Origin of the sequence: Croceifilum oryzae (genome assembly GCF_030814315.1) — a bacterium.
Taxonomy (GTDB): domain Bacteria; phylum Bacillota; class Bacilli; order Thermoactinomycetales; family Thermoactinomycetaceae; genus Baia; species Baia oryzae.
The window spans coordinates 230,687-327,666 of record NZ_JAUSUV010000002.1 but is presented as its reverse complement, the minus strand read 5'-3'; the positions used below and the strand labels follow the sequence as shown (position 1 = coordinate 327,666).

At 42.5% G+C, this 96,980-nt stretch carries 66 protein-coding genes and 1 riboswitch (1 of these 67 cut by a window edge); of the genes, 21 read left to right on the top strand and 45 right to left on the bottom strand.

Annotation, left to right across the window (positions count from 1 at the left end):
• Window positions 1-87 precede the first annotated feature (87 nt).
• From J2Z48_RS03200 to J2Z48_RS03185, 4 genes are all read right to left on the bottom strand, one after another.
• The gene (locus J2Z48_RS03200; protein WP_307250956.1) at window positions 88-486 is read right to left on the bottom strand and encodes a S8/S53 family peptidase; all 399 of its coding nucleotides are present in this window, start codon (window positions 484-486) and stop codon (window positions 88-90) included.
• Window positions 487-528: 42 nt separating this feature from the next.
• The gene (locus tag J2Z48_RS03195; RefSeq protein ID WP_307250954.1) at window positions 529-789 is read right to left on the bottom strand and encodes a hypothetical protein; all 261 of its coding nucleotides are present in this window, start codon (window positions 787-789) and stop codon (window positions 529-531) included.
• Between the two features lie 306 nt (window positions 790-1,095).
• The gene (locus J2Z48_RS03190) at window positions 1,096-1,254 is read right to left on the bottom strand and encodes a hypothetical protein (RefSeq protein ID WP_307250952.1); all 159 of its coding nucleotides are present in this window, start codon (window positions 1,252-1,254) and stop codon (window positions 1,096-1,098) included.
• A gap of 46 nt (window positions 1,255-1,300) precedes the next feature.
• Complete coding sequence (locus J2Z48_RS03185; RefSeq protein WP_307250950.1) at window positions 1,301-1,648, bottom strand: hypothetical protein; 348 nt, start codon at window positions 1,646-1,648, stop codon at window positions 1,301-1,303.
• A gap of 469 nt (window positions 1,649-2,117) precedes the next feature.
• Here J2Z48_RS03185 and J2Z48_RS03180 point away from each other — a divergent pair, with 469 nt between their 5' ends.
• The gene (locus J2Z48_RS03180; RefSeq protein WP_307250948.1) at window positions 2,118-3,260 is read left to right on the top strand and encodes a tetratricopeptide repeat protein; all 1,143 of its coding nucleotides are present in this window, start codon (window positions 2,118-2,120) and stop codon (window positions 3,258-3,260) included.
• A gap of 683 nt (window positions 3,261-3,943) precedes the next feature.
• Window positions 3,944-4,642, top strand: a complete 699-nt coding sequence (locus J2Z48_RS03175) for a pirin family protein (protein WP_307250946.1) — start codon at window positions 3,944-3,946, stop codon at window positions 4,640-4,642.
• 49 nt (window positions 4,643-4,691) lie between these two features.
• Here the strand turns inward: J2Z48_RS03175 and J2Z48_RS03170 are convergent, their stop codons facing one another.
• The 12 genes from J2Z48_RS03170 to J2Z48_RS03115 form a co-directional block, all read right to left on the bottom strand.
• Window positions 4,692-5,927, bottom strand: a complete 1,236-nt coding sequence (locus tag J2Z48_RS03170; RefSeq protein WP_307250944.1) for an MFS transporter — start codon at window positions 5,925-5,927, stop codon at window positions 4,692-4,694.
• Between the two features lie 128 nt (window positions 5,928-6,055).
• Window positions 6,056-6,526, bottom strand: a complete 471-nt coding sequence (locus J2Z48_RS03165; protein ID WP_307250942.1) for a MarR family transcriptional regulator — start codon at window positions 6,524-6,526, stop codon at window positions 6,056-6,058.
• A 164-nt stretch (window positions 6,527-6,690) separates the two neighbouring features.
• Window positions 6,691-7,215, bottom strand: coding sequence for a DUF4309 domain-containing protein (locus J2Z48_RS03160; RefSeq protein ID WP_307250940.1), 525 nt, complete (start codon window positions 7,213-7,215; stop codon window positions 6,691-6,693).
• A 210-nt stretch (window positions 7,216-7,425) separates the two neighbouring features.
• Window positions 7,426-8,796 carry a 16S rRNA (cytosine(967)-C(5))-methyltransferase RsmB gene (gene rsmB / locus J2Z48_RS03155; RefSeq protein ID WP_307250938.1) on the bottom strand — a complete coding sequence of 457 codons (1,371 nt, stop codon included), beginning with the start codon at window positions 8,794-8,796 and terminating at the stop codon, window positions 7,426-7,428.
• Between the two features lie 3 nt (window positions 8,797-8,799).
• Entirely contained in the window at window positions 8,800-9,753 is a 954-nt protein-coding gene (gene fmt / locus J2Z48_RS03150) for a methionyl-tRNA formyltransferase (RefSeq protein ID WP_307250936.1), read from the bottom strand.
• Between the two features lie 3 nt (window positions 9,754-9,756).
• Window positions 9,757-10,224: a peptide deformylase gene (gene def, locus J2Z48_RS03145; protein ID WP_307250935.1), complete on the bottom strand. Its 468-nt coding sequence runs from the start codon at window positions 10,222-10,224 to the stop codon at window positions 9,757-9,759.
• A 40-nt stretch (window positions 10,225-10,264) separates the two neighbouring features.
• Window positions 10,265-12,715 carry a primosomal protein N' gene (priA, locus tag J2Z48_RS03140; RefSeq protein ID WP_307250933.1) on the bottom strand — a complete coding sequence of 817 codons (2,451 nt, stop codon included), beginning with the start codon at window positions 12,713-12,715 and terminating at the stop codon, window positions 10,265-10,267.
• Window positions 12,702-13,910 (bottom strand): bifunctional phosphopantothenoylcysteine decarboxylase/phosphopantothenate--cysteine ligase CoaBC, encoded by a 1,209-nt coding sequence (gene coaBC, locus J2Z48_RS03135; RefSeq protein ID WP_307250931.1) that lies wholly within the window; start codon window positions 13,908-13,910, stop codon window positions 12,702-12,704. The genes priA and coaBC overlap by 14 nt, the downstream gene beginning before the upstream one ends.
• 78 nt (window positions 13,911-13,988) lie before the next feature.
• Window positions 13,989-14,195: a DNA-directed RNA polymerase subunit omega gene (rpoZ, locus tag J2Z48_RS03130; RefSeq protein WP_307250929.1), complete on the bottom strand. Its 207-nt coding sequence runs from the start codon at window positions 14,193-14,195 to the stop codon at window positions 13,989-13,991.
• 21 nt (window positions 14,196-14,216) lie between these two features.
• Window positions 14,217-14,819 (bottom strand): guanylate kinase, encoded by a 603-nt coding sequence (gmk, locus tag J2Z48_RS03125; RefSeq protein ID WP_307250927.1) that lies wholly within the window; start codon window positions 14,817-14,819, stop codon window positions 14,217-14,219.
• Window positions 14,820-14,835: 16 nt separating this feature from the next.
• On the bottom strand, window positions 14,836-15,105 hold the full coding sequence (gene remA, locus J2Z48_RS03120; protein WP_072334172.1) for an extracellular matrix/biofilm regulator RemA: 270 nt from the start codon (window positions 15,103-15,105) through the stop codon (window positions 14,836-14,838).
• A 142-nt stretch (window positions 15,106-15,247) separates the two neighbouring features.
• On the bottom strand, window positions 15,248-16,153 hold the full coding sequence (locus J2Z48_RS03115) for a YicC/YloC family endoribonuclease (protein WP_307250924.1): 906 nt from the start codon (window positions 16,151-16,153) through the stop codon (window positions 15,248-15,250).
• Between the two features lie 260 nt (window positions 16,154-16,413).
• Between J2Z48_RS03115 and J2Z48_RS03110 the strand changes: the two genes are divergently transcribed.
• From J2Z48_RS03110 to J2Z48_RS03095, 4 genes are all read left to right on the top strand, one after another.
• Window positions 16,414-17,175, top strand: coding sequence for a sporulation protein (locus J2Z48_RS03110; RefSeq protein WP_307250921.1), 762 nt, complete (start codon window positions 16,414-16,416; stop codon window positions 17,173-17,175).
• 247 nt (window positions 17,176-17,422) lie between these two features.
• Window positions 17,423-18,562 (top strand): enoyl-ACP reductase FabV, encoded by a 1,140-nt coding sequence (gene fabV, locus J2Z48_RS03105; protein ID WP_307250919.1) that lies wholly within the window; start codon window positions 17,423-17,425, stop codon window positions 18,560-18,562.
• Between the two features lie 122 nt (window positions 18,563-18,684).
• Complete coding sequence (locus J2Z48_RS03100) at window positions 18,685-20,292, top strand: putative polysaccharide biosynthesis protein (RefSeq protein ID WP_307250917.1); 1,608 nt, start codon at window positions 18,685-18,687, stop codon at window positions 20,290-20,292.
• 168 nt (window positions 20,293-20,460) lie between these two features.
• On the top strand, window positions 20,461-22,638 hold the full coding sequence (locus J2Z48_RS03095) for a S8 family serine peptidase (protein ID WP_307250915.1): 2,178 nt from the start codon (window positions 20,461-20,463) through the stop codon (window positions 22,636-22,638).
• A gap of 68 nt (window positions 22,639-22,706) precedes the next feature.
• Here the strand turns inward: J2Z48_RS03095 and J2Z48_RS03090 are convergent, their stop codons facing one another.
• The 4 genes from J2Z48_RS03090 to J2Z48_RS03075 all read right to left on the bottom strand — a co-directional run bounded on the left by J2Z48_RS03090 (window position 22,707) and on the right by J2Z48_RS03075 (window position 27,148).
• Window positions 22,707-23,327, bottom strand: coding sequence for a nitroreductase family protein (locus J2Z48_RS03090; protein WP_307250913.1), 621 nt, complete (start codon window positions 23,325-23,327; stop codon window positions 22,707-22,709).
• Between the two features lie 97 nt (window positions 23,328-23,424).
• Window positions 23,425-24,843 carry a branched-chain amino acid transporter BcaP gene (gene bcaP / locus J2Z48_RS03085; protein WP_307250911.1) on the bottom strand — a complete coding sequence of 473 codons (1,419 nt, stop codon included), beginning with the start codon at window positions 24,841-24,843 and terminating at the stop codon, window positions 23,425-23,427.
• A gap of 196 nt (window positions 24,844-25,039) precedes the next feature.
• Window positions 25,040-25,624 (bottom strand): putative glycolipid-binding domain-containing protein, encoded by a 585-nt coding sequence (locus tag J2Z48_RS03080; RefSeq protein WP_307250910.1) that lies wholly within the window; start codon window positions 25,622-25,624, stop codon window positions 25,040-25,042.
• Window positions 25,625-25,789: 165 nt separating this feature from the next.
• Entirely contained in the window at window positions 25,790-27,148 is a 1,359-nt protein-coding gene (locus tag J2Z48_RS03075) for a glucose-6-phosphate isomerase (RefSeq protein ID WP_307250908.1), read from the bottom strand.
• Window positions 27,149-27,238: 90 nt separating this feature from the next.
• On the opposite strand from J2Z48_RS03075, the gene J2Z48_RS03070 reads away from it, so the two are divergent.
• On the top strand, window positions 27,239-28,009 hold the full coding sequence (locus J2Z48_RS03070) for a DUF3153 domain-containing protein (protein WP_307250906.1): 771 nt from the start codon (window positions 27,239-27,241) through the stop codon (window positions 28,007-28,009).
• An 84-nt stretch (window positions 28,010-28,093) separates the two neighbouring features.
• Here the strand turns inward: J2Z48_RS03070 and dapF are convergent, their stop codons facing one another.
• The gene (gene dapF, locus J2Z48_RS03065) at window positions 28,094-28,948 is read right to left on the bottom strand and encodes a diaminopimelate epimerase (protein ID WP_307250903.1); all 855 of its coding nucleotides are present in this window, start codon (window positions 28,946-28,948) and stop codon (window positions 28,094-28,096) included.
• 138 nt (window positions 28,949-29,086) lie between these two features.
• On the bottom strand, window positions 29,087-31,810 hold the full coding sequence (locus tag J2Z48_RS03060; protein WP_307250901.1) for a calcium-transporting P-type ATPase, PMR1-type: 2,724 nt from the start codon (window positions 31,808-31,810) through the stop codon (window positions 29,087-29,089).
• Between the two features lie 172 nt (window positions 31,811-31,982).
• Here J2Z48_RS03060 and J2Z48_RS03055 point away from each other — a divergent pair, with 172 nt between their 5' ends.
• The 4 genes from J2Z48_RS03055 to J2Z48_RS03040 all read left to right on the top strand — a co-directional run bounded on the left by J2Z48_RS03055 (window position 31,983) and on the right by J2Z48_RS03040 (window position 36,090).
• A complete protein-coding gene (locus J2Z48_RS03055) occupies window positions 31,983-32,357 on the top strand; it encodes an ArsR/SmtB family transcription factor (RefSeq protein ID WP_307250899.1) in 375 nt (124 codons plus the stop codon).
• A 2-nt stretch (window positions 32,358-32,359) separates the two neighbouring features.
• Window positions 32,360-34,507: a heavy metal translocating P-type ATPase gene (locus J2Z48_RS03050; protein ID WP_370872853.1), complete on the top strand. Its 2,148-nt coding sequence runs from the start codon at window positions 32,360-32,362 to the stop codon at window positions 34,505-34,507.
• 439 nt (window positions 34,508-34,946) lie between these two features.
• Window positions 34,947-35,498, top strand: coding sequence for a GNAT family N-acetyltransferase (locus J2Z48_RS03045; protein WP_307250898.1), 552 nt, complete (start codon window positions 34,947-34,949; stop codon window positions 35,496-35,498).
• A 10-nt stretch (window positions 35,499-35,508) separates the two neighbouring features.
• On the top strand, window positions 35,509-36,090 hold the full coding sequence (locus J2Z48_RS03040) for a M28 family metallopeptidase (protein WP_307250895.1): 582 nt from the start codon (window positions 35,509-35,511) through the stop codon (window positions 36,088-36,090).
• Between the two features lie 84 nt (window positions 36,091-36,174).
• On the opposite strand, the gene J2Z48_RS03035 is transcribed toward J2Z48_RS03040, so the two are convergent.
• Window positions 36,175-36,993, bottom strand: coding sequence for a methyltransferase domain-containing protein (locus tag J2Z48_RS03035; protein ID WP_307250893.1), 819 nt, complete (start codon window positions 36,991-36,993; stop codon window positions 36,175-36,177).
• 154 nt (window positions 36,994-37,147) lie between these two features.
• On the opposite strand from J2Z48_RS03035, the gene J2Z48_RS03030 reads away from it, so the two are divergent.
• The 4 genes from J2Z48_RS03030 to J2Z48_RS03015 all read left to right on the top strand — a co-directional run bounded on the left by J2Z48_RS03030 (window position 37,148) and on the right by J2Z48_RS03015 (window position 40,613).
• Window positions 37,148-38,872, top strand: coding sequence for an Rqc2 family fibronectin-binding protein (locus tag J2Z48_RS03030; RefSeq protein WP_307250891.1), 1,725 nt, complete (start codon window positions 37,148-37,150; stop codon window positions 38,870-38,872).
• A 25-nt stretch (window positions 38,873-38,897) separates the two neighbouring features.
• Entirely contained in the window at window positions 38,898-39,539 is a 642-nt protein-coding gene (pcp, locus tag J2Z48_RS03025) for a pyroglutamyl-peptidase I (RefSeq protein ID WP_307250889.1), read from the top strand.
• A 108-nt stretch (window positions 39,540-39,647) separates the two neighbouring features.
• Window positions 39,648-39,896: a hypothetical protein gene (locus tag J2Z48_RS03020; RefSeq protein ID WP_307250887.1), complete on the top strand. Its 249-nt coding sequence runs from the start codon at window positions 39,648-39,650 to the stop codon at window positions 39,894-39,896.
• Window positions 39,897-39,947: 51 nt separating this feature from the next.
• Complete coding sequence (locus J2Z48_RS03015; RefSeq protein ID WP_307250885.1) at window positions 39,948-40,613, top strand: hypothetical protein; 666 nt, start codon at window positions 39,948-39,950, stop codon at window positions 40,611-40,613.
• A 59-nt stretch (window positions 40,614-40,672) separates the two neighbouring features.
• On the opposite strand, the gene pyrE is transcribed toward J2Z48_RS03015, so the two are convergent.
• The 6 genes from pyrE to J2Z48_RS02985 form a co-directional block, all read right to left on the bottom strand.
• Window positions 40,673-41,257: an orotate phosphoribosyltransferase gene (gene pyrE / locus J2Z48_RS03010; RefSeq protein ID WP_307250883.1), complete on the bottom strand. Its 585-nt coding sequence runs from the start codon at window positions 41,255-41,257 to the stop codon at window positions 40,673-40,675.
• The gene (pyrF, locus tag J2Z48_RS03005; protein ID WP_307250881.1) at window positions 41,254-41,991 is read right to left on the bottom strand and encodes an orotidine-5'-phosphate decarboxylase; all 738 of its coding nucleotides are present in this window, start codon (window positions 41,989-41,991) and stop codon (window positions 41,254-41,256) included. The genes pyrE and pyrF overlap by 4 nt, the downstream gene beginning before the upstream one ends.
• A gap of 218 nt (window positions 41,992-42,209) precedes the next feature.
• On the bottom strand, window positions 42,210-42,743 hold the full coding sequence (loaP, locus tag J2Z48_RS03000; protein ID WP_307250880.1) for an antiterminator LoaP: 534 nt from the start codon (window positions 42,741-42,743) through the stop codon (window positions 42,210-42,212).
• Between the two features lie 63 nt (window positions 42,744-42,806).
• Window positions 42,807-44,495 carry a condensation domain-containing protein gene (locus J2Z48_RS02995; RefSeq protein WP_307250878.1) on the bottom strand — a complete coding sequence of 563 codons (1,689 nt, stop codon included), beginning with the start codon at window positions 44,493-44,495 and terminating at the stop codon, window positions 42,807-42,809.
• Between the two features lie 78 nt (window positions 44,496-44,573).
• On the bottom strand, window positions 44,574-55,274 hold the full coding sequence (locus J2Z48_RS02990) for a non-ribosomal peptide synthetase (RefSeq protein WP_307250876.1): 10,701 nt from the start codon (window positions 55,272-55,274) through the stop codon (window positions 44,574-44,576).
• Window positions 55,275-55,359: 85 nt separating this feature from the next.
• Complete coding sequence (locus J2Z48_RS02985; protein WP_307250873.1) at window positions 55,360-66,147, bottom strand: non-ribosomal peptide synthetase; 10,788 nt, start codon at window positions 66,145-66,147, stop codon at window positions 55,360-55,362.
• A 683-nt stretch (window positions 66,148-66,830) separates the two neighbouring features.
• Here J2Z48_RS02985 and J2Z48_RS02980 point away from each other — a divergent pair.
• Together J2Z48_RS02980 and J2Z48_RS02975 are read left to right on the top strand one after the other, a co-directional pair.
• Entirely contained in the window at window positions 66,831-67,103 is a 273-nt protein-coding gene (locus tag J2Z48_RS02980) for a CD3324 family protein (RefSeq protein WP_307250871.1), read from the top strand.
• A gap of 196 nt (window positions 67,104-67,299) precedes the next feature.
• Window positions 67,300-68,271 (top strand): alpha/beta hydrolase fold domain-containing protein, encoded by a 972-nt coding sequence (locus J2Z48_RS02975; RefSeq protein WP_307250869.1) that lies wholly within the window; start codon window positions 67,300-67,302, stop codon window positions 68,269-68,271.
• Between the two features lie 196 nt (window positions 68,272-68,467).
• Here the strand turns inward: J2Z48_RS02975 and J2Z48_RS02970 are convergent, their stop codons facing one another.
• The 10 genes from J2Z48_RS02970 to J2Z48_RS02925 all read right to left on the bottom strand — a co-directional run bounded on the left by J2Z48_RS02970 (window position 68,468) and on the right by J2Z48_RS02925 (window position 88,884).
• A complete protein-coding gene (locus J2Z48_RS02970; RefSeq protein WP_307250867.1) occupies window positions 68,468-68,776 on the bottom strand; it encodes a hypothetical protein in 309 nt (102 codons plus the stop codon).
• 529 nt (window positions 68,777-69,305) lie between these two features.
• Entirely contained in the window at window positions 69,306-70,538 is a 1,233-nt protein-coding gene (locus J2Z48_RS02965; protein WP_307250865.1) for an ABC transporter permease, read from the bottom strand.
• A complete protein-coding gene (locus J2Z48_RS02960; RefSeq protein WP_307250863.1) occupies window positions 70,531-71,454 on the bottom strand; it encodes an ABC transporter ATP-binding protein in 924 nt (307 codons plus the stop codon). Before J2Z48_RS02960 ends, J2Z48_RS02965 begins: the two co-directional genes overlap by 8 nt.
• Window positions 71,455-72,274: 820 nt before the next feature.
• The gene (locus J2Z48_RS02955; protein ID WP_307250862.1) at window positions 72,275-73,573 is read right to left on the bottom strand and encodes a M28 family peptidase; all 1,299 of its coding nucleotides are present in this window, start codon (window positions 73,571-73,573) and stop codon (window positions 72,275-72,277) included.
• A 364-nt stretch (window positions 73,574-73,937) separates the two neighbouring features.
• On the bottom strand, window positions 73,938-77,162 hold the full coding sequence (carB, locus tag J2Z48_RS02950) for a carbamoyl-phosphate synthase large subunit (protein WP_307250860.1): 3,225 nt from the start codon (window positions 77,160-77,162) through the stop codon (window positions 73,938-73,940).
• The gene (carA, locus tag J2Z48_RS02945; protein WP_307250859.1) at window positions 77,155-78,264 is read right to left on the bottom strand and encodes a glutamine-hydrolyzing carbamoyl-phosphate synthase small subunit; all 1,110 of its coding nucleotides are present in this window, start codon (window positions 78,262-78,264) and stop codon (window positions 77,155-77,157) included. The genes carB and carA overlap by 8 nt, the downstream gene beginning before the upstream one ends.
• A 15-nt stretch (window positions 78,265-78,279) precedes the next feature.
• Window positions 78,280-79,563 carry a dihydroorotase gene (pyrC, locus tag J2Z48_RS02940; RefSeq protein ID WP_307250858.1) on the bottom strand — a complete coding sequence of 428 codons (1,284 nt, stop codon included), beginning with the start codon at window positions 79,561-79,563 and terminating at the stop codon, window positions 78,280-78,282.
• A gap of 1 nt (window position 79,564) precedes the next feature.
• Window positions 79,565-80,482 (bottom strand): aspartate carbamoyltransferase catalytic subunit, encoded by a 918-nt coding sequence (locus J2Z48_RS02935; RefSeq protein WP_307250857.1) that lies wholly within the window; start codon window positions 80,480-80,482, stop codon window positions 79,565-79,567.
• Between the two features lie 212 nt (window positions 80,483-80,694).
• Complete coding sequence (gene pyrR, locus J2Z48_RS02930) at window positions 80,695-81,228, bottom strand: bifunctional pyr operon transcriptional regulator/uracil phosphoribosyltransferase PyrR (RefSeq protein WP_307250855.1); 534 nt, start codon at window positions 81,226-81,228, stop codon at window positions 80,695-80,697.
• Between the two features lie 219 nt (window positions 81,229-81,447).
• The gene (locus J2Z48_RS02925) at window positions 81,448-88,884 is read right to left on the bottom strand and encodes a non-ribosomal peptide synthetase (RefSeq protein ID WP_307250853.1); all 7,437 of its coding nucleotides are present in this window, start codon (window positions 88,882-88,884) and stop codon (window positions 81,448-81,450) included.
• A 413-nt stretch (window positions 88,885-89,297) separates the two neighbouring features.
• Between J2Z48_RS02925 and J2Z48_RS02920 the strand changes: the two genes are divergently transcribed.
• Window positions 89,298-90,578 carry an MFS transporter gene (locus J2Z48_RS02920; RefSeq protein WP_307250851.1) on the top strand — a complete coding sequence of 427 codons (1,281 nt, stop codon included), beginning with the start codon at window positions 89,298-89,300 and terminating at the stop codon, window positions 90,576-90,578.
• A gap of 227 nt (window positions 90,579-90,805) precedes the next feature.
• Window positions 90,806-91,027 carry a hypothetical protein gene (locus J2Z48_RS02915; RefSeq protein ID WP_307250849.1) on the top strand — a complete coding sequence of 74 codons (222 nt, stop codon included), beginning with the start codon at window positions 90,806-90,808 and terminating at the stop codon, window positions 91,025-91,027.
• A 25-nt stretch (window positions 91,028-91,052) separates the two neighbouring features.
• On the opposite strand, the gene J2Z48_RS02910 is transcribed toward J2Z48_RS02915, so the two are convergent.
• The 5 genes from J2Z48_RS02910 to thiD form a co-directional block, all read right to left on the bottom strand.
• Complete coding sequence (locus tag J2Z48_RS02910; protein WP_307250847.1) at window positions 91,053-91,847, bottom strand: energy-coupling factor transporter transmembrane component T family protein; 795 nt, start codon at window positions 91,845-91,847, stop codon at window positions 91,053-91,055.
• Window positions 91,801-93,309 (bottom strand): ABC transporter ATP-binding protein, encoded by a 1,509-nt coding sequence (locus J2Z48_RS02905; protein ID WP_307250845.1) that lies wholly within the window; start codon window positions 93,307-93,309, stop codon window positions 91,801-91,803. The genes J2Z48_RS02910 and J2Z48_RS02905 overlap by 47 nt, the downstream gene beginning before the upstream one ends.
• Window positions 93,287-93,868: an ECF transporter S component gene (locus J2Z48_RS02900; protein WP_307250842.1), complete on the bottom strand. Its 582-nt coding sequence runs from the start codon at window positions 93,866-93,868 to the stop codon at window positions 93,287-93,289. The genes J2Z48_RS02905 and J2Z48_RS02900 overlap by 23 nt, the downstream gene beginning before the upstream one ends.
• A gap of 408 nt (window positions 93,869-94,276) precedes the next feature.
• Window positions 94,277-94,897: a thiamine phosphate synthase gene (thiE, locus tag J2Z48_RS02895; protein ID WP_307250840.1), complete on the bottom strand. Its 621-nt coding sequence runs from the start codon at window positions 94,895-94,897 to the stop codon at window positions 94,277-94,279.
• Entirely contained in the window at window positions 94,885-95,691 is an 807-nt protein-coding gene (gene thiD / locus J2Z48_RS02890) for a bifunctional hydroxymethylpyrimidine kinase/phosphomethylpyrimidine kinase (RefSeq protein ID WP_307250838.1), read from the bottom strand. Before thiD ends, thiE begins: the two co-directional genes overlap by 13 nt.
• A 60-nt stretch (window positions 95,692-95,751) precedes the next feature.
• Window positions 95,752-95,852, bottom strand: a riboswitch (TPP riboswitch).
• A 165-nt stretch (window positions 95,853-96,017) separates the two neighbouring features.
• Between thiD and J2Z48_RS02885 the strand changes: the two genes are divergently transcribed.
• The gene (locus tag J2Z48_RS02885) at window positions 96,018-96,566 is read left to right on the top strand and encodes a TVP38/TMEM64 family protein (RefSeq protein WP_307250984.1); all 549 of its coding nucleotides are present in this window, start codon (window positions 96,018-96,020) and stop codon (window positions 96,564-96,566) included.
• Window positions 96,567-96,642: 76 nt separating this feature from the next.
• Window positions 96,643-96,897, top strand: a complete 255-nt coding sequence (locus J2Z48_RS02880; RefSeq protein ID WP_307250836.1) for a YciI family protein — start codon at window positions 96,643-96,645, stop codon at window positions 96,895-96,897.
• A gap of 61 nt (window positions 96,898-96,958) precedes the next feature.
• Here J2Z48_RS02880 and J2Z48_RS02875 read toward each other — a convergent pair whose 3' ends face one another.
• Window positions 96,959-96,980, bottom strand: partial view of an RluA family pseudouridine synthase gene (locus J2Z48_RS02875; RefSeq protein ID WP_307250982.1) — the 3' end only. It continues 902 nt past the right edge of the window; only the last 22 of its 924 coding nucleotides appear in the window; the start codon falls outside the window, past its right edge; its stop codon occupies window positions 96,959-96,961.

Here is a 96,980-nt window from a genome sequence, read left to right as displayed (position 1 = left end):
AACCGTCTTCTTTGCATAAAAAATCTCCTCCACTGTATATAACTCATTCTACAGGATAAAGGAGATTACTCAAATTTAATTTGGGGGCTAAATAGGAACAGGTAAATACGTATAAGGAGCTAGTAAATCAGGTCTCCAATAACCATCACCGTTGAAACCATGGGAAGCAGATGGGTGCTCGTCATATCCACTCTTATCACTAGATCCTTTATCATCAAATCCCCCAATTACAAAATGAGATGTAGGGTGTAGATTATTATGCGCCCTAGAATTTCCTCCTGCTGAAATGACCAGTAGATCTGCATCAAGCGCTGGTTGTAAAGCCTTCATATATGGATCTTCCCTTGTCGGGGATACCCAACCTCTTTCTTGTGGAACAAGTAGGCTTAATAATATTTTAGGATTCCCATCGTGGCATAATATCCACTCTAAACCCACTCTCATTCGGTCTGGTTCGGTAGTAGGAAGAAACATAAAATTTGCCATTGGAGCTAAACCACTATACATATTTCCTTTCGCTCTTTTTGGCTAATGAGCTAAGAGATTCAATACACTTACACCATGTTGTGCGTATTTCGATAATTCCTCTACTTCAGGCTCATCAAATATATCTACACATGTCACGGTATGATCATTCTTAACCTCCACCCTCTGCACCTTACCTTTTAAATGAGTTAACGAAGCATGATGAAAGATATCATCCGTAATAATAATCGTAATTCCTATCCCAGAATCCCCCGCTAATGGTTTAGCCAGCCCAATCCTTTTCCAAGTAGGTTCAGCGATCATGAAATTTTCCACCTTATCATATTTTTAATATCCGTGATATCTTAGCCAAAGTTCTAACCCAAGTAGCAAAAGTGAATTAAGAAGAATTGTTTCAACAGCAAGGAGTAAGAGCCAATAGCGAAAAAGAACAAATTCTATCAATTGGCGACTCAGTTATAGAACTTTAAAATGTTGGGAACATAAGTAGTTTCGTATTACTCCACATAAGAATAACAAAATCATCTGACATTAGGACAGAGGATTTTGTTATTCTTAGGCTTATGGAACTGCTCTTAATTCCAACCAAACTATCGAAACATCTTGTTTCTAATCGCTAGAATTCCCATCGCTTTCAAGCACCATATCCGAGAGATGTATTTCAAAACCATCATCACAAACAACCTTGATTAAATGGATATCTCGATTTGGCATTACAGTTCCGTAAATGACAAGAATCGGATTGGGGTATTTCTCATGCTCTTCCATGCAAGCTCCCTCTTTCTAAACACAACACACATACTTGTGGTATAATTCATTTGATTTCATTTTTTCTTGAGCCATTTTGATGGCTTCTTTTTTTATTTGCAAAAATGTCATAGTTTCTTCCAAATACAATTTGTGACTTTTCATCCATTTGAACACAAGCAGCATCCAACAGCGGTATATTAATGACTTTTCCGTCAAGTGTCGTCATTTTTAAGATCTGAACCCTACTTTGTGGAGAGTAAACAACCAAACACTTACTGCACGACTCGATCTTCTGATCCATGATCGTGTAACCATCCTCTTGCTGAGATATTTCTATACTTGGATTTTGATGTAATTCTTGCAAAAAAGACCGAATCTGATCACTCATGCCTTCTACGCGAAGCTTGATCAATTCTTTCAACTCCTTTCGTGGCTGGATTGTCCTTTAGCCAAATTATAATATTTATTTTAAAATTTTATCAATAGTTTATATATTTAAGTTTTAAACGTGAACATATGTAGTTTTTTTGCATAAAAAATAGAGGAAAACGACAATATTCCCCTCCATTCAGCTTTTTGTCCAAGTTTAAAACTTGGACATTGCATTTATTTGATTATTACGTCTATTAACTATATGATTTTAGAAAGACCCTTTTATATGAGGTGGTAGCATGAAAAATGTTAGTTTAGAGAGTGAAATTTCTCGGTATGTAGCTCGAAAAAGGAGAATAAGAGACAAGAATCTAACATTAGATGATCTAAAATGCCTAGACCTCTCTAAATCGACTGCTAGTAATATTGAAAACGGAAAAGCAGTAAGACTCGATTATTTCGAGTTGTATCTTGAAAAGATCGGCATCAAGAAGAAAGAGTTGGAGGAAATGGTGAAAACGGAAAATGACGAGCTTAAAAAACTAACCTTTCAACTAGATGCTGTAGAACACATGATAGAAGATGGAAGTTTACGATTGGCGCACTCCCTTCTGGATCAAGTAGAAATGGATGATTTTCATCCATTAGCTCCTTGGTACTTTTGTTTACACGGACACATCTTAGAAAAAAACAAAGACTACAAAAGTGCAGAGAAAAAACACTTGGAAGCAATCCAAGTTTATAGCAAATACAATTTAAATCCCACAGATAACATAATAGCTCGTTGCTATAATGGCTTAGGTATTTGCCGATATTTTCAAAATGACTACGACCATGCTATTGACTACATCAATCAAGGTTTAGAGGCATATGATGATACCAAAGAGATGAAGCAGATAAAGTACAAACTGTATATAAACAAAGTGTTGTATTTAATGAATGCTTCACGAAACGATGAAGCACTTCTTATATTGAATGAAGTATGGCCACTCCGTTCAGAAATTGATATTAACAACGGTGCACTTTTGGACTTTTACAGTTTCAGAGCAATATTTTTGCGTAATAGAGGATTATTCCAGGAAGCTATTAACGTTTGTGAAGAGGGCTTTAAAATATTAAAAGGAATCAACAGTAGAAACCGCTACCTAGATTTACTAAATATTTTAGGAAGTATCCATCTATATCTCAAAGAACTCGACACCGCCTATGATCGTTTTACACTAGCTCTTGCCTCTGATCAAGATGCAAAATATCCACGAAGGCAAGTTGAATCTCATACATGGCTTGGCATTCTCTACAACTGTAAGAAAGAGTGGTCGAAAGCAAAGAAACATCTTGAAATCTCAATTGACCTCTCAAAGAAAATCCCTAATACTAGTGGCTTAGCAAAAGCATTGATTGTCATGGGAAATACTCATTATTTTCAAAACAGCTATCTAGAAGCTATCTCCTACTATGAGCAAGCAATCACCATATGTGAGGAACATGGACACAGGCATCGGCAATATTCAGCTCTATTGAAAAAGGCAGATTGTTTTGTTAAGATGGGGAAAATAGAAGATCCTGATTTTATCGATTGTTTAAAGAAAAAATTTCTTTTAGGAATCGATATTAATCTTAAAAGTGAGGAAGACGCATATGAAATTGTCTAGTAGACTAGCAAATGAAGTCTTAAAGGTTCATTCACTAAAACAACTCGATCAATTCGATTCATTTAAAGGCGATGACGACGAGCCACCTGTTAGATAGTGACTAGTTATCTATGTTTTGAATATGAGATAACCCCTCTTTACTGTTAGAAACCTTCTTCTCTAAATCTATTTCGAGAGGAAGGTTTTTTCATTTCCCTATAAAGAACTCTACCTCTCTCCTTTTATAATAAAGGTAAAGTTCAGCACCATTTAAATAAAAAATAATCAAAAGTTTCAAAAATTAATGGATAAAATCTTTGATACTGATGTACAATTGAAATTGAAGATGGAACAAGGAGGGAATACAATGTCACATTATCTATTCAACTTACAAGGTGACCCACCAAATGACTAAATGTTAATTATGTCTAGATGAGTAGCACTTAAAACTCAGCAATTCATCAGCAGGTAATGCTCTTGTAATCTAATTTGCTCATCTAGAATCAGTCATTATAGCTCAAAGAAAACAAAGAGTATCTATAACCTGATTACATAAAAACAACTGAGACGACTAAATTGTCTCGGTTGTTTTTTTATTGTTTAATAGCACAACGACTTCGGACTTGAGTAGGAATAGTTGACAAATTAACTAACTAAATATATATTACTTATTAAAAGTAAGCATAATTCAGGAGGCAACCTACATGTTACATATCATTCGTTCGGTTGAACGTAAAAGCTTTGATCATGGATGGCTACAGACGAAGCATAGTTTCTCTTTTGGATCTTATCAGGATCGTACCCGGCAACATTTCGGGTCACTTCGTGTCTTTAACGATGATGTGATTCAACCCGGAGAAGGGTTTGGGACTCATCCACATCAAAACTTCGAGATTATGACCTATATGATTTCTGGGGCATTGGAGCATGAAGATAGTCTAGGGAACAAAGAAGTATTACGAGCAGGAGAAGTACAGCGGATGACTGCGGGTAGTGGGGTTTCGCATTCTGAATATAATCACTCACAAGAAGAAGAGGCGCATCTATTGCAGATTTGGTTTTACCCTGATCAACAAGGACTCCCCCCTTCTTGGGAGCAAAAAGGATTTTCGATTGATAAGCAGAAAGGGAAGCTTATCCCGATTGTATCGGGCAAAAAGGTAGAGGGCGCTTTATCCATTCATCAAGATGTAACGGTCTATGTTGGAAAGCTAGAAGCCAATCAGCAACTTCTTTTTACCCAAGAGCAAGGTCGCAAAGTCCATCTCTTTGTAATCGAAGGCGAACTAGAAGTAGACGGGCAAATTGTACAAACGGGCGATACAGCCGAAGTCACCGAACAGTCCAATTTAACCATGAGTATTCGGAAGGATACTCACTTGATGCTGATAGACCTCGCTTAAATAAAGGGTCCCGATTTTTCACTTAGCGTAGTGAAAAATCGGGACCCTCTTACGTATTTATATGTGTGCCCTTATATAAAACGGCTATTGCCGCTGCTATCAGAATCATACCCATAAAAGCGGGCGCGGCATGACCCAGTGATACATAGATGTAACCTCCCATGATAGGTCCAATCATCTTGGCTAAAGCCTGAATAGATTGACTCCCTCCTTGAATCCTTCCTTGTTCACTAGAATCGACAGACTTGGAAATCATCCCATTGAATGAAGGTCCAAAGATCGAATCACCAAAACCATATATAAACATCCCTGCGATCAGAAGAGGATAGAATGAGAATAAAGCCGATGTTGCAATCAAAATGTAGCCTATCATCTCCGAAACCATTCCCAGGATTGCGATCTGTTTATCACTACATTTTTTCAAAAGCCTTGGCATGATGAAAGCTTGTGAAATGATGTCTTGGAATCCGATAATGGTAAACATCAGTCCGATTAGTGCAGGTTTCCAACTAAAGGTATCCATTGTAAATTGTGAAAGAATGGCCTGTAAAGATCCGTTGGGTATCCAAAGTAAGAACGCTGAGACAAGTAGCCTTTTTACGTTTTTCATGGAAAGGATGTTGGCAAGCTGTGTAAATGGATTTAGTCTGACAAAGGGTATCTCTTTCAGTCTATTTTTCTTATCAAGGCTCTCAGGCATATAGAAGATTCCATAAACAACATTTAATAACGTTATGATGGCTCCAAAATATAAGGGTACAGAATAACCAAACTTGGCAAGTAGTCCTCCTATAGTTGGACCAATGACGGTGCCTGCACCTACAACTGCGCTCACCCATCCAAAGTATTTGGTTCTCTGTTCTGGGGGAATGATGTCTGCAAAATAGGCGAAGATCGTGCTAATGCTCCCTCCTGTTATCCCTTCGATTATGCGACCTGCAAATAATACCCATAAAGCCCCTCCTATGCCAAAAACAAAGTACCCAATAGCGGAACCCAATAGACATACTAAGAGCAATAAACGACGACCATATTTGTCACTCAAAGCTCCGAGTGCGGGAGCCGCAAAAAACACACAGATTGCATAAACAGAGGTTAGCAGCGTAACAACTGTCGCTTGTTCTCCCGGACTGCTTGTATAAGGCTGCACTAAGAATGGGACGACAGGTATGATGATACTGAAGCCTATTCCGCAAAGAAATACAGAGATAAGACCGAATAGGAAAGCGTGTTTATCTACGGTTTGTTCTGTTTTCTGTTCAGTTTGTAATTTAGATACGGACATGTAAATTCTCTCCTCAAAAGCTGTTATTTTGTTTCCTTGTCAATAAAACAATAACTTCATTTTGTTTCTTTGTCAACAAAATAATCGCCATAAAAAAAGCAGCCCATTCTCAATAGAGTTGGACTGCCTTATGACTTAATACTTATACCCTGTTTCTTTATTTCTGCATCTAAATGCCGACTATACTTTTTTACAAAGCTAAGGATACTGTCAAATTGTTCCTCGGTTATCTGCTCAAATACGGCTTGATCCCGTTCTTGAAACTCTTTGTGCAGGTCCTCATGGATTTGATAAATTTCTTTCCCTTGCTCCGTAAGCCTAAAATAGATTTCTTTCTTATTATCTGATTTCTGGTAGCTTTCGATAAGACCTTTTTTTATAAGCTTCTTCGTTATTTTACTTAGGGCACCGCGAGTCATATAGAAGAACTCTGCCAGTTTGGTCACGTTGGGATCTACGTTTCTTTCAATGTATTCGATGCAATGTACTTCGGAAGAATTATAACCCTTAAGACGATCGTCTATCTTATCCTTATTAAGCCAAACCATCTTGTCATATAAGTCCCTTAAGCCCATTATGACCTGTTCTTCTTTATTCACGGTCTGTTCCCCCATCCGTTGGTGCATTTAACAGTATTATAGTAATCTTTTGTTTCTATTTCAACAATATTGAAGGGATCTTCGAATGATAGAAAAGAAGACCCAAAAGGTCACTACCTTTTGAGTCTTCTTTTGCATGCTTGGACAAAAAGGATCGAGTACTATTATCCCTTCTTCACAACTACCGAGAGAAGTTCTAATTCACCGTTTGGCTTGGTCATATTCGTCCAATGGAATTCGATTATATTTTTACCAGCACGATACGATTCATGAATATTTCCAGCACCAATATCAAAATCAAATGGTTTGCCGAGTGATTTCTCTACTTTCTGGTGCGTGAGTGCTAGGAGCTGTGGATCTCGGGTGATAACGGATGAGACGGATTGTTTTGTAAGACCAAATGTGACGTTGCGTTTGGAATAATCAAGAGTGAATTTGTCTTGATAATCAGGTTTCCCCCACTTTTGTAGGATCTCTTTTTTCGGAGAATCAAGCCCAAACTTCCCGCTGTTGATTACTTTCCCTTCCGCAGCCAAGCTCATGGTTTGTTTGAGAATATCTTGGCTCTGATTATGCAAGTCTACTTTCAATTCCATGTTTGGTGCTGTAGTGGATTGAGCCATAACACTCATGCTAAACACAGTACATACTCCAATCGATGCCACGATAGCGCTTCTCAACAATTTCATCTTCATATTTCCCCTCTATTCTTTATTTTTTGACTTGCTACTTAAAATTATACAGATTATTTTGTACAAAAGGGACAATCATATGCATGAAGATGTGACAAAATTACAAAAATAGATTCGGATCTAGGGTCAAAAGAAAACGCTCCAAAGGGTACTATACCACCTTTGAGCGTTTTCTTTTGTATTCTTTCTTTGAATCTACTTTTTTTATCAAGCTTGTCGCTTCATACGAGCAATAAAAAATCCATCGCTATTGAAATGGTGCGGGAGTAGTTGTATCCAGCCATCTCCTGCAATCCCACGTTTTTTTACTATCCCAGGCAATAATTCAAAAATCGTAGGGTCTAGTTCAAACTCAGGGTGACGCTTCAAAAACTGCTCGACTTGTTCTCGATTTTCTTGTGGCTCCCATGTACAGGTGCTATAAACGAGGGTTCCACCGGGTTTTACGAGGGTAGCCATACGATCGAGTAGTTCGCTTTGGATCTTAGTAAGATCGCGAATTTGTTCTGTTTCTTTGCTCCATTTGATATCGGGCTTACGATGGATTACGCCTAAACCCGAACAGGGAGCATCTAGTAGAATAGCATCGTATAAAGGCTCACCATCCAATTCGATTTCTCTCGCATCGCTTACTCTTGTCTTGATGTGCTCAAGATCGAGACGACGCGCCTGTTCACGAATGAGATCCATCTTATGATTATGGACATCATAGGCAATGACCGTTCCTTCATCGTTCATTCGCTCTGCAAGATGCGTTGCCTTCCCGCCAGGAGCGGCGCAAGCATCTAATACGCGCATACCCGGTTTCGGATCCACTGCTCGTGCCACGAGCATCGAGCTTTCATCTTGAATGGTATAAGCACCTTCTTGATAGTAGAAGTGGGATGCCGCATTGCCGACTCCCTTCAAGATGACACCATCAAGGGCTAGTTCGGATGGGGAAGCCCCTCCTGTTTCTTCTTCGTTCCAAGCTTCGATAAAAGCATCCCGATCCCATCTCATGGAATTGATCCGCACGCTTACCTTAGGTGGTTGGTTTTGCGCTTGCAATGCTTTTACTGCTTCCTTGTCACCATACACTTCATGAAGCCGCTTCACCATCCACAGAGGATGCGAATAGACAATCGCTTCTTCTTTGTGAGAAGTAGGGGTAAACGTTGGCGAGAACTTCTCTTTATTTCGTAGGAAGTTACGTAAGACTCCGTTTACCAGTCCGGAAATCCCTTTATGTCCTCTCGCTTTGGCGATTTCTACCGTTTCATGAACCGCCGCTCTTTCCGGGATTTTATCGAGGTAGATCATTTGGTACAGACCCATACGTAGTAATTGCCTCACCCACGGCTCTACTGATTTACTACCGCGTGAGATGAGCTTATCGATCACCCAGTCTAATGAGTTTTGCCGCTGAATCACGCCGTAAACCAATTCGGTAACGAGCCGTTTATCCCGAGGCTCTAACTGGCTTCGTTCTAGAGATTGATTTAATAATAGATTGCTAAATGCCTCTTTTGATTCATATTGAATTAATATATCTAACGCAACATCTCTCGCAGATTGTCGCTGGTTGTTCTTTTTCATGGATTATTCTCCTAATCGATCTCCTACATGAATCTGACGACCATTTATTAATTGCTCTGCCGTCAGACGCTTCTTACCGGATGGCTGTAAATCAGTCAGCTTCAGACAACCATCTCCTGTTGCTACCACGATGCCCTCTTTTTGCAGAGCAACTACGGTTCCCGGTGCTTGATCCGTTTTCTCATCCGATAAAGGCTCTGCCCACCATACTTTCATAGGTTGTCCATTCCATAGTGTAAACGCAACAGGCCAAGGATGCATGCCGCGGACTTGGTTATACAACTGAACAGCTGTACGATTCCAGTCTAGGATTTCTTGTTCTCGTTTAATATTAGGGGCAAAGGTAACTTGTCCAGCGTCCTGAGTCACTGCTTGAATCTCGCCGCGTAACAGGGCTGGTAATGTTTCCTTCAATAGGTCAGCCCCCACGACTGAAAGCTTCTCAAACATCGTCCCCACATGGTCTTCCTGCGTAATCGGGATGGAGCTTTGTGCGATCATATCCCCTGCATCTAACGCTTCTACCATGTACATAATGGTAACGCCTGTCGCCTCTTCTCCATCGATAATCGATTGATGAATCGGCGCACCTCCACGATATTTTGGAAGCAGGGACGCATGTACATTGATACATCCGTATGCGGGTACATCTAACAACGCCTTTGGCAAGATTTGTCCGAAGGCGGCTGTGATGATGAGGTCGGGATTCAAATCGATAATGGGTTGCATCTCTTCAGGAATCCGCACTTTTTCTGGTTGATAGACAGGCAGTCCTAATTCTTGTGCCGCTACTTTTACCGGAGGCGGGGTTAATTCACGCTTCCGACCTTTCGGGCGATCTGGCTGGGTCACGACTTGGATGATATGGTATCCTTCTTCTACTAGCATACGTAAAACGGGCACAGCAAAATCCGGTGTGCCCATAAAAACAATTCGTGTATCTTTTATACCATTCATCGACTATTCCTCCTCAGTTGGACGGAACACTCGCTCAGCCACATCAGGGAATAAAATTCCGTTTAAATGATCTACTTCATGTTGAAACGCACGAGACAAAAATCCGTCTGCTTCGATTTCAATCGGATTTCCATTCCGATCTTGCCCTACTACCTTAATATAGTCGGCGCGGCGCACTTCCCCAAGTAGATTCGGGATACTGAGACATCCTTCTGGTGGATTGAACTGCTCGCCACGCTTCTCAACGATCTCTGGATTGACCACTTCATATAATTGTTCATCTACATCGACCACGATCACTCGCTTGGAAATCGCAATTTGCGGTGCCGCTAATCCTACTCCGTTGGCATCATACATCGTTTCTGCCATATCATCTAACAATTTATGTAAACGAGCGTGGAACTTGGTCACAGGCTTTGCTTTTTCTTTTAATATCGGTTCTCCAATTTGCACAATATTTCTGATGGACATACCATTCTCTCCTCTTCAAAAAACATACACATATACTCTATCATACGCCATCGCGTTGTATCTGAATACGTAGATCTGCATCGTCCTGCATATGGGCTGCTTGCCTGACGCGTTCTTTTATATAGGCGTTCATATCTGGGTTAGCCTCATATTTTATCATGATTTGCAAACGATAACGATCTTTTATCTTCGGGATCATCGCTGGGACAGGACCTAACACTTGATAATCATATTGAAAGGTTCCTTGGCTTAGGCTACGTGCTATCTCTTGTCCGTATTTCAGTACTCGCACACGGTCGGGGTGGCTAATCACCATCGTATAGAGCCTGCGGAAAGGTGGATAGAGATGTAGCTTTCGCATCTGGCATTCCTGTCGGTAAAAATCCTCAATCCAATGTTCTGCCGCCGCCTGAATACTATAGTGGTCAGTTGAATACGTCTGGATAATCACTTTTCCTAGATACTCATGACGGCCCGCACGTCCACTTACTTGCGTGAGTAATTGATACGTTCGCTCCGCCGCTCGGAAATCCGGCAGATGTAGCATCGAATCTGCGGCTATGACACCGACTAATGTAACTTTAGGGAAATCAAGCCCCTTCGCGATCATCTGTGTTCCGAGAAGCACATCCGCCCGACCTGCCCCGAAGTCGTTTAAAAGACGCTCGTGAGATCCCTTACGCGAAGTGGTGTCCACATCCATCCGGATCACACGAATTCCCGGAAAAGCTTTACCTAGCTCCGCTTCCACTTTTTGCGTACCTGTACCGAAGTGACGGATATGTTCACTCTCACATTGTGGGCACTGCTTGGGAAGTTGACTCGCATAACCGCAATAATGACAGCGTACCGTACGATTGGTCTCATGGTAGGTTAATGAGATTTCACAATGAGGACAAGCAAGCGTTTCCCCACAATCCCGGCACATCACAAAAGTAGAGTATCCACGACGGTTCAGGAATAAGACCGCTTGCTCCCCTCGATTGATACACTCGATCAGTTCCGTCTTTAACGATTGACTAAACATCGAGCGATTTCCTTTCGCTAACTCTTCTCTTAAATCAACCACTTCCACTTCTGGCAATGGTCGACCGTGTACTCTTTTATGTAGATTAATGAGACGGTATTCTCCCGTACGAGCGGCAAAATAGCTTTCTACTTGTGGAGTAGCAGAACCTAAAACGAGCGCCGTTTGATGTTCCTGAATTCGCCACTGAGCAATCTCTCTCGCGTGGTAACGTGGATTCTCTTCTTGTTTATAGGAGGATTCGTGCTCTTCGTCGATGATAATGATGCCTAAACGCTCAAAAGGAGCAAAAATCGCCGAACGAGCCCCTACGACAATTTTGACTTCTCCACGACGTATCTTGAGCCATTCATCAAAGCGCTCTCCGCTAGACAACCGACTATGAAGAACCGCTACTTGCGAGCCAAATCTCCCTTTAAATCGATCCACCATCTGCGGAGTGAGGGAAATCTCTGGGACGAGCACGATCGCTTCCTTCCCCTTGGCTAACACTTCCGCGATCGCTTGCAGATAAATTTCCGTCTTACCGCTCCCTGTAACACCGTGGAGTAAAATCGTCTCTGCTTGACCGTTGTTGATTGGACTCATGATCGCATCAAACGCATCAGCCTGTTCATCTGTAAAAGAGAGTGCTGTCGTTTGCTCAAAAGTGCGATGGGCATAAGGATCGCGATACTCTTCTCGCTCTTCCCATGAAATGATGCCTTTTTCTACTAAGCTTTTCACCGTAGTACGAGCCGTAGCGGTAGCAGAAAGCAACTCCGGAAGCGATACTTCTGTACCTTTTTCTAGTAAGTACGAAAATACTTCTCGTTGCTTCATCGCTCGCTTCGGCAGATTGAGTAACATCATCTCTCCATCAGAAGGCGATGTGAGCCAGACCCATGTCGTGGTTTGTTTCGTAATCTTATCTCCTACCACTTCATGAATCCGAATCAACCCTTGCTCCGATAATCGTTTTAGGATACCACGATGAATGCCCTGAATCTGGCACGCCTCTTCCCAAGAAATAACTCCATTTCCTAGTGAAATCGCTTGATGCAGAGAACCAAACATTTCTCCGAGCGATATAGGCACTTCCCTCTGATCATAATCCGTCGCAAGAGTGATCTTCTTTTGATACGTTCCCTTTAAGACAGAGGGAACCATTGCTTGCAAGGCGGTAATCGTCGTACAAAGATATTCATCCGCCATCCGTCGTCCAATCCTGACCAGCTCAGGTGTAAGGGGTGGCTGTAAATCAAGCACCTCTTGAATCGCTTTTACCCGCGGCGGAAGCTCTCCTTCTCTTACATCGACTACATATCCGATTAACGTTCGGGGACCAAAGGGAACCTGCACCCGGCTCCCAATCTGAACCTCTTCTCGCCACTCATCTGGGATTAAGTAGCTATAAGGACGATCGACCGCTTTGGCAGGCACTTCCACATATACATCCGCCATCCAGCCATTACGCTCTGGCATGTAATCGCTCTCCAATCACTTGTACAATATGACGTGCCACCTCTTGTTTGGAAAGCTGTGGTAGCTCGATTTTATCTCCACTGCGATCATAGATGGTCACAATATTCGTATCCGTTCCAAAGCCAGCGCCCGGCTTCGTAACATCATTGGCGATGATGAGATCCATGTTTTTCCGCTCTAGTTTTCCTTTCGCATATCGCTCAACCTGTTCTGTTTCCGCGGCAAAGCCCACCAGTATCTGATCGGGTCTTTTCATACGACCCACTTCTGCGGCGATATCCGGATTTTTCTCCAACTCTAACGTAAGTTCTTCCGAATTCTTCTTTATCTTCTCATCAAATATGGCCTTAGAACGATAATCGGCTACTGCCGCTGATTTGACAATAATATCGGATGTAGCAAGCTCACTCATCACTGCATCCATCATCTCTGTCGCCCGTTTTACGTGGATCACCTTTACTCCTTCTGGTGGAGCTATCGTGACAGGACCACTTACCAGCACTACTTCCGCCCCCGCCTTTTTCGCTTGCTCTGCGATTGCATAGCCCATTTTGCCAGAGCTATGGTTAGACATATAGCGAACAGGATCAATTGGTTCAATCGTTGGACCTGCTGTGATTAATAGCTTTTTCCCCGCTAAAGGCTTTTCAGCTTCGTAGGCAAAATATTGTTCAATCCAGTTCATAATTACTTCTGGCTCTTCCATTCTCCCTTGTCCTACATAACCACATGCTAACTGCCCCGAACCTGGCTCGATAAACTGTATCCCTAATTCCCTCAGGGTTTGGATATTTTTTTGAACGATCACATTTTCATACATGTGAACATTCATCGCTGGTGCCATTACGATTGGCGCTGTTGTAGCGAGTATCGTGGTAGACAGCATATCGTCACCTAATCCATGTGCTACCTTGCCAATGATATTTGCCGTTGCGGGTGCGACTACAATCAAATCTGCGTGATCGGCTAGATCAATATGAGAGACTACTTCTGGATCACGCTCGTCAAACGTATCCGTATAAACTTGGTGATGAGAAAGCGTTTGCAATGTAAGAGGGGTGATAAATTGCGTCGCCGACTTCGTCATGATGACACGGACATCTGCCCCGCGCTGATAGAGTTGACTCGCAATCGTAGCCGCCTTATAAGCAGCGATTCCCCCGGTAATCCCAAGCAGTATTCGTTTCCCCTTCATAACGCTCATCCCTCTTCATATCATCTAAAAAAATAACAACCACAGTTGGTTGTTATTTTTTTAGATGTATCATATTCGTTACGCGTTTTTCGTTTTTCCTGGTGTGACAATCAAGTCAATCGCGATTTCTTCAAGAGCGGCACCTACATACTTTTTGGAACGTGGTTTTAATTGGAGCTCACTTGTTCCTTCTAATAGACCGCGGGCACGCTTTGAAGCAAGTACCACTAAAGCGTATTTGCTATCTGCTTTTTCCATTAACTCGTCAATCGATGGATATAACATATCCTAACCCCCTATCTTTTCTTACTCTGACATGACCAAACGATCTGCTCGGCAGTGTTCGGCTAGCAAAACTGCTTCTACACGGTCACAAGCCTTTTGAACTTCATCATTTATCACCACATAGTCATATCGGTGAATATGTTGATACTCGTCTTTTGCAGCACCGAGGCGGTTCTCGAGAGAACTCGTCGTCTCGGAACCCCGATGTAAAATACGAGTACGTAAATCGTCCATTGAAGGAGGAACGAGGAAGATAAACACTCCATCCGGAAATGCTTCCTTCACTTGATAGGCACCTTGTACTTCGATCTCGAGCACGATATCTTTCCCAGATGCTAGTGTTTCCTCCACATACTTGCGAGGGGTTCCGTAGTAGTTTCCTACATACTCCGCCCATTCGATGAGTTCATCATTATGAATCATTTGTTCAAATTCTGCTCTCGTCTTAAAAAAATAATTAACTCCATCCCGTTCCCCTGCACGAGGCTGACGAGTAGTAGCAGATACAGAATATGCTAGATTAGGCAATCGCTTACGAAGAGCCGTACATACTGTACCTTTTCCTACCCCAGATGGACCAGAGACTACGATCAAAAGACCTGATTGATGATATTCTGCTTTCATCTTGTCAACCTTTCTACTAATCCGCGACTTCTTCCGATGCCTGCTCTTTACTTGCTAAGCGATGGGCTACTGTCTCTGGCTGAACCGCAGACAAGACGACATGATCACTATCTGTAATAATGACGGCTCTTGTGCGACGACCATATGTAGCATCGATTAATACTCCGCGTTCCCGAGCTTCTTGGATAATTCGTTTAATGGGGGCAGAATCTGGACTAACAATCGATATAATTCGGTTTGCTGAAACAATGTTACCAAAGCCGATATTAATGAGTTTGATTCCCAACTCTGGTACCTCCTCGCCCTAATGTAAACAATCCTAGATGATGTCGAATTGGCTTATTCGTTCTTCTCGAATTCATCCTGCTCTAGCTATTGTAGACCGTTTTCTGTCAAGAATCAACGAGTTAGCTATGTTTCATAGTGAATTACTCCAGATTTTGCACCTGTTCTTTCATTTTTTCCAAGATACTCTTACAATCTACCACCCACAGCGTAATTTGTGCATGATTTGATTTCGAACCAATCGTATTCATCTCCCGATTCATCTCTTGGATCAAGAAATCAAGCCTTCTTCCAATCGGTTCATCCCGTTCAAATGAACTCCGAAACTGTTCGCTATGACTCACAAGTCTCGTAATCTCTTCCGTAATATCCGTCCGCTCAGCAAAGATCGCAACCTCCGTTAGCAGACGATCCTCTAATTCTCCCACATTCGCCTCTAACTCAAGCAAACGATTGTGCAACTTCTCACGGTAGTGTTCTGTAGCTTGTGGAGCAATCCCCGATATCTTCTCCACCGTCTCTTCAAAAGACGTTAACAACGTGAGTAAGTCCTTCTCCAGAGCCTGTCCCTCTAGTGATCGCATCTCTTGCAATTTCGTTAAAGCTTGCTGAATCGATTCTCGGATCCATTCACCATACTCATCCCAATCCCGCTTCGTCTCCTCCATCTTCCACAATTCTTGCTTCTTCCATACATCCTGTATCGTCAAAGAGCCCGTTACAATCCCCTCATCACATAATTTCCGACTAATCGCTAGATAAGATTGTAGCAACTCCTCATCCAACACAACTTGCTTCCCTGACTCCCCTTCTTCTTTTATAAAGATCGATAACTCCACACGTCCTCGGCGAATCGACTCACGCACCTGCTTGCGAATCCACTCCTCCTGTCCTGCAAATCCTTGGGGCAGGCGAAGAATTAAATCCAAAAAACGATGATTTACCGTACGAATCTCCGTAATAATCTGCATCCCCGACGTAGCAACCTCTCCACGTCCATAGCCCGTCATACTTACTGTATACGATTTAGCTGTTTGTAATGGTTTCATATCTCTATTGTGACAAAAAAAATAGCCCCTGCGCAATGGGGATCCATTTTAAATCAATTCTATACGATCAAAATCGTCCTTTAAAATCGAATCCCTTCCTAGTGTCGCCATAGACATATTTGCACAATATTCTTAGGTTGATTCATAGTTTGAAAACACACTCTTGCATTTTTCTTCTATTATACACATCTATAGCATCTCGACTACTAGCATCGTATGTGTATAATAGAGAAAAAATGATGGGTTAGGGAGGAATTAAATTGTTTGAAACAGTATTAGCCTCTATTGGTTTAGGAACAGCAAAGATCGACTTAAGATTGGATCATCCGACCGTTCGGGCAGGAGAAGAAGTAACTGGGCACTTTGTTGTTACTGGTGGAAAAGCAGAGCAAGATATTGAGGGACTCTCCGTCTATTTTATGATGGAATCTTGCCATGCAACATCTCTGAGTAACATCCATAAAAAGATTGCCAGCATCGGGATAAGCAAAGAAGAGTACGAACTTGAGCCAGGAGAGACAAAAGAAGTTCCCTTTAGCTTCCATTGTCCAGAAGATCTCCCACCGTCTTCGATTAACACCAAGTATTTCTTTCTATCCAATTTAGAGATTAAACATGCGATTGATGCACATGATCGAGATTATCTACAGGTAAAACCAGCAAAACACCTAGAGAATTTTTATCAGGCAATCGAACAACTAGGCTTCCACCAGACTTGGGAAGGTTCGCTACCACTCGATAACGAGTCCTTTGGCCAGTTGCTTCAGTACCGTCCCACCTCTTATTTCTACAGGAAATTTGAGCAAGTTGGTTTCTATTTTGAGAATCAGAAAGAGCAAAAAGAGCTCACTGGCATCTTTGATATCACCCTAAAAGAGAACGACCATTCTAACTATCTTAGCTTCCTACAGAGCAAAAAGTTAACGCACTCCTTTCTCATAGATGAGGAAACCCTAAAGAATGTAGAATCTACCCAAAAGTACTTAGAAGAAATGATCCGCAAAGACCTTGCGCATAGCTAAACAATCGAAGCAAGATCTGTCCTGTGAGTTTTTGACTATGTTCATTGGTTAACAACATCCGTATATCAAAAATGATTTCATCAAAAAATAGCAAATCCCTCATCTCCATCGGACAAGGGATTTGCTATTTTTAATAGGTTGGTACTGAAAGTGATAAGGTTGTCAGCCCACACTCAACGCGATTTTTGTTTTCCATTGTGGTATGATAACCAAATATATTTCGGAACAACAGAGAGGAATCGCTTACATGGACTTAAAACCTAGATTTCGTGGCTTTATTTGTACAAACGCTCATCCTGCAGGATGCAGAGAGCAGGTAAGAAAACAGATTGATTTTATTCAAAAACAACCTACATTAACCAATGGACCTAAGAATGTGCTGGTGATCGGAGCTTCGAAGGGATTCGGGCTGTCTGCGCGGATTGTATCTGCTTTTGGAGCAGGTGCAAGTACAATTGGCGTTTTTTCGGGCGGACGAGGAACTGCTAAACGCGGGGCATCGGCTGGCTGGTATAATTCGATGGCATTTGAAGAGTTTGCTCATCAAGAAGGGCTCTATGCCAAGCATGTAAATGGAGATGCTTTTTCCAATGAGATAAAGGAAGAAACAATTCAACTGATTAAGCAGGACTTAGGCAAGATTGACTTGGTAATCTATAGCCTTGCTACTGCCAAGCGGACTGATCCGCAAACAGGAGAGGCTTATTATTCTGTCTTAAAACCAATTGGTTCACCGTATCAAAATAAAACGGTACATTTCCATACAGGAGAAGTAACGGACGTGGAACTACAGCCAGCAAATGAGGAAGAAATTGCGGACACGGTAAAAGTGATGGGCGGGGAAGATTGGCGTTCATGGATGCTGGCGCTAAAAGAAGCGGATGTTCTAAGTAGTGGTGTGAAAACCATCGCCTTCTCCTACATCGGCCCCGAGATGACCCACCCTATTTATCGCAATGGAACGATCGGACGTGCAAAGGATCATCTGGAAGCAACGGCTCATGAATTAAGTAAGGAGCTATCATCTGTAAACGGACAAGCAATCGTGACAGTATGTAAAGGGCTGGTTACTCAATCAAGTACCGCCATTCCCGTTATCCCGCTCTACATATCCGCTTTATACAAAGTGATGAAAGAAAAAGGAATTCATGAAGGTTGCATCGAACAGATGAACCGTCTCTATCAAGATTTTCTCTACTCAAATCAACCGCTTCCGCTTGATGAGGAAGGACGAATCCGTATTGATGATTGGGAGATGCGCGCAGACGTTCAGCAGGAAGTTTCCGCGATTTTAGAGAAGGTGAATTCGGAAAATGTGTATGAACTCACAGATCTAAAAGGATTCCGAGAAGACTTCTTTCATCTCTTTGGTTTTGAGGCTGATTGAGGAGTAAGGACTACAACAATCTGCTTTTCTTTTTAAATTTGACATCTTCGTACATATCCAGAATATACTTAACCTGCTAAAATAAACATCATGCACTTTTCGCACAAAGGAAGTATGAATCCATGTCAAATAAATTAGTCAAAGGAACACTCATCCTAAGCATATTAACTCTTTTTACAAAAATTATCGGGAGCCTTTTTTGGGCTCCGTTTCAAAATATCGCAGGGGACGAGACAGTAGGAATCTATCGAATCTCCTTCCCGTTCTACTCGATTCTTTTAATGATCGCAACAGCTGGAATTCCGATCACGGTTTCGAAGTTTGTGGCAGAACACCTCTCTCATGATGATTATCCTGGAGCACGGCGCATCTTACGTGTTGCCTCTACTATCTTAACGCTTACTGGGGTTCTTTCATTTTGCATCCTATTTTTTGGAGCAGAATATATTTCGAAGGTGATACTAGGTAACTCAGCTGCAGCTTCTTCTATGAAGGTATTGGCATGTGCAATATTGTTTGTCCCGATCATGGGGGCATACCGTGGATTTTTTCAAGGACAACAGCAGATGGTGCCAACTGGAATCTCGCAACTTATCGAACAGATTGTGCGGGTCGGAGTACTTATTGGGCTGACGTACTGGATGGTTGGAGCTGGTATGAACCATGCGACAGTAGCGGCTGGAGCAACGGCTGGGGCTTTATTTGGTGCAATCGCGGGCTTAATGGTGATGTTCTGCTACAACCTGCGTGATAAAAAAGAGCAACTTTATAAAAAATGGAATCCTCCCTTACGTCGTCCTGAATCATTTAAGAGGTTATCGAAAAAAATTATTGCCTATGCAATCCCGATTTCATTAGCAACACTGGTGCTTCCATTAATCGGACTCATTGATTCTTTCACCGTACCCCGCTTATTAATGAACTCAGGGCTGACAGATAAAATGGCTACCCAATTATTCGGCATCTACGGCCGAGGCGAGCCATTTGTCAACGTTATTTCGGTTTTCTCAAGCTCACTTACTCTCGCTTTAATTCCAGCGATTGCGGCGCATATGTCTCGCGAGGAATACGAGGCAGTAGAGCATAAAATCTCACAGTCTTGGCTGATGACACTTGTCATTAGCTTACCAGCAAGCCTCGCCTTATCGATGCTAGTAGAGCCACTTAACATCGCAATGTACAAGAATAATACTGGAGGAGACACGTTAGCAATCCTTGCGTTCTCAGCCATCTTTAGTACCTTAGCAGTTACTTGTTCGGGGATTTTACAAGGATTAGGGTTTAATAAGCTCCCAGTCCATCATCTACTAATCGGTGCGGCTGTCAAAGTGATAGGAAACTTCGTGTTTATTCCTATGATGGGGATTCGAGGCTCTGCATTAGCGATGGTACTCGCTTATGTCGTCGTTTGCGGGCTGAATCTATGGCAAGTGGTACGAGTCACAGGAATTCGCTTCCGCTTTGGTACATATGTCCTAAAGCCATTACTTAGCACTGGAATTATGTTGGTTACTCTCTATCTTTTCTATAAATCTATGCTCTTCCTAACTACAGAACCAAGTCGTCTATTTTATGTCTTTATCAGCTTAGCGATGGTTTTGATCGGATCATTTGTCTATCTACTTGCCCTCATTATCACTCGAACCCTTACTGAGAGAGAGCTTCGCATGATTCCCATGGGAGGAAAAATCATTGCGCTCTTTACTCGTCTACGAATTTTACAACGATAACAGAACGAAAAAATGCTAGAGAGAACCGAAATTGTTCTTTCTAGCATTTTTATTTGTAAATAAAATTTATAATTTACTAATAAAAAAGAAGGATTTGAATGTTAGTTATAGTATTATATATCTATGACTTGAATCATGAGTCAATATTCATCTTTGGGAGGGCAATTCATGAAGAGAAAATGGCGTATTCCTGCGTCTATGCTTCTAAGTGGAGCATTAGTATTATCCAGTGTATCAAGTGTATTGGCAAACGATCCAAACACGGATGCCAAAATTTCTACTCCAGCTACCTCAGGCTACTACTTTGTAGAGCTAGCTGATGAGCCAGTCGCTACATACGATGGAGGCATTAAAGGCTTTGCGGCAACGCAACCAGCTCCTGATAAGGATTTAAACACAAAATCTTCCGATGTAAAGAATTATCAGTCTTATCTGACGAAGAAGCGTGATTCGGTAAAGAAATACATCAAAGAACAGACAAAAGCAAAAGTGGTTTCGGAGTTCAGTACCACGTTCAACGGCTTCTCGGTAAAGGCTTCTAGCACCGATGTCAAAACGCTCGAGAAAGCACCTGGCGTTAAGCAAGTTGTGCAGAGTAAACAATACCGCCCGACCATGAATAAGTCGCTTGAACTCATAAATACTCTTCCTGTATGGAAGGCTGGATATAAAGGAGACGGCGTAAAAGTAGCCGTAATCGATTCTGGAATCGACCAAAATCATCCATTCCTGAAAGATCCATCTCTGAAAATGCCAGAAGGATTCCCGAAAGTACAAGCTGACTTAAGCGGAACTGGCTCGATGGATGAATGGTTAAAATATACGAGCAATAAAGTAATCGTAGCGAAAGTGTACCATCCAGAAGCGGTAAACTACCAAGCGGATGGAAAAGGGATTCGTACACCAGAAGCAATTGGCTCTCATGGAAGCCACGTTGCGGGTACGATCGCTGGAATTGAAGGATATAAGGATCCAACCGGTGTAGCCAAAACTCCATTAAGTGGCGTTGCACCAAAAGCATACTTAGGAAACTATAATGTATTCCCTTGTGACGACTGTAACGCAGATAGCACATTCATCGCCAAAGCAGTAGAAGACGCTGTAAACGATGGCATGGATGTAGCAAACTTAAGCTTAGGCGGTCCTGCTACGACTGGTTTTGACTTACTCGTAGAAGTAGTCAACGCTGCTTCTCGTGCGGGTATGACAACCGTTATCTCCGCTGGTAATAACGGTCCTGGTGCACAAACGATCGGTTCCCCTGGAATTGCATCGGATGTCATTACAGTAGCGGCCGTAAGCAATAGCCATTTCTTCGGAAAAGCGATCCAAGCAACTGTAAAAGGTGAAAACAAAACCCTTCCAGTCGGTTCTGCATCCCCTGGTGGAACAGTAGAGAAAGAAGTAGTAGCTCCTTTACTACCAGTAAAAGATGCTTCTAATGACTTGGACCTTGCTTGTGACCCACTCACAAGTGATTTAACTGGGAAGATTGCCATCGTGAAGCGTGGTACATGTTCCTTTACCCAAAAAGCAACCAATGCGCAAGCAAAAGGTGCTGTTGGTGTCCTAATCGTAAACAACCAATCAGGTGCGCCTACCTCCCCATCAGTGGAAACAAGCGTAACTGTCCCAGTAGCTATGGTTTCGGATGTAGATGGAACATGGCTCACAAGTGGGGAAGGCTCTGTCAAGTTCACTCCTGGTTCTGACAACGAATTCTTCACACCAGATTCTCTACAAATCGCAGGATTTTCTTCCCGTGGTCCAACGATTAACTACACCTTGAAGCCAGATGTAGCCGCAGTTGGCGTAAACGTGTACTCCAGTGTTGTCGGTGGCGGATTAGCGGCTTACAATGGTACATCCATGTCTGCTCCTCACGTTACGGGGGCATCTGCTCTCTTGACCCAAGCTCATCCTAATTGGACTCCTCAAGACATCAAGTCTGCATTAATGGGTACAGCGGTTAATCCAAAGAGTGCCGCTCTTCCAGTTGAAGTAGGTGCAGGTGTAGTCAATTTAGGAAAAGCACTAAATCCAGTCTTGATGGCAAACCCAGCAAGCTTAAGCTTTGGAAAGCTATCCAAGACAGGCGATCAAGTGAAACTGCAAGTTACGTTGAAAAACCCAACCTCCAAGCGTCAAGTGTATCAAATCAAGGGAAATTCTCTCGTGAAATCGGATAAGACCTTACTTACCCTTGCCAAAGGAAAATCCACTACATTTAATGTAACGGTAAATCCGAAGAAGAAAGATGATGGCGATTATCAAGGTTATATCACGATCGTAAATGAGAAAAACGAGCCAATTCGCATTCCGTTCTATTACTATGTAGGTGCTTAAATAACTACATAATGATAGCAAAACAAAGCCTGCTTCACTTCACGAAGCAGGCTTTTATGTGTGATGTCTTATAACGTTTCCAATACTAATGTATCTAGGTCTAAACGATTAGTGGGACGGGCAGGCTGGGCTGCTTTCCCGATCGTGATGAGCATCACAGGAACATAGCGATCCGGAATATTAAATTCTTTTACCAATGACGCGCTATTAAATCCACCCATGGCACAAGTATCAAACCCTTTTGCTTTTGCTGCCAGCATTAACTGCATAGCGGAGAGGCTTGCATTCAGGAAGGCTGCATCACGAGCATATTGTTTGTTTTGATAGGCACCATCGATTTGTCCAAGCGTCCGATCATAAATCTCTTGTGTTAATTCTCCTTGCGCGAGATCCTCATCATAAACGATACGAGCCCCTTTGTTGGCTTCCATATCCCCTAGGATCACAATCACGACAGATGACTCGGTCACCTGAATCTGATTATAGGCGATAGGCAGTAAACGTTGTTTCGCTTCTTCACTTTGAATCGCTAGATAGCGCCAATGTTGAATGTTCCAAGAGGACGGAGCACTTGCTGCTAGTGTTAATAGTTCATCTAATTCTTCTTTTGGCATTTCGTATGTATCATATCGTTTAACACTACCACGAGAGAGCATAACTTCTTTCACTGCTTGAAAGTTTGGATTCATTCATATTCCTCCTTATTGCTTTATAAGTATCTTTCCATAATAGAAAGCAAAAAACAAGCTACAGGAATCTCTGCTCCTATAGCTTGTCTACTGTGATTTACTTTTTCCCTTGAACAGGACCCTTGCCAATCAAAGAATGTTTGCGGGAGTACCCGAAGTATACAACAAGTCCAATTACAAACCAGATACCAAATGCAATCCAAGTAACCATTTGTAACTGTATAATGAGGTATCCACAGAATAATACACCTAAGATTGGAACCAACGGAACAAATGGTGTTTTAAATTTACGTGGTAAGTTTGGCTCCGTCTTGCGAAGTACTAGAACCCCGATACAAACCAGCATAAAGGCGAAGAGTGTACCGATATTCACCATCTCAGCCAATTGGTCTAATTTAAACAGACCACCGATTAACGCGGCGATAATCCCAACTAACCAAGTTGCTTTAAAAGGAGTCGAATGTTTTTCATCTACATCAGAGAAGAATTTCGGTAATAGTCCATCCCGAGACATTGCGTAGAAAATACGAGTTTGTCCATATAACATAACGAGAATAACGGTTGTCAGACCCAAAATAGCTCCTACATCGATAAAGCCAGCGACCCATGTCTGCCCTACCTGATCCATTACAAAGGAGGCCGGATGAGCAATCCCTTTAAACTGAGCAAACGGAACCGCTCCCGTCATGATTGCCGAAACAATTACATATAAAAGAGTACAAATTCCAAGCGACCATAAAATTCCACGCGGTAAGTCGCGTTGTGGATTTTTTGTTTCTTCCGCCGCAGACGCTACCGCATCAAAGCCAATGTAGGCAAAGAATACCGTTGCCGCTGCGAGTGAAATCCCGCCAAAACCAAATGGTGCATATGGAGCCCAGTTACTTGGTTGTACATAGAATATACCCACCAAGATAAAGAGCAGAACAACCCCTATTTTTACAAGGACCATAATGTTGTTTATTTTTTTCGAAGCTTGAATCCCAGTAGCTAGTAAAAAGGTGATAAATAAAACAATCAAGACAGCTGGTAAGTTAAATAATGTACCTGCCTGAGCATCATAAGCTGCTGTTAATGCTTTCGGTAGATGGAGCCCAAATCCAGATAGTAGGTTTTGAAAGTAACCCGACCAACCTACAGCAACGGAACTAACAGCGAACAAATATTCTAACACTAAATCCCAGCCGATAACCCATGCAATGATTTCGCCTAATGTGGCATAGCTATAGGTATAAACAGAACCAGATGCCGGAACCAGTGATGCAAACTCAGCATAACAAAGTGCTGCAAACGCACAAGCCAAACCAGCTAGTAAGAAAGAAATCGTAAGTGCTGGACCTGCTTGCAAGGCACCTGTACCTGTTAATACAAAGATTCCTGTACCGATAATGGCCCCGATTCCCAGCAAGGCCAAATCCCATGCAGTTAAATTTCTTTGTAATTTTGATTTTGTTTGTGCATCTTGCACAAAACTTTGAATACTTTTTTTACGGAAAAGCCCCGTAGATGATTTCAAGATAAGTCCCCCTATTCCTTATAGAGCTAAAACACAACAATTTAAACAATTCAAACGACTAATATTCTATGAAATATTAATATGTGCTAGCTTTACGCCATTTTACATAAATGCTTTTATGTAGTCAAGTGATAATTAAGTATATATTTAATAGGCAATTTATGCTAATAGTTATAATCTCCAAACAAAAAGCCGCTTATTCAGCGACTTCTACTTCTACCTCTACTTTTCGGCGAAATGAGCCTGGATAGTCTATGACAAGTCCGTGCTCATCAATCCAAAACTCTTTGGTAAATCCTTTATATAGATTTTCAAAGCTATATTTCACTAGGGGGCCATTCCGCTTTAAATGCGTATAACGTTGACACCCTCGCTCCAAGGATAAGCTCGGTACATCAATATAAACAACGGGCATGGAATTAGTGGGCCGAATGGGAAAGTGAAGTCGACGAATGGGTAGAATATTGGTAAACGGAGAGATGGAAAGATCAATATCAATACATCCTTCTAGTTCCTCTATCGGACCTCCATCTCGATAGGTCCAGTTTCCCTCCCCATCTGAGAGTAGATGGAGAAATCTTGGCTTCTCTTCATGTGAAACGAGAAGAGAAACTTCTCTGGTCCTCCATTCTTTATCACAAATTAAGTGATATGAGATACAAATGGGATGAACTCCACTAGTTGCTGTGATGACAGAGTTCGCAATAATCTGTGTATCTTTGATATCAAAAGATAGGTGCTCTAATGTTGATTCATCCCAAGAACGCCAAATTGCATCCATGTGCATGGCAGTCTCCTCATTTCGTCCATAACTCCTTCCTCTATACCCGTTTTTATAATCTCGTAATCCAAAAATGTATCAAAAAATAGACCAACTTACATATAGATAAGTTGGTCGGATACATGCCTCGATCTTGCTCCAATATTTATCTCTACTTACCAGTCTTTAGTCTTTCGGCTCCAAACGCTTCAAAAGTTGCTCCCTTTCATCTTCATAGCCAGGTTTACCAAGCAAAGCAAACATGTTTTTCTTATAAGCTTCTACTCCAGGCTGATCAAATGGGTTAACTCCTAGTAGATAACCGCTAACTCCACAAGCTTTTTCAAAGAAGTAGATCAGGTGCCCAACTGTTCGTGGGGTAAGTTCATCTATTCGCAAGACGAGATTCGGAACACCCCCATCTGTATGGGCAAGCAAGGTTCCTTCAAATGCCTTTGCGTTCACAAAGTCAAGATCTTTCCCTGCTAGGTAGTTTAACCCATCTAGATCGTCCTCTGCTTTCTCAATCACGATCTTTTGCGATGAATGTTTCACAAAGAGAACGGTTTCGAAAATGGTACGGAGTCCTTCTTGGATATATTGACCCATCGAATGAAGATCGGAAGTGAAGTTAACCGATGCTGGGAACAATCCTTTTTGGTCCTTCCCTTCACTCTCTCCAAACAACTGCTTCCACCATTCAGAGAAATATTGGAGCGCTGGATCATAGTTTACTAGTATTTCGGTCGTTTTTCCTTTGCGATACAAGGCATTTCTGGCAGCAACGTATTGATAACATGGATTGGATGCCAAATCCGGATTTGTGTATTGTTTTTCTGCTTCTTGAGCGCCTTCCATTAACTCTTGGATCGGAATCCCCGATACGGCAATCGGTAGAAGTCCAACTGCTGTAAGAACGGAATAACGTCCCCCCACATCGTCAGGGATCACAAATGTTTCATAACCTTCTGTCGTAGCAAGTGTCTTAAGCGCGCCTCTCTCACGGTCGGTAGTCGCAAAAATCCGTTTCCGTGCTTCTTCTAAACCATATCGCTTTTCCAGATAATCGCGGAACACACGGAAGGCGATGGCGGGTTCCGTAGTCGTCCCCGATTTAGAAATCACATTCACACTTACATCCTTTCCTTCGATCATTTGAAGGAGGTTGGCAACATAATGCGAACTTATATGATGACCTACAAAGTAAATCTCTGGCGTTTTCCGTTGCTCTTTGGTCTGCATATTGTAAAAGGAGTGAGACAACATCTCGATTACCGCACGCGCACCTAAGTAGGAACCACCAATTCCAATTACGATTAATACATCCGAATTTGCTTGGATTCGCTCTGCGGCGGACTGAATTCGTGCAAACTCTTCTCGGTCATACTGGGATGGCAGATTGACCCATCCTAAGAAATCAGAGCCTGCACCTGTTCCATTATGTAATTGCTCATGTGCTAATTGAATCGCAGGAGCTAGCTGTGTTACTTCATGATCCCCTAAGAATGGCCTAGCTGTTTGGAATTCAAACTGAATATTACTCATAAAAAATACCCTCCATACGAGTATGATTTCCTCTTTTTGTTATATTGTCCATCTCAAAACATATAAACCCTGAAAAGGAGAGATTTCGTAATGTCCTTCGTTCACAAAGCCCACATTTTCTTGATCGGACTATGTTGTAGTCTACTCCTAACTGGTTGTGCACAGACCAATATCCATATGAATATAAATTGGGACTTATCCGGTACATATAAGTTTCAGATCGCCAATGATCCCAGACTAGGTAAAATAACAACCTGGCTGTCTGATCATTACAGGCAAAAAGGCTATCAGATCACCCCCATCAAAACAAATGAAGAGGTCGGATTCTCTGCTGAGAAAGAAGTAAAAAATATTCTCGATACTCCTATCCAGCAAGATTTTCCTGACTTCTCACAACTAATGAATTCATGGACCACGATCCTACAAAGCGACCTCCCAAGCTTACAGTCACTAGACTTTAAGCCAAGTGAAACCAAATCAAACAAGCACTTAACGTGGAATTCGGATTTATTTACCACTCAGATCCGATATCGAAACACAGATTTGGATTTAACTAACTTGCCTGTTAATAAGCTATATGCTACCTATCAGCATTATTTTGGAAAAAAGAATGAAACCCCACCCTCTCTACAGTTTCAAATCACTTTGCCCATCGCGCCAGATAATAGTAATGCAAGTCAGGTACAAAATGAAGGGAAGACATTATGTTGGGATTTAAAATTCGGACAAAAAAATCCGATCTTCATGACGGTTGAAATCCCAAATCCCATTACAGTCGGCGTTTTATGCTTGTTCGCTATTCTATTCCTCGGTGTTGTCCTGTTCACGACGATAAGAAAGCGAAAAGTTGCTGGGAAATAAAAAAGCCCCTCATCCAGTATACATCCTAGACGAGAGACTTTCGTACCCATTCGGTTATTTTAGGCTATGCAATGATCACTCAATCTATGCAAGATGGACAGGTCTCAGTAATTCCCAATCCCCGTCAAAAGAATAAGCGGCAGGTCCTGTCATATAGACATGGTCATCTTCTACTCTCCATTCAATGAGAAGGTCTCCTCCTTTTAGATGAACAGTAGCCTTACGGTCAAGCCTTCCTTTACGAGCTGACGCTACCACCGTAGCACAAGCACCCGAACCACAAGCTTGAGTCTCTCCCACACCCCGCTCCCACACCCGCATCGTGACAGAGTTAGGCTGGTGAACGGTAATAAACTCTACATTGGTACGGTTTGGAAAATGGGGGTGATTTTCGATTAATGGACCGTATTGATGAAGAGGAAACTCCAGTGCGTTCTCCACTTCAATCACAGCATGTGGATTCCCCATGGATACAGCACTATATACAAATTCACGATCTTGCACTACTAATTGCTCGTCTTGGGCAATGGATTGAGTTGAGATCACGGGAACGTGGCTTGCTTCCAAAATCGGCTGACCCATATCCACACGAACTTGGGTCACTTTTCCTTCTTTGACTGTAAGCCAAACCGACTGAACGGCTCTTTTGGTTTCAATCTTAAGTTCTGCTTTTCCGCTCGATATCCGCTCATAAAAATACTTTGCAACGCAGCGAATCGCATTTCCACATTGCTCAGATTCGCTACCGTCTCCATTAAAAATGCGCATCTGACAATCTGCTACCTCAGATGGCAAGATATATACCAAGCCATCTGCCCCGATTCCTGTATGCCGATTGCAAATGGCGACAGCAAGTTGAGCTATATTGCCTGGTACACCTTCGCGATCTACTACGACCACAAAATCATTACTAAGACCATGCATTTTTGTAAATCGCATACGGATAAATCCCCTTTTGTGAGAAAGATTAACTCACTCAACATATCAGAAAACATTTATCCTGAAAAGAGGATTTACAAAAAACAAACAGACAGACAGATGAGCATGTTCACTCATCTGTCTGTTCGCTATACGGAATTAATTGATTCTCAGCTTAAATACCTTGCGGACTGTGAGAGCCACCGAATCTAACAAACCTGCTAAGAGTACAGGTAACGAAGCCGTAACGGTAACTAAAGTCCAGTCCCGAATTCCGAGCGGTACCGTATGAAAGATTGGTTGTAGGGGTGAATAATAAATGACCCCTACCAACAAGAATACCGACGAAGCCACTGCCAAGAGCAAAGCTTTGTTATTAAATGGGGCCCTCTGAAAAATCGTTCCTTCTGAGCGACAATCAAATACATAGATTAATTGGGCCATAACCAACGTAGCAAAAGCGACTGTTTGTGAGACGGCGAGATTCTCTGGATATTGCATAAAGGTCACCCAAAAAGCAAGCAGAGAGCATGAGCCAATTAGCAATCCCCGTGTGAGAATCTTCCAGCCGACTCCCCTAGCAAAAACACTTTCACGGCTGTTTCGAGGAGCACGAGCCATCGTATTATCCTCAGCAGGATCTACACCCAGTGCCATCGCAGGTAAACCATCTGTTACCAAGTTCACCCATAAAATTTGGATTGGTAGCAGTGGTAGAGGAAGCCCAGCTAACATCGCAAAAAACATCACCAAAATTTCACCCACATTACTGGCTAACAAGTAGCTAATAAATTTGCGAATGTTATCGTAGATATGCCTACCTTCTTCAATCGCAGAAACAATCGTGGCAAAGTTATCATCTGCTAAGATTAAAGAGGAAGCTTCCTTACTAACATCCGTACCCGCTATTCCCATCGCAATCCCAATATTGGCTGCTTTTATCGCTGGGGCATCGTTTACGCCATCTCCCGTCATCGCTACCACGTGACCAGCTTGCTGCAGCGCTTTTACAATCCGTAGTTTGTGTTCGGGAGAGACTCGCGCATATACATCAATCTCGTTAACCCTATTTTGTAATTGTTCATCACTCATCTCGCTTAATTGTTGCCCACTAATCGTGAATCCGGAAGTTGATTTAATCCCCAATTCATAAGCGATTGCTTCCGCTGTCGCTTGATGATCTCCTGTAATCATAATCGTTTTGATACCAGCATTTCGACATATTTCAATCGCATCTTTCACTTCGGGACGAGGTGGGTCAATCATTCCCGCTAGTCCGACAAAAACCAATCTCTCTTCAAGAGCCATTTGAGGACTTTGTTGTTCTCCTTTTCCCACTTCTCGGTAAGCAAAGGCTAGGTTGCGTAGCGCCATACTTGCTAAGTCTTCATTTTGCTCTTGAATTTGCTCACGAAGTTGGTCTGAAAGACGGGTCACTTTTCCTTGAATGAGAGCATGCGTACAACTTTCTAGTAACACATCAGGCGCTCCCTTGGCATACAGGAAACATTGACCTGATGGGCTGTTCAAAAGAACTGACATCATTTTTCGCTTCGAATCAAATGGGAACTCTCGCAAACGTTTCCATGAGTTCGTTAAGACATCTTGATATAATCCTGCTTTCCCACCCGCAACTAGAAGAGCTCCCTCTGTTGGATCACCATCTACTTGCCAAGTATCCATCCGATCTGTACGCTCTAAGATCGCGTTATTACACAGTACCGATATTTCTAACAATCGAGTAATACCTAAGTCTTTCTGAGGTGAGATAACCTGATTTTGAATCCAAAAGCAGTCTTTACTAGCAGAAACATTAGGATCTACTTCAACATCCTTCCCTAACGTCCATAATCGGGTAACCGTCATCTTATTTTGAGTCAGTGTGCCTGTCTTGTCCGAACAAATCACCGTTGCACAGCCCAACGTTTCCACGGAAGGCAACTTGCGCACGATTGCTCTCCGCTTAATCATACGCTGAACACCCAACGCCAGAGCCACTGTTACAATGGCTGGTAATCCCTCGGGAATCGCAGCAACCGCCAAACTAACCCCTGCCAAAAACATCCGATACATCTCTTGCCCATGCCAAATCCCAGTTCCAACCACCACAGCGGTCAAAAATAAGGAAGCCACGATCAACACTTTCCCTAATTGTTCCAACCTTCGCTGTAGAGGTGTCTCGGTTGATTCCGTTGCTTGAATCAGATGCGCTATTTTCCCCATCTCGGTCTGCATGCCTGTATCCACTACCAGACCGATTCCCGTTCCTTGAACCACGAGCGTCCCCATATAGCCCATGTTTTTTCGATCGCCTAACGGTACATCAGCACGAGGTAAACGACTTGATATTTTTTCAACAGGGAGCGATTCCCCTGTCAATGCTGATTCTTCTACACGTAGCGAAACGGCCTGAAAGAAACGAACATCAGCTGGAATCCGATCGCCACTTTCGAGAAAAATAAGGTCACCTGGAACTAATTCCTCAGCTGGAATTCGAGCCCACTTCCCTTCACGCATCACGCGGGCGGTAGGTGAGGAAAGCTTTTTAAGCGCCGCTAGTGATTTCTCTGCTTTTATCTCTTGGATAAATCCTAGAACCGCATTTAACATCACAATCGCAATAATCGCGATCGCATCGGTATATTCACCAAGTAGACCTGAGATCAAGGTAGCCGCCAACAAGATCAGTACCATAAAGTCTTTAAATTGATCTACAAAGACAGATAATAAGGAGGCTTTTTCACTTTCACTAATCTGGTTCGGTCCTATTTGTTTGAATCTTTTTTTGGCTTCATTTGATGTAAGTCCCTTTTCTAAATCAACTCTCAGTTCTTGTGCGACTCGTTCTGGATCAAGATCAATCCACTGGTTTGTGTCCGACACACACAGCTCCCCCTTTGTCCCATGTTGCTCTATACATGTTATTCAGGGACAAGTCAGTTCATTCGGACGAGTTATGATAGATTCATACATTCAAATGTTTGTTTGACTAATGTATCTGAAAGAAATATAATAACAATCAAATAGATACTTGAATATAAAGGATTGAGTATAGATGAAACCATCCTCTCTCGAATCAGCAGAACAATGCGAAATAGTCTGTGTGGATGAGCCGAAAGTAGCGCGAATTCAACAAGACTTACAAACGGAAGACTTCGAAGGCACTGCACAACTGTTTAAAGCCTTGGCCGATCCAACTCGGCTCAAAATCGCTTATGCTATCCATCAAGAAGGAGAGTTATGTGTTTGTGATATAGCTGAGATCATCTCATCATCTATGGCGACCGCTTCTCACCACCTTCGACTGCTTAAAAAAATGGGGCTGGCGAAGATTCGAAAAGAAGGAAAACTCGTATACTACTCCTTAGACGATGACCATGTAAGTCAATTAATTCAACTTGCTTTTGTCCATCAAAAAGAGGTGAGATAAAAATGTCTCAACATGATATGACTCAAACAAAACAGGATGAAACAGTATATCGATTAGATAATTTAACATGTGGCTCCTGCGCGGCAAAATTCGAAAAAAATGTAAAATCACTCCCCAATGTACAGGATTGTCGGGTCAATTTTGGTGCTTCTAAGATGACAGTTTACGGGAAAGCAACGATCTCCGAATTAGAAGAAGCAGGTGCTTTTGATCAAATTAAAGTTCGAGCAGACCAACAGTGGAGCGCGGAAACGAAAAAGGTACCTTTTTGGAAGAAACGCGAAAACATTCAGCTCCTGCTATCAGCAGTATTGTTACTTCTAGGGGCTCTCTCCTCTTACACTTCGGGAGAGAAAGAGATCGTAACGATCGCTCTCTACATTGGCTCCATCGTAGTAGGCGGATGGAATCTCTTCCTAAGTGGATTAAAAAATTTAGTCCGGCTACAATTTGACATGAAAGTCTTGATGACGATTGCCATCCTCGGAGCGGCGGCTATTGGTGAGTGGAGTGAAGGAGCAACGGTTGTCATCCTATTTGCCATCAGCGAATCACTAGAACGGTACTCGATGGAACGCGCGCGAAAATCGATTCGTTCTTTGATGGAAATTGCTCCTAAGCAAGCTACCATTCGGCGGAATGGAGAGGAAATCACTCTCTCAGTCGATGAGATTCAAGTCGGTGACCTGATGCTCGTAAAACCGGGGCAAAAAATCCCGATGGATGGAAAAATAAGTCTTGGTTCTTCCTATATTAATCAAGCTCCTATCACAGGAGAATCGATTCCTGTCAGTAAAGAGATAGGGGACGATGTTTTCGCCGGAACGATTAACCAAGAAGGATACTTAGAAATTCAAGTAACCAAACGGGTGAAAGACACTACGCTTGCCAAAATTGTTCATCTTGTAGAAGAAGCTCAAGCAGAACGGGCTCCTGCACAAGCCTTTGTGGATCGTTTTGCTAGGTACTATACACCTGCGATCATGTTACTTGCCCTATTGATCGCCGTCCTCCCTCCTCTCTTTGTCGGTGGGTGGTCCGAATGGATTTACCGGGCTTTAGCGCTACTAGTTGTAGGATGTCCTTGTGCGCTCGTGATTTCTACGCCTGTTGCCATCGTCACCGCGATTGGAAATGCGGCTCGGCATGGTGTGCTCATCAAAGGCGGGGTTCACTTAGAAACAGCGGGGTCTATTGATACGATCGCCTTTGACAAAACAGGAACTCTAACTAAAGGAACTCCAACTGTTACCCATTTTGAAATGTTGTCCGAAGCAGAAACAAAAGAATCACTTCTCGATATCGCTTATGCTTTAGAAAAAAACTCCCAACATCCTATTGCAGCCGCGATTTCACGCTATGCACAGGAGCAAGGGGGACAAACGGAAAAACAAGTAACTGCGTTCATGTCGGTCACAGGTAAAGGGGTAGAAGGAAAAGTCGATGATATTCTCTATCGCTTAGGAAAACCGTCCTATATAGCAGAATCACTTACTAACGCCCTTCCTGAATCGATTCAACAAGCAGTCGAAAGGCAGCAAGCAAAAGGGCAAACCGTTATGTTGTTAACCAATGAGTATCAAGTGCTAGCGCTGTTTGCTGTTCAAGATGAGATTCGCTCGAACAGCGCAGATGTGATTCAACAATTGCACCGTGTTGGGATTAAACAAACGGTTATGTTAACAGGCGATAATCAAGCAACAGCGCAAGTAATCGGGAAACAGCTAGGCATTAGTCAAATTCAATCGGAACTCTTACCAGAAGATAAGCTGGCTCAGATTCAAGTATTGCGGAATCAAGGAGCGAAAGTTGCGATGGTGGGAGATGGAATTAATGATGCACCTGCGCTTGCTACTGCCAATCTAGGAATTGCGATGGGTGGCGCTGGTACGGATACGGCTCTCGAGACAGCGGACATCGCCCTGATGGGAGATGATTTGCAGAAGATCCCGTTTACGATTCGGTTAAGTCGAAAAGCTCTTCGGGTGATTAAGCAGAATATCTCGTTTGCGTTTGGGTTAAAATTGTTGGCTCTGCTGTTGATTATTCCGGGGTATTTGACTTTGTGGATGGCTGTGTTTACGGATTTGGGTGGGACTTTGATTGTGACGGCTAATGCATTGAGGCTTTTGAGGGTTAGGGAGAAGTAAGACACATAGTTACATGGTTGCATTGAAGCAAACCAAAATGATGGGCTTATTGAAAAAAGAAAGCCTGGGGCAATGTATCTGTCTACAGCTCAAATAGTGAGCCAGCGAGGATGTGAAGAGCAAGTCCGCTTCGGGCAAGTGGCAAAACTCGCAAAGAACGCTCAGACATTGCCACAAAACGCCCCTTGCTTCGTTCGAAGGACTTCGCTGCAGGCTCACTAACATCACTGTACCCAGATACATTGGCCCCTAGCCTATTCCATTTACTCGTTATTCAGCAGGCTGGACTGCATATAGAGAGTACTACAAAGATCAAAGAAGCTAGTTGTCAAAAAGCTAGCTTCTTTGATCTTTGTAGGAGTCCCAATAGATTTATAGAAACCTCAATATTCGTGATAAAATAAGGAAACGAAGGCTGAACAAGAATTGGGGTACATATATGGAAACATCTACACTCTTTGAAAAAACGGATCGTCTTGTTTTGAGGAGATTTTGTACAAGTGACATTGATACTTTTCATTTCTATCGTTCAAATCCGGAAGTGGCTACTTTTCAGTCGTGGGAAAATTATCAGTATCAGGATGCACAAACATTTGTGAATCAACAGATGAATCATCAACCGAATCAACCGGGTACATGGTTCCAGTTTGCGGTTGCTTTAGCCGAAACAAACCAACTCATCGGCGATTGTGCTCTCCATACTCCTACCGTGGAGCCTCGCATCGTAGAAATTGGCTTCACACTCTCTCCAGAATACCAAGGAAATGGATATGCGACTGAGGCGGTTGGTGCGTTATTACGATATGTGTTCCACTCACTAGGGAAACATAAAGCAATTGCGTTTTCAGACGTTCGAAATAGCAAATCGATTGCGGTTTTAGAACGCGTAGGGATGAGACGTGAGGGTCATTTATTGCAAAATTATATGTCAAAAGGACAATGGATCGATGAGTATCAATACTCTATATTGAGAACTGAGTGGGAGAAGTAGTAGAAAAGTAATGATTATCGCCACACTGAAGGCACAAAAAGAAGCCAAAAACCCGAAGACCTATATTCTAGGTGCCCACTACGATGGAGTAGATAACCCAGCCGCTAATGACAATGCCTCTGGTACAGCAACGATGATGGAAATAACAAAGCAATTGTCAAAAAAGAAATTGAACCATAATATTCAGTTCATGGCATTTGGAGCAGAAGAAGCGTGGATGGTAGGTTCCACAAAGTATGTAGAATCGTTATCAAAGCAACAAAAAGACGACATAGCTGGAATGATTAACTTCGACATGGTGGGAGTCGGAGATTCACTAGGCATATTTACCTCTTATCCTGAATCAAAGCAACATCTAACGGATGCCTTCGTACAAAAAGCGAAAGAAATGAAATTGAAGTATGAACGTGGTACCCTCATGGCTAGTGACCAAGTCCCATTTGAAGATGCCGGGATTCCCACCGCCCTTATATTCTATCAAACAGATAAGAACTACCATACAGATAACGATACCATTGATAAAATTCAAAAAGAAGACTTACAAAATTCGTTGAATATTACCTTGGACGTGCTAGGGAATTTAACAAAATAGTACTCGTAAAAGGAGTAGACCAAATAAAAATAGCGGACTTCGACTCGTTATTTTTATTTGGTCTATCCTCTAGAGATCGAAGAATCACACCTTCCTAGCCACAACTCGATTCATAGCATGTTGATGCAGAACACCTGATGAATCGCAATCAATAATGTCCTCGGAGCTAGCCTCAATTAACCAATCATGATAATACGATAATAGCTTCCCTGACTTCCAATCATGGCTATTTGGCTCGTTTTCAGGTGGGGATGGGATGAAGGGCTTTTGTACGAATACGTTGAAGAAATGCATACCTCCTAGTGTGGTATAGTCTTTGTAGTTTTGAAATATCTCTTCTTGATACTTTGGATTGATGTAATGGAGCACTCCGCTTGAGAAGAGGATATCGAAGTGAGTGTTTAGTCGAAAGTCTAGTAGATCGGCTTTAAACACGTTTACCTCTACCCCCACATGGTCAGCTAGTCTCTTCGTTTTTTCAATCCCTGCATCGGATATATCAAATGCGGTTACATCATAGCCATTTCGAGCGAAAAAGACAGCATTTCTCCCCTCTCCACACCCGATATCTAATAGTTTCATATTGCGAATCGGTGGTATATATTCGAGAACCTTGTAGCAGTCTGAATTCGGTTGGAATCCCCAGTAGTACTCTGGCGTTTCGTATGCTTTTTCGTAAATGGTGATTGGTTTATCATGGGAAACGTAGCCTAATAATTTATCTATGCTTACTTCCAGTATCTTCGATATCTCAGGAAGTAATGTGATATCCGGCATTGCTTGTTCATTCTCCCATTTGGAGATCGCCTGATGGGTAATTCCTAACGAATGAGCAAGCTTTTCTTGTGTAAACCCTTTTTCTTTTCGATAGCGATAGATGTTTTTAGCAATCTGGTTCATCATGGTTGTTCAACTCCTATATCGCTATTTTAATTTGACTGGGTAGAGCAAACAATAACTTGTCAATTGACTTTTTTCTTTCTGCAACAGGTAGTTGAATTCAGGTACAATAAAGGAATACCCATGAATGTAATTGATAAAAGGACTGAACATACTTATGTCATTTGATGGAATCGTAACTCGCGCGGTTACGCATGAACTTACAACCAAGTTGGTTGGGGGACGGATCAGTAAAGTCTATCAACCAAGTGATACAGAAATTGTGCTATATATTCGTTCGCAAGGGCAAAATCATAAACTATATATATCTGCCCATCCTGCTTATCCTCGTTTTCAATTTACTGAATCCCCTGCGGATCATCCAAAAGAACCACCTATGTTTTGTATGCTTCTTCGTAAACATATTGAGGGTTCGTTCATTCAAGCGGTCCGACAAGTAGGCATGGAACGGATTGTGCAGATTGATATTCGAGGTGTAAACGAATTAGGGGATGAAGTACTACGAAGGCTTTCGATTGAAATCTTAGGTCGCACAAGTAATGTCATCCTACTCGACCTCGAGACAAATCGAATCATGGATGCGCTTCGCCGGGTTCCTTATTCGGTAAGTAAAGTACGTCCAGTCTTACCCGGTAGAGATTATGAGTATCCACCTGCTCAAGAGAAGTTAGACCCATTTGCCGTGGATGAAACAACCTTTCTCTCTGGCTTTGACTATTTGGCGGGACGGCTCGATAAGCAGTTAGTAAATCGTTTCCTCGGACTGGGTCCCTTAATCGCCAAAGAGATTGTATTTCGGGCAGGAATCGGAGAGCGAAAAAATCTATGGAATGCGTTTCATCAGCTGATAGAGGAATTCCGTAACCATCAGTATCAAGCAACTCGTGTAGAAGCAGAAGGAAAGCATTATTTCTATGCAACGAGACTCACTCATCTCGCTGGAGAGCATCTTCATTTTGAGTCAATGAGTGAGTGCCTAGAATCCTTCTATTATGGAAAAGCAGATCGAGATCGGGTTCGTGGGCAGACGTTAGATCTCATTAAGCGGTTAACGAATGAACGGGAGAAAAACGAGAAAAAAATCGAGATATTACGCAAGGAAGTTGCGGAATCGGATTTAGTGGAAGAAGAGCGTATCAAAGGAGAGCTACTAACAACATACATGCATGAAATCCAACGCGGAGACTCGTTTGTCCGTCTTGCTAACTACTATGATCCGGAAGAAAAACAGATCGAGATTCAGTTAGACCCTCTACTCTCTCCTTCTGAAAACGCACAACGTTATTATAAACGTTACAACAAACGGAAAGCGTCCAAGAAGTACAATCTAGAGCAGATCGCCATCGCGGGGGACGAGAATCAGTATCTGGAATCGGTGCTTGTGTTGCTAGAAAATAGCTCTTTAAAAGAAGTAGAGCAAATTCGAGAAGAACTGGAAGAAGAAGGCTGGGTACGTACACAACGTCGCCCGAACCGAAAGAAGAAAGAGAAGCCGAATCCAATCAGCATGTACGCGAAAGATGGAACGCTCATTTTAGTCGGCAAAAATAATAAGCAAAATGATTATCTCACTCATCAGCTTGCCCACAACTCGGATACGTGGCTTCATACCAAAGATATCCCTGGCTCACATGTCGTCATTCGTAGTAAAGAAATCAGCGAGGAAACACTTTTAGAGGCAGCTACTCTAGCGGCGTACTACAGCAAAGCCCGTGAATCGAGTCAAGTTCCGGTGGATTATGTCACAATCAAGCATGTGAAAAAGCCAGCAGGTGCTCGTCCGGGATTCGTTATTTATGAAAATCAACAAACTCTATATGTAACTCCAGATGAAAATACCATTCGCGAGATGGTAAAACGAACGAAACCAAAAGCAAATTAATCCTTTACAGATGAGGAGCCTGAGGATGAAAGCCATATTGCTAACGGGATTTGAACCATTTGGAGGGGAAAAAATCAATCCCTCACTTGAGATTGCAAAAGCACTTGATGGGAAGGAAACGGAAACATATAAGATTAATTCTCGTGAACTTCCTTGTGTTTTCGGAGAAGCGATCGACCAATTACGGTTGGCGATTCAAGAAGTAAAGCCAGATCTCGTGGTTTGTGTGGGACAGGCTGGGGGTCGCCCTGATTTATCCATCGAACGAGTCGCAATTAATGTAGATGATGCGCGAATCCCGGATAATAAAGGGAACCAGCCAATCGATAAACCAATTATCCAGGAAGGGCCTGTAGCGTATTGGTCCAGCCTACCGATTAAGGCGATTGTAAAGCATTTACGCGATGCTGGGTTACCTGCCTCCGTCTCTCAAACAGCTGGAACCTATGTCTGCAACCACGTGTTCTACGGGCTCATGCATGAAATTAGGCAGAGTAGCATTCGTGGTGGGTTTATCCATATCCCCTTTCTACCCGAACAAATCCAAACGCGTCCGCATATGGCATCTTTGTCCTTAGACGATATGATACGTGGGATTGAGACGGCAATCCAAGTTTCGGTGGATTATGAACAAGATCTGCTCCTAGAAGGCGGACAAACACATTAAAAAAACACTGGGCTGGCAACATGGCTCAGTTGTTTTTTTATTAGAATAAACATAATAATCTGTTATAATAATATTAACAACCCTTGTGCGAAAGTGAGTTGTCCCTCCATGAAGGTGGAATTTCATTTCTGGTTTCTATTTCTCTATTTTTGCGTGATCCTTTTTCATCTTCTTGGTTTTGATCAAAAACACGTCTTATTGGATCTAACAAGTCCCCTGCGTTGGTATGAACTAGCGCAAAGAGGAGTCGGTTTCTCTACATTTGGTATCTATGTGTATGATCTGTTGATATGGTATGTATTTGGATGGTTAATCGACGGTTTGATTTTATTGATTGGCAGGGGAAAGCGATCCTAATGAAAAAGATTTTGATACCTTTAATCTGTAGAGACAGGGGTGTAGCGGCCAATGCGTACAGATAAAACCGGCCCTTTCACATGGGTGCAGCGAAGCATTGGATTATGTATTTATCTTATTATTACAATCTTCCTTCCATCTCCAGCATTCATGTTTCTGCTGGCAACCCTGTATCTACTCTTTAGTACCGTCAAATATGAGATCCAGCAACAACGATCAGAATCGCTCATTCGATTTGCTTTTCTCCTATTTAGCTTAGGAAGCTTGCATGACATCGGTCGAACGGAACACTTTGGAATAGCTAGCTTTTTAGGTGGTCTGATCGGCTGGACGATTCTCCTTTTTGTATATGGTAGACAACTTTATAGCTATCTCTCTCGCTCTACTGATTCCCCTGTCGAAGTCATCCTTCATCCAGTCGTTATCGATTGGCTTCAACGAATTTGGGGGTTCCTTGTTTTTGTATTATGTGCACTTTTTGACCCTTATCATATCGATACGCTCATCTTTGCAGGCAAGCTGTACTGTTTTATCTCTACCATTAAATATCTCCTTCGGAAACAATATGAAAAAGGCTACACCCGCCTCAGCTTTGTCATTATCCCGATCGCAATGAAGACCTATTCAGGTTTTCAAGGAATGTGGCAAGACTGGTTTCAACTTGTTTTTTGTCTCCTCTGCTTTGGGATTGTAGGATATCTGAATTGGGAAAAATAAAAAAGCCGATCTCCTACAATCATATTGTTTGGGAGATCGGCTTTTTATGTTTGCAGGTATTATTTCTTTGATACAGGTGTTCGACTACCAGGCTTAACAGCGGGGGTTCCTTCTGCACAGAGAGGGCAATTCTCTGCTTCCCACGATTTGATTTCGATTGGCATGAGAGCACGATAAGGTACGGTGAAAGGTGTTTTCCCTTGGCTTCGATCGATGATGGAACCAATTCCGACTACATCGGCCCCCATCCCTTCTAGAAGCGTAACCACTTCTTGCACAGAGCCACCTGTGGTCACCACATCCTCTACTGCTAGAACGCGTTCCCCTTTTGCTACTTCAAATCCACGACGAAGTTCCATAACGCCTTCTTTTCGTTCGGCAAATAGACAGCGAACGCCTAAGGCTCGGGCTACTTCATGAGCGATCACAACTCCGCCAAGTGCAGGACCTACTACCACATCAATTTCTAGATCGCGGAACAGATTCGCAATAGCTTGTCCTGCTTGCTCAGCGTCTGCTGGGTGTTGGAGTAACTGAGCACATTGCATATATTGCCCACTATGTCGCCCTGAAGAAAGGAGAAAATGTCCCTCTTTTACGACTCCCGTACGTGTGAGTGCTTCAGACAAATTCCATGGTTTCATCTCATATTCCCCCTGGCATCTATGATTTCTTGTAGGATTTGATAGTATGCTTCTACTGGATCGAGTGCATGCGTTATCGCACGTCCAACTACTAGATGATCGGCTCCTGCCTGAATCGCCGCAGTCGGAGTGACAACCCGTTTTTGATCGTTTGCGGAAGCTCCTATCGGTCGAATCCCTGGTGTTACGGCTAAGAAAGAAGGCGCTGTCAAATCTTTAATCGCTCGCGCTTCTTGACCTGAACAGATCACTCCATCGGCTCCTGCTTGATGAGCAAGCTTCGCTGAGCGTAAAACCGCTTGCTCCATTGAACCGTTGATCCCAAGCTCGTCGTGTAACATTTCCTCATGGGTACTCGTCAGTTGTGTAACCGCTAGGAGGCGAGTCCGATATTCGGAAGAGGAAGCAAATTGCTCAGCGGATTCCCGAGCACGCTTCATCATCTCAGAGCCACCCATTGCATGAAGGGTTAAGAAGTCTACATCTAGTTTACTAATCGATTCTACTGCTTTGGCTACTGTGTTCGGGATATCATGTAGCTTCAAATCAAGAAAGATCGAGTATCCTTCTTGTTTTCGCTCATAGATCCAGCGCGGGCCTGTTGCGTAGAACAATTGGTAACCTACTTTGATCCAAGGTTTTTCTTCTCCTTGCCAATGGGCGAGGAACTTTTCTGCATCTTCTCCAGACGGTAGGTCTAGAGCAATCATCAATTGGCGACTTGCTTGATCCATAAATCGAAACCCCTTCCTATAAAATGGTACGAAATGCAGGTGCGGGTGTTTCAGGGCATAAAAAAATGCTTCTTGTCTTAGCTAGACAAGAAGCACAAGTGGACATATTCCACCTAATGATATATCCGTGCCCTTGCCAGCCTCTCTGGACTGGATTTAAAGGTTCTGCTATTCCTCAACTATTATGACTCAGTTTTTTGAGACTGTCAAACGGATATTTATAATAAGGAAGAGATTACATTTATGCCAACATCCATCGTAAGCGTCGTATTCATAAAGTCAATCAGGATTTTAGCACGCCGTTTTCGCTTATCTACCTTTTTGATGATGCTCTCTTTTCCTACTAAGGGTCCTGTTTTTACAGTTATACTGACTCCATCTACACAGATAGAAGAGAAATCAATACAGTTTCGATCTTCTGTCAGTTGAAGAATCAAGTTTATTTCTTCCTCTGGAATGGAGGAGAAATAGGAATCTTGCTCGGAAGTATCGGAGTAATACGAAGTCAACAATCGATGAATTTTAGGAACTTTCTTTAATTGGTGAAAAAGTTCTGTAGTCATCTCAGTTCGAATTAACACATAGCCAGGAAACATTTTTCTGTATACATGACTAATTCGCCCATTCTTTCTCTCTGGAAGCTTTCTCACGGGAACCATAGAAGTTAATTTGTTGGGATCAAAATTTCGATATAGGAAATTTTGGATATATTCTTCATAGCCTGTTTCCACAAAAAGCGCATACCATTTCATACTATTTCTCCTTGAAAAAAGATTGATTGACTGACAACGTGCCTAAAACCCGAAACAAGACATTTATACTATCACTAGCTCTTTCTTTCGTGACTGTTCATCTAAAGCAGAATTCCCTTCACTCATCCACCATGCTACAGCTTGAATTGTTTGGGCTTGGAACAAAGTAGATAGTGGGAAGTCCATATCAAATTCTTTTTGAATCTTCGCCACTAACTTCATTGCTTTTAAAGATTGTCCACCTAAATCAAAGAAGTTATCCTCGATTCCGACTCGGTCCACTCCCAATACTTCTTGCCAGATGGCAACCAGTCTTGTCTCCATTTCATTGGTAGGTCTCACATAACTGCGGGCTTGTACTAATGGCTCTGGAATTGGTAGCGCTTTCATTTTGACTAAGTAGGGTGGAATCATTTCAATATCTGCAATCAAGACTCCTGGATTGTTGGCTACTTGTTCCACGATCCCCGTAAAATGTTGCATGAAGCGCTCAATGATTTCTTTATCATACAAACCATCATGATATGTAATTGTAATATTGATTTCCTGACCACTTGAAACAGCAAACGAAAAGTCATAATGGTATTGATCATGATGCTTTTCAGGATGAAGCGTAAAGCCAATCCCCTGATCATCTTCTTGTTCCACATCCGCAGTTTCTAAAGATGTATTTTGGAAGTTTCTAAAATTATAGATCACTTCAAACAAATCCTGCTTCAAAGGTGTAAAATTCTGCACCTCTGATAAGGATGCATGTTCATATGGTTTAGAGTCAACATCCATTTTATGAACATTGCAAATCAAATCTGTAAACGTTTGCCCTTGATCTGTCTGAATCCGTACAGGTACTGTGTTAATAAACAATCCCAGAATCTGTTCTACACCTTCAATCTCCGGGGGTCTTCCGGAAATGACTGAGCCAAATACAACATCCTCTACCTGATTATATCGTTGTAGCACGATACCTAGAATCGATTGAATGACATGATTGAGGGTAACTCCAGCCTTTTTTGCTACGGACGATAATCGATCACTCAGGTCTCGATCAATCGTAAAATCTTGTTCCATCATCTCAGCCTTTTCCTCGACTGCACCCAGTTGGCTATCCTGTTTTTTGTAGACTACCGCCTTTTGCTCATACCCTTCTAAACGGGTTCTCCAGTAATCAAAAGCTGCCTCCATATCTTGATTCTCAATCCACTTGATATACTGACTATATGGGAATGGACGCTCTAACTTCACAGGCTTGTTATATAGCAATGATTCATAAATCGCACAGAAGTCCCCTATCAAAATATCTAGGCACCATCCATCCATTAAAATATGATGAAAGCTCCAAATCAGTTGATAGGAATCGGAATCCGTTTGGATAACTGTCATTCTCATAGGAAGCTCTTCTGATAATTGGAAGACCTTTTCCTTATCCTCTCTCCTTATTTGCTGAACATGTACTTCCTTCTCTTCTTCCGATAGATGAGTCATATCCATCCATTCCACACGAGCCTTCTGTTGCTTCCAAACCACTTGCAGGGGTCTAGCTAATTTTTCATGAATAAAAACAGTTCTCAGTATATGATGTCGATCCACTAGCATTTGAAAACTTTTTGAAAAGATAGCAGCCTTGATATTTCCATGTATAGCTAGGTTCATCTGCACAAAATAAGAACGTTCATCCAATAAAAAATGGTACAGTAGCCCCGTCTGCATGGGAGATAGGTAGTACATATCTTCTATATTGTTTTTATCGAACATATGTCTTGTTCACCTCTGTTCATGATGGATAGAAACTTCCGATGAAGAAATTCCTTCACCGGAAGCATTCGTTACGAATTAACGGCCTTTCCCTAGTACGGCAAACACGTCATCTAATTCATCCAATGACAATTCCGAGGATGTAAAATCACTTGGCGTTACCTCGATTTCTTTCTTTTCCATACAATGATTCATCACTTCGAGCAAGTATGTCTTATAGGAGTTAGCAATCGAAGTAATCGTCTCGTTCTTGTATTGTTTGGTGCTGTAGATGAATTGAATGCTAAGACTTCCATTTTCAATACTGCCTGTCACATCAATCGAGAATGGCTTTTCGGAATGGGAGCTAAACATTTGCCCTGTTGGTAGGGTCGAAAAGCCAAATGTTTCAGATGTTCGATCCTGATCAAACTGACCTAGATAGTTAAAGCTGATCTCTGGAAGCAGGTTCCATTCGAACTCCTCTTTGCTCATATAACGAATGATTCCATAGTCAACTCCCTTGTTCGGAATGTTTCGTAGCATCTCTTTGATAGTCTTCAATTGTAGAGGAAAATCTTCCGAATGATTCATATCCAAAATGACTGGATAAGCAGAAGTAAACCATCCGATTGTACGATTGATATCCATCCCATCCAAGATCTCTTCTCGGCCATGCCCCTCTAATTGAATGAGTACCTTGTTTTCTCCGGACCACTCTTGGAACGCTTGTCCTAACGCGATAAGCAATAGGTCATTGATTTCTGTTTTGTATGCCCTGTGCACTTTTTTCAATAGATTTTCGGTCTCTTCTTCACTAAGCTGAATCGACACGGCATCACTATCTGCCCATCGAGTCATCGTACTGCTGTGATCCTTAGGCAGTGGCTGAGTCGGTGTATGTTCGATGCCCTTCCAGTAATCCATTTGTTTCTGGATTTGATGACTGTCCGCATACTTCTTCAGCTCAGATGCCCACTCCTGATAGGAGTGAGTTTTCGGCTGGAAGGCTACTTCTTGACCTGACTCTACTTGCTTATATCCTTGGACAAAATCTTCAAAGAGAATCCGCCAAGAGATCCCATCTACAACCAAGTGATGAATGATCATTAAGAAGTGATCAGCTTCTTTTGTTTGAATGAGACCGAGGCGAACGAGCGGACCCTTTTCTAAATCAAGACTTCCGTTTAAACGCGTCGCTTCTTGCTCTACTTGATCATGTACATTCGCTTCTGACTCCATCCTCAAATCGACCACTTCTAGGGTGAAGTGTTCACCCTCTAGTCCTTGATTGATCTGCGTTACGGCTCCGTCCTCGAATCGATATCGCATTCGAAGTGCATCATGATGCTCCACGATTTTTTGGAACACTTGTTGAATGATTGCTGGATCTAGGCGGCCTTCATAACGTATCATCATCGTCTGGTTCCAATGATGTCTATCCGCAAAGTCTCGTTCAAAGAACCACTCTTGGATTGGACCCAGTCCAACTTCTCCTTGGACTAGCTCTTGTGAGATCTCCACTTTCTTCGCTTTTACGTAGTTGGATAGCTCTTGAATCGTTGGATGTTGAAGTAAATATTTCATTTCCAGCTTTAACGAATGCTGATTTAATCGTGCTGCCACCTGTACCGCTTTAATCGAATCTCCACCTAGCTCATAAAAACTTTGATCGATGCTAATGGGCTCGATGCCAAGTACTTCCTGCCAGATCGAGACGAGCTTCTCTTCGATTTCATTAGTAGGGGCTACATAGCTATGAGATGGTATCGATCGATCCGGTTTTGGTAGCATATTCCGGTCCACTTTTCCGTTTACCGTAAGAGGTAATGTTTCCATCTGAACGAAGTAGGAAGGAACCATGTAATCTGGTAGCAATCCTTTTACATATCTGCGTAGTTCCGCTATCTCCATTTCTTCGTCTACTGACACATATGCACAAAGGGACGCTTGACCTGACTCCTCTTGATAAACCGTCACATATGCTTCTTGGATCGCTTGGTGTGTGACCAATTGGCGTGCAATCTCACCAGGTTCAACTCGGTAGCCTCGAATTTTCACTTGATGATCGATTCGACCTATGAAAACGATATTTCCATCATCCAACATCTTCACGAGGTCGCCTGTCCGGTACAGCTTCTCTCCTGATACAAATGGATTGTCGATAAACTTCTCTGCTGTCAGCTCTGGATTATTTAAATAACCTCTTGCCAATCCATCCCCACCTACACACAACTCTCCCATGACTCCGATCGGTTGAAGTTGCAACTGAGAGTCCACCACATAAGCAGTCGAATTCGTAATCGGTCTTCCAATTGGGATGTTTTCGCTATGCTCTTCCTTGATTTCGTATACAGTCGAAAAGGTCGTATTTTCCGTCGGACCGTATCCATTGTAGATTTTGAGCCCAGCATATTTCCCTCTCACTTTGTTGATATGGCTTGGAGATAAAGCGTCTCCGCCTACCAGCAAGTGTCGTAATCCAGCAAAAATCTCTTCATTTTGCTCCACGAGCTGACAGAAGAATGGTGCAGTTAGCCACATCGTCGTAATCTGATATCTTTCAATCGCCGATTGTAACTCCTGAGGCGTAAGGAGCTGATCCTTATCGATTAAATATAGTTCTCCTCCATTTAACAACGACCCCCAGATTTCGAAAGTAGAGGCATCAAATACAATGGAACCTGTCTGCAGGATCCGATGCTTCTGACTGAAATCCAGATAGTTTGTATTTTTTACTAAGCGAATAATGGCTTGATGATCCACCATCACACCCTTTGGATTGCCCGTAGAACCAGAAGTATAGATCACATAAGCCAAATCGTTAGGACTTCCATCTAAATTCAACGGTTCGTTAGACCCTTGAGCCCATTGTTCAGGAGCGAGAGCTTCCACTTTTCTTCCTGTGGTCCTATTTGCTGTTAGATGACTTTGTGTAAGTAGGATCTGAACTCCACTATCTTCAAGCAGATAATCAATCCGTGCTTGCGGATACTCTCGATCAATCGGTAAGTAGGCTCCACCTGCTTTCAGAATTCCTAAAACGCCAACGATCATCTCTACCGAACGATCTACCATTAATCCAACGATCGTTTCTCGCCTTACTCCCTTCGCACGAAGAGTATGAGCGAGTTGATTAGATCGTTGATCTAACTCTTTATACGTAAGAGATTCTTCTTGGTATACCACTGCGATTTGCTCAGGCGTTTTCTCAGCCTGTTTTGTAAACAGCTCTACAATCGTTTGATCTTTGGGATACGCAACCCCTGTGTCGTTCAAGCTTTTGAGCGTCTCTTCTTCCTGTTTCGTAAGCAAAGTCAATCTCGCAATCTCACGCTCTGGATGTTGGCAAACTTGATCCATGAGATGAATCAAATGATCGACCATTCGCTCAATCGTTTCCTGTTTAAATAAACGGGTATCATATTCAAAGTTAAACCAGAGCTCGTCTCCTTCTTCAACCGCGCTTAGAGTGAGATCGAACTTCGCTACCTTATCTTCCTGTTCATAAGGTGAAAGCACGAGACCCTCTAGGGTAAGCTCTGCCAGATCCATGTTTTGCATCGCAAACATCGTATCAAAAAGAGGATTGCGACTCAGATCCCTCGGTATATTCAGCTTCTCCACCAGTTCTTCTAATGGATAATCCTGATGCTTAAACGCCTCTAGCGTATGCGACTTCACTTCTTGCAATAACTGATAGAATGTCTTCTCACCACTTAGATCGTTTCGTATCGCAAGTGTGTTTACAAACATCCCCATGATGTTTGCTAAGTCTGCATGAGGTCGGCCCGCAATCGGGGAACCCACGATGATATCTTCTTGGCCACTATATTTATGAAGGAATGTCGTATACATAGTCAGCAGTGTCATATACAAGGTCGTCTCTTGATCACGAGCAAGTTGTTTCAGTTTATGTGTCGCTTCCTCACCTAACTGGAACGCTACATTGGCACCTTCAAAGCTACGGATCAAAGGTCTTGGATAATCCGTTGGCAGATGAAGTACCGGAATCTCTCCAGCCATTACCTTAAGCCAATGCTTCTCTTGTTCTCTCATCCATTCTGATTCCTGCATCTCTTGTTGCCACACTGCGTAGTCCTTGTACTGAATGCGAAGCTCAGGAACCTCATCTCCTCGGTATAGTTGCATGAGTTCCTTAAAGAACAGATCTGTGGATACACCATCCGAAATAATATGATGCATGTCTAGTAACAACAAGGACTCCTCAGGAGCCAACTTCATCACAGTAGCCCGCAATAACGGAGCTTGATTTAAGTTGAACGGACGGACGAACTCTGCTACCATTTTCATTGCTTCATGCTCAGATGACTCCACTCGATTGATGGAGAAAGGAACTTCCGGTGCAATTCTCTGCCTCGGCTCCCCTTCGATCATGGCAAACGAGGTACGGAAAGATTCATGACGCTGGATCAGTTGACAGATGGATTCTTCCAATCGATCTATATCCAGATTCCCTTTGATACGCATAGGGATTGGCATGTTATAGCTAACCGAGTCTACATCCATTTGTTGAATTACATACATTCGTTTTTGAGCGGAAGAGACCGGATAGTACTCTCTTGATGGAGCGACTGGAATCGCAGCATAGATCGATTGGGACGCTTCTTGAATCCGTTGGGCCATCTCTTTCAAGATAGGTGCTTGAAACACTTCTTGAAGTCCAAAGTCTACTTCAAATTCTTTTTGCACTTTCGATACGAGTGTCATGCCCTTAAGCGAGTGCCCACCTAGATCAAAGAAATGATCTTCAATCCCGATTCGTTCCATTCCGAGTACTTCCCGCCAGATCGACACAAGTCTAATCTCCGTTTCAGTGGTAGGCGCTACATAACTCTCACTTCCAAACGTAGACAGATCTGGCTCTGGTAGTGACGCTTGATCCACCTTGCCATTGATCGTTAATGGAATTTCCTCCATGCTTACAAAAGCAACTGGAATCATATAGCTTGGTAAGTTTTGTGATAGATGGGATTTTAGTTCTTCGGCATTCCACTCTTGTTCACTCACGATATATGCACAAAGATAAGCTTGATGATGAGAATCCAATCGAGTTGTCACAACCGCTTCCTTAACAGATGGATGGGATAGAAGCTCAGACGTAATCTCACCCAACTCAATTCGATAACCACGAATTTTCACTTGATGATCGATTCGGCCCATAAAGACAATATTGCCATCGTTCAACATCTTCACGAGATCCCCTGTCCGGTATAGCTTCTCTCCCGGTACAAACGGATTATCGATAAATTTTTCTGCTGTCAGTTCGGGATTATGCAGATAGCCTCTTGCTAAGCTATCTCCCCCTACACAAAGCTCTCCTACTATGCCCATTGGCTGTAGCTGTTGATGTGAATTGAGCACATAGGTACGTACATTGTCGATCGGTTTTCCAATCGGGATATTCCCCATTTGTTCACTTACTACAAAGCTCGTTGTCACAACTGTGTTTTCAGTCGGACCGTAGTTGTTTATGACTTTGTAGCGTTGAGGAGTATATCGAGTCAATTTATCTCCACCAGTAAGCAAAATCCGTAGAGATTGGTTGTTTAACTCCATAAACTGCTCACAAAACTGCGTTGGTAAGAAGCTGATGGTAATCTGATTTTGCTCAAAGTATTGATTTAGCTCGTGTAAATCTAAGCGTATTTCTTCCGGAAGAATGTGGATCGCTGCTCCCGAGATCAAATACGGGAAAATCTCCCACACAGAAGCATCAAAACCAAAACTTGCAAACTTCGCACTACGATCTGCTTTAGTAATTCCAAACTCTCTCACATGCCAACAGGATAGATTTACGAGAGAACGATGTTCGACCATCACACCTTTCGGAGTCCCAGTAGAACCAGAAGTATAGATGACATAGGCTAGATCAGTAGGACTTCCTTCCACCTTTACCTTTTCATCGGATTCTTGAACCCACTGTTCAGGAGTGAGACATTCAATCTCTCTTTCTATCGATATGTTTTCTACTAGATGGCGTTGGGTAAGGAGGATTTGAGTTCCACTATCTTCAAGCATGTAGTTGATTCGTGCTTGTGGATACCCCTGATCAATCGGTAGGTAGGCTCCACCTGCTTTCAAGATTCCTAACGCACCTACGATCATTTCCACAGAATTCTCTACCATTAGCCCAACAATCGTCTCTCTATCCACTCCCTTGGCACGAAGCGTATGAGCAAGCTGATTGGATCGTCGATCTAATTCTTTATACGTAAGGGATTCCGCTTTGTACACCACCGCTATTTGCTCCGGTGTTTTCTCTACCTTTGCCTCAAATAGCTTTACAATCGTTTGATCCTTGTGATAAGAAACCGTTGTGTCATGAAAAGTGGCTAGTCTTTCTTCCCATTTCGTCAACAGGTTCAATCTCCCGATTTTTCGATCTGGATATTGACAAACTTGATCAATCAGCTGAAGAAAATGGTCGACCATGCGCTCGATCGTTTCCTCCTTAAAAAGATGAGTATCATACTCAAAAGCAAACAAGAGTCGTTCGCCTTCTTCGGCTGCACTTAGAGTTAAATCAAACTTCGCTATTTTACTTTCCTGTTCATAAGGTGAAAGTACCAGACCATCCAGTGTAAGGTCAGCCATCTCCATGTTTTGCATCGCAAACATCGTATCAAATAGAGGATTGCGACTCAGATCTCTTGAAATACTTAGCTTCTCCACCAGTTCTTCTAATGGATAGTCTTGATGCTGAAACGCTTCGAGCGTATTTCCCTTCACTTCCTGTAATAGCTGATGGAACGTCTTCTCACCACTTGGATAATTCCTCATCGCGAGTGTACTTACAAACATCCCCATGATGTTTTCTAAATCCGCATGAGGGCGACCCGCAATCGGTGAACCCACGATAATATCTTCTTGAGCGCTGTATTTATGAAGAAGTGTCGTGTATAGGGTTAACAATGTCATATACAGAGTCGTATCTTGGTTGAGAGAAATCTGTTTCAGCTTTTGTGTCGTTTCTTCATCTAATTGGAATTCCACATACGACCCCTCAAAGCTACGAGTAAGCGGTCGCGGATAGTCCGTTGGTAAATGAAGGACTGGTGTCTCCCCAGCCATCGTCTCAAGCCAATACTTCTCTTGCTCTTTCATCCACTCTGACTCCTGCATCTCTTGTTGCCACACTGCATAATCCTTGTACTGAAGTCGAAGCTCAGGAACCTCATTCCCTCGGTATAGTTGCATCAATTCCGTAAAGAGTAGATCGGTGGATACACCATCCGAAATAATATGGTGCATATCCAGTAATAACAAGGACTCTTCTGGAGCCAAGTGGATCACAGCAACACGTACTAACGGAGCCTGACTCAAGTTAAACGGGCGAATAAATTTCCCCACCCATTCCGTTGCTTCTTGTTCCGTTGACTCGAGCTGGGTAATCGAGAAAGATACTTCTGTTTCGATCTTCTGATGAAGTTTTCCTTCTATCATGACAAAGGAAGTACGGAAAGATTCATGACGCTCAATCAATCGACAAAATGCCTCTTCTAATCGCTTTACATCTAATTTTCCTTTCACTCTCATGAAAGTTGGGATATTATAGCTCGACGAATTTAGATCCATTTGTTGCATCACATACATCCGCTTCTGTGCAGACGAAACCGGATAATATTCTCTTGACTGAGCGACTGGAATCGCGGCATATACGGATTGCGATGCTCCTTGAATCCACTTTGCCATCTCTTTTAAAGTAGACGATTGAAATACTTGCTGTAAGCCAAAGTCTACTTCGAATGTTTTTTGTATCTTCGAAACCAGCATCATCGCCTTAAGCGAATGCCCACCTCGAGCAAAGAAGTGATCCTGGGTCCCGACTCGTTCCAGCCCTAGTACTTCTTGCCAGATGGAAACCAGTTTTCTCTCCGTTTCATTGGTCGGCGCTACATAACTCTCATTTAGATAGGTAGATAGATCGGGTGCAGGAAGGGCACGATAGTTGATCTTTCCATTTGGTGTCGTTGGAAGTTGATCCACCTCTACATAGAAAGCAGGAACCATGTAATCCGGAATCATTTTCCCTAGATACTCGCGCATACCAGAACTGACACTCTCTTCCTGTGGCACCAAATAGGCACAAAGATACACTTCCCCTTCATCATTTCTTGCGATGACCACTGCATCTTTCACAGCAGGATGAGTCAATAGACAGTTCGTGATCTCACCTAACTCAATTCGATATCCTCGAATTTTCACTTGATCGTCCATTCGTTCCATAAACTCAATCGTGCCATCGGACAACCACCTAGCACGATCGCCCGTTCGATACATCTTTGTTCCCGGAATAAATGGATTGTCCACAAATCTCTCTGCTGTCAGGTCCGGCCTCTTCCAATATCCGCGAGCAATTCCTTCGCCACCAATATAAATCTCACCCGACACTCCCATTGGTTGAAGCTTCCGATCTTCATTTAAAATATAGATCTGTTTGTTCACAATGGGCTTTCCAATCGACGGCTTCATTTCTCTAGGATTGCATCGACCGATCGAGGCATCTACAGTCGTTTCCGACGGACCGTAGGCATTTAAGAACGTTCGATTCACTCCCCATACGTCCACTACATCACTTGTAAGGACTTCGCCACCCGTACTAATCGTGTGAAGGAGAGGTAATTCTCCATGTGGTAGTTGCTTTAAAAAGGACACCGGGACAAAGTGAATAATGGTTATCTCTTTTCGCTTCAACCAGTCGATGAGATCCAAACCTGATAACATAGTCTCTCTACTTGGTATATAGAGGCTTGCCCCTGTCAACAAGGTGTAAAATATATCCCCCACTGAGGAGTCAAAGCTGATAGAAGCTAGCTGTAAGACTCGCTCTCCTGCCTTAATTCCATATGTTCCAGCATTTAATGATAGATTTATAACCGACTGATGTTCAATCATGATTCCTTTCGGTTTACCCGTTGAGCCGGAAGTATAGATGATATAAGCCAAATCAAGAGCTTGATTGATGGGTTCCAGCGTCATCGGTTCTCCATCGTAAATGGATGCTTCATCAATCAATAAAACTTCACCACGATATGTTTCTGGAGCTTTGATTCCTTGCTGAACCAACAGTAGCTTTACATCACAATCTACTAACATATAGTCGATTCGATCTTCAGGATAACTAGGATCAATCGGAAGATACGCTCCTCCTGCCTTTAAAACCCCAAAGACTCCCACTATCATTTCTAAAGACTTCTCTACCATAAGCCCGACAATTGATTCTCGGCCTACGCCATGAGCCCGAAGTACATGAGCTAACTGAGTAGCACGATGATCTAGCTCTTGATAGGTCAACTCTTCTTCTTCAAACACAACCGCAACCTGATCCGGGCATTTTCTTACCTGCTCTTCGAATAAATCGATAATCGTTTGATCCTTCGAAGATGGTATTTGGGTACCGGTTCCCTCCGTAAGCAACCATGTCTTTTCTTCTTCCGTAATCATTTCAATATCCGCAGTCAACATTTCTGGATTGATCGTTACTTGTTCCACAACACTCGTAAAATGTTGCATAAAACGCTCGATGATTTCTCGATCATACAAACTAGCGTTATATGTAATCAGAACCTTAATTTCCTGATCGCTCGCAGCAACAAAAGTAAAATCATAATTGGTTTGATCATGATCATGATGATCCTCCGAATGAAGAGTAAAACCAAGCTCTTCCTTTTTTTGATCATCTTCACTTGATGTTTGAATCGGTATGTTTTGAAAGATATAAAGCACTTCAAATAAATTTTGTTTCAATGGTGAATGAGCCTGTATCTCCGCTAAGGAAATATACTCAACCTGTTTCGATTCAATATCCATTTTATGAACTTTAGAAATCAAATCCGAAAACTTCTGCTCTGGATTCGCCTGAATTCGTACCGGAACCGTATTAATAAACAATCCCAGTATCTTCTCTACCCCATCAATTTCAGGTGGTCTTCCCGAAACGACCGAACCAAAGACAACATCTTGCACATTATTGTATCGTTGTAGCAAAACACCTAAGATTGATTGAATGACATGGTTGAGGGTCACTTGATACTTTTTCGCCATCGACAACAAACGCTGACTGATATCACTTTGAATCGTGAAGAGTTGTTCGAGTGTCTCCGCCTTTTGCTCTCCATCAACCAAATGATGATTCGTTTCACGGACTACTGCCTTTTGCTCATAATCTTGTAAGCGCTTTCTCCAGAAGTCTAGCGCTGCCTCGGAATCTTGACTCTCAATCCATTTAATATATTGACTATAAGGAAGAGAAGGTTCTAACTCCACTGGCTTGCGATGTAACAACGATTCATAAATGTTGAAAAAGTCTCCCATCAAAATATCTTTGCACCATCCATCTACCAAAATATGATGATAGCTCCAGATCAGTTGATACACATCAGAATGTGTTTGAATAACTGTCATCCTCATGAGTGGATCTTTTGATAAATGAAACCCTTTTTCTTTATCCCGTTGCCGTACCTGCTGTGTGTATACCCCTTTTTCCTCTTCTGATAAATGCGTAATATCGATCCATTCCATAGAGGCCTCGCGATGTTTTAGAACCACCTGCATCGGTCTAGCTACTTTCTTATGGATAAAAACAGTCCGTAATATACCATGATGGTCCATTAACCTCTGGAAACTTTCTGAGAAGATCGTTGGATCTACATGTCCTCTTAGGGTGAAATTCGTTTGGACCAAATAGGCATGTGTATCTTGTAAGGAGTGATACAACATACCCGTCTGCATAGGAGATAGGTAGTACATATCCTCTACATTGTTTTTATGAAACATTTCCCACTCACCTCTGATTGATGATTGATAAAACCCCCGATGAAGGAATTCCTCCATCGGAAGTTTCCATCTCGATGCAAATTCTTTATCCCAACTCCGCACTTAATTCTCCAAAGATATCATCCAACTCGTCCATCGATAGAGTCGAAGAGGTAAAATCACTTGGCGTTACCTCTACTTCTTCCTTTTCCATACAATGCTTCATCACTTCAAGCAAATGATTCTTATAAGAGTGAGCAATCGATGAGATCGTCTCTTTTGAATACTGCTGAGTGCTGTAGCTAAACTGGAGATGAAGCCTTCCATGCTCAATCAAGCCCGTTATATCAATCGGAAATAACTTATCTGAGCGGGAACTAAACATCTCCCCTACTGGCAGCTTAGAAAAGCCAAACGCTTCCGATGTTCGATCCTGATCAAACTGCCCCAAATAGTTAAAGCTAATCTCCGGAAGTAGGTTCCATTCGAGATCCTCTTTGCTCAGATAGCGAATGATTCCATAATCAATTCCTTTGTTAGGTATATTTCGTAGCATTTCTTTGGTTGTCTTCAATTGAAGAGAGAGATCTTTCGAATGCTTCATATCCAAAATGACTGGATAAGCCGAAGTAAACCATCCAACGGTGCGATTGATATCGATTCCTTCCAATATCTCTTCTCGGCCATGACCCTCTAGTTGAATGAGTATCTGGGTTTCTCCAGACCACTCTTGAATCGCTTGTCCCAGAGAAATAAGCAATAGGTCATTGATTTCGGTTTTGTAGGCTTGATGCACTTTTTTCAATAGATTTTCGGTCTGTACAGTATCCAGTTGAATGGATACTGTATCACTCTCTGCCCATCGATTCATCGTACCGCTAGCATCCTTTGGCAATAACTGAATTGCCGTATGTTCGATTCCTTTCCAGTAATCTATATGATTCTGGATTTTATGACTATCCGCATACTTCTTCAGCTCAGATGTCCACTCTTGGTAAGAATGAGTTTTAGGTTGGAATTTCACTTCCTGACCTGATAAAGCTTGCTGGTATCCTTGAACAAAATCTTCAAGGAGGATGCGCCATGAGACCCCATCTATAACTAAGTGGTGAATAACGATTAAGACATGATCTGCTTCTTTTGTCTGAATGATGCCTAAACGAACAAGTGGACCCTCTTCTAAGTCGAGACTTCCATTTAGACGTGTCGCTTCTTGCTGCACTCGATCATGTAAGCTATCCTCTGACCCCATCCTTAAATCAATCGATTCTAAGGTGAAGTGCCTGCTCCCTAACCCGTGATTGATCTGAGTTACCACTCCATCTTCAAATCGATATCTCATCCGAAGTGCATCATGATGATCCACTATTTTTTGGAATACCTGCTCCACGATATCTGGATCTAAACGACCTTCATGACGCATCATCATCGCTTGATTCCAATGATGTCGGTCCACAAAGTCTCTTTCAAAGAACCATTCTTGGATTGGGCTAAGGTTGACTTCTCCTTCAACTAGTCCTTGTGAAATCTCCACTTTCTTCGCTTTTACGTATTTGGCTAACTCTTGAATCGTTGGATGTTGAAGTAAGTGCTTTACCTCAAGCTTTAACGAATATGAATTCAATCGTGCGGCGATCTGTACAGCTTTAATGGAATCGCCACCTAGCTCATAAAAGCTTTGATTGATGCTGATCGGATCTACACCTAATACATCCTGCCAAACAGAGACTAGCTTCGCCTCTATATCATTGGTAGGTTCCAGAACGTTTTGGGATGGGGTGGATAGTTCTGGTTCTGGTAGTGACTGTAGATCTACCTTACCGTTAACGGTTAATGGAATCTCTTCCATTCGTACAAATGCAGCCGGAATCATATAGATAGGTACGTTTCGTGATAAATGGGACTTCAGATCTTCTGTCTGCCACTCCTGCTCGCTCACAATATACGCACAGAGATAAGCTTGATTCTTAGCATCCAGTCGATGTGCCACAACCGCTTCTTTCACAGCTGGATGAGATAAAAGCACAGAAGTAATTTCATCCAGTTCAATTCGATAACCACGAATTTTCACTTGATGATCTATCCGACCCATAAATGCAATATTTCCATCATCCAGCATCCTCACAAGATCCCCTGTACGGTACAGCTTCTCGCCCGGTACAAACGGACTATCGACAAACTTTTCCGCTGTCAGCTCGGGCTTATTTAGATACCCTCTAGCCAATCCTTCCCCACCTATACAAAGCTCTCCGATCACTCCAATTGGTTGAAGTTGTTGACATGAATTAAGGACATAAACACGGACGTTATCAATCGGCTTACCAATCGGAATATTCCCGGTTACCTCGTCAACTACAAAGCTCGTAGCAACTACTGTATTTTCCGTCGGACCATAGTTATTTACCAATGTATAGTCCCGCGGGATATATTTCGTCAGCTTATCACCTCCTGCATGGAGAATACGTAAAGACTGGTTATCTAGCTCCATAAACTGTTCGCCCAGTTGCGTAGGCAAGAAGCTGATCGTAATCCGATTTTGCTCAAAATATTGATTTAATCCGTACAAGTCCAAACGCATTTCATCTGGAATAATATGAATGGTTGCCCCTGCTACAAGATACGGGAAGGTTTCCCATACCGAAGCATCAAACCCAACACTAGCAAGCTTCGTACTATTGTCTTGTTCTGTGATTTCAAATTCCTGAACATGCCAACAGGATAGATTTACGAGAGAACGATGTTCGACCATCACACCTTTTGGCTTCCCTGTCGATCCAGAAGTATAGATGACATAGGCTAGGTCACTTGGACTTCCTTTCCAACTTACCGGTTCCTTAGATCCTTGATACCAGTATTCAGGGGTGAGAGATTCAATTTCTCTTTTCGTAGTTATGTTCTCTACTAGATGACTCTGGATTAATAGTAGATTCGTCCCACTATCTTCGATCATGTGGTCAATCCGCGCTTGTGGGTACTCTCGATCAATTGGCAGGTAAGCACCACCTGCTTTCAAGATTCCTAAAGCACCTACTATCATTTCTATAGAATTCTCTACCATTAAGCCAACAATCGTTTCTCTACCTACTCCCTTCGCACGAAGCGTATGAGCAAGCTGATTGGAGCGTCGATCTAATTCTTTATACGTAAGAGATTCTGCTTTGTACACCACCGCGATTTGCTCAGGCGTTTTCTCTACCTGTGCTTCAAACAGCTCTACAATCGTTTGATTCGTTGGATACGAAGCCCTCGTATCATTCCATCTTTCGAGGATCTCTTCTTCTTGCTTGGTCACCAAAGCCAGCTCTGCAATCTCTCGCTCTGGATCTTGACACACTTGATCTATGAGATGAAGAAAATGACTCACCATTCGCTCAATCGTTTCACGCTTAAATAGATGGGTATCGTACTCAAGGTTAAGACAGAGTCCGTCTCCTTCTTCTGCTGCGCTCAGAGTGAGATCAAACTTCGATCCTTTATACTCCTGCTCATACGGCGTAAGCGTGAGATCACCTAGAATCAAATCGGTCATATCTGTGTTCTGCATCGCAAACATCGTATCAAACAGAGGATTTCGGCTCAGATCCCTCGATATATTCAGCTTCTCCACCAGTTTTTCGAATGGATAGTCCTGATGCTTCAACCCTTCTAACATATGTTCTTTTACTTCTTGTAATAGCTGAGAGAATGTCTTATCACTACTCGGATAACTTCTCAGCGCCAGTGTGTTTACAAACATCCCCATGATATTCTCTAAGTCCGCATGAGGTCGTCCCGCAATCGGCGAACCTACGATGATATCTTCCTGAGCACTATATTTATGAAGAAACGTTGTGTATAGAGTGAGCAGTGTCATATATAGGGTCGTATCGTGATCACGAGAAAGTTGTTTCAGTTTGTACGTCGCTTCCGCATTTAACTGAAACACGACATGCGAACCTTCCAAGCTACGGGTAAGCGGTCTCGGATAATCGGTTGGTAGATGAAGTACCGGAATCTCTCCTGTCATGGTCTTTAGCCAATACTTCTCCTGTTCACCCATCCATTCTGATTCCTGTATCTCTTGTTGCCACACTGCATAATCTTTGTACTGAATCCGAAGCGCAGGTACCTCTTCCCCTCGGTATAGTTGCATGAGTTCTGTAAAGAAGAGATCGGTGGATACACCATCCGAAATAACATGGTGCATGTCCAATAACAGCAAGGACTCTTCCGAATCGATCTGGATCATAGCAGCACGTAGTAACGGGGCCTCGTTTAAATGAAACGGCCGAACAAATTCTTCCACTAATCTCTTTGCCTCTTGCTCCGTTGACTTCATTCGAGCAATAGAGAAAGAAACTTCTGGCGCAATGATTTGCTGCGCTTCCCCTTCGATCATCGCAAAAGAAGTACGGAATGATTCGTGACGCTTGATCAACTGACAAATAGCCTCTTCTAACCGATCTACGTCCAGATCTCCCTTGATCCGCATGGTGATCGGCATGTTATAGCTAACCGAATCTAAGTCCGTCTGCTGAATCGCATACATTCTCTTTTGCACAGACGAAACCGGATAGTATTCTCTCGACTGAGTAACTGGAATCTCGGCATAAATCGATTGGGATGCCTCTCGAATCCGCTTTGCCATCTCTTTTAATGTAGATGTTTGAAATACTTCTTGTAGTCCAAAGTCAACTTCAAATTCTTTTTGGATCTTGGAGACTAATCGCATCGCCTTTAGCGAATGCCCACCTAGATCAAAGAAGTGATCCCGGGTCCCGACTCGTCCTATTCCCAATACTTCTTGCCAGATAGAAGCAAGTCGTACCTCTGTTTCATTGGTTGGCTTCACATAATGATAGACTTGTCCCGAAAGATCTGGTTTTGGTAGCCGATTTCGATCTATCTTTCCATTTACAGTAAGTGGTAATACCTCCATTTGGACAAAATATGCAGGAATCATGTGACTTGGCAGTTGAGCCTTTAGATATTCCCTCCAAACGGTTATATCCCCGCTACCTACGATATACGCAACCAATTGTTTATCACCTGGTTGGTCTTCTCGAACGATCACTACAGCCTCTTTTACAGTTGCATGTGTGTTTAAAGCAGATTCAATCTCTCCCAGTTCAATTCGGAAGCCCCGAATCTTCACCTGATGATCAATTCGTCCCAGATAATCCAGATTCCCATCGGCCAAGTATCTCGCTAAATCGCCTGTCCGATATAATCGTGCTTCGAGATCATGGCTAAATGGATGCGGAAGGAAACGTTCTGCCGTCAATTCAGGTCTGTTTAGATATCCGCGCGCAAGTCCTGCTCCTCCAATATAGAGTTCGCCTACTACACCCATCGGCACAGGTTGTCCATAAGCATCTAGCACATATACTTCTAAATCAGGAATTCGTTTTCCGATGTTACTTCTGGAAGAATACTGTGTATCCTCTTTTGTAATCGGATGGTACGTAACATGGACCGTCGTTTCGGTAATGCCGTACATGTTAACCAGCTGAGGTTTCTGATCCCCATATCTCTCAAACCATGGTAGTAAACTAGTAGGCTCCAGAGCTTCTCCACCAAAGATGACATAGCGTAGGTAGAGACTTTGCTTCTCATCCTCTTGTTCACATACTTGAATCAACTGACGGAACGCGGATGGTGTCTGATTGAGAACCGTAACCTGCTCTTCTATTAACAATTGATAGAAATCCTTTGGTGATCGGCTGATCCAGTACGGAACTACGACCAGTTTTCCTCCATAAAGCAGAGCACCCCAGATTTCCCACACCGAAAAGTCAAACGCATAAGAATGAAACAAGGTCCATGTATCTCTCTCGTCAAACTGATACCAATGCTCCGTTGACTTCATCAAACGAATGACATTATGATGTTCGACCATCACACCCTTTGGATTTCCTGTCGATCCTGAGGTATAGATCACATAAGCCAGATGATTCGGGCTTACCTTTATCATGAGGTTTTCTGTACTTTCTTTCTCAATCTCCACTTGATCCCGGTCTAGGCAAACGGATTGGATACTCTCTGGTAACCATTTCGATTCTGATAGACTTTTTTGTGTAACGACTAATTGAATGTTCGCATCCTCTAACATATACTGAAGCCGTTTCTCTGGGTACATTGGATCAAGTGGAATATACGCTCCTCCAGCCTTCAAAATCCCCAAAACTCCGATCATCATCTCGAGAGAACGCTCAACGCATAAGCCTACTAGAGACTCCGAGCCAACTCCTTGCTTCTGAAGATAGCGAGCCAATTGGTTAGCTCTCTGATTTAGTTCACGGTATGTGATCTGTTTCTTTTCATAGACAACCGCAACATTGTCAGGATATTTTACTACCTGCTCTTCAAATAAACCCACAATCGTTTGATCGTTTGGATACAAGACCGTTGTTTCATTCAAACTCTGTAGTGTCTCTTGTTCCTGACTCGTCACTAAGGTCAGTTCCGCGATCGCCTTTTCTGGATCTTGGCATACTTGAGTAGCGAGGTGACTCAAATGACTTGCCATCCGCTCAATCGTTTCCCGCTCAAATAGATTGACATCATATTCAAAGTTAAACCACAATCGATCCCCTTTTTCTGCGGCATCCAAGGTGAGATCAAACTTCGAAACATGATACTCATACTCATAAGGAGAAAGGGTAAGACCATCCAAGGTAATCTCGGACATATCCAGATTTTGCATCGCAAATAAGGTATCAAACAGCGGATTCCGACTTAGATCCCTGGGGACATTCAACTTATCTACCAGTTCTTCCAATGGATAATCTTGATATTTAAATGCTTCCAATACATTTTCTTTTACTTCTTGTAGGAATTGATCAAATGATTTTGTACCAGCCGGATAACTTCTCATCGCCAATGTATTGACAAACATTCCCATGACATTTTCTACGTCTGGATGAGGTCGACCGGCAGTGATCGAACCTACGATGATATCTTCTTGCGTACTATATTTATGAAGCAACGTTGTGTATAAAGCGAGCAATGTCATATACAACGTCGTATCTTGACTACGAGCCAGCTGCTTTAGCTTTTGTGTCAATTCCTCATGTAAGTAGAATTCTACATTCGATCCTTCGAAGCTACGCGTGAGTGGTCTTGGATAGTCAGTAGGCAGATTCAGGACCGGTATTTCACCATCCATCGCACTTAGCCAATACTTCTCTTGCTTCTTCATCCATTCCGATCCTTGAAGCTCTTGTTGCCAGACTGCGTAATCCTTATATTGAACCGGAATCTCTGGCAATGTCTCTCCTCGATCCAGTTTCTTCATTTCTTCAAAGAAAAGACTCGTCGAGACACCATCTGAAATAATATGGTGCATATCTAGTAGTAACAAAGACTCTTCCGAAGTAAGTGTCACCACGGTAGAGCGAAAGAGCGGAGCTTGACTTAAATCAAATGGGCGCGTAAATTCATCCACAATCCTCTTAGCATCCTGATGAGTTGCTTCCACTCGAGTAATCGAGAAAGGAACTTCTGATGCAATCATCTGCCGCGGTTCCCCTTCGATCATGACAAAGGACGTACGGAAAGATGCATGCCGCTGAATTAACTGACGGAATAAATGCTCCAACCGATCGATATCCAGCTTTCCTTTGACACGTATGAAGTTTGGCATGTTATAGCCCACTGAATGTAGATCCATTTGTTGAATCATATACATTCGTTTTTGTTCCGAAGAAACTGGATAATACTCCCTAGACTCCGCAACCGGAATCGATGCATAGACGGATTGCGTTGCCTCTTGAATAAGACTTGCCATCTCTTTTACAACAGGTGCTTGAAACACTTCTTGTAAACTAAATTCTACTTCAAATTCTCGCTGTATCTTAGAGACTAGCGTCATCGCCTTCAGAGAATGTCCACCTCGATCAAAGAAGTGATCCTGGGTCCCTACTTGCTTCAGTCCCAAGACTTCTCGCCAAATGGAAACCAGTTTCGCCTCGGTTTCATTAGTAGGCTCCACATAATGGTGAGACTGGATCGCTTGATCCGGCTCAGGCAATGCTCTTCGATCCACTTTTCCATTCAACGTAAGTGGTAATAGATCCATCTCTACAAAATGCGAGGGAACCATGTAATCAGGTAATAATTCTCTTGCATATCTACGTATCTCAGGCACTCCCACCTCGCCATTTGTTACATAGTACGCGCAGAGATACTGCTTCCCTGAATCCTCTTGATGAACCATCACATACGCTTCTTTTATGGCTTCATGTGTAACCAATTGCTGCGCAATCTCACCCGGCTCCACTCGATAACCACGGATTTTCACTTGATGATCGATCCGACCCATGAAGACGATATTGCCATCTTCCAGCATCTTCACGAGATCCCCTGTCCGGTACAGCTTCTCACCTGGTACAAATGGATGATCCATAAACTTCTCTGCTGTCAACTCTGGATTATGTAGATAGCCCCTAGCCAATCCGTCTCCACCTACACACAGTTCGCCCATCACACCAATCGGTTGAAGCTTCATTTGAGAACTCATCACATAAGCCGTAGAATTGGCAATCGGCTTGCCGATTGGGATATTTTCACTATGTTCTTTTGTAATTTCATATACAGTCGAAAAGGTCGTATTTTCCGTCGGCCCGTACCCATTGTAGATTCTTAGCTGAGCGTATCTTCTCTTCACTTTGTTGATATGCTCCGGAGATAAAGCATCTCCTCCTACCAACAAGTGCTTCAATCCTGCAAAAATCTCTTCATCTTGTTCAACCAACTGACAGAAGAATGGAGCAGTCAGCCACATCGTTGTAATCTGATATCGTTCAATCGCCGCTTTTAATTCATGAGGAGTAAGTATTTGATCTTTATCGATCAAGTACAACTCACCTCCATTTAACAGCGAACCCCAGATCTCAAAGGTAGATGCATCAAACACAATTGAGCCCGTTTGCAAAATCCGATGCTTCTGGCTGAAATCAAGATAGTTTGTGTTTTGTACTAATCGAACGACTGCCCGATGACCAACTATCACACCTTTGGGATTTCCGGTAGAACCAGAAGTATAGATCACATACGCTACATTTTCTGCAGTTACTTCACTTATCGGTGCAAGTTTGCTCTCCTGCGAAATGATTTCTTGATCACGATCGAAACAAATCATGTCCACTTTCTCTGAAATCCAGCCGAGTTTCACTTCCTTCTCTGTAATCATGATCCCAATATCTGCGTCTTCCAACATATATGAGAGTCTGTTTTCCGGGTAAGAAAGATCAAGTGGTACATAGGCCCCGCCTGCTTTTAAAATCCCTAAGATCCCAATCATCATCTCTGGAGAACGCTCCATGTATAGACCTACTAGAGACTCTGGCCCAATTCCACGCTTTTGCAAATAGTGAGCCAGTTGATTTGCTTTTTCATCCAATTCGCGATAAGTGAGCTGTTGTTCTTTATAGACAACTGCTATATCCTCTGGTACGCACTTTACCTGCTTCTCAAACAGTTCATGAATGGTACTTTCTCGCGGATACTCTGTTTGAGTACGATTCCAGTCCTCCAATAATTGCCTTTGTTCCGACTCAGGCACCAAACATACTTCCGAAATAAGACCATCTGGATGATCCAAAAAAGAACGAACCAATTGGTCAAAATAGGTAGTAAACCTCTTTACTGTATGTACATCCAACACATCATGGTTATATTCAAAGTGGCAACAAATGCGCTCCATCTCTTCTTCAACGTGAAGAGAAAGGTTAAATTTTGGATTTTGTTTCACTATTTTGATGGTTTCAAATGGTAAGCCATGCACATCAAACAAATTAGTAGCATTTCCAAGAACAATCGCCCCATCTTGTTTCCAGGCCTTTTGCAATACAAAGACCGTCTGAAAAATAGGATGATGACTATTATCTTGAGTCGATACACATTCTTCCACCATCTGGGCAAAGGGAAAGTCTTGGTATTGTAGACACTCATCCATTTCTTCACGTACACGATGCAAGAGATCTCGGAAAGAATCTTTTTTAGAAAGCTGAATTTGAATGGGTAGCATGTTGACAAAATAACCAGCTGTCATCCGAAAATCTTTCTTTTTTCGTCCAAAACGCGGAGTCCCGATTACGATATGTTCCTGCCCAGTCAATCTAGATAGCAAAGCCGAATAAAGAGAAAACAGGACCGTATTGACTGTAGAATGATGCTTTTGACAAAAATCACGTAACTCCCGTGTCGTTTCTTCATGTAACGAAAATGAAAATTCACTACCTTGTTCTGGTAGCTTAGTAGGAGATTTCGGATTCGTTGGTAAACTTAATATAGGAAGCTCGTCCGAGAGTTTCTTTTTCCAAAAACGAGTCGCTTCTTCCCTCTGTTCTCCTAGAACAACATCCTTTTGCCAAGCAACAAAATCGGAATATTGGGTCATTACCGGATTTAGGCGTAACTCAGATCCTTCACAAAAATGTTTATAAAACAACCCAACTTCATCCAGCATAAGCGAAAGAGTCCAACCATCCAACACAATATGATGACAAACAAAGTGTAGGATATACTTCTCATCTGAAATACGAAGCACACGAACTCTAAAAGCTACACCTTCTTCTAAAACAAATGGCCTACGAGCTTCTGACGAAAAATAATTTCGCAGAAACACATCATCTGCATCCTCCATATCCAAACACTCAAAATCGAAAATAGGTTCCCGATAAACCTTTTGTACAGGTTCTTGTTCTAAAACAAAAATAGATCGAAAAACTTCATGCCTCTTCATGAATTCAATAAAAGAACGGCGTAAGTTTTCGACATCAACTCTTGTATGTATATACCAAGCAAATGGTTCGTTGTATGTAGATTGATCAGAGTTCACATGATAATGAATAAAGATTAACTTCTGACCTTCTGATAAAGGATATTCCTTTATGAAATCTTTGTTAGACAATCTAATTACCCCCCTAGATTAAAAGCCTACCTATTTTTTGGGAGGCTACATTCAAGTCGTAATCTCTGTATTAAATTTATAAAATTCAAAATAATGCATTCGTTATTTGGACTGCAAGTTAAAGAAAACCTATATAATCTTTAGCTCCTCCTAACGTGCCGAAACATCGATTAGATATCACTAAATATTTATTTATAATTAAAAATTCTACTATATAGTAACATGCTAAAATAAATAATACAATACTGAATTTAATACATTGTATTTAAACAAATAATAAATTCATTCTTTTAAAACTTTTTTTATTTGTAATCGGGTGTTTTGTCCATCCCCCGAAAACGATAAAGGCTCTTACTATGAAGTCATGTAAACAAAGTAAAAGCCTTATTTTTTCACACTTTTTTCATTTAGGTCTTGATTTCCCCGTAATGTTGGCTGGACCCCTAATACAAGTGCGTAAAATAAACGGGAACAGATTTTGTGTTACACTCGATAAGAATAGGAGGTGCTTTACTGATGGAGAATCTCTCGGGATTGTCTGTGACTTTCACAACTCATGCAAAGCCTGTTATTGGAAAAGCGTTACTTTGCATGGGGCAAAACACGATTAACGCTGCTTAGTTCTTTCTGATAATTCGGCTTTGCACCTTATTTTGCTATATAGAATAAGGAGTGGAGCACAAATGAAATATACAAATGCCAAACATATTCTGCCTAACAAGCTGATTAAAGAAATCCAGCAACATATTCAAGGAGAGACCTTGTACATTCCGAAACAAGAAAAAGCAGATCGGAAGTGGGGCAGCCTGAACGGCGGAAGACAGTGGATTGATCGCCGTAATGCTGACATCAGACAGGCCTTCAGCAATAATAAGAGCATTGAACAGCTTGCTAAGGACTATTTTCTCTCAGTTGATACCATTAGGCGAATTGTATATACAAAGCAAAAGAAATAGCAGGAAGCACTGGTGAGGATCTTCACCGGTGCTTTTGTTTATCTATGTCAACATTCATTCTAAGTTATTGTTGTCATATAAATAAGCACATTTGCCGGCTTAAAATAGGGATAGTAAACCAGAGAGTGAAGCCTGTTTCTAACGCACTAAGAGCTAAAGATAACTTAGTTCTATATAGGAAAGAGAGGAAGCAACAATGAGTAAACAAAAGAGTAGAAGCAGACATCTAGTTGATCCTGAGATTTCAAGCGCGCTTGATTTATTTCCGACAAGCGATCTAAACGCCGTATCGCTGATGGCATCGCGTGAAAATCAAGCCAAAATGCTACCGCAAATCGATGTTACGAAATTGTTCCCTGTGTCATTTGAAGAGAGAACAGTTCCAAGTTATTTCGGCGGTCCGGATCTACATATCGAAATCATCAAGCCTCTTCAGTCTAAGCATGACAAAATACCTTTATACTATACGATTCATGGTGGCGGAATGGTGATGGGGAGTCCGGTCGTTGACCGGGCTGGCAATGCAGCGCTTGCTGCCCAGCATGGTTTCTGCTGCGTGGCGATCAAGTACCGTCTTGCTCCCGAATATGTTCAACCTAGTCAATTGCAGGATTGCTATTCAGGCTTGAAGTGGTGCGTGGAGCATGCAGATCACTTGGGAATCGATAAACACAAGATCGCAGTTGCGGGAAGCAGCGCCGGTGCTGGTCTGGCAGCGGGACTCGCTCTATATATTCGTGACCAGAAGGAATTTGACATACATCACTTAAGGCTACGTAGTCCAATGCTTGACGATCGCACAAGTGTTTCTCCGAAGCATCCTTTTGCAGGCGAGTTCGTCTGGACGAGAGGTAGCAACCATTTCGGCTGGGAATCTGTATTAGGGCATAGTCCCGGGCAGACGGAAGAAAGTGAATATTACGTGCCCGCGCGCGCCAAATCGTTGGCCGGGTTGCCATCAACCTATATCAGCGTTGGCAGTATTGATTTATTTATTGATGAAGCCTTATCATTTACAAAACAGTTGGCATTTGACGGTGTCTTGGTTGAACTGCATGTCTATCCCGGCTATCACCATTTGTCTCCGATGTTTCCGAATGCCCACTATAATCAGGAAGGCGCAAGATCTAGTGAACATGCCTTGCTGAGAGCATTAGGAATGCTTTGATTTTATGCTCCAAAACATCCAAGTCGCTTCAGACTCTGATTTCACCCGAGGTTCTGCGCGACTACAAGGAAAGTTGTATGAGAAGATCTAATAACAAAAGGCTCCTACCTTGTGTATATGACTACACGGTAGGAGCCTTATTTTTTCTAGCTATTTTTCATTTTAGTCTTGATTTGTTTTGCCCCGACTTGAGAACTTATGTATCCTCAAGTCGTTTTCTCAGTGAGAGCGTTCTTAACGTACAGGAAGTCAGCTTAACTGTGTCTAAAATATGTCCAAACGTACAATTTTCCTTTTTCGGTACCGTGACCCCTTTAAGTGGTGTTAGTACGATTTTACCCATACGCCCTAATTCATCATGAGTAAAGTGAAAACAAGCTCCTGATGGGTCGTCTTCCTCCACAGCAGTTACACCATCCGGAAGATTTTTATATTTCTTTCGTCTTGATCGCTTGCTTCTTTTTTGGTTTATGGGGATAGCCTCTAGCTCTTCTAACTCCTCCATGAACCTTTTTTCCAATTTGGAGAGCTATCCGGTCCAGTTCACTTAGGGATTCGTCTTGTCCTTTGAATTCCATCACTTCTAAAACTTCCTTGCATAAGGTTCCTTCTGTAACTGGCCATAACTATGCTGTAAGTTTGATTCAGGCTTGATATTTATCGACCTTGATTGATAAGCCGAATCAGTTGATAGATAAGGATTACGAGTATGGTTGTTCATAAAGATAGATGATATGACTTACCTGAACATTGATTTATGAATGAGTTAGTGAACATGGTTACGTTTGAAATCTCTTGATAACTGGCTTGGAATGCTACTGTTCATTAACTTCTATCTTTCTTGACATCTACTTTGCGGACTAGAGCAGGAACCTTGTGATCAAGCCATATAAAGCGCAAGTTCGATAGAACCAGTTTTTATGTATGTCAGTATCGTAACAGAAAGTGTAGGGGAGAAGTAGATCATTTATTTACAGAGATAAACAAGAATCTTCTCCAGTTGTGAACTAGAAATGCTGTCTTGTTTATGAGCACTAGGCGTTTAGGATATCTTTTTTGCGAAAGTGAATAATTGCTAGAATAGTAGGGATGAGAATCCAGCCCAAGAGAATGATGATACTACCAGTCATAGTTATATTAGATTTTGTTAATAGATAGAACGAACTAACACCCGTGGTGCTTTCTAACCATGTACTAGTAAAACTCAAGTGTGTACCAATAAAGTATTTAAAGATAGAGCTTTTCAGAGACATTAGAAGGAAAGCGGATCCAGCTACGACGATAATCATAGGAATGGAGGTACTAATCATAGGCGATGCAGAAATAGTAGAGAATAAGAAAGTCAGAGATGCAATCGCAATGGAAACGATCAACATGTGTACAAAACCATAGAATAAAGCTTCTGAAACAGGTAAAAGAGTTGCCCCGCTGTATTGTGGTTCGAAGAATGGCGATTTGTCCACCATATGCTCAACAAATGAAACATTCATAAATTCGGGGGCATGGGCACCAAATGTACCATATAGAGCTAAATTTGTTAAAAGAACAACGGTAAAAAAGATAACAGCCAACAATATAGTCGCAAGTATACCTGCAGTCCATTTACCAAATAAGATTTTAGTTCTCGAAATAGGTCGGATCAAGAGTAACTTTAACGTACCTCGTGTTGTTTCATCTGACACGATATCAGCTATGATCAGAATTACCATCAATGGTAGGATAAGAGGTAGTCCGAGACCAAGTACATCTTTTGTTGCAGAGTAAGCTGTTGATTCAGTATTCGAAAAAGTTCCAGAATCGTAAGATAGTAAGGGACGTTTGTCTTGCTTTAAGTAATGCTCATTAAAAGCAATCTGTTTCTCCAAATTACTAGTTGATGCTGAATGAGCCATTTTTTTGTCTTGTTTCGCGTTTTTGAGATCTGCTTTATCTTGCTCTAGTTTACTCTGTATAGCAGACTTCCAACTCCCCTTTAATATATTATCTGTAGTATTGATACCTTGTTTTGTTCTTTCAATCGATTTTTCTAATTCTTTTATTTCCTCAGCATCTCCGCTTTTTTTGATTTTCTCCAGTTTTTTAGTACCTTCAGCAAGCTCATCTTTCTGCATAGAAACGATTTCTTTGGCCTTAGACTGATCTGCATAGAATGACAAAAAAGAAAATCCAACTGCAAGTAAGATAGTTATTCCAAAAACCAACCAAATCTTTAAACGATACCTCATTTTCATCCATTCATTCAGGATCACAACTCCAATATCACGCATTTTTCTTTTCTCCTTCTTCGTCTGCTGTAAAGTTAAAGAACAATTCTTCTAATGAATCTTTTACGGTTTCTATACTTCTCAGGTTTATATTTTGTAGTACGAGGAAGCGAATAAACTCTGAAAAGTCGCTTTCATCCATTTTGATCTCCATTGTGTGATGATCCAATACTTGATAGGAAAACTGATTTTGCTGTAATAGGTGCTCTACTTGCTTGACTTCATCCACTTTAATCCGCACTTTATGCCCTTGTCCTTCCAGTACTTTAGCCACGTTTTGCTCTGTGATGATTCGGCTATTTTTGATGATCGCAATTCGATCGCAGATCGCTTCCATCTCCTTTAAGATGTGGCTGGAGACGAATACTGCTGTTCCCTGATCAGCTAACTGGCGTACTAAGCCTCTAAATTCTCGAATTCCTTCAGGATCAAGACCATTGGTCGGCTCGTCCAAGATGAGCAGCTTCGGCTTACCTAGCAATGCTTGTGCTAAGCCTAGGCGTTGACGCATCCCGAGGGAATAGATTTTCACCTTGTCATGAATGCGGTCAGTTAGTTTCACAAACTCTACTACTTCCTGGATCCGTTTTTCTTTGTTTGGAATTCCTGCTAATCGTGCGTAGTGAATTAAGTTCTTATAGCCGCTTAGATATGAGTAGGTTTCTGGATTTTCAACAATTGCACCCACACACTTCATCGCTTGTTCTCGATCAGTTCTAATATCATGGCCACAGATGCAAACGCTTCCTTGGGTTGCTTGGATTAGTCCAACAATCATCCGGATTGTGGTTGTTTTTCCTGCTCCGTTTGGTCCGAGAAATCCGTAAACTTCTCCTTCGTTCACCTGCATATGTAACTGATTTACAATGGTTTTTCCACCTATTTGCTTGGTAAGGTTATCTACTCTAAGAACCTCCATATTCCGTTCCTCCTTGTTAGTAAAAGCATCTTTCTCACTCTAGATGAGCAAATTCGCTTGAAATCATTTACAATTGATCCAAAAGAAAGGTCTAGTCACAGTGGATTTTGCAGATTATTCCTGCTGTTTTTATTTTGGTCGATCTACTATGTAATTTTATTTATTTTTTAAAAACTATATGTATAAGATTAAATAAAGAAAGAAATACGTACCATGTATTTATCTTAATCGTATCTTAATATTTTGTAAGATACGATTAAGATAAATCAGTAGACAAAACCCTTCTGACTGTGCTTTTTGAGAAGGGTTTTGTTGAGATAAATCCATAGAAAGATTATGAGCTAATTTTTTGTGATTATCTGAATTCCAATTGTTTGTAGGGGTCACGGTACATCACCATCAAGCTAACACTAAAACGTGAGCGAAAGCGGATTTATCTAGAGATTAACGCAGTAAATCCCAGAAAATCGGCACACGAAATAAGCCTGAATGAGGCTGTTTTAAAAAATTATGCTACTTGTGACTGAGACTTGGTATACTCATAGGCGACACACAGTATCAAATTGAGAAGACCTGCTGGAGAAATGTCACAGCCGTATCATTGGAACGCTATTAAGCCCTTCAGGGCTTATGAATACACCTGTTGAAGCCCATTTCCCTAGCTAACTTTTCTAACTCAGAAGAACAAAGATGCTTCTGAAGCTCTTTAGCATACAAATAAAATTCATGTTGATGCTGCTGACCCATGAAGAAAACGCCATCCTCTCAAGTTGTATACTGAAAAGAATAGCGTTTTTGACGTTTGGGTATATTCTCTTTCTTAGCTTGCTGGCGATGTACTCGCGATATCAAGAACTAAGTTTGTGACAATCGTTCCCATATTTTTTAGATTCGGTTTTTGAATCTTATCTAAGGTGTCTTGATCACTATGATAATTTGGATCTTCCCCTACATTTAAGAAAGCAACAGGGATACCGAGTGGTTCAAAAGAAGCATGATCGCTTAGTGTGGAAACCCCTCTATCCGCTGTAATCTGTAGCTTTTCTGCTTTCTCTACTGCCAAATCCGCTACAAAAGATTGCGCATCTTCGGAAGCAGTAAACACATTTACCTCATCTCCAACTCCAACCATATCTATGTTAACCATACCCGAAATATTAGCTACTTCCTCTGGTTTTAGAGATTTCGCGTAAAACTCAGATCCAACCATTCCTGGTTCTTCTGCTCCAAATGCAATAAACTTTACATTCATATCAAGCTTCTTTTGCGAAGCGAGACGTGCCACCTCTAACATCGTAGCTGTTCCAGAAGCATTATCATTGGCCGCTGCTGAGTCCACACCATCATAGTGTGCACCCACTACTAGGGTCTTCGCCTTTTTTGCATTTTTCGCTTTGAAAGTGCCGACAACGTTTTGCGAGTAAGTATTAATAACCTCTGTGTCTGCTTTCATCGTCGTGGTTACCTTTTTCCCCTTACCTAACAAACGGGTCAAAAGAACACCATCTTTGTGCGCAAGACCGATCGCAGGGATACTCGTCTGCTGTTCGAGCGATCCGCCTAGCTTCCCTTTTGTGTTATTAAAGATCACAACTCCAACAGCTCCTGCTTTCGCCGCATTTTGCGTTTGATCGTAGAAAGTGAGATTTCCGCGTTTGATTAAGGCAATCTTTCCTTTTACATTCACGGAAGCAAAATCACTCTCTGCTCCCAAACCTGCATATACTAAATCTGCACTAAGCCCTTGAGCCGGTGTTCTTGGAGAGTATGTTAAAGGAGCCGTCTCAAATGATTTATTTTCTGGTTGACTGATCGTTAGCGTTGCCCCATGACTCTCGAATCGAGTAAGCGGGAACCTCTGTAACTCTACCTCAAATCCTAATTTTTTAAAACGTTGTGCAATCACTTGTGCTGCTTGATGTTCACCCGGAGTTCCCGCCATACGAGCATCATCTTTATTTGCCATCCATGCAATATCTTGAAAAATTCGTTCCTCAGACACACGAGATTGCGCCTTCATATTCTCTTGCAAAGGCAGTCCCGAAGCAAACGCAGTCGTAAAGATCAACGGGATCGAAAGCACTAACCCCATTACAGTATTGCAGATCGTTTTCTTCAACGTAATTCCTCCCTAAATGATCCTTCTTAGCAACAATTTTCTCTAATATGGATGTTTTTGAATATTTGTTTGCTCACTATTTTTCCCTCTCTGTTTACTCAATGCACTCCTTATATATTATTCAAGCAGATCATTTTCAACTATCGAGGTCGATTACATGAACATTACTTATTTGTAAGGTTGATTACATAATAGTAAGCCTATGAGTAGTAATGGAACTAGCGTAATAATTTCGTTAAAATGTCAGAATTCCTTATTCCACCTTTTCGGGGGATAGACAGAAATACCCTAATCCACTTACCCTCTTACAAAAAAAATGACTTTCCACATCAACTTCTGATGATGTGGAAAGTCCAATTCCCTATTATCCAATAAACACAGCTTCTCGTTTTTTGGTCACAACTGGGGGATTCATTGGCTCTGCTGACATATGAATCGACTCCAACGTAGTGAGAAGAGCTTCTACGGTATCCATGGATGTGAGGCAAGCAATTCCATGCTCGACTGCTTCTCGACGAATGCGGAATCCATCACGAGCTGGTGCCTTCCCTCTGGTCCATGTGTTTACGACTAAATCGGCTTCCCCTTTGCGAATGAGGTCGATGATGTTAGGAGAGCCTTCTGTTAATTTACAGACACGTCTTACTGGAAGACCTGCTTCTTCGAGTGCATCCGCGGTTCCAGCTGTTGATACGATTTGGAAGCCGAGTTGATGGAATCGGCGCATGAGCGGAATTGCTTCGTCCTTCTCTTTGTCTCCGATGGTGGCTACAATCGTTCCAAATCGAGGCATATGAATCCCCGCGGCAATAAGCCCTTTATAGACAGCGCGGGCGTAATCACGATCTCTGCCCATCACTTCACCGGTTGATTTCATCTCTGGACCTAGTGTGACATCTACTCTACGCAGTTTCGCGAAGGAGAAGACAGGTACTTTTACAGCTACTTCTGAAGCCTCAGGCCATAAGCCACCTTCATATCCTTGGTCTTGTAGGGTTTGTCCCAGCATAATACGTGTCGCTACTTGTGCCATTGGGATTCCGGTTACTTTACTCAAGAATGGTACGGTCCGAGAGGCACGAGGGTTTACTTCTAGCACATACATCTCATCTTTATAGAGAACAAACTGGATATTGATTAGTCCTCTTGTTTGGAGTGACTTTGCGATATTCGTGGTAATCTCGACTAGCTGCTGCTTTTGACTCTCCGTAATAAATTGGGGTGGGTAGACGGCAATCGAGTCTCCTGAGTGAACACCCGCTCGTTCGATATGTTCCATAATCCCTGGGATGAGTACAGTCTCACCATCACAGATTGCATCCACTTCCAACTCTTTCCCTAGCAAATAGCGGTCGATGAGAACCGGATGTTCAGGATTTACTTTCACCGCTTGCACCATGTACTGTCGCAACTCAGCTTCTCCATAGACGATCTCCATCGCCCTACCTCCTAGTACATACGAAGGACGAACGAGTACAGGATAGCCCAGTTTCGTTGCTGTCTCCACAGCCGCTTCAATTGATGTAACAGCCGCTCCAGGTGGTTGTGCGATTCCCGTTTCACTTAGTAATTTCTCGAACTTCTTCCGGTCCTCAGCCCGGTCGATTTCTTCCAAAGATGTCCCTAAAATCGGAATCCCTTCTTCTCGCAAGTCGCGAGCTAAGTTAAGTGCTGTCTGTCCACCAAACTGGACAATGACACCAACTGGATTCTCTTTCTCGATGATATGGAGAACATCTTCTCGATGAAGTGGTTCAAAGTAAAGTCGATCCGATGTATTAAAGTCGGTCGAAACTGTTTCCGGATTGTTATTAATAATGACAGCTTCCATCCCCGCCTCACGAATCGCCCAGATCGCGTGTACGGTGGCGTAGTCAAACTCTACCCCTTGACCAATGCGAATCGGACCCGACCCGAGTACCAGCACAGTCTTTTTATCGCTCTTCTTTCCTTCATCTTCTTGCTCATAGGTCGAGTAGTAATAAGGAGTTGCAGCTTCAAACTCAGCAGCACATGTGTCTACTATTTTATATACAGGCTTGATTTGTAGTTCTTTTCGTCGATCACGCACATGACGCTCTGTTTCTTGACGAAGGCGAGCAATCGTAGAATCCGTGAAGCCCATTCGTTTTGCTTCTAGCATGAGCTCATGCGATAACGATTCCTCTCTTGCAATCTTTTCTTCTAAGCTGATAATGCGCCCGATTTTATAGAGGAAGAAACGATCAATCTTCGTAATCTCATAGGCATCTTCTAGCGATAATCCTCTGCGGAACCATTCTCCTAGCAAGTAAAGTCGTTCATCGTCTGCTTCGGCGAGTCGCTTCTTTAACTCTTCTTGGGTTAATTGCTTCGCTTCGGCAAGATCTATATGCTCTAGCCCGATCTCCAAAGAACGAACTGCTTTGAGTAAAGATTCTTCTAATGTCCGACCGATCGCCATTACTTCCCCTGTTGCCTTCATTTGAGTGCCAAGGCGACGATTAGCTGAGATAAACTTATCAAACGGCCAGCGTGGGATCTTGCTAACCACATAATCAAGCGCAGGTTCAAAGCAAGCATACGTTTGACCTGTTACGGGGTTCTTTAATTCATCTAGTGTGTAACCAAGCGCTATTTTCGCTGCAATCCGTGCAATCGGATACCCCGTTGCTTTGGAAGCAAGAGCACTGGAACGGCTTACCCGCGGATTTACTTCGATCACATAGTATTGGAAGCTATGCGGATCGAGGGCATATTGCACATTACATCCCCCTTTGATATCAAGGGCGCGGATGATTTTAAGCGCAGAGCTACGAAGCATATGATATTCCCGATCTGATAACGTTTGGCTTGGGGCAAATACGATGCTGTCTCCCGTATGCACACCTACTGGATCGAAGTTTTCCATATTACATACCACGATACAGTTATCATTCGCATCACGCATCACTTCGTACTCGATCTCTTTCATTCCCGCGATGCTCTGTTCGATGAGGCATTGGGTAATGGGGCTATATCGCAAACCATTATCTACAATCTCTCGTAGTTCCATTTCATCATTTGCGATTCCTCCACCTGTGCCCCCTAAGGTATAAGCAGGGCGCACGATCACCGGATAGCCATTGCTCGTAGCGAAGGATACAGCTTCTCCAACCGTATTCACAATAACACTCGAAGGAACTGGTTCATTAATCTCGTACATTAAAGTACGAAACTCGTCCCGATCCTCTGCACAGGTAATCGCTCGTAAATCGGTACCGAGTAGCTTCACGCCTTCTCGTTCAAGCACACCTTGCCTAGCCAACTCCACCGCTAGGTTTAGACCTGTCTGTCCACCCAATGTAGGGAGCAATCCGTCTGGACGCTCTCTGCGAATAATTTGGGTGACAAACTCAGGGGTAAGGGGTTCAATGTAAACTCGATCCGCCATGTTGGTATCGGTCATAATCGTTGCTGGATTGGAGTTGATCAGGATTACTTCTACTCCCTCTTCCTTCAACGCTTGACAAGCTTGGGTTCCTGCATAATCAAACTCTGCTGCTTGGCCAATCACGATAGGACCCGAACCAATCACGAGGATTTTCTTTAATGTAAGATCTTTAGGCACGAACCATCTCCCCTTTCTTCTCATAGGCATCTTTTCCGTGTTCCATCATTTCCATAAAGCGGTCAAATAGATAGCCTGAATCAAGTGGACCTGGAGCGGATTCTGGGTGGTATTGCACACTAAATGCCGGATAATCAAGATGTTCTACTCCTTCGATCGTTCCATCATTTAGTGCCACATGACTGATGCGCAATCTCGTATGATCAATCGATTCAGCTGTTACCGTGTAGCCGTGATTTTGTGCTGTCATCACAGTACGACCAGAAGCTAATTCTTTGACAGGATGATTGCCCCCGCGATGTCCAAACTTCAGCTTCTCTGTATCTGCACCGCAAGCTAATGAAAGCAACTGATGACCGAGACAAATTCCGAAGATCGGCACTTTTCCGAGTAAGGACCGCACTGTTTCGATCGCCTCAGGGACATCTTTTGGATCCCCAGGCCCATTGGTTAACATAACCCCGTCTGGACGATATCGAAGGATTTCTTCGGCTGTTGTATAATATGGCACCGAAATCACTTCACAATTTCGTTCAGATAACTCTCGTTGGATATTATGCTTACTGCCAAAGTCCATCAACACCACTCGTTTTCCAGTATTAGGACTAATATGAACGCTACGGGTACTTACGTTTTTCACTTGATCTGTGATCAAAGGGGTATTACGCAATACTTCCTGTAATTCTTCGACAGAAGCAGTACCTGTGGTCAAAATCCCTCTCATCGTTCCATGCAAGCGAATTTTTCGAGTAAGCATGCGTGTATCAATCCCCGAAATCCCTACTATCTTGTGCAACTTCAACCACTCGTCAATCGAGTCTTCTTGCCGCCAATTACTCATGTATTCGGCATGCTCTCTCACAATCAGGCCAAATGCATAAGGGCGAATGGATTCATCATCATCACGAGTAAATCCATAGTTTCCGATGAGTGGATAGGTAAGCGTAACCATCTGCCCATAGTAAGAGGGATCGGTTAAAATTTCCTGGTATCCAGTCATACTTGTATTAAATACGACTTCTCCAACAGAAGTTCCTTCTGAACCAAAAGAATTTCCTACCAACAATGTGCCATCTTCTAACAACAACCGTGCCTGCTTCATATTAAAATCCCCCTTCTATCTCTCGTTTTCTTGATACGTAATCATTCCATTTAGTAGGGTAAGTACCGGCCATCCTTTACATTTCCAACCCGTGAATGGCGTATTCTTTCCTTTCGAATAGAAGCTTGCAGGATCGATCGCTTTTTCTATCTCTAGATCGATCACGGTAATGTCGGCTCGTTTCCCCTCAGCTAGTTCACCGTATGGGAGCCCAAAGATTTCCGCTGGTTTGCTCGTCATCTTCTCTACTAGCTCAGATAAGAGTAATTCACCTGTTCGAACGAGGTGTGTATACATCAGTGGAAATGCGGTTTCCAGTCCAACGATGCCAAATGGTGCCTTTTCCATGCCCATCGCTTTTTCTTCCAATGTATGAGGCGCGTGATCCGTAGCGATGATCTCGATCGTACCATCTTTCAAGCCAGCAATGAGTGCAGCGCGGTCTTCAGCTGACCGAAGCGGTGGATTCATCTTATACAGCGGATCCATCCCTGGGATATCTCCATCGGTAAGCAGTAAATGGTGTGGCGTTACTTCCGCTGTTACCTTCTGTCCACGCGATTTCGCTTCTCTCACAAGTCGAACCGATTGTTCTGTACTAATGTGGCAAACATGATAGTGAACCCCCACATCTTCCGCTAATAAGATGTCTCTACCTACATGAATCGCTTCTGCTTCATTAGGAATGCCTGGCAACCCGTGTTTTTTAGCAAACTCTCCATCATGGACACAACCATTTTTCGCAAGTGTATCATCCTCACAGTGTGCCACAATCGATAAGCCGAGTGCGTGTGCTTTGCGCATTGCTTCCTTCATCATGTGACTACTCTGTACCCCAACTCCATCATCCGAAAGTGCAACGATTCCTGCTTCCTTCATTGCTTTGAAATCCGTTAGCTCTTGCCCTAATTCTCGGACGGTAATCGCCCCAAGTGGTAAGACGCGTGCTTTTCCTACACGTTCTGCTTCTTGAATAATGTTTTCCACCGTTTCCGGTGTATCGATGACAGGTCTTGTATTGGGCATACACGCAATCGTCGTAAAACCACCACGTGCCGCCGCTAAGCTTCCTGTCTCAATCGTTTCTTTCTTTTCAAATCCAGGCTCCCGAAGATGGACATGCATATCGATCAACCCCGGAATAACTAGCTTACCTGCGAGTGGAATCACTTGAACTCCGTCTTCCACTTGAATTTCAGTAGCGATCTGTATAACCTTGCTTCCCTCAATTAAAATATCTTTTTGAACTAGGTTGTTATCCTTGCTTAGTATTTGCCCATTTTGTAGTAATAATCGCATTTTAGTGTCCTCCTCTTTCTAAATAGGCCCGTTCTAGTACAGCCATCCGAATCCAAACGCCATTATGCATCTGGGTAAAAATCTTAGATCGTGGATGTTCCACTACTTCATCTGCAATCTCGACACCACGATTCATCGGTGCCGGGTGCATCAGGATTGCATGAGGCTGCATCTGATCAAAATGTGACTGAGTCATACCGTAACTTTGTAAGTACGCCTCCGCCCCTTCAAACAAACTTTGTTCATGGCGCTCTAATTGCACCCTAAGCAACATCACCACATCTGAACTTCGAATCGCTTCCTCAAACTCCACATAACGAACATGTTTCTCAATCTCGGCATCCCTCATCATAGGAGGTCCACTCACGACTACTTCTGCCCCAAACTTCTGCAGGGCCCAAATGTTTGAACGCACCACACGACTATGTTTTAAATCCCCGATAATCGCGACACGCAATCCACTCACTTCGCCGAATTGTTGCCAGATGGTGTAGAGGTCTAATAAAGCTTGCGTCGGATGCGCCCAAGATCCAGCACCTGCATTAATCAGTGTACAGCCTGTATCTTGCTTCGCTAATTCGGCAATACATTTTTCATTTCGATGACGCATGACAACCGCCTCTACTCCAATCGAAGAGAGTAATTTCACTGTATCATACATCGTTTCGCCTTTCGTCGTACTGGAGACTTCTTCGCTAAAGTTAAGTATGTTTAGACCAAGCCGTTTTTCTGCAACCTCGAAGGAGAAACGGGTACGCGTGCTTGGTTCGAAAAAGAGATTGGCTACAAAGCGATTTTGAAACGTTTTCGCATTCTCTTCATGATGTTCTTCAAAAAAGCGCGCGCGATTCAGCAAACCTTGCATCTCTTCTTTACTGAGAAATTCCGTATCCAACAAATGCTGATATGGTTTCATCATGAATGCCCTCCTTCGTTCGAATGATCGTTCTTATATAAAAAAACTCTTTACCAGTTGGCAAAGAGTTAGGTGTCTACACGGAATAAGCCTACTTAGTGTGGTTCATTTGGCCCGTTCTATACGTACCACGAACCCTATTCCGTGTCATCCTTTCCCTTTGCCAGTCTCTCTGGACTATCTTAAAAGGGTGCTCTATTTTATTGTAAAGGTCGTTACTCTTGTTCACGAAGGGTGACTGAATCTGTCAAACCGTCCACTTCACTCACGACTACTGAAATGATCTCACTACGCGAAGTAGGAACGTTTTTTCCGATAAAATCTGGACGAATCGGCAATTCTCTATGCCCGCGATCAATCAAGACCGCTAGTTGGATCAACTGTGGGCGTCCTACGTCGATTAGTGCATCCATCGCCGCGCGAATCGTTCGTCCTGTAAACAGTACGTCGTCCACAAGGATTACTCTTTTTCCGATGATATCGGGTATCGAGGTCTCGCGAACATGAGGATGCTCACTTTTCTCAGAGAGATCGTCGCGATACAGAGTGATATCCAACTCACCAATCGACAACTCTTTCCCTTCGATTTGCTTAATTCTCTCGGCAAGGCGCTCAGCTAGTGTTACACCACGCGTCTTAATCCCGACTAATACCATATCCTCTACGCCTTTGTTTCGTTCTAAGATCTCGTAAGCGATTCGGGTCAAGGCCCGACGGATTGCCGCCTCGTCTAAGATGACTTTTTCCACATTTATCCTCCTTTCGGGCAAAAAAATGCTTCTTGTCCTAGCTAGACAAGAAGCACAAGTGGACAAACGCCACCCATTCATATCCGTGCCCTTGCCAGCCTCTCTGGACTGGATTTAAAGGTTCTGATCTTCCTTACTCATTATGACGAAGTTTTAGTAACCTGTCAATGAAAAGAGCACCCTCAAAATAAAAACTCAGTCGAGGGTGCTTCATCACCATTATTGGACGCTCAAGCTCGCTTTTTTCACAAAGTTTACTTGCATCATATGCTTAATTACCTTCTCCAAATACGTTTCATCCAGCGTCGGATACACAAAGTGAATCTGTTGTAAATAATGACGCGTTAGAGATGAATCAACTTCAACCCATGTGCTCGGATCTGTAGAAGCATGTTGTCCGTATGCTACTAATCCGGCAAGAACTTCGCTTCTCTCGCTTTTCAAAATCTCCTTGATTAACTCATCCGCTTCCTCAGCACTCGGAATCTGAACATCCACTCCAAGACGATGGAATGCATTATATAGCTTTTCGCAAGGTACACGACGATGATTAAAGATGTGGAACACCCGATTGGCTGATTCCTTCGTACGAGCAATATTTACGATCGCTCGAGCACAGAGATCCACAGGTGTATACTCAATCGTTTGACCTACCATTTGTGGAATGATCATTTTCATATCCACAAAAGACTTCATCGTGAGATAAAACATATTTTCATCGATATTCTCTTGAAACACACCATCTGTCATTCTTCCGGTTAAGTTACCAACCCGGTATATAGAAGCTCTCAACCCTTGATTCATCGCATCAAAAATCACTTTTTCCGCTTCAAACTTACTTCGCACATAGACATTATCTAGATAGTCTTGTCCGATGTAAAAGTCGCTTTCGGTGAATACAGGAGGTTTTTCACTACCTTCTACACTCAATCCGGAAACACTCACAGTCGAAACGTGATGGAATGAAAGATCATGCTCTCGACAGAAGGCTACTGCATTTTCTACACTTTGTACATTTGTCCGTCTAAACTCCTCATACTCTCCAAAGTGCTTTACCAACGCCGCAGTATTTACAACTGTATCAACTGTTTGGCTTACATCTTCATATTCCTTGGACTCTAAGCCAAATTTTTCTCGGGTCAGATCTCCTTTTAGAACATGAACCCGATCCAAAACTCCACTCTGTTCTTCACTGAGAAGTTCCGGGAAATAGAAGCGAATCTTATTTCGGAATCGCTTCTCTGCCTCTTGTTTATCTACACCTCGTACCACACAATAAATGGTAGCAGAAGTCGTACTTAGTAGCTCATGAAGGATATGCGCCCCTAAGAATCCCGTTGTACCCAGTAATAAAATGTTTCTCATCACACACTTATCGCCACTTAGTTCGATCTCAGATAAAGATACCCGTCGATCTGTGGTTATTTCCGGCAAAAACGGTTCGGGTTCTGCTTGGACCTCCAGATCCCCTGCCACTTTCCGAGCCATTTCCTCAATGGTTTTCAGCGCGTAGAAATCTTTGATGCTTAAATCCCAATCATATTCATAAACTCCAGCCAACACCTTGATCATCGAAAGCGAATGTCCACCTAGATCAAAGAAATTATCCTGAATCCCGACTCGCTCCACTCCTAGAACCGTTTGCCAGATAGTAGCGAGCTTCTCCTCGATTTCATTGGAAGGTGCTACATAATTCTCATTACAATCCATCGACATATCAGGTGCAGGAAGAGCACGATAATCAACTTTCCCATTGGCAGTGGTTGGAAGTTGGTCTAGCTTTACAAAGTAGGCAGGAATCATATAATCAGGAATCTTAGACTTTAGAAAATCACGAAGTTCATACTTCGAATACTCTCCTCCTGCTAAAGCCACATACCCACAAAGGTACGCTTCCTCCTTATCGTTTCTCGCTATGACGGTTGCATCCTTCACAGCCGGATGAGCAAGTAAACAGTTGGTAATCTCCCCTAATTCAATGCGATATCCCCGAATCTTCACCTGGTTGTCGATCCGTTCCATAAATTCAATCGTACCATCCGACAACCATCTAGCACGATCCCCCGTTCGATACATCTTGGTTCCGGGAATAAACGGATTATCCAAGAATTTCTCTTCGGTCAAATCAGGTCTCTTCCAATAACCTCGTGCAATTCCTTCCCCACCAATATAAATCTCGCCCGGTACGCCAATTGGTTGAAGACCCTGATCTTCATTTAAAATATAAATCTGTTTGTTCACAATAGGCTTCCCAATCGATGGTTTCGTCTCGCCCGGTTTACATATTCCTACAGATGCATCCACCGTTGTCTCAGAAGGTCCGTACGCATTCAGGAACGTCCGATTTTCTCCCCATGTTTGAACCACATCGCTTGTAAGAACTTCTCCTCCGGTACTAATCGTATGAAGGAGAGGCAGTTCCTCATAAGGCAATTGCTTCAAGAAGGATACAGGGACGAAATGAATGATGGTAATCTCTTTTCTCTTCAGCCAATGAACCAGTGCCGAACCCGAGAGCATCGTCTCCCTACTTGGGATATAGAGACTGGCACCTGTTAACAAGCTATAAAAGATATCCCCTACTGAGGAGTCAAAGCTTATGGAAGCCAACTGCAATACTCGCTCTCCAGCTTTCATTCCATAGGTTCCAGCATTTAATGCTAGATTATGTACCGCCTGATGTTCGATCATAATTCCTTTCGGCTTACCCGTTGAACCCGAAGTATAGATGATATACGCTAAGTCCTTGGCTTGATTGATTGGTTCCAGAGTCCTTGGCTCACCATTATAAATAGATGCATCATCAATGAATAACACTTCGCCACGATACGTTGTTGGAGGCTTGATCTCTTGCTGAACTAACAATAGCTTCACATCACAATCCTCTAACATGTACTCAATCCGATCTTCTGGATAGCTAGGATCAATTGGGAGATACGCTCCTCCTGCTTTTAAAATCCCAAACAATCCTACGATCATCTCCAACGAGCGTTCTACCATAAGCCCCACAATTTTTTCACGACCTACACCGCGAGCACGAAGTTCGTAAGCTAATTGATCAGCACGCCTACTTAGCTCCCGGAAAGTTAGTTCCTCATCTTCAAAAGCAATCGCAACTCGATCCGGATATTGATGTACCTTTTCCTCAAATATCTCCATAATCGTTTGCTCTTTTTCATACGGAATCATCGTACCGTTAAAGCTTTGAAGAATCTCTGCTTCCTGTTGCGTTAGCATATTCAATACCCCGATTTTGCTCGTCGGATCTTGACATACGTGATTCACAAGCTGAACCAAATGACCCGCCATTCGCTCGATTGTTTCGCGTTTAAATAGATTTACATCGTATTCAAAGCTGAAGCAGAGCTTGTCTCCTTTTTCTACAGCATCCAAGGTAAGATCAAATTTGGCTATGTTATACTCTTGTTCATAAGGAGAAAGCCTACTATCGTCTAGTACGATCTCTGGGATATCGATATCTTGCATCGAAAACATCGTATCAAAGAGCGGATTTCGACTAAGATCCCTTGGTACATTTAGCTTTTCAACCACTTCTTCAAACGGATAATCCTGATGTTTGTACGCCTCTAATGCATGCTCCTTCACTTCACTCAGGAGCTGAACAAATGTTTTTTCACTGCTGGGATAGTTTCGGATCGCCAGTGTATTCACGAACATTCCTACCATATTCTCTACATCAGGATGAGGCCTTCCCGCAATCGGTGAACCTATAATGATGTCTTCCTGCGCGCTATACTTATGAAGCAATGTTGTGTATAAAGTTAGTAGAGTCATATACAAAGTCGTATCTTGTTTACGGACCAGTTGCTTCAATTTGCGTGTCGTTTCCTCACTTAACTGAATTTCCACCATGGATCCTTCAAAACCACGGACCAGCGGTCTTGGATAGTCAGTTGGTAGATTTAACACAGGAAGTTCCCCCGCTAACGCCTCAAGCCAGTACTTCTCTTGTTGCAATGACCAGTCGGTTCCTTGTAGCCCCTGCTGCCACATCGCATAATCTTTATACTGAATCCGAAGCTCCGACAAGTCTTCTCCCCTATATAATTGCATGAGCTCATAAAAGAGGATACTCGTAGAAATACCATCTGAAATAATGTGGTGCATATCCAATAAAAAGAGTGCTTCATCTGGCGATAATGTTATCCACGAAGCCCTAAGTAACGGAGCCTGACTTAAATCAAATGGGCGATGGAATTCTTCTACCACCTGTTTCGCTTCTGACTCTGTCGACTTATTTCGCATCATCAAGAAAGATACTTCTGATGAAATCCTTTGATGAGGCTTTCCTTCTACCATTTTGAACGAGGTTCGGAGTGATTCATGTCGCTTGATCAGCTGACATAGCGCCTCTTCCAATCGATCTACATCTAGACTTCCTTTCACACGCATCATCATCGGAATATTATAGCTAACCGAATCAGGATCCATTTGCTGAATGAGGTACATCCGTCTCTGAGCAGAAGAAACCGGGTAATATTCCTTACATGCAACAACCGGGATTGAAGCGTACATAGTCGGAGTAGCCTCCTGAATCTGTTTCGCCATATGCTTCAGAGTCGGAGTGACAAATACTTCTTGCAATGAGAAATCAATTTCAAACTCTTTTTGTATCTGAGTCACTAATCGCATTGCTTTTAGCGAGTGTCCACCTAGATCAAAGAAATTGTCCTCAATCCCTACTTGCTCCACACCCAAGACTTCCTGCCAGATGTTTGCTAATTTCGCCTCGACTTCATTGGTTGGCTCTACATAGTTGCCAGACTGACTTGTTTGATCTGGTTCTGGTAGCGAGCGTACATCGATCTTTCCATTCACAGTTAATGGAAATTCATCCATAGCGACAAACGTGGGAGGAATCATATAACCCGGTAAATTCTTCGCTAAATGGCGTTTAATCTCCTCATTATCGGGACTTCCTACTATATAAGCACAGAGGTAAGGCTGATTCTTCTCATCAAATCGAGGGATCACAACTGCCTCTTTCACAGCTGGATGTAGTAAGAGCTGGGAAGTGATCTCACTTAATTCAATTCGATAACCGCGAATCTTTACTTGATTGTCCGTTCGACCTAGGTATTCGATATCCCCATTCGGGAGCCATCTCACCAGATCACCCGTCCGGTACAATCTCTCCCCTGGTACAAATGGATGATCGATAAACTTTTCTGTTGTCATCTCTGGATTGTTTAGATACCCTCTTGCTAATCCATCTCCGCCTATACAAAGTTCTCCCGCTACCCCAATCGGTTGAAGCTGCCTATGTGAATTCAGCACATAGACACTTACATTATCAATCGGTTTCCCAATCGGGATGTTCACCATCTGCTCATTTACAACGTAAGCAGTTGTAACAACTGTACTTTCCGTCGGACCATAGCTGTTTATCACTTTATAATCCCGTGGCGTATACTTAGTCAGTTTATCGCCGCCGGTAAGAAGAATCCGTAATGAATGATTCTCCCATTCCATAAAATGTTCACAAAACTGTGTAGGTAAAAAGCTAATCGTGATCTGATTTTGCTCAAAATATTGATTCAATCTGCTTACATCAAGGCGGATCTCATCTGGAATCATATAGATAGCTGCTCCAGAGATCAGATAAGGGAACATTTCCCACACAGAAGCATCGAAGCCGAAACTAGCAAACTTAGCCGTACGATCTGCTTTCGTCACTTCAAACTCTCGAATATGCCAACATGACAGATTGACCAAAGAACGATGTTCAACCAATACACCCTTAGGTCTTCCAGTTGATCCTGACGTATAGATCACATAAGCCGCATTCTCCGCTGTCACTTCACTCATGGGTGCAAGCGTACTCTCTAACGAAATGATCTCCTGATCTCGATCCAAGCAGATCACGTCCATTTCTGCCGGCACCCAGCCTCGCAACTCTTCCTTTGTGATCATGACTTGAATCCTTGCATCTTCCGCCATATACAAAAGTCTGCTTTCAGGATGTGTAGGATCTAGCGGAACATAAGCTCCTCCTGCTTTTAAAATCCCTAACATCCCCATAACCATCTCTACAGATTGCTCCACACACAAACCGACTAGTGATTCTGGACCAATTCCCCTCTTCTGCAAATAGTGAGCCAGTTGATTCGCCTTTTCATCTAACTCACGGAATGTAAGCTGTTGTTCTTTATAGACAACTGCTATATCCTCTGGTGCGCACTTTACCTGCTTATCGAATAGCTCATGAATGGTACTTTCTCGCGGATACTCTGTTTGAGTACGATTCCAGTCCTCCAATAACTGCTTTTGTTCTGACTCAGGCACCAAACATACTTCCGAAATAAGACCATCTGGATGGTCCAAAAAAGAACGAACCAATTGGTCAAAATAGGTAGTAAACCTCTTTACTGTATGTACATCCAACACATCATGGTTATATTCAAAGTGGCAACAAATGCGGTCTTCCTCTTCTTCAGCGTGAAGGGAAAGGTTAAATTTTGGATTTTGTTTCACTATTTTGATGGGTTCAAATGGTAAACCATGCACATCAAACAAGTTAGTAGCATTTCCAAGAGCAACTGCCCCATTTTGTTTCCACGCTTTTTGTAATACGAAGACCGTTTGAAAAATAGGATGATGACTACTATCTTGAGTTGATACACATTCCTCCACCATCTTGGAAAAAGGAAAGTCTTGGTATTGTAGACACTCATCCATTTCTTCACGCACACGATCTAGTAGATCTCGGAAAGAATCTTTTTTAGAAAGCTGAATTCGAATGGGTAACATGTTAACAAAATAACCAGCTGTCATCCGAAAGTCTTTCTTTTTTCGCCCGAATCGCGGAGTCCCGATCATGATATGTTCCTGACCAGTCAATCTAGATAGCAAAGCCGAATAGAGAGAAAACAAGACTGTATTAACTGTAGAATGATGCTCTTGACAAAAATCACGTAACTCCCGTGTCGTTTCTTCATGTAACGAAAATGAAAATTCACTACCTTGTTCTTGTGGTGTAGAAGGAGGATTCGGATTCGTCGGTAAACTTAATATAGGAAGTTCGTCCGAGAGTTTCTTTTTCCAAAAACGAGTCGCTTCTTCCCTCTGTTCTCCTAGAACAACATCCTTTTGCCAAGTAACAAAATCGGAATATTGGGTCATTACTGGACCTAACTGTAACTCAGATCTTTCACAAAAATGTTTATAAAAAAGACCAACTTCATCCAACATAAGAGAAAGAGTCCAGCCATCTATCAAAATATGATGACAAACAAAGTGTAGGATATACTTCTCATCTGAAATACGAAGCACGCGAACTCTAAAAGCTATACCTTCTTCTAAAACAAATGGTCTACGAGCTTCTGACGAAAAATAATTTCGCAGAAACACATCATCTGCATCCTCCATATCCAAACACTCAAAATCGAAAATAGGTTCCCGATAAACCTTTTGTACAGGTTCCTGCTCTAAAACAAAAATAGATCGAAAAACTTCATGCCTCTTCATGAACTCAATAAAAGAACGGCGTAAGTTTTCGACATCAACCCTTGTATGTATATACCAAGCAAGTGGTTCGTTGTATGTAGATTGATCGGAGTTTACCTGATAATGAATAAAGATTAGCTTTTGACCTTCCGATAAAGGATATTCCTTTATAAAATCTTTACTAGACATCAATAATTCCCCCTATTTTATCGGATAACTATAGATTTAATATTATATAATGTTTATAACATTAGGAAATTTTATCTCCTTATCTACATTATCCATCATATGTACAAAGTAACTATCCTTCATATCCGCTCTATTCCCCTTTAATACAGCGAAGCGTCAGTTAATTGGACTTGATTTTTTATCCTTACTTTAAACCCCATCAGATAGTAGCACATATAAAATACCATTACAACCAATTTTATATTTTATTACATTATTTTAAATTCGTCATTAATAAAATTTTAGTTTTAATTAAATAAATTTAAAGAACAAAGAAACCATCATACTGACTCGCTCGTCACTCCATATGAGTCTGTTTTTAGACTGTCCATTAATAGGGAAATCCTTTAATATAAAAATAGGAGTGATTTTCCATGAAAAAACCATTTTGGCTTCTTTTTTCTGCAGACGTACTTGTAGTGCTAGGCGAAGCAATTGGGCTTTTTTGTATCGAAGTTCTTCTGTTCCAAAAGACCGGTTCAACAGGTCTGATGGGGAGCCTTGTTTTCTGCTTTGTACTCCCTGAAACCGTCCTTCGATTACTCGGGACAGGCTTTATTGATCGTTTTAATCGGATTACATTAATGAGTACTTTAAACATCATACGTGGCGTGGTGATCAGCGGACTTTGTATCTCTCTATTACTAGGAACCTTTCACATCTGGTTATTCTTTATTGCCGCTATGATCTTAGGTTCTTGCGCTGCTCTATTTTTACCTGCTGGGATGGCATTAATCCCTAGTTTGCTAGAAAAAGATCAGCTAGTACGAGGATATTCGTTGCTAGAATCATTTTCCTCATCCGCTCGCGTATCGGGTCCATTAGTTGCTTCCTTTTTTATCGCATGGTCAGGTGCTGAATCCGGGATGTGGATTTTTGCAGGGAGCGTGTTTTTGGGAAGTATTTTAATTGGATTCATTAAAAATTCATCACAAGAAACTCTCGAAAAATCCACTAAGAATTCTACCATATCTTTCTCCCAAATCAAAAAAGACATCGGGGAAGGATTTTCATTCTTCCGCCAGATCCCTGCTCTAACTGTAGTTATGCTGTTAGCGGCCGTGACTACCATGGGCATGGCCATGTGGTTTATGTTACTCGTCCCCTACGGACAAAAGGTCTTACACATTAACTACACACAGATTAGTTTATTAAGTTCCTCTTTTTTTGTAGGAATTATCTGTGCTGCTTTCATAACTGGATGGATTGGGAATGTGCACTCTCGAAGTAAATTCATGATGGGAAGCTTGATTTCAACGGGGGTTTTTACCTGTCTCATCTCTTTTACGACCAACTATTACCTTGCCTTATCCTTCTTTTTCTTACTAGGAATGACCATGCCTTTCTTTAACACTCATAGCCAATCTATTTTCGCACAGTTAATCCCCGATAGTCATCTGGGTCGGGTGATGTCTGTTCGGCTTCTACTCGGACAAGGCTGCATTCCGCTTGGAAGCATCACAGGTGGATGGATCTCGGAATGGTTTGGTACTCCGTCTATTTTCTTGATAGCAGGTGCTCTCTCGATCATAGCAGGTATAATCGGTTTATTGATTCCGTGGTTAAATCAGATTGATGGGAATTTAGATAAATTAGCTAGTGAGATCAAGGATAAGTTTGCTCCTATTCCTGTGCAGGAGAAGGAAAGCGCATAAAAGCACTATCTAAGTGGAGATTCCGCTTGGATAGTGCTTTTATGCAGACTTGTTGATTAAATTATTTATTGGATGGATGTACCGTGACCACTATATAGTATGTATTGAAATGAAACATAGGCTTTGAAAATACGCATTAGCACCTTATTAAAATGAGAAAAGCGTCCATCGGCAAATATAAACACTATTCATAATATGAAGTAACCCATCGGAAGGAGAAAAAAGCTATGTCTAAATCAAACGAACTTTCTTCATGTAATTGCAAACATGGCCGATGTTGCGACCGTTGCAAACGCCTCGAGCAACGTCTACGACGGTTACTTCGTAGACTACGCAACTCAGTGGGACCAACAGGGCCAACAGGACCTCCAGGAACAGGGCTTCAAGGAGCAACAGGAACATCAGGGCCTCAAGGACCTCAAGGACCTCAAGGGCCAGGGACGCCATGATTTGGATCAATACCGAAAGTCAAATCTAAATCAATCGAACATCCTGATTCGGGAGTAGTTGAATCCATTCGCTCCCAACCCAGACAACGCCTGTGATCCCGAGTAGGAATAGGAGAAATAAGAGATCCCATTTCCCGATGGAGAGTTGATAATAGTAAGTTCGTTTTTGATTTCCTTTGAAGCGTTTGGCTTCCATGGCGACTGCGATTCGGTACGCACGACGGATGCTTTGGGCGAGGAGAGGGACGGCATAGGCGGACAGCTTGCGCTTAAATCCTTTCCATCCCTTTCCGGGTGAAAATCCACGTACTTGGTGAGCCATGCGAATGGTGTGAAACTCGTCCCAAATGATCGGTAAGAGGCGAATGGAAGCCATAAAACTATAAGCAAATTTAGGTGGAAAATGGAGTTGTTGCATCAACGAGTAAAAGAGGCGAACGGGATGAGTAGTACAAACAAAGATTAGCCCGATCAATCCAAAGGTAAGTGCACGAAAGCCAAGATGAACCCCTCGAAAGAAACTTTCTTCAGATACTCGAAAGATCCCCCATTCCCACCATAAGGTACTCCCTTTTCCGTATAACGCCATGGTCAATACAGAGCTCCAAAAGAGCAGGAAAAAAGGAAGGAAAAATAAGAGCGCATATTTTCTGGAAATCCCTGTTCCAAAACAAAAACAAATGATAATCACGATATTGAGCAATAGCATTACATTTAGATTATGGATAAATAAAAGCGCAATCAGAACTCCTAGTAACAGCAGGAGCTTGACACTAGGGTTTACTCGATGAAGCCACGTCTCTTTCGCAATTCCCTCCATCTTCAAGCTCCTTTCCAGACACTCCATTGGAACTCACTTTTTGCAAATGTCCTTTCCCAATCCACCAAATTCGATCCGCATAGTAACGAGCGATTTCCTCGCTATGTGTTACCATCACGATGGTCGTACCGCTTTGACGAAGCTCCTCCAGCCAATTCAGCAATGAAAACGTGTTTTGAGCATCTAATCCAAATGTTGGCTCGTCCAAGAGTAAGATTTGATGATTCTCATGAATCGTCGCACAAACACTAAGTCGTCGCTTCTGACCTACGGATAGCTGGTAAGGATGTTTATGACGATGTTCCCATAGAGAAAACATCTCTAGGCGTTCCTGTACCATTTGATGAATCTCTTCTTCAGTAGGGTCCTTCAAAGCTTGTCGAATGGTATAAGCTACCTCATCCCCTACCGTACTCGCGACAAATTGCAATTCTGGATTTTGAAAGACAAAACCAATCTTTTGCAAATCAGCTCGTGCGATGGGTGATCCTTGGTAGAGTAGCTTTCCTTTGGTTTTCAGCAGTTGACGAATTCCTTGAAGCAAGGTGCTTTTACCCGCTCCATTCTTACCTATCACTGCAATCCATTCACCCTGATACAAATCAGCATGGCTAACTTGTAGTTTCACATCCCCCGAGTGAAGCACTTGAAAGTCTCTTAATGCGAGTAATGGGGAATCTGCTTGACTTGTGACAGAATCATTCGAACGATAAATCAATCGTTCCTCCCAGATACCGGGATACCAGATTCCATATTCTCGTAATTGCTCTTGGTAATTCGCTAAAACTTCCTCTTTCTTCCCATCTGCTAAAATCGTTCCATCGGGGCGAAATAGGACGATACGATCCACTACATCCATCATTTCCTCGATTTTGTGTTCCACGATTAGTAAAGTTTGATCATCTGGAAGCTGACGAATGGTTTCCCATACTTGTTTCGTTCCATCAGTATCTAAAAAAGCCGTTGGTTCATCTAAAAATAATACCTCTGGCTGAAGTGCCATCGCAGAGGCTATTGCCAGGCGTTGTTTCATCCCACCAGAAAGCGTATGGATGGAAGTGTGTACATCTTCTAGATCGAGTCCAACAACAGATACGTATTTTTTGATTTGATCCGGCATTTCTTCTCTCGGAATCTGCAAATTCTCTAATACAAATGCGATTTCTTCATCCACATGAGTCATACAAAATTGAGTATCTGGATCTTGAAATACCACCGCAGTTGATTCAGGCACTACCACTTGCTGCGCTTTCATCGGAACATCTATCGCATGTGGAATCAACCCTGCTAATACTTGAAGCAAGGTCGACTTCCCACATCCTGACGGTCCTAAGAATAAAATCTTCTCTCCTTTTTGGTATTGAAAATCACAATCCCGAAAAAGGAGGCTCTCATCACCTGGAAATTTTAGTCGAAGCTTATGAACTCCATAACCGCCCTTAATCATCGAGTGATCGTACATCTGCCTCTGTACTTCCTCTCACGAGCCCCGTAACCCCTGTTTTCTCTAATGCTTTTGCAAGTCCATACGCAATAACACCTGCAATCAGTACCGATCCCACAAAACGAGCGATGAAGAATAGTCCTAAATTCCACCATACCAACGCATCGATATAACCCTGGAAATAATCAAACACAATCGATCCCGCACAAGAAGCAATGGCCGCTAAACTAACAACCAACACATTTGCCTTTTTATAACGGAATAAAGCAAGAATGAGTTCAGCAAGTAAACCTTGAATCAAGCCATATATTAACGTTGATAATCCCCATTCACTCCCCATGAGAAGCTCACCTGAAGAGGCAGCAGTCTCAGCAAGTAACGCAACGCCCGGCTTTCGAATAATGAGAAAAGCGAGCGGTCCTGCCATAAACCACATTCCATACAACAACTGATCCACATGTAGTCCAATTGGTTTTACAGCCGAGTATATAGGGCTCCAAAGTTTATAAATGACGCCAAATACAAGTGAAATTACGATGGTTACTAGGATGTCGGTAAGTTTTAATCCTTTTTTCATGAGTGTCTCCTCTTTCTTTTTCTTTGTGTTATTGGGTCTGTTGATAAATCAGTCATTTCTTCTAGCCCGGGGCATGTATCTGACCAAAGCTCAAATAGTGAGCCTGCGAGGATGTGGAAAAGCAAGTCCGCTTCGTCTATCGATGCTTCGGGCAAGTGGCAAAAAAAGAATCTGTTCGATCACTAAGCGATGTTAGCAATCCTACTTAGCGTAGTGATCCGTAGCATGGGGCGCTTTTGGTGCAACATGTCTGAGTGCTCTTTGCGAGTTTTGCACCTGCCCCAGCGAAGGATTGCGGAGCGGACAGTTCTACTTCCCCCTGCAGGATTGGTATTGAGCTGTGATCGAACAGACTCTCCCAGCACTGATTATCCAATAGATCGTCAACAAGCTCTTTTTCCTTATTATCTAACATTGTTGTTCCATAACACTTCTCATTCGAATTGCCGCAGACTTAGGATCTTGATCAGAAAGTATAGATGATATAATAGCAAATCCGTCTACAATACCAGGAGGAACTTGTTTTATCATTTCTTCCGTAATACCGCCAATCCCCACAATAGGAATATTGATCGCCTTTCGAATAGATCGTAAGGTATTTAGATGAAGCGGGATCGTATCTGGCTTGGACGATGTAGGGAATAGAGCGCCTACGCCCACATAATCAGCACCTGATCTCTCAGCCTCTAATGCCTCTTCAACACTATGGACCGATACACCAATCTTCGTCATTCCCCCTACGATTGCCCTTGCATATAGAATTCCCTTATCTTCCTGACCAATATGTAACCAATCTGCTTCCACTTCACGAGCGATCTCCACGCGGTCATTGATGGCAAAGGGAATTTTATACTGACGACACAACTGCTTCACTTGCAGAGCCTCTTCGATAAATTGATCATCCGTTATCTTCTTTCGTCGAAGCTGAACGCAAGTTACTCCTCCTTGGATTGCCTTTTCTACACGTGGCAATAGATTAGGTTGCTCATCTGTGACAAGGTAAAGACGAAGATCATTTATGAATCCCATACCTTTCTCCCTCCCTGATCCCATTGATAAAAATGATGAATGGGACTGTGACCATTTCCAATAGGGAAAGCATGACAAATCGCTTGAAATACATACTCTTTCGCCTTTGCGATCGCCTCATCTATCGGCTCACCTAAAGCAAGATAGGCCGCAATAGCAGAAGAAAGGCTACAACCCGTGCCGTGCGTATGCGGGGTCTCAATACGTGGACTGCTAAACTCCTTACCTGTGGAAAGAATATCAACTGCATCCCCGTCCAGATGCCCACCTTTTAGCAGGACCTGTGTATTCATTTTTCCAGCTAGTTCTTTCACCGCTTGTCGCATCTCCGTGGTGGAAGTGATGTTGCATCCAAGCAACACTTCCGCTTCAGGCAAATTAGGCGTAATGAGCGTTGCCATTGGGAGTAGGACGCTTCGCAACGTAGCAATGGAGTCCTCCTGCAATAAGGGGTCTCCAGACTTAGCAATCATAACTGGATCCATCACTACATGAGGCGGTTGATATCGCTGTATGCTCTCTGCAATAACATCCATAATTTCTTGATTCGAAACCATCCCAATTTTCACAGCATCTACTCGGATATCGGAAAACACAGCATCTAGTTGGGATTTTACTATTTGTGCATCGATCTCTTGAATCGCTGTAACCCCCAACGTATTTTGGGCGGTAACGGCGGTAATGACACTCATGCCGTATGTACCCAGTGCAGAAAAAACTTTCAAATCTGCCTGTATCCCTGCTCCACCCCCACTATCACTTCCAGCAATTGTAAGAACATGCTTCCTCTCCACATTTCATCCTTCCTTTCACATAACAAAAAAGCCGCACCTAGACGAGGAGCGACTATTATGTATAAGTCTACTCCACTTCCCTACGCTAGTATCAACTAGATCAGGTTCAAAGGGTCCGGGTTTCTCCCGTCTCAATCGCCTTGATTCCCCTAGTGGCTCGATCCATATGTTATTGGAATGAAACAAGTTCAAAATACCATATTTTCATTTTATCGTCAAATTTTAGAATGTAGTTAAAACCAATTCCCATGGTATTCCATGAAAATAACAAGTAAACTTAATGAAATGATTGTATTGCTTCGATCTGAGGTGACCTCTTGACACAAATGATACTAGAGTTTTTCTCCGCCCTGGGTTTATGGGCCATTCCACTTAGCTTTTTATTTACGGTCCTATTAAATTTACTAGGTGTCATCCCATCCATATTTGTAACTGGAATCAACATCATTCTTTGGGGCCCTTGGTGGGGCTTCTTATTATCATGGTTAAGTGAATTAGTGGGATCTTCACTCGCATTTTGGTTATACCGAAAAGGGGTTCAACAGTGGAAAGGGGAGAAAAAAGGCAATTGGCGTTGGATACAAAAATGTAACTCCCTCCCCAGAGGCAAACAACAGCTCTCACTCCTAACGGTCCGATTAGCTCCCTTCTTCCCATCAGGAGTTGTAAACGTAGCCGGCGCATTTACCAATGTTCGACTGATTGATTTCATCTGGACAACAGGCATCGGCAAAATCCCTTCGATCACACTAGAAGTAGTCACATTCCTCGGATTCCAACAACTTGGTCGGGCTTTACAATGGACCATTTTAGGCTTAGTCGTCGTTGGGATTGTTTTGTGGTGGTATTCGAAGAAGAAGCAAGCTGTTGATTAAAACATGCTTGCAAATGCCTCTCAAAAGGTGGACACTTAATTTATTGTCCGATATTTTTATGTAAAGGGGATATAACATGTCAAAATATGCCGCAATTTTACATATGGAGAAGCCTGAGTTAAACCTCGAATTTCGCGTAGCACACGTGGACTACCTTACGAACTTAGAACAACAAGGAAAAATCTTTGCCAAAGGACCTTTTACAGATGGTGCAGGCGGCTTGGTGATCTACCTAGCTGATTCTCTAGAGGAAGCTCAAGAACTAGCTGGCAACGACCCATATGTATTACAAGGGGTTCGGAGATTGGAATTACACGAATGGAAAGCATAATCTACTGATTCATCTTGGATCGAAAGAAACCTTCTAAGAATGTCATCTTAGAAGGTTTTTTCTACATTTGATTTTGTAACTTC

Bases quoted from the DNA above. Each gene is read 5' to 3' on its own strand.
- pyrF (WP_307250881.1), bottom strand. From the start codon at position 41,991: ATGGATCAAGCAAGTCGCCAATTGATGATTGCTCTAGACCTACCGTCT.
- J2Z48_RS03075 (WP_307250908.1), bottom strand. From the start codon at position 27,148: ATGAGTAATATTCAGTTTGAATTCCAAACAGCTAGGCCATTCTTAGGG.
- rsmB (WP_307250938.1), bottom strand. From the start codon at position 8,796: ATGAAAAAGAACAACCAGCGACAATCTGCGAGAGATGTTGCGTTAGAT.
- J2Z48_RS03090 (WP_307250913.1), bottom strand. From the start codon at position 23,327: ATGAATCCAAACTTTCAAGCAGTGAAAGAAGTTATGCTCTCTCGTGGT.
- carA (WP_307250859.1), bottom strand. From the start codon at position 78,264: ATGAAGCAGGCACGGTTGTTGTTAGAAGATGGCACATTGTTGGTAGGA.
- J2Z48_RS03020 (WP_307250887.1), top strand. From the start codon at position 39,648: ATGAAGGTGGAATTTCATTTCTGGTTTCTATTTCTCTATTTTTGCGTG.
- gmk (WP_307250927.1), bottom strand. From the start codon at position 14,819: ATGAAAGCAGAATATCATCAATCAGGTCTTTTGATCGTAGTCTCTGGT.
- J2Z48_RS02970 (WP_307250867.1), bottom strand. From the start codon at position 68,776: ATGGAGGAGTTAGAAGAGCTAGAGGCTATCCCCATAAACCAAAAAAGA.
- J2Z48_RS02960 (WP_307250863.1), bottom strand. From the start codon at position 71,454: ATGGAGGTTCTTAGAGTAGATAACCTTACCAAGCAAATAGGTGGAAAA.
- coaBC (WP_307250931.1), bottom strand. From the start codon at position 13,910: ATGAAGGGGAAACGAATACTGCTTGGGATTACCGGGGGAATCGCTGCT.
- J2Z48_RS03080 (WP_307250910.1), bottom strand. From the start codon at position 25,624: ATGGATGCAATTTGGCGTTCTTGGGATGAATCAACATTAGAGCACCTA.
- J2Z48_RS02925 (WP_307250853.1), bottom strand. From the start codon at position 88,884: ATGTCTAGTAAAGATTTTATAAAGGAATATCCTTTATCGGAAGGTCAA.
- fmt (WP_307250936.1), bottom strand. From the start codon at position 9,753: ATGAATGGTATAAAAGATACACGAATTGTTTTTATGGGCACACCGGAT.
- J2Z48_RS02915 (WP_307250849.1), top strand. From the start codon at position 90,806: ATGTCTAAATCAAACGAACTTTCTTCATGTAATTGCAAACATGGCCGA.
- J2Z48_RS03175 (WP_307250946.1), top strand. From the start codon at position 3,944: ATGTTACATATCATTCGTTCGGTTGAACGTAAAAGCTTTGATCATGGA.
- J2Z48_RS03035 (WP_307250893.1), bottom strand. From the start codon at position 36,993: ATGATGAACCAGATTGCTAAAAACATCTATCGCTATCGAAAAGAAAAA.
- pyrE (WP_307250883.1), bottom strand. From the start codon at position 41,257: ATGAAACCATGGAATTTGTCTGAAGCACTCACACGTACGGGAGTCGTA.
- J2Z48_RS03160 (WP_307250940.1), bottom strand. From the start codon at position 7,215: ATGAAATTGTTGAGAAGCGCTATCGTGGCATCGATTGGAGTATGTACT.
- J2Z48_RS03015 (WP_307250885.1), top strand. From the start codon at position 39,948: ATGCGTACAGATAAAACCGGCCCTTTCACATGGGTGCAGCGAAGCATT.
- J2Z48_RS02910 (WP_307250847.1), bottom strand. From the start codon at position 91,847: ATGGAGGGAATTGCGAAAGAGACGTGGCTTCATCGAGTAAACCCTAGT.
- J2Z48_RS03115 (WP_307250924.1), bottom strand. From the start codon at position 16,153: ATGAAACCATTACAAACAGCTAAATCGTATACAGTAAGTATGACGGGC.
- J2Z48_RS03200 (WP_307250956.1), bottom strand. From the start codon at position 486: ATGGCAAATTTTATGTTTCTTCCTACTACCGAACCAGACCGAATGAGA.
- J2Z48_RS03050 (WP_370872853.1), top strand. From the start codon at position 32,360: ATGTCTCAACATGATATGACTCAAACAAAACAGGATGAAACAGTATAT.
- J2Z48_RS02905 (WP_307250845.1), bottom strand. From the start codon at position 93,309: ATGTACGATCACTCGATGATTAAGGGCGGTTATGGAGTTCATAAGCTT.
- J2Z48_RS03195 (WP_307250954.1), bottom strand. From the start codon at position 789: ATGATCGCTGAACCTACTTGGAAAAGGATTGGGCTGGCTAAACCATTA.
- fabV (WP_307250919.1), top strand. From the start codon at position 17,423: ATGGACTTAAAACCTAGATTTCGTGGCTTTATTTGTACAAACGCTCAT.
- J2Z48_RS02990 (WP_307250876.1), bottom strand. From the start codon at position 55,274: ATGTTTCATAAAAACAATGTAGAGGATATGTACTACCTATCTCCTATG.
- J2Z48_RS02880 (WP_307250836.1), top strand. From the start codon at position 96,643: ATGTCAAAATATGCCGCAATTTTACATATGGAGAAGCCTGAGTTAAAC.
- pyrC (WP_307250858.1), bottom strand. From the start codon at position 79,563: ATGCGATTATTACTACAAAATGGGCAAATACTAAGCAAGGATAACAAC.
- J2Z48_RS02900 (WP_307250842.1), bottom strand. From the start codon at position 93,868: ATGAAAAAAGGATTAAAACTTACCGACATCCTAGTAACCATCGTAATT.
- rpoZ (WP_307250929.1), bottom strand. From the start codon at position 14,195: ATGTTATATCCATCGATTGACGAGTTAATGGAAAAAGCAGATAGCAAA.
- priA (WP_307250933.1), bottom strand. From the start codon at position 12,715: ATGCCAGAGCGTAATGGCTGGATGGCGGATGTATATGTGGAAGTGCCT.
- J2Z48_RS03095 (WP_307250915.1), top strand. From the start codon at position 20,461: ATGAAGAGAAAATGGCGTATTCCTGCGTCTATGCTTCTAAGTGGAGCA.
- J2Z48_RS02965 (WP_307250865.1), bottom strand. From the start codon at position 70,538: ATGCGTGATATTGGAGTTGTGATCCTGAATGAATGGATGAAAATGAGG.
- J2Z48_RS03180 (WP_307250948.1), top strand. From the start codon at position 2,118: ATGGTGAAAACGGAAAATGACGAGCTTAAAAAACTAACCTTTCAACTA.
- J2Z48_RS03170 (WP_307250944.1), bottom strand. From the start codon at position 5,927: ATGTCCGTATCTAAATTACAAACTGAACAGAAAACAGAACAAACCGTA.
- J2Z48_RS03190 (WP_307250952.1), bottom strand. From the start codon at position 1,254: ATGGAAGAGCATGAGAAATACCCCAATCCGATTCTTGTCATTTACGGA.
- thiE (WP_307250840.1), bottom strand. From the start codon at position 94,897: ATGGGATTCATAAATGATCTTCGTCTTTACCTTGTCACAGATGAGCAA.
- J2Z48_RS02995 (WP_307250878.1), bottom strand. From the start codon at position 44,495: ATGTTCGATAAAAACAATATAGAAGATATGTACTACCTATCTCCCATG.
- J2Z48_RS02975 (WP_307250869.1), top strand. From the start codon at position 67,300: ATGAGTAAACAAAAGAGTAGAAGCAGACATCTAGTTGATCCTGAGATT.
- J2Z48_RS03055 (WP_307250899.1), top strand. From the start codon at position 31,983: ATGAAACCATCCTCTCTCGAATCAGCAGAACAATGCGAAATAGTCTGT.
- J2Z48_RS03045 (WP_307250898.1), top strand. From the start codon at position 34,947: ATGGAAACATCTACACTCTTTGAAAAAACGGATCGTCTTGTTTTGAGG.
- J2Z48_RS02920 (WP_307250851.1), top strand. From the start codon at position 89,298: ATGAAAAAACCATTTTGGCTTCTTTTTTCTGCAGACGTACTTGTAGTG.
- J2Z48_RS02935 (WP_307250857.1), bottom strand. From the start codon at position 80,482: ATGATGAAACCATATCAGCATTTGTTGGATACGGAATTTCTCAGTAAA.
- J2Z48_RS02885 (WP_307250984.1), top strand. From the start codon at position 96,018: ATGATACTAGAGTTTTTCTCCGCCCTGGGTTTATGGGCCATTCCACTT.
- pcp (WP_307250889.1), top strand. From the start codon at position 38,898: ATGAAAGCCATATTGCTAACGGGATTTGAACCATTTGGAGGGGAAAAA.
- dapF (WP_307250903.1), bottom strand. From the start codon at position 28,948: ATGCGATTTACAAAAATGCATGGTCTTAGTAATGATTTTGTGGTCGTA.
- J2Z48_RS03030 (WP_307250891.1), top strand. From the start codon at position 37,148: ATGTCATTTGATGGAATCGTAACTCGCGCGGTTACGCATGAACTTACA.
- J2Z48_RS03070 (WP_307250906.1), top strand. From the start codon at position 27,239: ATGTCCTTCGTTCACAAAGCCCACATTTTCTTGATCGGACTATGTTGT.
- J2Z48_RS02980 (WP_307250871.1), top strand. From the start codon at position 66,831: ATGAAATATACAAATGCCAAACATATTCTGCCTAACAAGCTGATTAAA.
- def (WP_307250935.1), bottom strand. From the start codon at position 10,224: ATGTCCATCAGAAATATTGTGCAAATTGGAGAACCGATATTAAAAGAA.
- J2Z48_RS03100 (WP_307250917.1), top strand. From the start codon at position 18,685: ATGTCAAATAAATTAGTCAAAGGAACACTCATCCTAAGCATATTAACT.
- J2Z48_RS03040 (WP_307250895.1), top strand. From the start codon at position 35,509: ATGATTATCGCCACACTGAAGGCACAAAAAGAAGCCAAAAACCCGAAG.
- loaP (WP_307250880.1), bottom strand. From the start codon at position 42,743: ATGAAATGGTATGCGCTTTTTGTGGAAACAGGCTATGAAGAATATATC.